Below are 86,406 nucleotides of genomic sequence, written 5' to 3'. Positions count from 1 at the left end.
CGGGGGTCACGTCGGGACTGGCCGGCGCCGGGGAGGTGCCGGCCGGCTCGACGGTGCGTGACCACCTCCGGCAGCACGACGGCTGTGGGGGTGGTGGGTCCGCCGCCCGGGGTGCGGGTGGCGATGGTGGCGGCCGCGACGAGGTCGCGGTGCCCAGAGAACTCGCAGTGTGGGCAGGACAGGGTCCGGCCGCGGGGTTTCGGCACGCGTCGGTGGCAGGCGGGGCAGGTGGAGGAGGTGCCGCGCTCGTCGACCGGATGGACGGTGATGCCGGCCAGGGTGGCCTTGTCGGTGAGGATTTGCAGGAGCCGGCCGATCTGCCACTGCCGAAGCCGCAGGTTGTGCCGCCGTCCCGCGTCGATGTCGAGCACCCCGCGCGGATCACCGACGTGCAGCACCCCGACCCGCTGGCGTACGGCCCAGGAGACGAGCGTGGCGGCTGCTTCGTGCTGGGCCTGACGGACCCGCCGCCGATGCCGTGCCTCGATCAGCCGCGCCCGGCGCCGGTGCTTTCGCCACCGCCGTGACCCGCTCTGCCCTGGCTTCGGCGCCCGGCTGGCGGTCGCACGGCGGCGGGCTTTGGTGTCGGCGAGGTGCATGCGGTGTTCGGCGCGGATCGCCCGCCCCGACACCAGCAGCCCTTCACCGTCGGGTCCGGCAACGGCATAGGGGTGGATGATCCCCAGATCCACTCCGGCCACCCGGCCCGGATCCGGTTGACAGCTGGCCGGGTAGGTCGCGACCGGCACTTCGGCGGTGACGTCCAGGAACAACCGGCCGCCCTCACACAGCAGGGTGACCGACCGGACTTGCTCGACCGGATAGGGCAGCTCCCGCGCCAACCGCACCGCCAAGGGCGGGCCGCCTTTGGCAGTGGGGATGCGAACCCGACGCCCGTCGAGGCCGAACGTGCCGTGGTACCAACGCACCGGCATCAACGCGCGGCGGCGCCGCGGAAACCGCGCGGACACGTCACCCTCACGGCGGCGCTTCGCCGCAGCGAACCAGGCATCCGAGAACCGGCGCAACACCGACCGGGCCCCCGTGGAGTCCAACTCGCCGAACGTGCCAGGACCGGACACGGACAACTCCCGACACAGGTCCTGATAGCCCACCAGCGGCGCATCACGGCGGCGCCACCGCCACGTGTTGATCTCCAATACACAGGCCCACACGTCACCGGCCGAGCGCAGCAACCCGAAACACCGCCGCCGCTGCGCAGCCGTCACCCGCAAACCAACACGCGCGGTGCGATGAAGAACACGGGGCGCGGCGGGATCCCGACGGCGAGGCACGAACCCCACCCAACCGCATCCCTACGACATTATCCGGTGTCGGCCAACCCGGCGAACCTCAGTGGACACCGCACTAGCCGCCGGCGTGGCCGGCCGCACCGGCCGGCGCGGGAGGCTCACTCGGTCAGGTGCACCGGGACGCTGGTGACCACCACTCCGGGCAGCGGACGCAGCGCCGCGCGCAGCCGCTGCTCGGCGCGGCTGTGCAGCGGCCGGTGCCAGCGGCTGCGGACCACCACCTCCGGCACGATCACGGTCAGCACCAGGTCCGCCCGGGAGGCGTGCAGCGCCTCCAGGTAGTGCGCGAGCGGCCCGATCACCGCCCGGTACGGCGAGACGATCGTCTCCAGCCGGACGTGGTCGCCCCACGCGTCCCACTGCTCCCGGAACCGGTCCGCCTCCGGCTCCTCGGGGGCGATGTGCACGGCCAGCGTCGGCTGGCCGAGCGAGTCCGCGTACGCCAGCGCCCGCAGCGAGGCCCGGTTCAGCCGGGCGACCGGCACCACCACCAGGTGCCGTACCTGCTGGGGCAGTTCCTCGCCCTCGGGCGTCGCCGCCCCGGCCGCCGGAGGTGGTGCCGGCACCACGGGTGGCGCGGGCGGCGGGCCGGCCGGTGGCGGGTGCAGCGCCAGCGACCGGTGCAGCAGCGTGTAGTGCCGGTGGATCGCGGTGCCCAGCAGCACCAGCAGGGGTACCGCGACCACCACCACCCAGGCGCCCTCGGTGAACTTGCTGGCCGCGGCGGTGACCAGCACGAGACCGGAGAGCGCCGCTCCGACCGCGTTGACCGCCGCGCGGCGGCGCCAGCCCGCCCCGCGCCGGCGTCGCCAGTGGACCACCATGCCGGACTGGGACAGGGTGAAGGCCAGGAACACCCCGACCGCGTAGAGCGGGATCAGCGACTCGGTGTGCCCGCGGAAGGCCACCAGCACGACGGCCGCCGCGACGGCCAGCGCGACCAGACCGTCGCTGAACGCCAGCCGGTCCCCCATGTGCAGGAACCGGCGCGGGGCGTGCTCCGCCCGGGCCATGAAGAACAGCAGCCGGGGAAAGCCGTTGAAGGCGGTGTTCGCGGCCAGCAGCAGGATCAGCGCGGTGGCTGCCTGGACCAGCCCGTACCAGGGGCCGGTCGGAAAGGTGACCCGGGCCAGCTGGGACAGCAGCGTCGCCTCCGGGGTGGGCACCACGCCGGCCAGGTGGACCAGCACGGTCAGCCCGACGAAGAGCAGCACCAGCATGGTCATCATCCAGCCGAGCGTGGTGCGGGCGTTGCGCCACTCCGGCGGGCGGAACACCGGGACCGCGTTCGACACCGCCTCGATGCCGGTCATCGACACCGCCCCCGAGGAGAACGCCCGCAGCACCAGCAGCAGCCCCAGCCCTTCGACGGCCGGCACCGGCGGCGGCGGGACCGGCTCGAACCCGCGGCCCGCAGCCCGGGCGTAGCCGACCGCGAGCAGCGCCAGCAGCGCGACCACGAAGGCGTACGTGGGGAGCACGAACAGGTGGCCGGCGGTGCGGACGCCGCGCAGGTTGCCGGCGAGCAGCAGGCCGATGGCGAGCACTCCGAGCGGCACCGTCAGCCCGGCCAGCCCGGGCAGCGCGGAGGTGACCGCGTGCACGCCGGCGGCCACCGACACGGCCACGGTGAGCACGTAGTCGACCATCAGGCCGGCGGCGGCCGCGAGCCCGGCCCGGGGGCCGAGGTTGTCCCCGGCCACCACGTAGGAGCCGGCCCCGTGCGGGTAGGCGACCACGGTCTGCCGGTACGAGATGCCGACCGCCACCATGAGCACGGCCAGCCCGGCGGCCAGCGGCAGGGACAGCCCCAGCGCGCCGCTACCGGCGAGCAGCAGCACGGCCAGCATCGCCTCCGGCCCGTACGCGACCGAGCTGAGCAGGTCGGAGGAGAGCACGGGCAGGGCGACCAGTTTGCGCATTCGCTCGTAGAGGACCGCGGCGCTGCTCAGTGGCGGCCCGAGCAGGACACGCCGGAGCCGGGTGAGGGCGCGGCCGAACCGGGAGCCGGGGAGGTTGGCCGGTTCGGTGGCGACCAGCTCACCCGGTTCGCCGACCCGGAACATGGCGATCGGGGCGAGCCGCCCGAACCGGGTCGGCGCGGGCCGGCCGTCGTGACGGCGGAGACCGGGGTCCACCGGGAGCAGGTCGGCGCCCGGTGGGCGGTTGCGCCGGGCGGCCCGCCACTGGTCGCCGATCCGGCGCAGCGTCGCCAGCTCCTCGGGCTCCAGCGGCGGAAACTCGGCCGACGGCGTGGCCAGGGTGCCCTCCGCGCCCTCGCCCTCGCCGTCCGTCCCGCTTCCCGCCCTCGCCGTGCCCACCTCTCGCACTGTCACGGAAAGCGCGGCCCGCGGCGGCGGAATGCGGACTCTTCGCGGGAACGTGCGCCCGGCGCGGGACGCGGCGGCCGGCGGGTGGCGTCCGGGCGGCTCAGTCGGACAGCGGGGTGGCGTCCGCCGGGAGGGCGGTGGGCACGGGCGGGGTGCGGCGCGCGCGGGCGCCGCCGAGCACCACCACGGCGACGCCGACCAGCAGCAGCGCGAGCCCGGGCAGCGCGGTGGCGCGGGGCAGTTGCCCCAGCCAGGCCCAACCGATCAGCGCCGCGCCCGGAGCCTCCAGCAGGACCAGCACGCTGATCGTGGTGGCCGAGACCCGCCGCAGCGCGTAGTTGAACATCGAGTGGCCGAGCAGCTGGGCACCGGCCACCAGGGCCAGGATCGCCAGCCAGGTGCCGGTGTCGAAGCCGCCCAGCGGCACCCCGCCGACCAGGCAGACCACCAGCAGGATCAGCGTGCAGACGCCGTAGCAGACGGTGGTGTACGTGGTGGTGCTGACGGTGGCCCGGGCCCGCTCGCCGAACGCGGTGTAGACGGCTGCGAACACCCCGCCGGCCACCGCGAGCAGGTCACCGGTGAAGGCCCGGCCGGAGGCGGCGAAGTCGGCTCCGCTGGCCAGCACCGCCCCGCCGACCGCCACCCCGATCCCGGCCCAGACCACCGGCGGCAGCCGCCGGCCCTGCCCTCGGGCGATCAACCCCTGCCAGACCGGCTGGGTGGCGCCGAGCGCCGTCGCGGCGGCCACCGAGGTGAGCTGGGCGCTGGGCATCCAGGTGGCGAAGTGGGCGGCCAGGGCGACGCCGGAGAGCACGCAGGCCCAACCGGCGCGCCGGCCGGCGCCGACGGTCAGCGACCTCAGTTCCGCCCGGCGGCGGGCCAGCGAGACCGGGCCGAGCACGGCGACCGAGAGCAGGTTGCGCCAGAACGCGACGGCCAGGGCGGGCGCGGCCGCGAACGCGACGAGCGGCGCGGACGACGACACGGCGACCACGGCGAGGGCGAGCGCCCCGGTGGTCAGCGGGTCGAGCGGCGGGCGGTGTTCGGAGGACACGGGGTGCAATCCTCACACGATCCGGGCCACCACGGACCGTCAGCACTCGGCTACGATCATGCGCGTACCGCCGGCGACCCCCTCGACCGCCCGGAGGCGCTCCCTCATGCCGACCTACCAGGCGGTGCTCTTCGACTTCTTCGGCACGCTCACCCGCTCGGTGCAGCGCGGCGCGGCCCACCGGTGCACCGCCGAACTGCTCGGCTGCCCGGCCGACACGCTGGTCGAGGTGCTGGACCGCACCTTCTACCAGCGCGCCAGCGGGCGGCTCGGCAACGCCGAGGCGACCCTGCGCTGGGTCTGCGAGCAGGCCGGCGTACACCCGTCGGACGGCGCGGTGCGGGCCGCGGTGGCCTCCCGGCACCGGGCGGTACGCGCGGACACCCGGCTGCGCGACGACGCGGCGCCGGTGCTGGCCGCGCTGCGCCAGTCGGGGCTGCGGACCGGCCTGATCAGCGACTGCACCCACGAACTGCCGGCGTTCCTGCCGCAACTGGCGATCGCCCCGCTGCTCGACGTGCGGATCTTCTCGGTGCAGGTGGGCTGCTGCAAACCCGATCCGGCGCTCTACCAGGCGGCGTGCCGCCGGCTCGGGCTGGCGCCGGCGGACTGCCTCTACGTCGGCGACGGCGGCAGCCAGGAACTGACCGGCGCGGAACGGGCCGGGATGACCGCGGTGCGGCTGGCCGCACCCGACCTGGCCGAGCACATGGTGTTCAACGCCGACACCTGGGAGGGGCCGGTGCTGCGCTCGCTGAGCGAGGTGCTCGACTTGGTCGACCCGGCGGCGGTGCCGGCGTGACGGCAGCGGCCGTGGCCGGATGACCGGGCTCGGTGGGCGCTGCGGCGCGGGTTCAGCGGCGGCGGACGCGGTGCAGCCGGAACGGCTTGCGGGTCGCCCGGACCACCGCCGCCGCCCGGGGCTCCTCGGCCAGCGACCCGGCGGGCAGCCCGGCCCCGGCGACCGGCTCCCCCGCCGGGGTCAGCCGGCTCAGCGCGCAGCCCTCGGCGGCCCAGCGCGCGATCTGGTCGGCGGCGCTGCCCCGGCCGTTCAACCGCTTGCCGGCGACCAGCGGCGCCGCGGTCTCCCAGGTCTCGCTGCCCGGCGCCACCCGCTCCACCCGGGCCGGCCAGGTGACGATCCGGCCGCCGTGATCGCCGCGCAGCGTCACCCACGCCTCGGTCGCCTCGGCCAGCCCCGGCGCGGACTGCTCACCCGGCCCGCTCACCAGGAAGAGCGCACCCTCCAGCGGTACGCACCAGAGCCCGAGCGCCGGGCCGCCGGGCACGGTGACCCAGGCCACCGAAGCCTTCTTCATCGCCTCGTCGACCAGGGGCGTGCTGCTGCGCTCGTGCTCGTCGGTCACACCGGCATCCTCCCGTACCCGGCCGGTCGGCGTCAGCCGACGAACGGCGGCACCATGATCTCGCCCCGGGCCACCGGCATCACCTGACCCGCGACGGTGGCGCCGACGGCCGCGCCACCGGCGGCCGTCACCGTGCAGGTCAGCGCGGACGGGCGATTGATCTCCAGGCCCTGGAGCACGTCGTACGACGAGCGGCCCTCGCCGGGCAGCAGGCCGCTGGCGACCAGCCAGACCCCGAGACCGAGCGCGGCCGACCCGGTGGCCGGGTCCTCCGGCACGCCGAGCCCCGGCACGAAGACCCGGGCGTGCGCGGTTTGCGAGTCGGCGTCCCAGGAGAAGACGCTCACATGCTCCACCCCGTACCGCTGTGCCGCCGCCGCGTTCACCCGGGCGCGGGCCACCGCGTCCGGACGCACCGGCAGGTAGGGGAACTCCAGCCCACAGCCGGCCACCCGGGGCGCCGGGCCGAGGTGGTCGTCCGCGCTGAGCCCGGCCATCTCCAGCAGCGGCTCCGGGTCGAGCTCGGGGCCGAGGGTGGGGGTGCCGCCGGTGAGCGTGGCCCCGGTCGCGGTCACCTCGATCGGCAGCACCCCGGCGCCACACTCCTGGGTGACCTGCCCCACACCGAACATGCCCCGGCGGCTGGCCGTCACCGCCGCGCCGACGCTCGGATGCCCGGCGAACGGCAGTTCCTCGGCCGGGGTGAAGATCCGGGCGCGGTAGGTGGCGCCGACCTGGGTGGGCGGAAGCACGAACACCGTCTCGGAGAGGTTGAACTCCAGCGCGAGCGCCTGCATCTGCTCGGTGGCCAGCCCTTCGGCGCCGAACACCACGGCCAGCGGGTTGCCGGCGAACGGGCGGTCGGTGAAGACGTCCACGATCTCGTAGGCCAAGGTCGACATGTTGATAAACACTAGGCGCTTAGGCTGGTGCCCGTGAGCACGCCGACCCGGGTCTACATCGCTCGTCTTGCCGGCGTCGCCGTCTTCGACCCCAACGGCGACCAGGTGGGGCGGGTACGCGACGCCGTGGCCCGGTTGCGCCCGACCCAGCGCCCGCCCGAGGTGGTGGGCCTGGTCGCCGAGATGCCGATGCGCCGGCGGATCTTCCTCTCCATCAACCGGATCACCTCGATCGACGGGGACGCGGTGGTGCTCGGCACCGGCACGCTCAACCTGCGCCGCTTCGAGAAGCGCCCGAACGAGCTGCTGGTGCTCCAGGAACTGCTCGACCGGCGGGTGCAGATCGACCCGAGCGGCCAGGCCGGCTCGGTGGTCGACGTGGCGATGGAGTGCAGCCGCGGCGGCGAGTGGTCGCTGACCCGCGTCGCCGTACGCGAGCAGACCGGCCGGTTGAGCCGCCGCGGCCACCTGCACCAGGTGGAGTGGGAGCGGGTCCGCGGGTTGAGCGGCATCGCCGACACCCGGGGCACCGCCAACCTGCTCTCGGTGCTGGAGGACATGCGCCCCGCCGACCTGGCCAACGCCTTGCAGGACCTGCCCGACGCGCGGCGCAACGAGGTCGCCGCAGCCCTGGACGACGAGCGGCTCGCCGACGTGCTCAGCGAACTGCCCGAGCACGACCAGGTGGAGATCCTGGCCGCGCTGGACCGGGAACGGGCCGCCGACGTGCTGGAGGAGATGGACCCGGACGACGCCGCCGACCTGCTCAGCGAGCTTTCCCCGCCCGAGCAGGACGTGCTGCTCGACCTGATGCAGCCGGACGAGGCGGATCCCGTCCGCCAGCTGCTGAAGTACACCCCGGGCACGGCGGGCAGCGTGATGACCTCGGAGCCGGTGATCCTGCCCCCGGACGCCACGGTGGCCGAGGCTCTGGCCCGGATCCGCGAACCGCAGCTCTCCCCGGCGATCGCCGCGCAGGTCTTCGTGACCCGCGCGCCGATGACCACGCCGACCGGCCGCTACCTCGGGATGGTGCACTTCCAGCGGCTGCTCCGGGAACCGCCGGCCGACCTGCTCGGCGGCGTGGTGGTCAACGACATCGACCCGCTGCGGCCGACCACCCCGCTGCCGGAGATCACCCGCCGGATGGCCACCTACGACCTGGTCGCCATGCCGGTGATCGACCGGAACAACCGGCTGGTCGGCGCGGTCACCGTCGACGACGTGCTGGACCACTCGCTGCCCCGGGACTGGCGGGACCGCGACGCCATGCCCGGCCCGGCCGCCTCCGACGCGGTGCTGGACGGCGCGGATGGTTGAGCGGCGGGCGGAGCGACTGGACCAGCCGCGCGAGCCCCGCCGGCTGACGCTGCCCCGGTTCGACCCGGAGGCCTTCGGCCGGTGGTCCGAGGGGATCGCCCGCGGCATGGGCACGGCGAACTTCATCGTCTACATGACGGTGGTGATCGCGCTCTGGTTCGGCTGGAACACGCTGGCCCCGGCGCACCTGCGCTTCGACCCGTACACCTTCACGTTCCTGACCCTGATGCTGTCGTTGCAGGCCAGCTACGCGGCGCCGCTGATCCTGCTGGCACAGAACCGGCAGGCGGACCGGGACCGGCTGGCGCTGGAGGAGGACCGGCGGCGGGCCGCCCTGCAGAAGGCCGACACCGAGTACCTGGCCCGGGAGATCGCGGCGCTGCGGATCGCGATGGGCGAGGTGGCCACCCGGGACTTCCTCCGCTCGGAGCTGGCCCGGCTGGCCGAGGAGCTGGACGAGGCGGGACAGCGGCGGCAGCGGCTGGAGCGCCGCCAGCAGGAGCGGGCCGCGCAGCGGGCGGCCGGCGGCAGCGACGGCCTGGACGAGCCGCGCGACGAGCTGGACGGCGACTGGGCCCGGGACGGCCGCCCGGAGGGGTGAGCGGGGCGGGCCCGGCGCGTGGCGCCGGGACGTCAGAACGCCGCGCGCCTCAAGGGGCCAGGCGAGCGGCGTTCGCCTCGATCGTCCCACTTCGTGCGATACGCGTCCAGACCCCGGCGGCGCCGGTGGGCGTCATCGAATCGCTCACACCGACCCCCGCTGACGGCGGCGGGGGATCGCTCCCGACGTAGCATTGCGGGCATGTCAGCACCCGTCAGCACCGTCTCCGACGCGGTCCAGGCCGCGCTGGCCACCGTCAACGACCCGGAGATCCGCCGGCCGATCACCGACCTCGGCATGGTCCGCTCCGCCACGGTCGGCGATGACGGTGTGGTCCGGGTCGAGCTGCTGCTCACCGTCGCCGGCTGCCCGATGCGGGACACCCTGAACAAAGACATCACGGCTGCGGTCGGCGCGGTGCCCGGCGTGACCGGCGTGGAGATCGAATTCGGCGTGATGACCCCCGAGCAGCGCCAGGGACTCCAGGCGAAGCTGCGCGGCGGGAACGCCACCGAGGAGCCGGTCATCCCGTTCGCCCAGCCCGGCTCCCGCACCCGGGTGTACGCGGTCGCCAGCGGCAAGGGCGGCGTCGGCAAGTCCAGCGTGACGGTCAACCTGGCGGCGGCGCTGGCCGCCCGCGGGCTCTCCGTCGGCGTGGTCGACGCGGACATCTACGGCCACTCGGTGCCCCGGATGCTCGGCGCCGACGGCCGGCCCACCCGCGTGGAAGACATGATCATGCCGCCGCAGGCGCACGGCGTGAAGGTCATCTCGATCGGCATGTTCACCGCCGGCAACGCCGCCGTGGTGTGGCGCGGCCCGATGCTGCACCGGGCGCTCCAGCAGTTCCTCGCCGACGTGTACTGGGGCGACCTCGACGTGCTCCTGCTCGACCTGCCCCCGGGCACCGGCGACGTGGCCATCTCGCTGGCGCAGCTGCTGCCCAACTCCGAGATCCTGGTGGTCACCACGCCGCAGACCGCGGCCGCCGAGGTGGCCGAGCGGGCCGGCGCGATCGCCCTGCAGACCCACCAGCGGGTGGTCGGCGTCATCGAGAACATGTCCTGGCTGGAGCTGCCGGACGGCTCCCGGATGGAGATCTTCGGTGCCGGTGGCGGCGCGACGGTCGCCGAGTCGCTGAGCCGGACGATCGGCGCCCAGGTGCCGCTGCTCGGCCAGATCCCGCTGGACACCCGGGTCCGGGAGGCCGGCGACGAGGGCAACCCGATCGTGCTGGCCGAGCCGGAGTCGCCGGCCGCGGTGGCGCTGGGCCAGGTCGCCGACCGGCTCGCCGTCCGGCGCGAGTCGCTGCTCGGCAAGCCGCTGGGCCTCAAGCCGGCCGGCCGCTGACCCACCCGCCGGCGCCCGGCGCTTCATGGAGTCGGCCGGGGTACCAGGCCGTCCTGTGGAGCTGATGTCCCAAATGACTCAGCTCCACAGGAGCCGAGCGACATCTGCCCGGACGCGCCAGCCGTCCCGGTTCGCGCGCTGCCGGCGGCTCAGGTGGCGTCGTCGTAGCTGACGCGGGGGGCGGGCGCCGGGGCGTTGCCGGTGGCGGTGGCCGGCCGGCTGCCGTTCGACCGGAGGTCGGCGGCGTTGGCCACGTCCTTCAGCTCGTCGTGCACGCCGGTGACGTCCGCCCGCAGGTTGTCGTAGACGCCCTGCAGCGGCTTCCGGATCGCCTGCTCGTCCTCCTCGCTGAGCAGGTGCTTGCGGATGAACGCCTTGGGGTGCAGATCCTCCAGCTGGATGTCGGTGCCCAGCTCCTTGCTCAGGTCGGTGGTGGCGTTGCGGGCCATGTTGCGCAGGTTGCGCACCATCCGCAGACCGTCGGTGATCACCGCGGGCAGCCGGTCGCCGAAGATCAGCAGCGCCAGGAGCAGCAGCCCACCGATCTCCCACATGTTCAGGTTGTCGAGCACTGCGGGCCCCCTCTCGGCGTCAGCAGCAAGACTACGCACGCCGGGCGCCGGACCGGGAGGGGGTGACCGCCCGCTACTTCGCGTCTGCGGCGAGGGTCACGGAAGCGTTCAGCCGGTCCGAGCCGCGGCGGTACTCCACGGTGACCACCGAACCGGGCGCGAACTTGCGGACCAGGGCGATCAGGTCGGTCGGTTCGGTCATCGGCCGCCCGTTCAGCTTCAGGATCACGTCGCCGGCCTTGAGCCCGGCGCCGGCCGCCGGCCCGGACGGCTCCACCGTCACCAGCCGTACGCCGCCGCCGGCCGCGCTCGAAGGGCCGCCCACCTGGGCGCCGATCACCGTACGCCGGGCCTTGCCGGTGCCGATGATGTCCTGGGTGATCCGCTTCGCCTGGTTGATCGGGATGGCGAAGGCGAGACCGATGTTGCCCGCCTCCTGCCCGTCGGCGACCAGCGACTTGATCGTCGAGTTCACCCCGACCACCCGGCCGGCGCCGTCCACCAGCGGGCCGCCCGAGTTGCCGTGGTTGACCGCCGCGTCGGTCTGGATGGCCGCGTAGTAGCGCACCGGGCCGCCCGGCTCACCCGCCTGCATGGTCCGGTCGAGCGCGCTGACGATGCCCGCGGTGACCGTGTTGGCCAACGAGAGCGGCGAGCCGATGGCCAGCACGGGGTCGCCCACGGCGAGCGCCTCGGAGTCGCCGAACTCCACCGGCCGCAGCCCGGTGCGGGCAACCTTGATCACCGCGATGTCGGACTCCGGATCCTGCCCGACCACGGTGGCCGGGGACGAACTGCCGTCGTTGAAGATCACCGAAGCCTTGCCGCTCCCGCCTGCGACCACGTGGTCGTTGGTGATCACGTGGCCGTCCGCGCTGGCGATGAAGCCGGAACCCTCGCTCGTCCCGCCGAGACTGTTCACCCGCACGGTCACCACGCTGGGCAGCACCCGTTCGGCGACGCCGGCCAGCGACTCGGGCTTGCGCTGGGCCAGCCCGGGCGGCTGCGGGTCGGCACCGAGCACCGTACCCGGGCCGGCGCCGCCGCGGACGGCGAAGGCGTAGCCGAGCGCGCCGCCGAGGCTGCCCGCGAGCAGCGCGGTGATCAGCGGGATGAGCAGCAGTTGCCGTAGCGCCGGCCGGCCCGGGGCGTCCGGGTCGGTCACCGGTTCCGGCTCCGTACCGGGGCTCGGCGCGGCCGGGAGCACCACCGCGGCCGGGGCGGCCGGGTCACGCCACGGATCGGCCAGCGCGTCGGACCACCAGGGCGAGGTGCTGCCGGTGCCGTGCGGTGCCGTCGGCGCAGGCGGCGGATACGCCGGCGCCGGCGGTCCCGCCGGCGTCGGGCTCCCTCCGGGCTGGCGCCAGTCCCAGCCGTCGGTCACGTCGGTCCTCCCAGTCCGTCCCCGGATCCCGCGTGCGACGACCCGGCGACGGGTCGGCCCGGTCGCGACCGGCGGGATACCGTCTCCAGGATTGCACGGATGCCCCGGGTGGAGTCAGCGGTTGCCGCCCGTGATCGTCGGCGCCGGGACGCGCGGCTGCGTCCGTTCGGGGCCGCCTCTACGCTCACAGTGCCAACCCGCCCCCGCACCACTCGCGCCGCCCGGAGGTGTCCCATCGCCACGGTCGCCGGTTCCGGCAGTTCGACGGCCCAGGCTCTGCAGTTCGCCGAGTCGTACGTCACCGAGGATCTCGTGCTTCGCACCGCCCGCAGCCTGGCCCACGAGGTCGGCCTCGACGCGGTGACCCCCGGCGCGGGCGCCGCGCTGCGGCTGCTCGCCGCCGCCGGGAACGCCCGGGCGGTGGTCGAGATCGGCACCGGCACCGGGGTCAGCGGGGTGTGGCTGCTGCGCGGCATGCGGGCCGACGGCGTCCTCACCACCATCGACGTGGAGGTGGAGCACCAGCGGATCGCCCGGCGGATCTTCACCGAGGCGGGCTTCGCCGCGGGCCGGACCCGGATCATCACCGGCCGGGCGCTGGACGTGCTGCCCCGGCTCGCCGACGGCGCGTACGACCTGGTCTTCGTGGACGCCGAGTCGACCGGCTTCAACGCCTGCGTGGACGCCGCGCTGCGGCTGCTGCGCCCGGGCGGGGTGCTCGCGCTCAACGGCACGCTGGCCGGCGGCCGGATCGGCGACCCGGCCGCCCGGGACGTGGAGACCGTGACGATCCGGGAGACGATCAAGGCGATCCGCGAGTCGGAGCACTGGATCCCGGCGCTGCTGCCGCTCGGGCACGGGCTGCTCGCCGCGGTGAAGTGCTGACCGGCGGCGAGCACGCGGCCCGCCGGGGGCGGGCGCCGTCCGCCGGTCAGCCCAGCGTGTCCAGCCAGCGCAGCAGCGAGCGTACGCCCCAGCCGGTCGCGCCCTTGGTCAGCTCCGCGTCGTCGGCGTCCGCCCAGGACGGCGCGGACATGTCCACGTGCAGCCAGCGGTCGCGCAGCTCGCCGGTGAACTCGCGCAGGTAGAGCGCGGCCACCACCGAGCCGGCGCCCTGGTTCGGCGCGCTGTACAGGTCGGCGAGCTCGCTGCCGAGGTACTCGACGTAGTCCGCCGGCAGCGGCATCCGCCAGGCGGACTCGCCGGCCGCGGCCACGGCGGCCAGCACGCCGGCGGCCAGGTCGTCGTTCTCGGCGTAGAGCGCGCCGGTGCGCTTGCCCAGCGCCACCGCGTTGGCCCCGGTCAGGGTGGCCAGGTCGACCAGCAGGTCCGGCTGGAGCTCGCGGACCGCGTAGGCGATCGCGTCGGCGAGCACCAACCGCCCCTCGGCGTCGGAGTTGGTGGTCTCGCTGGTCGTCCCGCCGTAGTGGCGGACGACGTCGCCCGGGCGGAACGCCGCGCCGCTGACCATGTTCTCGGCCAGCGGGGCGAGCGTGGTGACCCGCACCGGCAGCCGCAGCGCCGCCGCGCCGAGGGTGGCCGCCACCACCGCCGCCGCACCGGCCATGTCCTTGCGCATCAACGTCATCGCCGGCACCGGCTTGATCGAGATGCCGCCGGTGTCGAACGTGATGCCCTTGCCGACCAGCACCACGTGGGTGCGGGCGTCGGCCGGCCGCCAGTCCAGCTCGACCAGGCGCGGACCGTGGGCCGAGCCGCCACCCACCGCGAGGATGCCGCCGAAGCCCTCGGCGGCCAGCTCGGCCGGCTCGCGCACCCGCAGGTGCAGGTCCGGCACGCCGTCGGTCAGCGCGGCCACCTGCCCGGCGAACCACTCCGGGTTCTTGACCGAGGAGGGGGTGTTGGTCAGGTCGCGGGCCAGCCGGGTCATCCGGGCGGTGGTCCGGGCCGTCTCGAGCACGACCAGGTACGGGTCCGGATCGGCCACCAGCAGGTCGACCTCGGCGAGCGCGGGCCGGTCGCCGGCGTCGGTCAGCCGGAAGCGGTACGAGGCCAACAGCAGCCCCTCGGCGAGGCCCCGGACGGCGGCCGGGGACGCGTCCGCCGGCAGCGCCACCGTGATGTGCGTCTCATCTACGGCGGCGCGGGCCACCGCGGCGCCGGCCCGCCGCCAGCTCGCCTCGTCCCCGTCGCCGATGCCGACTAGGAGCAGCGCGGCCGGGGTGCCCCCCGGGCGGAACTGGGTCCGGGCCTCACCGGCCCGGCCGGTGAGCCGGGCGGCCGGAGCCAGCGCGGCGGCCTCGTCGACGACGCCGTCGGGCAGCGCCACCGCGGTCGGTACGGGCACGGCCGGAGTCTCGCCGCCCGCCCCCTCCTCAGCCGGTCGAAGGGGCAGGACGAGGGTGTCGAGCCGGTCGGGCTCGGCGACCAGGCGGATGGCGAGCACGCGGGACCGCACCTCCAGGAAAAGGGATCGCGGAGCGCGGTGATCCCACGGCGCTCCGCGCGGTGAAGCCCTGAGCCACCGGCAGGGCCGGTGGCTCAGGGTATGACGAACCGTCCGGGCGACGGCTGCCGCCCAAACCGCTCCTCGCTCAGCCGGCGGCCGCCTTCAGCGCGTCACCGAGCGCGTTGGCCTCGTCGGGAGTCATCTCGACGACGAGCCGGCCACCGCCCTCCAGCGGGACCCGCATGACGATGCCCCGGCCCTCCTTGGTGACTTCCAGCGGACCGTCGCCCGTCCGCGGCTTCATCGCCGCCATGTTGTCTCCCCTCAGACCTACACCAGGGTCGGTGGGTTGCCCCACAGCCACTTCGTCATGACCACCCGCAACCTACGCGGGGGTGTCGACTGACGATTTTCCCTGATGAACACCGCCGGACCCAAACCGAAGCAGCATTGATGTAACAGCATCTAGCTTATCTTGAGAAGGCCTGTCACAATGTGCGGTCATGCAGGCACGGTCGGCACTCTTCGACCTGTACGGCGACTACCTCCGGCCGAGGGGTGGCCGGGCACCGGTTGCCGCCCTGGTCAAGCTGCTGGCGCCGCTCGGGATCGCCCCGCCCGCCGTGCGTACGGCGGTGTCCCGGATGGTGCGCCAGGGCTGGCTCGACCCGTGCCGGCTCACCTCCGGACCGGGATATTCGATCACACCGAAAGCCGGCCGCCGGCTCGACGAGGCGGCCGCCCGGATCTACCGCACCGGCCGGTTCAGCTGGGACGGCCGGTTCGACCTGCTCGTGCTGGAGGCGCCCGCGGCCCGCCGGGAACGCCAGCGGCTCGCCGCCAACCTGCGCTTCCTCGGCTACGGCACGCTCGACGAGCAGACCTGGGTGGCCACCCGCCCGGCCGACGACGTCGACCTGCTGCTCGCCGAGGCGGGCGTCCGGTTCGAGCGGTTCACCGCCGCGCACGCCGCGGGCACCCCGGGCGCGATGGGCGTGGTGCGCCGCGCCTGGGACCTCGCCGAGATCGGTCGGGCCTACGAGCAGTTCGTCGCCGAGCAGCGCCCGCTGCTGGCCGGGGTGACCGTGCGCAGCGGCGACGAGGAGGCGTACGCCGCCCGGTTCCGGCTGGTGCACGCGTGGCGTACCTTTCTGTTCCGGGACCCGCAGCTGCCGCCGGCGCTGCTGCCCGAACGCTGGCCCGGCACCGCCGCGGCCAGCTTCTTCGACCGGCACGCGGCCCGGCTCCGGCCGGCCGCGGACCGGTACGTCGAGCAGTGCCTCGACGCCGGCAACCGCATCGTCCGACAGAAGGGTCGTTAGAGACGTGACCGAGCCGCTGCTGGTCGACCGCACCGACGCCGTCGTCACCCTGACCCTGAACCGCCCGACCGCGATGAACGCGCTCGACGTGGCGCTCAAGGAGGCGCTCCGGGACACCCTGGCCGAGCTGGAGAACGACCGGTCCTGCCGGGCCGTGGTGCTGGCCGGCGCGGGCGGGTCGTTCAGCGCCGGCCAGGACCTGCGCGAGCACGTCCGGACGCTGGAGTCGGGCGACGGCAAGCCGCTGGACACCGTCCGGGCGCACTACAACCCGATCGCCGCCCGGCTGGCCAACCTGCCGAAGCCGGTGGTCGCCGCGGTGCGCGGGATGGCCGCCGGGGCGGGCGCCTCGCTGGCCTTCCTGGCCGACCTGCGGATCGGCGGGCCGTCGACCAGCTTCCTGATGGCCTTCGCCAAGGTGGGGCTCGCCGCCGACACCGGCGCCTCCTGGACGCTGCCCCGGCTGGTCGGCCACGCCAAGGCGGTGGAGCTGCTGATGCTGGCCGAGCCGGTCCGCGCCGAGGAGGCCTGCCGGCTCGGGCTGCTCAACCGCCTGGTCGACGACGACGAGCAGGTGCTGCCGACCGCTCAGGAGCTGGCCGCCCGGCTGGCCGCCGGCCCGACCGTCGCGTACGGGGCGATCAAGCGGCAGCTCTCCATCGCCGACGCGGGCACCCTCGCCGACGCGCTGGCCGCCGAGGCGCAGGCCCAGTCGATCTGCGGGGCCACCGACGACCACCGCGCGGCCACCTTCGCCTTCGTCAACAAGCAGAAGCCGGCCTTCGAGGGCCACTGACCCGCCCCGGGCGGGTCAGTCGTCCTCCTCCGGATCCTGGTTGGCCTCGGCGCCGAGCACGAACGCCTGCATGGCCAGCTCGTCGCCGGACGGCGAGACGAAGGCGGGCAACTCGCGCGGGCCCAGCTCCTGCACGTACGCCCAGAACAGCCGGACCGCCTCGGCCGGTGACTCGGCCTCGATCGGCAGGTCGAGGCTGACCAGCCAGGAGCGCCGCTCCTTCGGCGGACCGAGCCGGTCGACCAACTGCCGGAAGACCGCCGGGTCCAGCGCGCTAACCGGCCCGTCGAGCACCAGCGCGTCGACCGGCACCGGCTCGTCGAAGGCCCGCCGGGTGTACGCCACCACCAGCTCCGCCGGACCCCGATCGGACAGCGGATCGTCCGGGTCCTCCGGCGCCTCGCCGGTCGGCGCGACCACCCGGCCCAGCGCCACCAGCCGCGGCGGCTCGTCGGCCAGCACCGCGACCTGGTCACCCGGGCGGGGGCGGGCGGCGCCGTCGAGGCCGGTCAGCTCCAGCGTGTCGTGATGGACGAGCCGCTCGGCGTCGTAGCGCCCGGCCGGCAGCAGCACCGCCCAGACGCCGGTGCCGCCGGCGTGGCCCGTCCCGTTCACCCGGTGCGCGGTGTCGGTCGTCATGCCCTCATCCCATCACGCCGCGTCGGGCGTCACGACGTGGCAGCCCGCGAGGTGGTCGTCGACCATTCCGGTGGCCTGCATCAGCGCGTACGCGGTGGTGGGGCCGACGAACCGGAAGCCGCGCTTCTTGAGCGCCTTGGCCATCGCGGTGGACTCGGCGGTCAGCGCCGGCACCTGAGCGAACGACGTGGGGCGGCCGGCCCGGGGCGGTGGCGCGTACGACCAGAGCAGCTTGCCGAGCCCCTCCGGCAGGTCCAGCGCGGCGCGGGCGTTGGCGATCGCCGCCTCGATCTTGGCGCGGTTGCGGACGATGCCGGCGTCGGCCAGCAACCGGGTCACGTCGGCCTCGCCGTAGCCGGCCACGGTGGGGATGTGGAAGTCGTCGAAGGCGAGCCGGAAGTTGGCCCGCTTGCGCAGGATGGTCAGCCAGGACAGGCCGGACTGGAACGCCTCCAGCGTCATCCGCTCGTAGAGCGCGTCGTCGCCGTGCAGCGGCCGGCCCCACTCCGTGTCGTGGTAGACGGCGTAGTCGGGGGTGCTCGCCCCCCAGGCGCAGCGGGGCAGCCCGTCGGCGCCGATCACCAGGTCATTCACGGCGTACACGGTAGGCCAATCCCCCGACACACCCATTGCCTCCGGCCCGGCCGGCTGCCTATGGTGCCGGTTACCGGTCGGTAGGTGTGCGCCGTCACACCCCACCGGTGGGCGCACGCACGGCACCGACAGCGGGAGGCGGCAATGAAGGAGTTCCCGGACGTCATCGCCTGGTCGATCCCGGCCTTCCTGCTGCTCGTCGTGCTTGAACGGGTCTCCTACCTGCTGCACCGCGACGACGACGAGGTGGGCTACGGGGGCGCCGACACCGCCACCAGCCTGGCGATGGGGCTGGGCAGCGTCTTCACCGACCTGCTCTGGAAGGTCCCGATCGCCGCCGCGTACGCGCTGCTCTACGCGCTCACCCCGCTGCGGGTCGCCGAGTTGTGGTGGAGCTGGCCGCTGATCCTGCTCGCGCAGGACTTCTGCTACTACTGGTCGCACCGGAGCCACCACGTGGTCCGGTTCCTCTGGGCCTCGCACGTGGTGCACCACTCGTCCCAGCGGTTCAACCTCTCCACCGCGCTGCGCCAGCCGTGGACCGGGCTGACCAGCTGGGTCTTCTACATCCCGCTGATCCTCGTCGGGGTGCACCCGGCGGTGCTGGCCTTCGCCGGCTCGGTCAACCTGCTCTACCAGTTCTGGATCCACACCGAGCGGATCGACAAGCTGCCCCGCTGGTACGAGGCGGTGTTCAACACCCCGTCGCACCACCGGGTGCACCACGCGTCGCAGGGCAGCTACCTGGACCGCAACTACGGCGGCATCCTGATCGTCTGGGACCGGCTGTTCGGCTCGTTCGCCCCGGAGCGGGAGCGCTGCGTCTACGGGCTGACCAAGAACATCGACACCTACAACCCGCTCCGGGTGGCCTTCCACGAGTACGCCTCGATCGCCCGCGACCTGCGCGCGGCGGCGAGCTGGCGGCACCGGGCCGGGGTGCTGTTCCGCACGCCGGGCTGGCGGCCCGAGGCCGCGCCCGCACCGGCCGCCCCGGCACCGCCCACCCCGGTCACCACCCGCTGAACCATCCGGCCACCGGGCCGGGCCGGGCGGGGATCAGGGCAGGCGGCCCTGCTCGACCAGCCGGGCGAACCTCTTCAGCGCCTGGGTGAGGCCGAACTTGGAGCCGGGCCAGAGCACCGGCCGGGCCACCCGGCCGGCCGTACCGCCCGGCAGGTGGAACCACTCGTGCCAGACCACCTGGGTGCGGTCCCGCGCCAACTGGGTGCAGCGCAGCACGCCGGGGCCGCGCAGCAGCCGCCCGCAGTGCACCACCCGCACCTCGTACGGCGGGTCCACCTGGACCACCCGCATCTCGTCCCGGAGCACGGCCGGGCCCAGCGTGGTGACCGCCTCGACGAGGCTGCCCTCGCCGCCGTCGCCCTCGACCACCCGGACGGTGGTGAACGGGATCCACTCGGACTGCCGCTCCCACGCGGTCAGTGCCGCGAAGACCCGGTCGGCCGGGGCGTTGACGATCACCGTGGCGGTCACCTCGCCGGCGCCCGGCTGGGCCGCCTCGCGCAGATCGTCCGCTCCCTCGGAGCCGCTCACACCGGCTCCGACCGGGCCACCGGCCCGTGCCGGCCGTCCTCCGGTTCGCCCGGTCCGTCCTCGGTTCCGGCGGGTGGCCGGTGTGCCGGTCCGGCCCCGTTCCCGGTTCCCGGCGCACCCTCGGCACCCGGCGTGTCACCAGCCGCCGTCCCCGCTGCGGTCCCGGCCGGCTCGGCGGCGGTCCCGGTGGCCGTCGTCGGCCGGGCGAAGGCATCCGACCCGGTCGCGGGCCGGGCAGAGGCGTCCCGCCCGGTCGCCGCCGGCTCGGCGAACACCACGGGCTCGGAGACCGCGGGCCCGGCGGACACGGTGGGCTCGGAGACGGCCGGCCCGGCGGAAACTGTCGGATCGGTGGCGCCGGCTGCCGGCGGAGCGGGCGTGGCCGGACCGCCGGTGCCGGCGGACTGCTCCCGGGCCCGGCGCAGCGCGTCGGCGTCGGCGATCCGCCCCTCGCGCAGCGCGGTCACCTCCGCCTCCAGCACGCCGATCAGCTCGGACTTGTAGCCGATGTCGTAGGCCGCCCGGCGCATCGCCTGGTCGACCTGGGCCATCCGGTAGCCGCGCAGCGCGGTGTCGAACCGGACCTCGCCGACGTCCGACTCGCGCAGCGGACGGGCACCCGGCAGCGGCACCGCCCGGCCGTCCGGCTCGGCCGGCGCGAGGCCGGGATCCCGGCCGGTGACCAGCACCGTCACCCCGAACACCACGGCCGCGACGGTCAACGCGACGACCAGCAGGAGCAGAACCTGACCCATGCACAGATCGTGGCATGTCGAACGGGCCGGAGCGACCCCACCACCCACCCCGTGGCCGGATGTCTCCGGTCCGACCCGTCGACCTGCGCCGACCGCCGCCCGACCAGCCGGGCGACGCGGGCGTGCCCGGCCCGGTGGGCCCGACCGCGCCCGCCGGACGTCGGCGTCCCCGCCGGTGGCACCGCCCGTCCGGGCGGTCGGAGGTGGCGGCCGGCGACCGGATAGCGTCGTGAACGGCCGACGACAGGCGGTCGGTGGCGGATCTCGGGAGGCGGCATGGCCGGAGCGCTTCGGCTCGGTGCGCGGACGTTCGACCCCGGTGAGCTTGTGGTGATGGCGATCGTCAACCGGACGCCGGACTCGTTCTTCGACCGGGGCGCCACGTTCGCCGCCGACAGCGCGCTGCGCGCGGTGGAGCGGGCGGTCGAGGAGGGCGCCGGGATCATCGACATCGGCGGGGTCAAGGCTGGGCCGGGAGCCGAGGTCGACGTGGCCGAGGAGATCCGCCGCACGGTGGACACCATCGCCGCCGTCCGGGCCGCGTTCCCGGAGGTGGTGATCTCGATCGACACCTGGCGGGCCGAGGTGGCGACGGAGGCGGTGGCGGCCGGCGCCGACCTGCTCAACGACACCTGGTCCGGCGCCGACCCCGCGCTGGCCCGGGTGGCCGCCGAGACCGGCGCCGGGCTGGTCTGCTCGCACGCCGGCGGGCTGGCGCCGCGGACCAGGCCGCACCGCGCGGCCTTCGACGACGTGGTGGCCGACGTGGTCGCGACGGTGACCCGGCTCGCCGAGCGCGCGGTCGCGCTGGGCGTACGCCGGGACGGCATCCTGATCGACCCCGCGCACGACTTCGGCAAGAACACCCGCCACTCGCTGGAGATCACCCGCCGGTTGGACGAGCTCTCCGGCACCGGCTGGCCGCTGCTGGTCGCGCTGTCGAACAAGGACTTCATCGGCGAGACGCTGGACCTGCCGGTGGCCGAGCGGCTGGAGGGCACCCTGGCGGCGACCGCGGTGTCCGCCTGGCTGGGCGCCCGGGTGTTCCGGGCCCACCAGGTGCGCCCGACCCGCCGGGTGCTGGACATGGTCGCCTCGATCCGGGGTGACCGGCCGCCGACGTCGACCCGGCGCGGCCTCGCCTGACTCCCTTCGGGGCCGGGCGTTCGGGCACCGGTCACCGACCGCCCATGACGCTGCCGGCGCCGATCGCCCGCTGCCGACCGCCCGGTCGGCGCAGCCGGCCGGCACGATCGCCGGACGCCGCCCGGGTCAGGTCCAGCGCAGGATGTTCCTACGCCACGCGTAGAGGATGCCGAGCGCCAGCACCGCCACGAAGACCGCCATCTCGACCACGGTGACCAGCCCGAAGCCCGGCCGGTCGAAGACGACCGCCCACGGGAAGAGGAAGACCGACTCCACCGCGAACAGCACGTACAGGTACGCGTACACGTAGTACCGGATCTGCATCTGGGCCCAGTCGCCGCCGACCGGATCGAGCCCGCACTCATAGCTGGCCCGCTTGCCCGCGGGATCAGCCGGACGGGCAGGACGTAACACCCGGTTGGCCGAGAACGCCACGACAAAGAAGAGGACGCTGACGAGCAGCAGCAGCCCGAGCGTCGCGTACGAGCCCAGGTAACCGGTCACGCCGGCAGCCTACCGTCCCGCCCGGGCGGTCGTTTCGGACACGTTACGAATTTGTTTTCCGGTGGGACTAGTGCTCTGGGGCAAATGTCACGATTATTGGATCCTCACCCCTGGTCACACCGGAGGACAGATGGCCCGCGCAGACGTATCGCCCGCTCGGCGGGCGCGTGGCCGGCGCGTCACGCCGCTGTTGGCGATCCCGCTCGCGCTCGGGCTGGCGATCCCCGTCCTGCCCGGCTGGGCGACAGCCGCACCGACCGCCGCCCGGGTCACCACTGGTGGCACGGTGCCGGCGGACGAACCGGACGAGCAGACTCCGACCGCCGACCCGACGGACACCGGGCCGGTGCCCACGACCGCGCCACCGACCAGCCCGGAGACGACGCCTTCGGCGACACCGACCGCCGGCCCCGACCCGTCCGCCACCGATTCCGGGAGCCCGGCCCCGACCACGGGCCCGCCGACCACCACCGCGCCCCCGCCGCCGGATCCGGTGCCGCCGGTCCGGCCGTCCGCGCCCGGTCCCGGCGCCCCGCCGGCCAGCCCGCTCGGCGTCCAGGTCAGCACCGACGACATCGAACTCTCCGGCGGGTACTGGAACTCGGCCAGCACGGTGACCACCCTGCGGGTCAGCGTCACCAACACCGGTGCCGCGCGGGAGCGGGTCCGGCTCAGGTACACCCTGCCCGCCGGGCTGACCGACGCGGGCACGGTCGGCTGCGTCGCCACCGGGGGCGGCGAGCACCGCTGTGGAGAGTGGACGACCGCGCCCGGCGCGCGGTTCAGCACCCGGCTGAAGATCCGGGTCAGCGGCACCGCCTGGCGGAAGATGCCGCTCAGCGGCTCGGTCCGGGTCACCGCGACCGCGCCCGGCACGGCCGGCTCGGTGAGCGACAACGAGGGCTTCGCGGTGCTCTTCCCGCCCGGCCCGCCGGTGCCCGGCATCGCGCTGCATGCCGACGAGGTCGCCTTCGACATCAGCGGCGGTGCGACCGAACTCGCCGTCCGGCTCGGCAACACCGGCCGGGTGGACGCCACCGGCCGGGTCGAGGTGGTCCTGAGCGTGCCGACGCCACCGGCCGGCTGCACCGCCGTCGCGGCGAACCGGACCCGGTGTGCGGCCGGCTCGGTACCGGCGGGGCGTACCGCCGAGCTGCGCCTGCCGGTGGTCGCGACGCCGGAGGCCCAGCACGCGGCCCCGCTCTCCGGCGCGGTGGTCGGGCAGCTCGACCCGCGCAACGGCCGGACCCGGCAGGTGCAGATGAGCTTCCGGATCACCGCGGCGGTCGCCCTGGCCACGCCGGTGGCCTCGCCCCCCGCGCCCACCGGTTCGCAGGGGGTGGTGGCCGCCACCGCCCCGGTCCTCGACCGCGACGGCGGGTTGAGCTCGGTGCAGCGGACCGCGATCCTGCTGATCGCGGTCTCCACGCTGCTGGTGGTGCTCGCCCTGGCGCTGGCCACCACCTCGCTGCGCCGGCGGATGACCGCTCCGGTCCCGGACCCGACGGCCCGGCCCGCGATCCCGGAGTGACCGACCGCGACGGAGCCCGGTGGACCGGTCGCCGACCGGTGATCTGGATTACGGCGGGCGGGGCGAAACGCCGCAGGACAGGACAAAGTACGGCCATTTCCGGTCCCAGTCGGCGGACCTCCGGGGAGGTTGCCCGGGTGATCCGACGTAGTCTCTGAGATGAGGAACGACAGCGGGCCGGACCAGCCACGGACGGCCGGTGCGGCGGTGCGTCAAGGAGGTCACGTGGCCGGGCAAGGCGAGGTCACCATCATGTTCAGCCGCCCGCGCGGCCGTGCTGAGCGAAGCGAGGTGCAGGCGTGACCAAGCAGATCCGCCAACTGGACCGGGTGGTCATCCGGTTCGCCGGCGACTCGGGTGACGGCATGCAGTTGACCGGCGACCGGTTCACCTCGGAGACGGCGCAACTGGGCAACGACATCTCCACGCTGCCGAACTTCCCCGCCGAGATCCGGGCTCCTGCCGGCACCCTGCCCGGCGTGTCGAGCTTCCAGGTGCACTTCGCCGACTACGACATCCTGACCCCGGGTGACGCGCCGAACGTGCTGGTCGCGATGAACCCGGCGGCGCTGAAGGCCAACCTGGCGGATCTGCCCCGCGGCGCGGACATCATCGTCAACACCGACGAGTTCACCAAGCGCAACCTGGCCAAGGTGGGCTACCAGGTCAGCCCGCTGGAGGACGACTCGCTCGCCGGCTACGTGGTGCATCCGGTGGCGTTGACGTCGATGACCATCGGCGCGCTCGCCGACCAGGAGGTGTCCAAGAAGGACGCCGAGCGGGCGAAGAACATGTTCGCCCTGGGTCTGCTGTCGTGGATGTACTCGCGGCCGTACGAGTCGACGCTGCGGTTCCTGGAGCGGAAGTTCGCGGCGCGGCCGGAGTTGGTCGCGGCGAACATCGCCGCCTTCCGGGCCGGCTGGAACTTCGGTGAGACGACCGAGGACTTCGCCGTCCGCTACGAGGTCAAGCCGGCGAAGATGCCGCCGGGCACGTACCGCAACATCACCGGCAACGCCGCCCTCTCGCTCGGCCTGGTCGCCGCCGGCGTCCGCTCCGGGCTGCCGGTCTTCCTCGGCGCCTACCCGATCACCCCGGCCTCGGACATCCTGCACGAGTTGAGCAAGCACAAGCGCTTCGGCGTGCTCACCATGCAGGCCGAGGACGAGATCGCCGCGGTCGGCGCGGCGCTGGGCGCCTCCTACGGCGGCGCCCTCGGCGTCACCACCACCAGCGGCCCCGGCGTGGCACTGAAGAGCGAGACCATCTCCCTCGCCGTGGCGCTGGAACTGCCCCTGGTCATCGTCGACGTGCAGCGCGCCGGCCCGTCGACCGGTATGCCGACCAAGACCGAGCAGGCCGACCTGAACATGGCGCTCTACGGCCGCCACGGCGAGGCGCCGGTGGCGGTGATCGCGCCGAAGTCGCCGGCGGACTGCTTCTACGCGGCCCTGGAGGCGGCCCGGATCGCGCTCACCTACCGGACTCCGGTGATCCTGCTGTCGGACAACTACGTCGCCAACGGCTCGGAGCCGTGGCTCCTGCCCGACGTGGCGGCGCTGCCGGATCTGCGGGTCGAGTTCGCCACGAAGCCCAACGGCGAGGACGGCACCACCTTCCTGCCGTACCTGCGGGACCCGGAGACCCTGGCCCGGCCGTGGGCGATCCCCGGCACCCCCGGCCTGGAGCACCGGATCGGCGGGTTGGAGAAGGCCGACAAGACCGGCGACATCTCCTACGACCCGGCCAACCACGACTTTATGGTCCGCACCCGGGCGGCCCGGATCGAGGCGATCCCGGTGCCCGCCGTCGAGGTCGACGACCCCGAGGGCGACGCCCGGGTCCTGGTGCTCGGCTGGGGCTCGACGTACGGGCCGATCGGCGCCGCCTGCCGGGCCCTGCGCCAGCGCGGGCTGTCGGTCGCGCAGGCGCACCTGCGGCACCTGGCCCCGATGCCGGCCAACCTCGAGACGGTGCTGCGCTCGTACGACCGGGTGGTCATCCCCGAGATGAACCTCGGCCAGCTGGCGCACGTGATCCGGGCGAAGTACCTGGTCGACGCGATCAGCTACAACCAGGTCCGCGGCCTGCCGTTCACCGCCGCGGAGCTGGAGACGATGCTGGAAGAGGTCCTGAAGAATGTCTGAGCCCATCGCGCTGAAGCTCACCGCCAAGGACTTCAAGTCCGACCAGGAAGTGCGCTGGTGCCCCGGCTGCGGCGACTACGCCATCCTCGCCGCCGTGCAGCAGTTCATGCCCGAGCTGAACATCCCCCGCGAGCGGATCGTGTTCGTCTCCGGCATCGGCTGCTCGTCCCGCTTCCCGTACTACATGAACACCTACGGGATGCACTCCATCCACGGCCGCGCCCCGGCGATCGCCACCGGCCTGTCGGCCACCCGGCCGGACCTCTCGGTGTGGGTGGTCACCGGCGACGGCGACGCCCTGTCCATCGGCGGCAACCACCTCATCCACGCGCTGCGCCGCAACGTCAACCTCAAGATCCTTCTGTTCAACAACCGGATCTACGGGCTGACCAAGGGGCAGTACTCGCCCACCTCCGAGGTCGGCAAGATCACCAAGTCGACGCCGGTCGGGTCCGCCGACGCCCCGTTCAACCCGATCTCCCTCGCCCTCGGCGCGGAGGCCACCTTCGTCGGCCGGACCATCGACTCCGACCGCAAGCACCTGCAGTCGGTGCTGCGGGCGGCGGCCGAGCACCAGGGGTCGGCGTTCGTGGAGATCTACCAGAACTGCAACATCTTCAACGACGGCGCCTTCGACCAGCTCAAGGAGCCGGCCACCCGGGACGACTACCTGATCCGGCTGGAGCACGGGCAGCCGATCACGTTCGGCAGGGACGGCCAGTACTGCGTCGTCCACCCGCCCGGCGGGTTCGGCCTGGAGGTGCGGGAGACCGCGGCCACCAGCCCCGACGAGATCGTCGTTCACGACGCCACGGTCACCGACCCGGCGTACGCGTTCGCGCTGTCCCGGCTGCCCGGCCTCGACCTGCGCAACACCCCCATCGGGGTGTTCCGCTCGGTGGACCGCCCCTCCTACGACAGCGTCGTGCAGGAGCAGCTCGCCACCGCCCGGGCGAAGGTCACCGACACTCCGGAACAGCAACTCGCCGGCCTGCTCGCCAGCGGCGACACCTGGACGATCCTCTGATCCACGACTGAGCGCACGGCACAGGGCGGTCGTCCCCCACGTGGGGGACGACCGCCCTGTCCGGTTGTCCAGGTGACCCCTCAGCCGACCGAGGCCGGCACCCATAGCTCGTCGATGGCGCGCTCGGCCGCCGCGAGGCTCTCCTCGTGCAGCGGGATCAACTCGGCCATGGCCGGGTTGACCGGAGCGAGGGTCAGCTCGGCGGCGATGAAGCGCGGTGCCAGGCCGGTCATGGAGAGGCCGTGCGGCAGCCAGGGCTCGGCGTGGTCCCAGCCCTCGCGCGGGGTGCCCGCGCCGTAGCCACCGCCCCGGCTGGCCAGCACGATGAACTCCCGATCGCCCAGCAGGCCGCTCTGGGTCTGCGGGTCGAACGCCAGCCCCGGTGCGATCAGGTGGTCCACCCAGGTCTTCACGCTGCTCGGGGCGGCGTAGTTGTACAGCGGGAGCCCGAGCAGCACCGTGTCGGCCCGCCTGACCTCGTCGACCAGCCGCTCGGTCAGCTGCCAGGACGCGCGCTGCGCCGGGGTGTGCTGGTCGGCCGGCACCATCCGGGCCAGCCCACCCGCCTCGTCCAGGTGCGGCAGCGGCTCTCTGCCCAGGTCACGGTAGGTCACCGTGCCACCCGGATGGGCGGCCCGCCAGGCGGCGGCCGCGCGGGCGGTGAGTCGCCGGCTGACCGAGTGCTCCCCCCGGATGCTCGAGTCGATGTGCAACAGGTGTGACATTTGGCTAACCCTCCACAGATCGTTTGTGTAGCGCCAACCATTTATAGCAGGCCGATGGTCCGTGCACGGGTAGACTGGGTCACATGCCTGCCCTGCCGGTCGACCGGCCGGAACGCCGGTCGGGGGCGCTGCTCGACCACCTGGCCCGGCGGTTCCGGCTGCGGTCGGAGTCGGTGCTAGCACCACTCGGCCTGCGCCCGCGACACCTCGTCGCGCTCACCGTGCTGCGCGAGGCGGGCGGCATCAGCCAGCAGGCCCTCGCCGGCCGGCTCGAGATCGACGCGACGAACGTGGTCGGGCTGCTCAACGACCTTGAACAGGCCGGGCTGGTGGAGCGGCGACGCTCGGCGGAGGATCGCCGGCGGCACGTCGTCGAACTCACCGCGGACGGTGCGAAACGCCTCAACGAGGCCGAATGCGCCCTGGCTGTGGCCGAGGACGACGTGCTCGGAGCGCTGGCGCCCGCCGAGCGGGAAACGCTCTACGACCTGCTCCGACGAGCGACCAGCGGGACGGCGCCGAACTGCGTCGAGGCAGCCGGGTACGAGTCAGGGCCCGACGACCAATGCTGAACACCGGGCGGGACCGGAACGCGGCTCGCCCGACCCGGGCACCGGGGGCGGGCCCGGCGCGGTCAGGCGGTGGGAGCCGACTGGGGACGGTCGTCGCGGACGTGGACCAGCATGTCGCCGGTCTCGATCACCGCACCCGCCCGGTCCGCCAGGGTGACCACCTTGCCCCGCCGGACCAGGGCGATGACCAGCGAATCCAGCTCCCGGGGCGAGCGGCCGACCTCGTGGCGCTCGGCCGAGCGCATGGCCAGCGCCATCCCCTGCCCGGGCGTGAGCAGGTCCTCCACCACGTCGATCAGCGGCGGGGCGGAGGTGGAGAGCCCCAGCAGCCGGCCGGCGGTCGCCGACGAGACGATCACGTGGTGCGCGCCGCTCTGCTTCAGCAGCGGAGCGTTCTCGGCCTCCCGGGCGGCGGCGATGATCCGCACCTGCCCCGCGGTCAGCTGGCGTACAGTCAGCGCCACCAGGACCGACGCGTCGTCGCTGTCGGTCGCGATGATCACCGCCTTGGCGTGCCGGACGTGTGCCTCGTTGAGCACCGACGAGCGGGTCGCCGAACCCTCGATCGCGACCAGTCCCGCCGAGGTGGCCTGCCGCAGCGCCGCGCCGTTGCGCTCCACCACCACGATCCGCGACTTGTCCAGACCGTTCTCCAGCAGCGCGGAGACCGCGCTGCGGCCCTTGGTGCCGTAGCCGCAGATGATGACGTGGTCCTTCACGGTTCTCCTCCACCGCGACAGGCGACGGCCGGTGCGGTACTGCTCGGTCAGGACTTCCAGCGTGGTGCCGACCAGGATGATCAGGAAGAGCACCCGGGCGGGGGTGATGTACACGACGTTGATCAGCCGCGCGCTCTGGCTGACCGGGGTGATGTCGCCGTAGCCGGTGGTGGAGAGGGTCACCACCGTGTAGTAGAAGCAGTCGAGGAGGGTGAGCCGGTCCTCGTTGACGTCCCGGTAGCCGTCCCGGTCGAGGTAGACCACGGCGGCGGTGGTCAGGACCAGCCCGATCGCCGCCGCCAGGCGCATGCTCAACGCGCTCAGCGGCCCCCGTCGCTGGGCGGGAAAATGGATCACCGCAGGACCTGCCCCGACTCCACCGACGCGTGCACGCCCACAACATAGCGGTTTCCACGGCGGTCGCACGCCCGGAGGGTGATCACGCGGACGCCCCACTGCGGCCGACGACGACCGGGCCGGCCGGGACGGCGGCGACCGGGCATGATGGGGGTGTCCGGAGACGGCGACCACGAGAGTGAGGCCGGCATGTCGTTGCTGCGACGAGTGATCGGCGGAGTGCTGCGCCGGCTCCGGCTGCGGCAGGGCCGCACGCTGCGCGAGGTGGCCGTGGCCGCCGGGGTGTCGGTGCCCTATCTGTCCGAGATCGAGCGGGGCCGCAAGGAGGCCTCGTCGGAGGTGCTCGCGGCGATCTGCCGGGCGCTCGGCATCCGCCTCTCCGACCTGCTGGAGGAGGCGCGGGACGACCTGCGCCGGGTGGAGCCGCGCATCCCCGCCGCACCGCGGGCCGCGCTGACCCGGCTGGAGCGGGTGCCGGTCTCCCGCCACGAGGAGACCGGTCCACGCCTGGCGGTCGGTCCGCATGCCGGCGGGACGCGGGTCGGCTTCGGCCCCGGGGCCGGCGAGCCGAGGCCGTACACCGGCGGGTCGGTGGTGCTCACGGTCGGCGCGCCGACGTACGCCGGCGGTGGGCTGCCGATGGTCGGGTCGACCGTCGGCGGGGCCGGGCTGCGCGTCCGGCTGATCCCCTCCGCCCCGGCCGGGCGCCCGCGTCCGCGTATCTCGAACGCGCTGGCCAGGAGGCGGGCCCGGGCGGGCCGGCGGCGGCTGACCCCCGCCTAGCCCGGCCCGGTTCTGCCCAGGGCGGATCTGCCGCGGGCAGAAACCCTGGGCTCCGCCCGCGCTCCGCCGGAGGCTGGAAGCGCCGGTCCCCCGGGCGGTTCCGCCGCCCGCCGGCACGGTGGAGGGCGGACGCGATGATCGAGAGCGGCATACGGATGCTGGACGGCGGGCAACCGACCTTCGGCGACCAGGTCTTCGAGCGGCTGCTGAAGGAACGGATCGTCTTCCTCGGCACCGAGGTGACCGACGCGACGGCGAACCAGATCTGCGCCCAGATCCTGCTGCTCGCCGCCGAGGACGCCGAGCGGGACATCTACCTCTACATCAACTCGCCGGGCGGCTCGGTGAGCGCCGGCATGGCCGTCTACGACACCATGCGGTACGTCCGCAACGACGTGGCCACCCTGGCGCTCGGCTTCGCCGGCTCGATGGGGCAGTTCCTGCTCTGCGCCGGTGCGGCCGGTAAGCGCTTCGCGCTGCCGCACTCGCGGATCATGATGCACCAGCCGTCCGGCGGGATGGGTGGCACCGCCGCGGACATCACCATCCAGGCCGAGAACATGCTGCACGTGAAGCGGACCATGCAGGAGCTGATCGCCCGGCACAGCGGGCGCGCCCTGGAGGAGATCCAGCGGGACTGGGACCGGGACCGTTGGTTCACCGCCGAGCAGGCCCGCGAGTACGGCCTGGTCGACCGGGTGCTCACCACGGCCGAGCAGCTCCCGGTGGGCTGACGGCCCGGGCCGTGACGGGAGCGGTCCGGGTATGACGCGCGGCGGCGGCCGGCGATGGTCCCGCCGGCCGCCGTCGCGTGCCCCTCTCGGCGGGCCGGCACAGCCGGCCCGCGGTCCCGTCAGGGCAGGTCGACGAAGTCGTCCAGGAAGTCCCGGGCGCTGTCGCTGTCGAGCCGGTAGGTCACGTTGGTGGCATAGCAGGGGGCGTCGCCGGTGATCGTGGTCGACGCCAGAATCCGCTGCCCGCCCAGGGTGAGGAAGTTCGGGCCGCCGGAGTCGCCGTAGCAGGCGCCCCCGTAGTCCCGGCTGGCGTTCATGGCCAGGCGCACCCAGGTGTCGTTCAGCGCGTTGAAGCCGACCTCGGCCTTCATCCGCACCCCGCCGCCCGGGTGCACGTGCCCGCCCGGCTCGCGCTGGGCCTCGGCGGTGCCGTAGCCCATGACCTCCCAGCGGGCCGCGTCGAGCGCGCGGGAGCCGAGCGCGTCGAGCTGCCCGGCGCCGGGCAGGGCGGCCGGGGTGAAGTCCCACCGCCGGTCCAGCTCCGCCGCCTGGGCGGCGTCGAAGGTGACCACGGAGATGTCGTGCGAGTCCGCGGAGTTGCCCGGGTAGTCCGGGTGGACGTGCTCGGTGCCCTCGACCGCGACGGCGGCGGCCACCTGCGCCGGGCTGAGACCGGCGGCCTTGGCGGCGGCCAGCGCGCCCTCGACGTCCTGGGCGAGTGAGACGTAGAACCGGGCGCCCGGGGCCCAGTCGGTGGTGCAGTGCGACGCGGTCAGGAAGACGTCCCGGTCGATCATGGTGCCGGAGCAGTACCAGTCGACGACGTCCGGCGTGCCGGGGTCGCCGTCGCGGTCCCACTGCACGATCAGGGCGCCGACCTCGGTGCGTTCCGGGGCGGGCAGGGCGTTGTAGGTGTTGATCGCCGCCGCGGGCACGGCGGCGGCGAGGGCGGCGCCGAGCGCTGCGGTGGTAAGGGTGGCGAAGAGTGCGGTACGACGCACGCGATCCTCCGTCGGGTGGAGCGGACCGGCGGGAACCGGCACGACGCCGGACGCGCCCCCTCGATCGCGTCCGACACCCAGCGTGGGATTGTCATCACGTGCCGATCCCCTGATAGGGCGGAGCCTATGTCGGGTGGGAACGGCGCGCGCGCGCTCGCGGCGCAGCGTATTGGCGGCAATCTTCGTTACATCGACCGCCGGTCGCCGGCCTCACCGCCGTCCGGCGGGACCCGTCACCGGGCGTCGTAGCGGGCCCGGGCCGCCTGCACCTGGTCCAGGTGCGTGGTGGCCCAGCTCTCCAGCCCGACGACCAGGTCGAGCAGGCTGCGGCCGAGGTCGGTCAGCGCGTAGTCGACCCGGGGTGGCACGCTGGCGTGCACCGTCCGGGTGACCAGCCCGTCCCGTTCCAGCCCGCGCAGCGTCTGGGTGAGCATCTTCTGGCTGACCCCCTCGATCCGCTGGGCCAGTTCGCCGTAGCGCTTGGTGCCGTCGGCGAGGACGAGCACCACCAGGACGCTCCACCGGTCACCGATCCGGTCCAGCACCTGCCGGCTGCCGCAGTCGCGGGCGTAGACGTTCGGCTGCACGCCACCACTCTCCATCGGTAAGTCACGCACTTGAAGGTGCCTACTCTCCAACGGGAAGTGACGGTCCGGTGTTCCCGTTGACGCTGACGACCGAGACCTTTCGCGCAAGGGAGTGCCCATGTCCATCGTCGTCACCGGCGCCACCGGCCACCTCGGCCGCCTGATCGTCGAGTCGCTGCTCCGCCGGGGCGTACCGGCCGGGGAGGTCGTGGCGCTCGGCCGGGACACCGACCGGCTGGCCGACCTGGCCGACCGGGGCGTGGCCGTACGGCGGGCCGACTACAACGACGTCGAATCGCTGCGTGCGGCGTTCGCCGGCGCGGAGAAGCTGGCGTTCGTCTCCGGCACCGAGATCGGCCGCCGGGTCGAGCAGGCCCGCAACGTGGTCACCGCGGCCGAGGAGGCCGGCGTCCGGCTGATCGCCTACACCAGCGCCCCCAAGGCGGACACCTCCAGCCTGATCCTGGCCGTCGACCACCGGGGCACCGAGCAGGTGATCGCGGCCTCCGGCCTGCCGTACGTTTTCCTGCGCAACAGCTGGTACTTCGAGAACTACCTCCCGCAGATCCCGACGTACCTGGAGCACGGGATCGCCGGCGCGGCCGGGGACGGCCGGATCAGCGGCGCGGCCCGCGCCGACTACGCCGAGGCCGTCGCCGCGGTCCTCACCACCGAGGGCCACGCCGGCCGGGTGTACGAGCTGGGTGGCGCGGGGTTCACCATGACCGAGCTGGCCGAGGAGCTGTCCCGGCAGGCCGGCCGGCACGTCGGCTACACCGACCTGCCGGTGGAGAAGTACGTCGAGGTGCTCGTCGGCGCCGGCCTGCCCCGGGAGTACGCCGAGGTTCTCGCCGACGGCGACCGGGCCGCCGCCCAGGGTGAGCTGTACGTGGCGGGCGACGACCTGGCCAGGCTGATCGGCCGCGAGCCGACCACGCTGGCCGAGGCGATCCGGGCCGCGCTCTGACCTGACGCGCACCGCCGCCCCGCCGCCGCCGATCGGCTGGCGGGGCGGCCCGGCGGGACGCCGCCCGTGGCCGTCGTCCCGGCCCGGTAGCGTGCCGGGATGATCGAACCCGACTTCCTGCGCGACACCCGCACGTCCTACGACACCGTGGCCACCAGCTACGCCGAGCATCTCCAGGACGAACTGGCGAGCAACCCGTGGGAGCGGGCCGTCCTCACCGGCTTCGCCGAGCTGGTATGCGCCGGCGGCAACCGCACCGTCGCCGACCTCGGCTGCGGTCCCGGCCGCATCACCGGCCACCTGCACGGGCTCGGGTTGGACGTCTTCGGCGTCGACCTGTCCCCGCAGATGATCGAGACGGCCCGCGCGGCCCACCCCGGGCTGCGCTTCACGGTGGGCTCGATGACCGACCTGGACCTGCCGGACGCCACCTTCGGCGGCATCGTGGCCTGGTACTCGACCATCCATCTCCCGGACGACCTGCTCCCGGCCACCTTCGCCGGGTTCCGCCGGGCGCTGGCGCCCGGCGGTCACCTGCTGCTGGCGTTCCAGGTCGGCGACGAGCCGCTGCACCTGACCGAGGCGCTCGGTCATCCGGTCTCGCTGACCTTCCGGCGCCGGCAGCCGGACCCGGTCGCCGACCTGCTGACCGAGGGCGGGTTGGAGATGCGGATGCGGTTGGTGCGCGAACCAGAGATGTTCGCGGGCCGCATGGAGCGCACGCCGCACGCGTACCTGCTGGCCCGTCGGCCGGCGGAGTAACCCGGGCGGGGGCGGTGTAACAAGATCGCCTCAGCCGGCGCGGACCTCTACAGTGGCGGGTCGTCGGTCCGTACGCCGAGCCCGCCATCGGGGGCCGGTCGCACGCCGGACCGTGGAGACCAACGGGGAGAGTCATGTCCGGCACCTACCTGCGCACCTTCCGTACCCTCGCCGCTCTGGCGCTGGCCGCCGGCCTCGCCGCCGGCTGCGAGAAGACGGCCGAGCCGGAGTCCGCCGACTCGGCGTCGGCCGGCCCGACGGTGGACGTCGCCGCCAACACCAAGACCGTCTGCACGGCCGCGACGGAGGCGGTGAAGTCCGGCTTCGTGGCGATGACGGACGACGCCATCGCCCAGATCGACAAGCCGATCGGCAAGCAGGAGGAGGACAAGCTCATCCGCCAGCGGTACCGCACCATCTCCGACGGCGTGCGCCAGCAGGCGACGCAGGCGGCGGATCCGACGGTACGCACGGCGTTCGAGAACCTCGCCGGGGCGATCGAGAAGCGGCTGGCCGACCCGAAGCCGATGGAGGTCGACGAGCCGGAGCTGAACCAGCCGATCGCCGGCCTGGACACGGCCTGCGGCAACTGACCGACCGGTGGGCGGGGCAGGTCCGCCACCCCGCCCACCGCCGTCCGGTCAGTCCGAAACCGTCAGCACCACCTTGCCCAGTGCTCGTCGCCCCTCCAGGTCGGCATGCGCGGTGGCCGCGTCGGCCAGTGGATACGTCGACACCCGCGGCCGCCACCAGCCCCGGCCGGCGAGTTCCAGCGACCGGGCGGCCAGCCCCGGGATGCCGCCGGGCAGGGCCCGCATCCGCTGCCCCAGCCAGCCGACGGTGAGGCCCCGCTCGACCAGGTCCGCGGTGTCGACCTTGGTCGCCTCGCCGGACGACCAGCCGAACATCATGAACCGGCCGCCCGGGCGCAGCAGCTCGAGGGCGGCCCGTCCCACCGCGCCGCCCACCCCGTCCCAGACCAGGGTCGGGCCGCCGACCTGCTCCCGGACCCGGTCGGCCCAGTCGGGCAGCCCGTAGTCGACCACGAGGTGCGCACCCAGGTCGTGCAGCGCCGCCGTCCGGTCGTCCCCCCGCGCCGCCGCCACCACCGTGGCACCGGTCGACCGGGCCGCCTGGACCAGCAGCCAACCCATGCCCCCGGCCGCCGAGGGCACCAGGACGACGTCGTCCGCGCTCGGACGTTCCAGCTCGAAGACGCCGAGGGCGGTCCGGCCGGTGCCGACCGCGGCCACCGCCTCGGGGAAGCTCAGCCGCTCCGGTACGGCGAACAGCGACTCGACCGCGGTGACCGCCTGCTCGGCGTACCCGCCCGGCACCATGCCCAGGTGGGCGACGACCCGCCGGCCGAGCCAGGACTCGTCGACGCCCGCGCCCAGCGCGTCCACCACGCCGGCGACCTCCCGGCCGGGGGTGGTGGGCAGCTCGGGCAGCGGCAGGGGCCCGCCGGCCTCCCCCCGCCGCAACGTCGTGTCCAGCAGGTGCACCCCGCTGGCCCGGACGGCGATCCGAACCTGGCCGGCGCCGGGCGACAGGTCCGGCAGCTCGTCGAGGACCAGGTTTCCGGGCGGACCGAACTCGTGAAGCTGAATGGCACGCATGAGACGATCCGACAACTTCAAGGCCGGTTGAGGTCAACCCCGGACGACCGTCATCCGGGTCACTGTGCGCCCGGCTGGCCGCGCTCCACCACGTCCTGGCGGGTTACCGGCCGGCGGGTCGCGCTCTCATTGAAAGAGCCTGCCGGGCCTTCTGGCCGCGGTCGGCCTGCTGATCAAGGCATCCCCGCGTCTCCGGCGCACCACGATCGTGTTCGCCCTCTTCCGTATCCCTTTCAGGATCCTGTCCTTCACCGCAGGCCTCCCTTTCCGCCTAGGTCGGATCAGCCGTGGCGATTCCACACCCATCGGGTCGGCTCGGCCCGGCGCGGTAGCGGCGCGGGGCGTCTTCCGGCTTGATCCTTCGCTATCGACAACCGCGTACCCGACGGGCCATCAGGCATTCGTCGAGCCGCCGCCGAGCTGTCGGAGCTGGGTGGGCGCCGAGGTGTCGCCGCACGACGGCCTCAGCCGTCCGCCGTTTTGAAGGTTTTGCCTCGCTGTCCTGCTGAAATCGCGGACAACTTTCAACCGTTGGTTCAACGATACCGTTTAGGGAATGACTGCTGCCATCAAAGACGCCGCCCATGTCGTCGACGCCGCTACCGTCATGGATCTACTCCCGGCCCGGCCGCGACTGCTTGCCTTGGGTGAGCCCACCCATGGCGAGGACGTTCTGCTCGAGCTGCGAAACGACCTCTTCCGGCAACTCGTCGAGCAGGAGGGCTACCGGACGATCGCGATCGAGAGCGACTGCATGGTGGGCGTGGTCGTGGACGACTACGTCACCTCGGGCACGGGCAGCCTCGACGAGGTCATGGGGCGCGGCTTCAGCCACGGGTTCGGCGCGTCCGCGGCCAACCGCGAGCTGGTGCGCTAGATGCGCGCGTACAACGACGGACGACCCGCGTCCGAGCGGCTGCGCTTCGCCGGTTTCGACGGCCCGCTGGAGATCACCGGCGCCGCGAGCCCTCGGCAGGCCCTCACCGCACTCCACGCCTACCTCACCGCCCGGATTGACGCCGACCTGCTCCCCTGCACCGCGGAAACGCTCGACCGCCTGCTCGGCGCCGACGACCGGTGGGCCAATCCCGCCGCCATGATGGACCCGTCCCTGTCCGTGGGGCAGACGCCCGAGGCCAGACAGCTGCGGCTGCTCGCCGACGACCTGGTAGCCCTGCTTGACACGCAGACACCGCACCTGATCGCGGTGTCCTCGCGGGACGACTGGGACCGGGCACGCCTGTACGGCCGCACCGCCACCGGCCTGCTGCGGTACCACTTCTGGATGGCCGACACGTCGCCGAGCCGCCTGGCCTGGCTGCTGGGCGCGCGGGCGTCGATGATGGCCGCCAACCTGCTCGCCATCGCCGAGCGGGGCCCGGCGCTGGTGCACGCCCACAACGGCCACCTCCAGCGGGACAAGAGCAGGATGCGGATGGGCGACCTGCCGCTGGAATGGTGGAGCGCCGGGGCGATCGTCAGCGCCCAACTGGGCGAGGGGTACGCCTTCCTGGCCACGGCCCTCGGCACGATCCGCCACCACGGTGTGGAGACCCCACCTCCGGACACCATCGAGGGGCTCCTGTACGCGCTCCCGGAGGACCGGTACGTCGTCGACGCCCGCCGACTGGCCGCGATCCTGGGCGACGTGACGCCCGCTCCCCGGGTGTCCCCCTGGTTCGGCTACTCCCCGCTGGACCCGGCCCACCTGGCGAGCAGTGACGCGATCGTGTTCGTCAAGGACGCCCCCGCGGGACAACCGTGGTGGCCGGTGGCGTGATCAGTTGATCAACGCCATGACCTGGTGCGCCCGGCAGGATTCGAACCTGCGACACACGGTTTAGGAAGTGTGGACACGGGTGGAAGCTGCTCGGCAATGACCTGGCTTGACCTGCGTCGCCATGCCGGCTCGCACGTCCAGGAGCTGACCGCCGTTGACCCTCGGCACCCGCCCAATCGGGCACGCCCAGCTCCCCTGCTTTTGCAAAGATCAAGACTACTGTCGGCCCACGTCGATGACGGCCGTTGGCCTGCTCGACCAAGTCGGCTGCCGCCGCTCGCCACCTGTATTCGTCAGCCGGCTTGGCTGTACGGATGGCTGTACGGCCAAGCCTGTGCGCACCGCGGAGCGATCAGCCCAGCCAGGATAGGCCGCATGTCTCCTGACCTTGAGCACTCCTCCCGGCCTGCCGGCCAGGCTCTGGCCAACGACTACGACAGCTTCGCCGAGGCGTACGCCACCGAGACCGAGTCCAACCTCATCAACGGCTACTACACCCGGCCGGCAATGCTGGACCTGGCCGGAGATGTGGCCGGGCGGCGGATCCTTGACGTCGGCTGCGGAGCAGGCCCCCTGCTCGCGGCACTGCGCGATCGCGGCGCCATCGTGACCGGCATCGATCCCAGCGCCAAGATGCTGGACCTGGCCCGGCAGCGGCTCGGCGATGGCACGGCCCTGCATCAGGGCGGTCTGGGCGGCGATCCGCTACCGTTCCCCGACGCCTCGTTCGACGATGCCATCGCCTGCCTCGTCCTTCACTAACTAGAGGACTGGACGGCACCACTCGCCGAGTTGCGGCGCGTCCTCGTACCCGGCGGCCGACTCATCGTGGCCGTCAACCATCCCTTCGTCTACCACCTGATCAGACCCGAAGGCGACTACTTCGCCACCGAACAGTGGACCGACGAGTGCACCTTCAACGGCCAGCCCGCCGTGCTGACGTACTGGCACCGACCACTGCACGCAATAGCCAACGAGTTCACCGCAGCCGGCTTCCGGATCGCCGTCGTGAGCGAACCACCTCCCGCACCCGGTGCCCGCGAGGCGTTCCCCGACCTCGTGACCTCCCCCTCGCGGTACATCCTGTGCTTCCTGTTCTTCGTCCTCGAGGCTGCCTAGCGCCACGGCGCGCAACGACCGGGCGCACGTAGCCTGATACGGCACTGGTCGCGCCCTCCGACACGGGTCACGCGGGGGATACCGAACCCGGCCGGGTGCCGATAGTGTCCACGGATCGCACCGCCCGTTCATCCGGAGGGCTCCGTCATGAGGTTCGGACTTCCGTGGCTGCCCCGAACGGTGGCCACCGTGCTGCTTCTTATCGGAGGGGTCGGCGTGCCCGCCGCGTCCGCCTCGGCGGCGCCGGCGGGTGCGGACCTCACTGTCGACCTGGCCGGCGCGACGATTCCGCTGGGGGTCACGAAGAAGACGCTTCACCTGAAGATCAGCAACCGGGGCGACGCGACCCCGACCCGGGTCGTCGTCCGGGTCGACGCGTCGGAGCTGGATAGGTTCGATTTCAGGATCATGCTCTGGCCGACCGGCGGGCCGCGTGACTGCGACGGCGATGTCTCCGGCTGGTACTGCGACCTGCTGCCGGATCAGCTTCCGGCGCCGGGCGAGACGGTGGAGCTTCCCATCCTCGCCACCGTCCAGACCGGAGAGCCTCTCTCGGGCCGGATCAAGGTGACGGTCGAGGTCAAGCCGGTCGACACGTATCCGGCCGACAATACGAAGTGGTTCCCGATCCAGGTGGTGGATCACCCCGAAGCCGACCTTTCGGTGGTCGCGCCGGACGTGACGCAGTCGGTGCGGATCGCTGCCGACGGCAGCCTCGCATCCACCGGCACGTTGAATCCGGGCGAGACGGGCGCGGTGCGCTACACGATCGCCAACCAGGGGCGGAAGCCGGTCGATGGCGTCAAGGTCGAACTGCGCGTGCCCACGGGCGCGAGGTTCACCAGGCCGCCGGATGAATGCGTCCTCAGTGACGCCGGGCGTGCGGCGGTCTGCACCTACGACCGGCTGGCCCTCGTTCCTGTCGACCAGGACACCGACCCGAACGACCAGCTCCACTCCGCCGTCGAGCTGTACCACCTGGTGACGGTGTCGGCCGCCACGAAGGCGCCGGTCACGTTGCGGAACGGGACCGTCCGGGTCGAGGGCCTGAGCGACCCGCGGTCGGACCTTTCCGGCCCGGCGCGGAGCGACCTTCCCACGAACGCCGTCGCCGTTCGGGCAGTTGACGTGGACGACAGCGACAACCAGGACGGGTTCGCGGTCGTGGTGGCTGCGAACAGCAGCGGCGGAGGTAGTGGCGGCAGCCCCGGTGACGGTGGTGGCGCTGGTGGTGGCGGCAGCTTGCCGATCACCGGGTCCCAGGCCGGGCTGACCGCCGGGGCCGGCCTCGCCATGCTGGTGGGTGGCGGCGTGCTGCTGCTCCTGACCCGACGACGCCGGGCCATCCGGTGACCCTCGACGGGTGACCGGTGTCGGCGGTGCGCAGCTGGCCCTCCAGGATCCCGACCGCCGGGCCGACGATCCCGAGGGCCGCGAGGAGCGCAGGGCGTTCCGTGGTGGGGCGGGCGGGACTCGAACCCGCGACCGAGGGATTATGAGATCAAGGTGGCTAACCCCCCGGCCTGGACGCATGGGGTCCTAGCAGCGGCGAGTCGGGCGAAGGTGGCGAGGCGATCGGGCACGCAGCGGGCACGGAAGCCCCGGAAGGCGGATCAGTGATCGTTGATCAAGGCTGTGACCTGGTGCCCCCGGCAGGATTCGAACCTGCGACACACGGTTTAGGAAACCGATGCTCTATCCCCTGAGCTACGAGGGCGCAAGTGCCTAGCCTACCTGCCAGCGGATACCCACGAGTGCCCAGGAGTGCCCTCCCGTGCCCACCGGTGTGGGCTGCCGTTGCGCCGACCGGCGGAGCACACATGGAGCATGCGGTCGCCGACCGGCCGGGTTCCGTGCCCGTCTATGCCCAGCGCTGACCACGACTGCCCGGCAGTTCCCACGACTCACCGAGCAGATCCCGAGCACAGCGACAGCAATCAACAGGCCCGAAGGTCACCACCAGGGCGCGGTCCGCCAGGCTCCCTATTTGGAGAGCGAACTTCCGTCCTCGTCCACTCGTCGGCCGCCGCGCTGGCGAGGGAACCTGCCCTTATGGAGAGTGGCGGACGTACGGCAGCGTCCGGGCAGTCCGCGCCAATCCGGCCACATCACCGCAGGTCTGGGACACTATCGAGCAGCATCTATAGCGCCGCGAGGTACGAGCGAGGGCGAAAATCCTGCTCAGCCCCGGCGCGTCCACGTCAGTTCCCCGACGTCCGAGCACCCACCGGAGCACCCAGGAGCGGCGTCCTCCCGTTGCCCGCCTACCCGCATCGCTACGCAGAGTTACCGTCATTGCGCCCGGCGGCATGCCGGATCCGACTGGGTCGCACGGGTAGAACCGGGAATGGCCCTAGTTGACCAAGGCTCAGAAGTGTCGTACTGCGCGCCGATAATCGAAAAGCGCCTCGTGCGTCCTTCGTGACGGGCAGGTCAGGCAGAGACGTGGGGTGATAGCCGTGCCGCCCAAGCGGGGCAAGAGGGTGAGTCCGCAGACGCTGATCGGCGAGGGCGGGGTCTCGATGATCAGTCGTCGCGTCAATGAGATGGGCTTCCTGTACCACGACCGGCGGGTGGACCACGGCATCGACGGGGAGATCGAGCTCGTCGCGGACGGCTGCGCGCTCAACCGGGTCATCATGGTGCAGAGCAAGGCCAGCAACCGTCCGCACACCTTCGAGACCGCCGATAGCTTCCAGTGGACGCCGAAGCCGGAGGACCTCGACTACTGGCTCGGGGGCAACGCGCCGGTGATCGTGGTGCTGTCCCGGCCAACTGAGGACCTGGCCTGGTGGGTAGACATCCGAGCGGAGTTCAGCGATCCCCGGCGACGCGCCGAACGGACGGTGACCGTCAACAAGCACGCCCAGGTCTTCGACAAGTCCGCCGCCCCGGCGATGCTCCGCATCGGCGTGCCCCGCGACTCCGGTCTCTTCCTACCACCGCCTCCGAAGAAGGAACTGCTGACCTCGAACCTGCTGCCCGTCGAGGCCTTCCCGGACCACATCTTCGTCGCGCCCGCGGTCGTGGACGACTACCGCACGGCCTGGGAGATTCTGCGGGACACGCCGGGCGAGGCGGCGGCCTGGATCCTGCACGACAAGATGGTCATCAGCTTCGGAGACCTACGCAGCCAGCCTCTTCGCAGACTGTGTGACGGCGGGGTCGAGCGGCACGATACCGCCGAGTGGGCCGACAGCGACGACGACGATCGTCTGCACCGTTTCGGCGACCTGCTGCGTCGGACGCTCGTCAACGACCGCAGACGCGATGTCCAGTGGCACCAAGATCGCCATCACATGCACTTCCGTGCCACTCACGACCTGGCTCCCCGCGTGGTCGGCCGAGGCAACGGCAGACGGGGCCGTACGGTGTTCGGACCCCACTACTCCAAGGCCGAGCCGGAGCGGGTGAGCTACTACCACCACGCCGCCGTCAACCCGCGATTCCGACGAATCGACGGGCAGTGGCTGTGCCAGCTCGGCATCGACTACTGCTTCAGCCACGACGGCTGGAAGGAGTCGTCCTTCGCCGACGGGCTGCTTGCCGGCATCAAGCGATTGGAGCGCCACCCGGCGGTTCTTGGCTGGACGCGCATGTGGGAGGGATACCTCCAGGGCGATCTCCTGACCGCCGGTTCCCTGCTCACCTTCGGCAGGCTGCTGACATTCGAGGTCGACCGTGGCATCGACGACGACTGGTGGGGGCCGGCTCCCGGTACCGGCGCCGACGACGATGCCGGCGACGACCGTACCGACGCCGGGGTAGACGCGGCGCTACAGCGGGCCGGGGTCGACCAGGACGACCTTCTCTCGTTGCTGAACGGGATGACCGAAGCCGCCACCGCCCCGGCTCGGCCGAACCCTCGCTCACCCCGCCGGGTCACGAAGCGAGTGCCACGTCCCCGAGGCCGCGACAGCCGGAGCAGTGACTGATGCAGATCGACGTTCTCAACGAGCCGGAACTTGAGTTCGGTGGCGGGCAGCGCCACGTCGATCCCCGGTTTGGCATCTCGGCCTACGGTCCGGCCGACCTCGGACTCGAGGGAGCCCCGACCACCATCCGACTCGGCCTCGTCGGGCCCCGAGATCACCTCGACGGACTCCGTCGGTGGGTCGATCGCTGCCGGCAGCCGATCGACGCCAAGGACGCGAAGTATCCACACTTGTTTCCAGCTTTCCCAGGTTGCGACACAGAGGTCGGCCTTTTCACCGCTCTGACCTTCGCCGATCGCAACTGCCGGGAGGTGTCGCCTCGGGCGCTTGAGCAGGCAGCCGGCCTACCGGGCGAACTCGCGGTCAAGGCCATGGTCGACGTCTACATGGATGAGCTGGAGGCGATCGCGGAGGACAACCGGGTCGACGTCATCGTGGTAGCTCGCCCTGACACCCTCGACGACGTGCACCTCGCCGCCCCGCCAAAGCCCGAGGACGATGCCGCCGGCCGCCGGCGAGGTCGTGCCTCCTCGCCGGTCATCGCCAACTTCCACGACCTCCTCAAGGCCCGGGCGCTACGACTCGGCAAGCCTCTGCAGATCCTGCGGCGAAGCACCTGGGATGAATCGACGCCGCCGCCCCCGCGGCGGAGTCGGCAGGACGAGGCGACCCGGGCATGGAACCTGCACGTCGCGCTCTACTACAAGGCCGGCGGCGTGCCGTGGCGTCTCCGACGCACGTCAACCGACCTCCCCACCTGCTACGTGGGCATCTCCTTCTACCGCGCCGCTTCCGCCGACGCGCTAGATACCGCGGTCGCCCACATCTTCAACGAGCGCGGCGACGGCGTCATCGTCCGAGGCGGAACCGCGCACGTCAGCCGCGACGACAAACAGCCCCACCTCCTCGCCGCCGACGCAAAGAACCTGCTGCTCAACGCCCTCGCCGTCTACAAGCGGGAACACCGCACCCTCCCTGCCCGGGTGGCCATCCACAAGTCGTCCCGATTCAACCCTGACGAGGTCGACGGGTTCACCGCCGCAGCCGACGACCGGGAGCTGTACGCCCTCGACCTGATCTGGATCACCAACAGCGAAGACGCTCTGCTGTTCCGGCCCGGCGCCGCGCCACCGCTACGGGGGACGTTCATGACCCTCTCGGCATCGGAGCACCTCGTCTACACCAAGGGCAGCGTCGACTTCTACTCCACCTACCCCGGGATGTACGTCCCTCGGCCAGTCGGCCTCCGTCCGGCCCGACTCACCATCAGCCCACGTGAGCTTGCCACCGAGGTCCTCGCCCTGAGCAAGATGAACTGGAACCAGTCACAACTTGACGGCCGGTTCCCCATCACCCTCCGCACAGCGGACCAGGTCAAGCAGATACTCCGGTTCTGTAACCCGGCCGAGGAGATCGCGACACGGTACGCCCAATACATGTAGGGCACTGCCACGACCTCCGAGGCCCGCGAAACCGACTCGGCCACGCGCCCGTGCACCGTGGCCGGCTATGCGAGCCACGGACGGCTATCCGGCCCTCGGTCGTCTGTTCGAAGACCGCGCCAAGGTGGCCGGATCCTCCGCCGAAGTACGCGGATCGGGGCTGGGACAGCGCCGCGAGCATGGCGGGTTCGGTGCGGGCGATCTCGTCGTAGAGGTCGCGTCCGTCGACCAGATGACTACGTCCACCGGTCTGCGCCGGCCGAAGACATGCCAGCATCAGGACGCGCGGTGGCCGGCATACGGCCGATCCTTCGGTGTGGGGCCAGAGCTCGCGGTCGGTGAAGCCCGCCACGCTGGTTCTTCCGTCGTTGGGCGCTGGCCGCTGGGCGATGGTGGTCACTCCGTTAAAGTCGCTGTCGCGGTGCGTGCGGATTTTGATCAATGACCGGGCTGTACAGAGCAGATCGTCGCGCTCGGCTCCGCCGTGGAAGATCGTGATGCCGTGCGTGGTGAGGCCACTCAAGATGCGAGCCGCGCTGCCCGGGTCGCATAGGTCGACGTGGGGCAGGTCATCGACGTCGCGCATCTGGTCACCTCCGGTGGATCGCGTTGTCGGCGTTCACCATGGCTGCACCTACCGCTTGGTTCAAGTGACGGATTGTCAACGCCGAGGCGCCCGATGTTGAGCAATGACCGTGCTACGTTCCGGACGGTCCAGGTCCTGCGCCAGTGGAGGGAAGCCGGTCGATGAGCTACCAGCCGCACCTGTTCCCTGTCTCCGTCAAGGGCGTCGTAGTTCGCAACGGCCGCGTGCTGTTGCTACGCAACGAGCGCGACGAGTGGGAGCTGCCGGGCGGGAAGCTGGATCTCGGCGAGGAACCGGCGGAGTGCGTGGCCCGGGAGATCGTTGAGGAGGTCGGCTGGCAAGTCACCGCTGGCCCGCTGCTGGACGCTTGGCAGTATCACATCCGCGACGGCGTCGATGTCCTGATCATCACGTACGGCTGCCACGTCGGCACCGACGCCGATCCGGTCGTCAGCTACGAGCACAAGGAAGCCGGCCTGTTCACCGAGGCCGAGGCCGCGGCGCTGCCCATGCCAGACGGGTACAAGAGGTCCGTCGCGACCTGGTACGCCAAGCTCAGTACCCGAGCCATGTAGGCGACCGACGATGCGGTGCGGCGGTTGCGGGGCCATGGTCAGCCGCTGGAGCACGTCCCAGCTGTGCCCGGCTTGCCATGCCATCGCCAGTGCCGCCCTCCCAGTCCCCGTACAGCGCCGTGGCGGCTCGGCCTTGTGGTTGTGGACCACCGATACCGCACGGGCTGCGCTGGCCAGCGGCGATCTCGCGGTCATCATTCGCACCTACCGGGCCGCGACCGGTCTGAGCCAACGACGTCTGGCGGAGTTGCTCGGCTACGACCCCACGTACATTTCGATGATCGAAACGGGGCGGCGGGAGATCAGCGATGTCGCGGCCCGGCTTCGGATCGCCCGTCACCTCGGCCTGCCTGCGCACACCCTCGGGGTAAGCGACCCCGACGACGCCGACTTCACCGCGATGCTCCAGTTCGGCGAGTCGACCATCCGCCTCGCCGCGATCGCACGACAGTCCGGGCACGGCGCCGACGCCGTCAACGAGCTCTGGCCGCTGATCACCCGCCTAGAAAGCCGGGTCGCCGACGGGCACGTCGAGCGGGACGTGATGCTCCTGCTCGCCCGTGCCCGCGCCGAACTCGGCGTCTCACTCGGCTACGTCCTGCCCGAGGAACGCCTGGTCAGCGCCGCCCGCTGGACCGGCCGGGCGCTGTGGCTGGCCGAACACCTCAACGACCAGGAGCTGCTCGCCTTCACCCTCCGAGTACACGGCAACGAGCTACGCAAAATCGAACGGCCCAACGCCGCCGTTGCCCGACTCCGCCGCTCAGTGGAACTTGCGCCTAATCCCGACCGAGGTGCCGCCCTGGTACAGCTCGCCCGAGCCGCCGGCGAACTCGGGGACCCCACCCTGTTCGACCACGCCATCACCGACGCCTGGCGACTGGTCGACGCCAAACCCGGCACAGGACTCACCAGCCATTACGCCCTTTACGAAGTGCACCTGCGCGGACTGGTCCACACACACCGACCCGACCTGGCCACCGACCTGCTCGATCGCCACCGGATGTCCATCACCGCGATACCACCGCAATGGCAGGCGATCCTCCACGCCACCACCGGCGAACTGCTCCTGGCCCGCGCCGACGCATCGCATGCCGAGACGGCGTTCCGGGCCGCGATCACCATCGCCGAGCAGCATCGCCTACCGCACCAAATCCAGCGCACGATCCGGGCCTCCACGTCGCATCTCCCCGCTGTCGGGGAACTCGCGCGCCAAGCGCTGGAAAGACTCCGCATCCCCGAGCCCAACCCGGCCGGCACCCAGTCCCCATAATCGGCATTCCGGAGGCGCGTCCGGCTGCTGCTCCGGCCGCGACCCTGGGGACCCGCTGCGGCCCTGCTCGCGCCACTGCCCGGCGGCATCGGCACGCAGCAGGCGATCGACCATGCGCAGGGCCTCCGGCTCCGCCTCGAACTCCCACCGCAGCACCCTGCCCGTCTCGCTGTCGCCGGCGCGGGCCGTCCAGCGCGTTCGGCGGATGAGCCACACGTCCCGGCGCGCCAGGCGCCCCCAGATCCCGTTCCACCACCGCCGGACCTCCTCATCCGCGAGGTGATCGTACGCATGTTCGAATGCTTGGCGGGGTGGGGTTGGCGTCACTGCTGCGCACATCCGGACGGGCAGGTCACTCGCAGCGGTCCTCGGCGCCTCGGCCGTACGGCTCGCAGCAGTCGGGGCGGTGCCGGTACACGCGCAGGTCGCGTCCGTGCCGGCGGCCGTACTCGGGCGTGATCTCGTACAGGCAGGCCTGCCAGGTGACGGTTTCCCCGCCGCCGGGCACCACCTGGCCGTCACCCGGTCCGCCGCGCAGCAGCACGTTCACGTCCTCGACCGTACGCACCCCACCAGCGCCGGGACGTGGCGTACGGCCTTTGAGCCAACCGGTACGCACCCGAACCGATCTCAACGGCCGGTGTCACAGGCGGGTGAGTCGGTGGTCGAGGGCGGTGTGGCGGCGGCCGGCGCCGACGGTGCGGACGGCGGCGGCGAGGGCGCGGCGGGAGCCGACGAGGACGACGAGTTGTTTGGCGCGGGTGACGGCGGTGTAGAGCAGGTTGCGTTGCAGCATCATCCAGGCGCTGGTGGTCAGGGGGATGACCACGGCAGGGTACTCGGAGCCCTGGGAGCGGTGGATGGTCATGGCGTAGGCGTGGGCTAGTTCGTCGAGTTCGTCGAAGTCGTAGTCGATGGTCTCGTCCTCGTCGGTGCGCACCGTCAGGGTCTGCTCTTCGGTGGAGAGGTGGGTGACGATGCCGAGGGTGCCGTTGAAGACGCCGGCTTGGCCTTTGTCGTAGTTGTTGCGGATCTGGGTGACCTTGTCGCCGACGCGGAACACCCGCCCGCCCATCCGCCGCTCTGGCTGGCCTTCGCGGTGCGGGGTGAGGCGCTGCTGCAGCAGCGTGTTCAGGGCGGCGGCGCCGGCGGGGCCGCGGTGCATGGGGGTGAGGACCTGCACGTCCCGGCGCGGGTCGAGGCCGAACTTGGCGGGGATGCGGGTGCAGGCGACGTCGACGGTGAGCGCGGCGGTGGCGTCGGTGTCGTCGCAGGCGAACAGGAAGAAGTCCGCCATGCCCTCGAGGAGGGGTGGGCGGCCGGCGTTGATGCGGTGGGCGTTGGTGACGACGCCGGACTGGGCGGCCTGGCGGAAGATCTGCGTCAACCGCACCCGCGGAACAGTGGGGGCGGCGAGCAGGTCGCGCAGGACTTCTCCGGCGCCGACGGAGGGGAGTTGGTCGACGTCGCCGACCAGGAGCAGGTGCGCGCCGGGCGGGACGGCCTTGACGAGTTTGTTGGCCAGGATCAGGTCGAGCATGGAGGCCTCGTCGACGACGAGGAGGTCGACGTCGAGAGGGTTGTCCCGGTCGTAGGAGGCCTCCCCTCCCGGACGCAGCTGCAGCAGCCGGTGGACGGTCGCGGCGGGGTGGCCGGTCAGCTCCGAGAGGCGTTTGGCGGCGCGGCCGGTCGGGGCGACGAGGGTGACCTTGGCTTTCTTCGCGGCGGCGAGTTCGACGATGGAGCGGACGGTGAAGCTCTTGCCGCAGCCCGGCCCACCGGTCAGGACCGCGACTTTCGAGGTGAGGGCGAGGCGGACGGCCTGTTCCTGTTCGGGGGCCAGGTCCACGCCGGTGCGGGCCTTCAGCCAGGTGAGGGCCTTTCCCCAGTCGACGTTCGTGAAGTGGGGCAGCCGGTCGGCCCGATCGCCGAGTAGGCGCAGCAGCGAGGAGGCGAGGGACTGCTCGGCGCGGTGGAACGGCACCAGGTACACCGCGTGCACCGGCTCTCCGTCGCCGCCGGGCAGGGGTTCGCGGACGACGCCCTCGCCAGCGGCCAGGGTGTCGAGGCAGTCGGTGACGAGGTCGGCGGGCACGTCGAGGATCTTCGTGGCGTCAGCGACCACCTCGGGTGCGGGCAGGTAGCAGTGGCCGGAGTCGGTGGCCTCGGACAGGGTGTACTGCAGTCCGGCCATGACTCGCTGCGGGCTGTCGTGGGGGATGCCGACGGCTTGGGCGATGGTGTCGGCGGTCTTGAACCCGATGCCCCACACGTCGGCCGCCAGCCGGTACGGCTCATTGCGTACCACCGAGATCGACGCGTCGGCGTACTTCTTGAAGATCCGCACGGCGAGGGAGGTGGACACGCCGACGCCTTGGAGGAAGACCATCACTTCCTTGATGGCCTTCTGCTCTTCCCACGCCGCGGTGATCTTCGCCGTGCGTCTCGGTCCCAGACCGGGCACCTCGACCAGCCGGGAGGGTTCCTCCTCGATGACGCGGAGGGTGTCCAGGCCGAAGTGGGCCACGATCCGCTCGGCGAACACCGGTCCGATGCCCTTGACCAGACCGGAGCCGAGGTAGCGCTGAATGCCCTGGATCGTGGCCGGCAGGACGGTGGTGTAGGAGTCGACTTCGAATTGCTTGCCGTACTTCGGATGGGATGACCATCGCCCGTGCAGGCGCAGGCTCTCCCCCGGCTGCGCACCCAGCAACGCGCCGACCACCGTCAACAGGTCGCTGCCGCGGTCGGTGGCGACGCGGGCGACGGTGTAGCCGGTTTCCTCGTTGACGTAGGTCAACCGCTCGAGCACCGCGTCCAGGACGGCAAGCGGTACGCGGGCGGGAGCGGTCATGCCTCACATCGTGCCGCCTGTCGACCCGGCACAGACACCCGCCCAGCCCCTCGCCTGCAACTCAGGATGGGTGACGGCGTGACTCGCTGGTTACCGGGAAGCCGATGGGCCTTCCCGCCGCGGCACCTCACGGTTCGTCACTACGGGTCAGGGTGGCGCCCTCGCCCCGGCCAGTGCGACCTCGTCATCAGCGGCACGCCGGGGCGGCAGGCAGGGCCCCGGCGGTCACCATCCGATTCGGCGGCGCGGCGCGGAGGCCGAGGCTCGGGGGTGAAACGTCGGAGTTGCGCCGCCGCGCCTTTACAGGGATGACGTTCGATGGCCACGATCGTGAGAGACGGTCATTGTCTCGTCCCCGGCACCGAGGAGGCCTCACATGCGAATCCCACGATTCTTCACCCACCCTGGCCGCGCACGCCGAGCCGCGGCGGCCGCGATGGCCATGGTCGCCGGTGCCGGACTGGTCGTCGCGAACGCTCAGCCGGCGTCGGCGACTCCGCCGGGGATCCCGTCGAAGGCGACGGCGCAGTCGCAGCTCAACGCCCTGACCGTGGCGGCGCAAGGCTCCACGAGCGGCTACTCGCGGGACCTGTTCCCGCACTGGATCACCATCAGCGGCGCCTGCAACACCCGCGAGCAGGTCCTCAAGCGCGACGGCACCTCCGTCGTCGTCGACAGCTCCTGCGCGGCCGTGTCCGGGCGCTGGTACAGCCCGTACGACGGGGCGACCTGGTACGCCGCCTCCGACGTCGACATCGACCACGTCGTGCCCCTGGCCGAGGCGTGGCGCTCCGGCGCAAGCTCCTGGACCACCAGCCGGCGGCAGAGCTTCGCCAACGACCTCAGCCGTCCGCAGCTGATCGCGGTCACGGACAACGTCAACCAGTCCAAGGGCGACCAGGACCCGTCGACGTGGCAGCCGCCCCGGACGGCGTACCGGTGCACCTACAGCAAGATGTGGATCACCGTGAAGTACAGCTGGGGCCTCAAGCTGCAGTCGTCGGAGAAGTCCGCCCTGCAGAGCATGCTCAATACCTGCTCGTCATGACCGGAACCCCGACCGGGGTTCACCATGCTCTCCGCGCGTCGACGCCGCGCGGTCGTTCCGCACTGCAGATGGCCGTCGGTTGGGCATAGGCACGGCGGGGCCGGCTGACCACCGGCCCCCGCACCGGTAGCACTACGCCCGATCGTCGTGCCGTACGAACATGCCAGCCGAGGCGTAGCAGATCCGTGATTGCCGCGGCGGCGACAGCAGGGCCACCGCGTCCCCGGCCTGGAACGCTTTCCGCTGCCAGGCCGGGGACGCGGTGGCTGCCGACACACGTCTCGGCCGCCCTTCCCGGTGCCGCCGACGGCGGGATGCGCCTGTGCCCGAGAGACTGGCAGCCTGACGCCAGCCGCGTCAGCGAGGTCGTGGTCCGGGCACTCGCTTGCGCGTTACCGCCGGCACCTATCTGCCGGGTGGTGTGCACATGCCGTCATCCGTCGTCCCGTCCGACATAGCGGTATACCGGCGGGAGGTCCTCCAGCTCGTCGCGGACGTACTGGTGCTCAACAGGCTGGTTCGGCTGGTCGGCGGCGCCGATGTAGTAGCCGCTCTGCGTGAGCAGCAGCGTCCGCGGCGGTGCTCCCGTCTCGTCGACCTCGACCGGTGCCAGGCGACCGTCGACCGGGCCACCCAGGAACCATGCCTCCACGGCGGGCATCAGCGGCCGCCCGCCGTGGCGCCTACTGCGGTGAGCAGCCCCGCCACCGCCGCGATCAGGCCCGCGACCGCGCTGGCCAGGCCGGCCACCCCGGCCATGTGTTCCGACGCCGCCGACCTCCCTGCTCCGCGTGCCTGTCTCCTGTCCCGCCCGGTCATGATCACGTCCCTTCGGCGTCTGGGGGGTCGCCGCACCTTCCTGGTGGCCGCCCCGCTGGTACGCCGAAGTCTCCGCCAACATGTCTAACGCGAACATGGGCTTCGCCGACTTCGCCGACGCCGCCGACGAGTCCGGCACTTTCGCGGCTTCGAGGGTGACTGATCAAGCCCGTGAAGGAGAGCCCGCCGAGTTGGGCACGCCGCGGACTGGAGGGCGAGGCACAAGGTCTACCAGTACCGGCCGCCCGGGCCGGAGACGACAGACTGACAGCTTGTCCCAGCACGTCGATAGCCCTCGCCGTCAGGTCTTATCCCGCGCCTTGAAGTGGCACCCCTGTTGGCCCGTTCCGACCCGGTACCCGTTTCCCTACTCAGAAATTGGCCCGGCTTGCCGGCGGCGCAGCGTGCGGATCCACCCCTGGGCGGTGTGCCGGGGCACGTCATAATGGTCGGCGACAGCCGTCACATTGCCGGCCTGCTGGTAGACCGCTTCGAGATCGACCGGTGAGCGCCGGTACACCCGTCCCTCGCCTCCGGAGGATCCGCCTTGGCCGGTCCGCTTCCTGGCCTTCGTTGCCGTAGTCGTGGCCTTGGCCCCCGTTACGGTCTTCGGCTTGCCCGCTCGGCTGTGGGTCGCGCCGGCGCCTGACGCCCGGGTTACCTTCTTCGCTTTGCTTGCCTTGGTCGCCGGTGACGCCTGCTTGGGCACCACGACGTCAACCGCACCAGCGCCTTCAGGGTTACTCGTAGCTGGCTCATCCGCACCCGTGGTAGGGGCGGTGGGCTGGACCGCTGTCAGCTCGGCGGCGGGCTCACCGTCGTCAACGGGCACGGCGCCGGCTGCGGGTGCCTCGTCGGATACGGCGATGGGCGGCGTGGCTATCGCCTGCCGCCCACCGGCGGCGGGCGCGATCGCCCTCAACAGCAGATCCAGGTCGACCGCGGGGATCTGGCCCGCGGTCAGCCCGTCCCCCTGCCCGGCGCGTACCACCAGTTCGGTGATGCGCGGGGTGGTGTCGTTCACCTCGACCTTCAGGGTTGTGGTCGCTCGACTGGGATCGTCAGCGGCGATGGTGATGGTGTAGGAACTCATCAAATCATTGCCTCCAATGTGGATACCGGTTGTCGCCTCATGTGAGACGTCCGGCATCGCGGCAGGAACTTCGCCTGTTAACCGATTGGTGTTGGTGAAGAAAGTACCGCAGGCCCTGATCTGCTATTTCAACCCATCACCCAGGTCGGTCGCTCAAGCGGTACGGCGCCGCTTGTTTTTGATCCTGTCGGCGACGGCGGTCGCGGCTTCGTGGTGCAGCCGCTTGACGACGCTCTGGTAGGTGTCGCGGGTGAGTGTGGTGGTGGAGTGGCCGAGTTGGTCGGAGACGACTTTGATGTCGACGCCGGCGTCGAGGGCGAGGGTGGCGGCGCCGTGGCGCAGGTCGTGCAGTCGGATGGGTGGCAGCCCGCCTTGTTTGACGAGTCGGCGGAAGCGTTGGGTGACCGCGTTGGGGTGCCATGGGTGGCCGTCGGGGCGCACGAAGAACAGTCCGGTGTCGGGCCAGTCCTTCCCAGCGGCGAGGCGCCAGGCGGCGCGGCGGGCCTTGTATGCGGTGAGGACGGCGATGGTGTCGGGGTCGAGGATGACCTCGCGGTTGCCGGCGTCGCTCTTGGGCCGTTTCTGGTGGGTTTCGTAGCCGTGGGTGGCGATCTGGTTGACGATGCTGACTTCGCCTTTGGTGAGGCGGACTTCGGCGTCGAGGAGTCCGCATGCTTCGCCGCGGCGGGGACCGCGGTAGGCCATGAGGTGCAGTAGGGGGTGCAGGTCCGGGGCGTGCTCGGCGGCGTAGTCCAGGAACTGGATGAGAAGGTCGTCGGTCCAGACCATGACAGGGCCGGGGACCTTACCGGTGGCCTTCCACCTGGCGACGCGTTCCGGTTCCCACACGATCGGTTTCGCCCGAGCGTTGGGGGTCTTGACGAGGGTGGCGGGGTTCGTGACGCCGCTGACCACCTCTCGGGCGAGGGCGTCGTTGAACGCCTTGCGCAGGGTGGCGCGGATGCGGGCGATGGTGGCGGGTCCGGTGGGTCGCACCCCTCGGACGCTGGCGCGGGTGGCGGGGTCTGGGCTGGCTTTCGCGGTGGCGATGTCGGCGTTGCGTTGTTTGATTTTGTCGATGAGGTCCTCGACGTGGTGGGGGCGCAGCTTGTCCAGGACGACGTCGCCGATGTGCGGGATGAGGTGCACGCGGACGTGGGATTCGTAGCCGCGGCGGGTGTTGTCGTCGACGGTGAGCCGCTGCAGCCAGGTGGTCAGCCAGTCGGCGAGGGTGGGCACCCCGACCAGTGGGGTGTCGGTGCGGAGCCGGTTGCGGACGGTGTCGACGTCGGGCAGGGTGCCGCCGGCGCGGAGGGTGGCTTGCAGCAGGTCGCCGATCTCGGTGCGGTGGCGGCGGTTGCGGCCGGCGAGGTCGAGCAACTGTCGGGCGCGGTCGAGTTCGTCGGCGGCTTGTTTGTGGGTGTCGAAGCCGGTGGGGCGTAGCTGTCGGCGGCGGCCCTCGGCGGTGGGTGGGAGTTCGAGTTGGTAGGCCCAGTGGCCGTGGTCGGGGTTCCAGGACCGGTTGGCGCGTCGGAGTTTCGGGCAGTGGTTGCCGAGGGGTTTGCGGGTGCGCGGGTCACGGCATCCGCAGCGTTTGAAGATCGAGCCGTGCGACATGGGTGGGTTCTCCGGGTGGGTTGGGGTGGTGGCTGCCGGGGCAGCGGTTTTGTCGATCGACATGCACGCTCGACTGCCCGCGACGATCAAGTCGTCGCGGGCAGTCGCCGCTCGGGGGATCTACGGTGCGGGTGGGTGCGTGTCGCCGACGTCAGGTGCTGCCGAAGTGGTGAGGTGCAGCGCGGCGAGGAGGCCGGCGACGGGTATGCGGTACTGCTGGCCGGCCTGGATGACCGGGACGGGGAAGGCGCCGGCGCGGGCGAGGCGGTAGGCGGTGTTGCGGGACAGTCCGAGGATCTGACCGGCGGTGACGACGTCGGTGGTCACGCCCAGCGCGCGGACGTCGTCCTCGGTCCACCGTCGTCTGGTCGCGGGTTCGGCTGGCGTGGTGGTCATGGAGGGGGTGCGGGTGCGTCGCCGGTCGCTCATGGCGCCGCGCCCTTCGTGGTGGGCGGAAGGCTCCCGCTCGGTGGTGGCTGTTCTCCCTGTCGGGATTGTCGTGGCGGGACTCGGCTGGTCATGTGGTCGCCTGCCAGCGGTGCGGGCACAGCAGTAGCCGCAGGGCTGCCGCCGCCTGTTGGGGAACGACACCGTTGCCGAGGACGCGGAGTGCGGCGGTGCGGGGCAGGTCGAGGTCGGTGACCCAGCCTGGCTCGAGACCCATGAGCCATTGCACGAACGGTGGTGCGAGGACGGGTTTGCCGTGGCGGCCGGTCTGGGTGGGGTCCGGGACCGGCTGCCCGAGGAGCTGTTCCCAGCGGGCGATCGCGGTGGCGTAGGGGCCCCACCGGGCGTGGTCGGGTCGTCCGAGGTCGGTGGGCAGGCCGGCGATGGTGGTGCGCAGGTCGGGGCCGCCGGCGCCGTGTGCGCCGGGGCCGCGCCCGTCGGACGCGCGGGGGGTGGGCAGCGGCCGGGCGGGGACCTGCACCGCCGCCGAGGGCAGGGTCAGGTCCCCGTGTGAGCCTCGCTGGCCGGGGCAGCCTTTGACTCCGTCGGTGGCCCTGGGGGTGGGGAGCAGGACCTGTGAGAGCGGGGGCCGTAAACCCGGGCCGGCGCGCCGCCCGGGGGTGCCGGTGTCGCTGGCCCGTGGCGTGGGTAGGAGCCGGTCGCCGTCGGTGAGGCCTCGCCGGACGCGGCCGGCGTCGGGGGCGCCGCGTCCGGTGCTGGCGTCGGCCGTGGAGCGGCTGTCCGCCACTGCCGCGGTGGGTAGCAGGTTGTGGCGGGTGCCGCTGGGCTCGACGAGGTCGGGCAGCCCGTACTGGTGGCCGGGGCCCTTGCCGTCACGGGCGCAGGGCGTCGGCAGCGTCCGCACACCCTCGAAGCTGTTCGGCGGGTGCGGCGAGCAGGAACAGCCTGTCGCGGCGGTGGGCGGCGCCGATGTCGGATGCGCGTAGGCACGTCCAGCTCGTGTCGTACCCGAGCGTGGCCAGATCACCTTGGACGACGTCGAAGCCCCTGCGGAGGAGGGCGGCGACGTTTTCCACGAAGACGAACGGCGGTCGAAGGTGGCGAACGGCGTCGGCGACGGCCTGCCAGAGACTGGAGTGGGCGCCGGTGATGCCGGCGCGTCTGCCGGCGTTGGAGATGTCCTGGCAGGGGAACCCGGCGGTGAGCACGTGGACGGGTTCGACCCGGTTCCAGGCGATAGTGCGGATGTCGCCGAGGTTGGGCACGCCGGGCCACCGGTGGGCCAGGACGGTGCGGGCGTGCCGGTCGGTTTCGGCGTACCAGGCGAGCCGGCCGCCGAGCACCAGCTCGACGGCCAGGTCGAGGCCCCCGTACCCGCTGCACAGCGACCCGATCCGCAGGCCGGTGGGAGCGCCATTCAACCCCCCTCCCCCACGTCGTCGCTGGCCGCCTGGCAGGACGAGTCCTGGGGGCATCCGGTTTCACCGTGAGAGCACGTGGGTCCGCCGGAAATCGCGGACTTCTCCGGGCGGCGGAAGATCAGCACATCCTCGTGGGCGATCAGGTGCAGCGGGGTGCCGGCGGTGCGGGCTTTGCGGACGGCCTGGAGTTGAAAGAACGACGGGCGGGCGATGAGGTGCCCGTCGCGGACCGCGGCGAGTAGCGCGACGCAGCGTTCGGTCGGGGTCAGGCCGGCGCGGACGCCGGCGGCGATGACGGCGGAGGGCAGGTCGACGAGTTGGCTGTTCTTGCGCCAGGGGCGTGCGGTGACCACGACGGTGCCGCCGGGGCGCAGCAGGGTCGCGCAGCCGGCGAGGATCTGGGCGAAGCCGTCGGTGAGGCCGGTCAGGTCGCGGTAGGCGAGGTTTCCCTTGTCGGTGCCGTCGTTGTAGGCGTTGTCGAACTTCGCCACCCCGTCGGCGCCGGGCCGGACGAGGCCGTGGACGGTGGGCCCGTAGGGCGGTGAGGTGACCACGAGGGCGACCTGCCCGGTCAGGGCGGCGGGCAGCAGGGACCGCAGTCGGGTGGCGTCGCCGCGGATCACCGAGGCCCGGCCGGTGGCTCCATGGTCGTGGGCGTGGGTGATGTTGGCGTCGGCGATGTCGGACCAGCGGGATTCGTACTCCACGCCGATGGCGTCGCGGCCGGCGTGAACGGCCTCGACGAGGGTGGTGCCGATCCCGCACATCGGATCGAGGACCAGGTCTCCGGGTTGGGTGTAGGCGTGCACGGCGTGGGCTGCGATCGCGGGGAGCATCCTCGCGGGGTGCTTGACCGACTCGGCCACGTACCGGCCGCGGCGCTGCACCGGGCCGGTGCGTTGGGCGGTCGCCCACACCGACAGGCTCTCGTCCGGTCCCTGCATGCGGGGGTGTTCAGCCACGGCGGTCACCGCCCTCCTGCCGCCGTCGCTGCCGCGGTGCGGTGGTCGGTGGCGTGGCCTGGCTGAACACGAGCAGGTCGGCGTGCACGCGCAGGTGCGCGACCGCCCACTGCTGCTCGCCGGCCTGCCGGGCGGCGAGGGTGAGCAGTTCCTCGTCGGTGACGTGGTAGACGAATGCGTCGCCGTCGGTGTCGGCGGCGACGGCGACGATGTGCTGCAGGTAGCCCAGGCCGACCGCTGCGGCGGCGGTGGCCACCGGGGTGAAGTCCTGCGGGCCGAGCGTGCTGACGGTGACGACGAGGACGAGGCAGCCGCCGGGGCGCAGCAGCCGCGCGCATGCGCTCAGCAGCCACGCCAGCCGGATCCGGTTGATGGTGTCGGCGGGGTCGAGGGGCCAGCAGGCCACGACCAGGCTGGTCGCCTCCTGCAGCGACGCGCCGTGCGGCGCCGGGGTGGCCGGGTCGGTGGACGGGGGCAGCTCGGGGTCGGTGAGGTCGTCGCCGAACCAGGCGCTCAACTCCGGCAGGTCGCCGTCGTCGGAGAGCGCGGCCGGATCCGTGCGGGTCGGCGGGGTGGCCGGTCCGATGATCAGGCTGGACGCGTCGGTGAACCATCCCGGGTGGTGCCGGCGCCCGCCGGTTGCGCAGACGGCGGTGAGGGCGTGGTCTCCGGTGAGGTCGACGACCGCGTCGCCGGGGCTGCTGTAGGCGGCGACGAGCCGGTAGGCCAGTCGGGCGCCGATGCTGCGGCCGGTGTCGGCTTCGGTGCGGGCGGTGCGCCACACGGTGACCGGGACCGGCGGGTCGCCGGCGACCAGGTCGATCAGGATCGGGTCGACGTCGTGCGGGTCGGCGGGGTGGGCAGGGTCGTGATGATACTGCGGCGTGTGCTCGCTCATTCGGATGTGGCTCCGCGCCGCGCATGTAGTGCGCTGACACCCTCAAACCGGTGTTTGTGTGCTCTGGCGAACGCCTGCCGTTCTCACAGGCGCTCACAGCGGCTGCCGTCGGGTGCGGGACGCGCCGCAGTGGGAGCAGGGACTGGAGGTTGTCGGCGGCGGATGCGCAGCGTCACGGACACCGTCCGCCATGACAGCGATGTCCGCCGATGACGTGGTGGCGTTGTGCTGATTGTGAGAGTCGGCAGGCGATGTCATCCCCGCTCGTGCCATCGCGCCGGTGGCATGTCATCCCGGTCGTGACCGCGGATGACACGCGCCGCCGACGGGTGTCATGACGCGGCGGTCGGCACTGGCTGCGGCGCCCGGACACTGTGGCGGACGCCGATGTCATGGCTGTCGCCGTGAGCCGCTGTGAGCCGCTATGAGCGGCTGTGAGTGTCACGTCAGCGGTGTCATCGCCGACGCGGGCACGCTTTCCGAGAGGGTCGCCAGCACGCTGTCCAGCAGCCATGACACGCCTCCGCGTGTGTGCCACAGTCCTGCTCAGCGGCCCCGCCACCCGCACACGTTAACGACATCTGTCGATGTCAGAGATCGAATGCCAGACGCGGTGTCATGGCGTGCGAGCGCAGGTCGTAGCCGCCCCGGCCTGCGCCGTGACGGTTTGTGTGCCGGTCGTGGCGTAATCGGCACGCCCGGCACGCCGTGACACGACGGCGGCGTCAATCGACGGTCTTGTCTGACAATGGAGTGGTGACATGAGCGTGTCCGACACGGACTGGCCCGCCTCGCCCCTGGACGCCGCCGACGCCGCGTTCGCGGCGCTGACCAGTGACCCGGAGCCCCTGTCGGTCGATCTTGACATGTTCGGCCCGGACGACGGCCTGCCGACGGGTGTCATGGCGCTGCCGGCGTTGCGGGACTGGCTGCTGGCGCGCCCGCGCGCCTACACGGCGCGTGACGTGGTAGGGCGGGAGTTGATCCGCCGTGCCCGCCTGTGCGGGCCGCAGTGGGTCATCGCCGCGGTGGGGATGGCGATGCCGGCGCTGCGCCGCTACGCCGGGCAGTTGTGCGCCGGCTACCGGGGCGACCCGGACGACATCGGCGCAGAGATCCTGACCGGTTTCCTGGCGGCGCTGCGCGACCACGTGGACGTGGCCCGGCCGGCGCCGTACGCGGCGTTGTGCCGGGCAGCATGGCGGGCCGGGTACGCGCTGCGCCGGCAGGCCGGCGAGTTCACGCCGGTGGAGGACGTGGACCACGTCACGGGGCCGCGCACCCCGAGGGTGCCGTACGGGCATCCGGACGTGCTGGTGCGCCGCGCGGTGGGCCTGGGGATCCTCGATCCCGACGATGAGCAGCCGTACATCGACGTGCGGCTGGGCCGGCGGGCGGTCGAGCCGATCGCCGCCGGGCTGGGCATCACCGCCGACGCCCTGCGCATGCGGCTGGGCCGCATCGACACCCGCATCGCCGACGCCCTCGCGAGGGGCCTGCTCACCGGAGTCGCGTCCCTGCAAGCCGCCGACGCCCTGTCGGCGCGAGCCGAGCGCCGGGCCGCACTGCGCGCTGCCAGCCGACGCCGCGCCCTGACCGGCACGGCGAAGGCGGCAGCCGCGTAAACGGCCAGGCCCTGTGGCGTCGGCGCGGTTGGCCAGCGGCGACAACCGCCCCCGAACGTGCCGCGGCGCCCTCACCGATGCACACCGGTGAGGGCGCGGCGGCGCATTCGGACAACCACGGGGTGACGCCGCACCGGCGCGGCGGTGACCGGCACGACGGAGTGGGCCACCAGCTTCCGCACGGGTGGAGCCTCACACAGGGACCCACAGGCATTCAGCTCACAGCGGGCCGGGCAGCCCTGTGCACGTCGCGGGTGCCCGGCCCGCGTGTGTGACGCCCGGCTGCGTGAGAGGCGAGGGTCGGCGGTGCCTCCCGCCGGGCTGCCCGCCGGCTGTGAGCTGCGCTGTGAGAGTCGCGCCGGCGGTGTGGGCGGCTGTGAGTTGGCCAGGCGTTCGCCAGAGCACACAAACGGCGGTTTGAGGGTGCGGAACCAACACGCCCTGCGGACCGCGGGCGATCAGGTTCCGCTCGCCGTCGGGCCCGGGAACACATCGGGCCGCCGTGAGCCGGACGCCTCGGGTGCCGCGCAGTTTGGTGCGCTGACACCTCATCGAACACACCGCTACCCGACAAGGGAGGACGCGCTCCTCCCGCGGACGCTCCCGTTCGTGGCGTTGTCCGCGCCCGCGCGCCCGGCGGCGGTCCTGACCGCCCGCTAGCGCCCCGCCGCACGCCTCCTCGAGGGCGGCGGGGCCGGAGGTGAACCCCCATGTCCCGCATCCCGGCACGTCTTCGTGCCCTGACCCAATCCCGCGCCGCTCGCCAGGCCGGCCGCGTCGCCGTCGTCACCGGCGCGGTGATGCTGTTCCTGTCGGTGCCCGCCGCCGCGTACGCCGACACCGGCACCCCGGTGTTGGCGGTGAACTCGCTGCCGGTGGTCATCAACAACCTGCGGCTGTGGCTGGTCGGCATCCTCGCCGCGGTGGCCACCCTGTTCCTCGTCCTGGCCGGCGTGTACTGGGCGACCGCCGGGGGTGACCCGGCGCAGGTCGAGCGGGCCAAGGGCGCGTTGAAGAACGCCCTGGTCGGCTACGGCCTGGCCGTCCTCGCACCGGTCCTGCTGCAGGTCGTTCGCGGCATCGTCGGAGGCTGATCATGGGTTGGCTGCTCGACCAGATCCTGGACTGGCTGGCGGCGGCGATCCTCGGCTGCCTGGACGCCCTGTTCGGGGTGATCAGCAGCGCGCTGCTGATCACCCCGAACGTCACCGCCCTGCCGCAGGTACAGGCGCTGACCGGCCGTTCGGTCCTCGTCGTCGACACCGTCTTCGTCCTCGCCTTCGCCGCCGCCGGCGTGCTCACCATGACCGCCGGCGGAGACGAACGATCCCGCTACACGGTCAAGGACCTTCTCCCGCGCCTGATCGTCGGGTTCGTCGCCGCGCACTTCTCCCAACTGTGGTGCGGCATGCTCATCGACCTCGCCAACGCCCTCACCGCCGCCCTCACCACACCCCAGGGGGACAGCGACGGCGCGCTGCGGGCGATCAGAACCCACATCACCGCCGGGCAGGACAAGACCGCGGTGCTGCTGTTCGTGATCTGCGTGGCGATCATCGCCGTGCTCCTCGCAAGCACCGCGTTCAGTCTGATCGTCCGTTTCGCCGTCGTCCTCGTCCTCACCGCCGCCGCACCGTTGGCTCTGGCCTGTCACGCGCTGCCGCAGACCGACCCGATCGCCCGCCTGTGGTGGAAGTCCTACGCGGGCGTGCTCGCGGTGCCGGTGGTGCAGGGCTTCACCCTGTATGCCGGGCAGTGGATGCTCACCGACCCGGACCACCTGCTGCCCGTGCTGGGACTGCCGGTGGACCCGGGCGGGGTGATCAACCTGTTCGTGGTGATGGTCATACTGTGGACCACCCTGCGGGTGCCCACCCTGATGCGCCGCTACGTCTCCACCGGCAACAGCGGCCGCGGGGTGAACATGCTCGGTGCCGCGGTACGGGTGATCGTCGTCCAGCAGGTCACCCGGTCGGTTCCCGGCCTCGGCCGCGGGCTGCGGGCGGTGGGCCGATGACCCCCCGCGACCACACCGACATGACGCGGGCGCGGATGCCCGCCGACGTCGACGCCCCCGACAAGGTTCTCTACGGGCTGACGTTCCGGCAGCTGGCGATCCTCGCCGTCGCCGCCCTGGCCTGCTACGGCGCCTGGCGTGCCCTGCACGACCTCGTGCCGGTGCCGGTGCTCGTCGGCGCCGCCGTCATAGTCGGCGGGCTCGTCTTCGGCGTCGCTGTCGGCCGGCGTGACGGCCTGCCGCTGGATGTGTGGCTGCTCGCCGCCGTCCGCCACTCGCGGGCACCCCGCGCCCTGTCGACCACTGACACCACCTCGAAGACCCCCGACTGGGTTCAGGCGCCGAAAACAAAGGTGATGCTGCCGGCGCCGCTGAGGCTGCCCGCCGACGCGATCGACGACGGCGGGGAAATCCGCTTGGGCGGGGCGCGGGCGGCGATGGTCGCCGCGACGAACGTCAACCTCGCCCTACGCACCGCCGACGAGCAAGCGGCGTTGGTCGACACCTTCGGCCGCTGGCTGAACAGCTTGTCCACGCCGACGCAGATCGTGGTGTCGGCGCAGCCGGTGGACCTGCACTCCCACGCTCGCACGTTAGGGGCAGCAGCCGGCGCGCTGGCGCACCCGGCTCTGGCCGACGCGGCCACGGATCACGCCCGGTTCCTCGATGACCTCGCCGCGCGCAGGGATCCGCTGCGCCGGCAGGTCCTCATCGTCACCCGCACCAGCAGCGGGGAGCGGGGCGAGCACGCCGCCCGCCGCCGCGCCGACGACACCGTCCGCGCCCTGTCCGGCCTCGGCGTGACCACCCGCGCCCTCGACGGGGCGGCCGTCACCGCCGCGATCGCCGCCGCCGCCGACCCCTACCGGCCTGCCCGCCCCGGCGGGCTGGCCGCCCCCGACACCGTCATCAGCGGCCCCGCCGCCACCCGCCCCTCACCAATCCGGAAGGACCGATCATGATGTGGACCCGGACCGGCCCGACGGCCCGACGCCGGGCGGACGCCTCGGCGCAGCCCTCCACCGGACGTGTGGCGGCCACCGTCGCTCCTGCCTCGGTGGAGGTGACTCCGCGGATGCTGCGCGTGGGTGACGGCTACGCCGCCACCCTCGTGGTCACCGGCTACCCGGCCGAGGTCGGCCCGGCCTGGCTCGAACCGCTGCTGTCCTGGCCGGGCCGCCTCGACCTCGCCCTGCACATCGACCCGCTGCCCGCGCCGGTCGCGGCATCACGGTTGCGCAACCAGCGGGCCCGGTTCGAATCCTCCCGACGGGCCGACGCCGAGCGCGGCAAGCTGTCCGACCTTTGCGTCGACGCCGCCGCCGACGACGCCGCCGACCTCGCCCAGCGCCTCGCCCGCGGCGCGGCCAAGCTGTTCCGCGTCGGCCTCTACCTGACCGTGCACGCCCGCACCGAAGACGAACTCCTCGACGCCTGCGCCCAGGTGAAAGCCGGCGCCGCCTCCACGTTGATCGAGGTGCAGCCCGCCACGTGGCGGCACCTCGCCGGGTGGACCACCACCCTGCCCCTGGCCATGGACTCGCTGCAGATGCGCCGCACCATGGACACCCAAGCCCTGGCCGCCGCGTTCCCCCTCGCCAGCGCCGATCTGCCCGCCCCGCTGCCCGGCGACCCGCCGGCCGAAGGCGGCATCCTCTACGGCGTCAACCCCGACTCCGGCGGCATCGTCTGGTGGGACCGCTGGATCCAGGAGAACCACAACTCCGTCGTCCTCGCGCGCTCCGGCGCCGGCAAGTCCTACTTCGTGAAGCTGGAGATCCTGCGCAACCTCTACCAGCAGGTACAGGTCGCCGTCATCGACCCCGAAGACGAGTACCTCCGCCTCGCCGACTCCGTCGGCGGGACCGTCGTGCGCCTCGGGATGCAGGGGGTGAAGATCAACCCGTTCGACCTGCCCGCCGCCGACACCCGACCCGACGTCCTCACCCGGCGGGGGCTGTTCCTGCACACCTTCATCGCGGTGCTGCTGGGCCAGCAGCCGCCACCGGGCGAGCGGGCCGCCCTGGACCGGGCGATCCTGGCCGTCTACCGGGCTGCGGGAATCACCGCCGACCCCGCCACGCACCACCGGCCCGCCCCACTCCTGCGGGACCTCGCCGACTGCCTGCACGCCGACACCGACCTGGCCGCCGGTCAGCTCGCCGCCCGGCTCGCCCCCTGGGTGGACGGGTCGTTCTCCGACCTGTTCGACGGGCCCACCACCACCAGACCCGACGGGCACCTCGTGGTGTGGTCGCTGCGGCACCTGCCCGACGAGCTGCGCACCGTCGGCACCCTCCTCGCCCTCGACGCGATCTGGCGGCAGGTGGACGCCCCCGGCCGGCTGTCCGCCCGCCGCCTGGTCGTGGTGGACGAGGCGTGGCTGCTGATGCGCGACGGCGAAGGCGCCCGGTTCCTGTTCCGCATGTCCAAGGCCGCCCGCAAACGCCACGCCGGGCTGACCGTCATCACCCAGGACGTCGCCGACCTATTGGGCACCGACCTCGGCCAGGCCGTCGTGTCGAATGCCGCCACCCAAATCCTGCTCAAGCAGGCACCGCAGGCCATCGACGCCATCGGCGACGCGTTCGGCCTCACCGCCGGCGAGCGGCGGCTGCTGCTCGCCGCCCGCGTCGGCACCGGCCTGTTGATCTCCGGCACCAACCGGAGCAGCTTCGAGGCCATCGCCTCCGACACCGAGCACCAACTCTGCACGACACGCCCGAACGAACTCGCCGACCTGGACGAGGAAGGAGAGGACCTGTGACCCCGCCCGCCACCGCCAGCATGACGCTCCCGCCGCCCACGCCCACACCGGCGCATGGCCCGTCCGGGCCCGGCGCCGGCCTCGTCCCACCCCCGGCCGGGCCCACCCGCTGGGTCCTCGACGCCGCCGGGTGGGCCGGGCAGCGGCCGTGGCTGCTCGCCGTGGCCGCCGCCGCCCTGCTCGCCTACGTCGCCGGACGCAACCTCATCGGACTGTGGCGGCACCGCCGCCACGCCGACGGCGCCCGCCTGGTCACCATCGCCCCACCACCGGAGGTCGACCCGCACAGCGCGGCAGCGTTGTGGGCCAACCTCACCGGCACCCTCACCCCGTCCCGCCGCCGCCGGTGGCTCCACGGCAGTCCCCACGTGGTCTGGCAGTACACCTGGACAGGCCGGCGGCTGCTCATCTCCGTCTGGGTGCCCGGCACCGTCGCACCCGGCGCCGTCGAAGCCGCCGTGCGCGCCGCATGGCCCGGCGCCACATGCACCACCGACGACACCACCCCACCCCCCATCCCCCTGCACACAGCGGCGGCGATGGGCGGTCACCTGCTGCCCACCACCGCGGAATGGCTGCCGTTCCACACCGACCACGACAACGACCCCCTACGCGCGCTGATGTCCGCCGGCTCGCAGCTGCGGGCCGACGAGTACGCCTGCGTGCAGGTCCTCGCCCGCCCTGCCGCACCCCGCCGGGCGCTGCGCGCGCGGCGGGCCGCCGCGCGGCTGCGCGACGGCAAAACCGCCATCCCCACCATCAACCCGGCCGCGCCGCTGCTGTGGCTCGTCGAGGTGTTCCTGCCCGGGCGACCCGCCGGCACCGCCCGGCCCGCCCCGACGGGTAGGCGGGACCCGGGTGTGGAACGCGACGTGCGGGCCATCCTCGACAAGAGCGCCCACCCGCTGTGGGAGACCGCGATCCGCTACGCGGTCGGCAAGGACAGCCGGCGCGCGACCACCGACCAGCGGCCCCGGTTGCGGGGCATCGCCGACACGGTCGCCTCCTCCTTCGCCGTCTACTCCGGCCGCAACCGCCTCACCCACCGCACCCGCATGCCCGCCCCCGCCGCGGTCCTGGCGCACCGGCGTCTCGGCGCCGGGTTCCTCACCTCCACCCCCGAGCTGGCCGCTCTCGCCGCCCTGCCGCGGGACCTCGCGGTGCCCGGTCTGGACCGGGCGCGGGCGAAGTCCATGCCCGCGCCGGTCGCCGTGCCCACCGGCGGGCGCGGCACGAAGGTCCTCGGCGATGCGCAGGTCGGCGGCCACGGCGTAGCCCTGTCCGTGCCGGACTCGAGATATCACCTGCACGTCATCGGATCCACCGGCTCCGGGAAGACGACGCTGCTGGTCAACATGGCCGTCGACGACATCAAAGCCGGACGGGGCACCGTCGTCATCGACCCGCACGGCGACATGGTCCTGGACATCCTCGACCGGCTCCCCGCCTCCGTGGCCGACCGGGTGGTGCTGTTCGACCCGGACCAGCCCAACCCGCCGACGATCAACCCTCTCGCCGGTGACGACCCGGACCTGGTCGTGGACAACCTCGTGTCGATCTTCGGGAACATCTTCGCCAAGGCGTGGGGGCCGCGGATGGACGACGTGATGCGGGTGGCCTGCCTGACCCTGCTGCGCCACGCCAACGTCACCCTGCAACACATCCCGCCGCTGCTCAACTCGGCGCAGTTCCGGTCCGCGATGACCGTGGAGCTGGACGACCCGGCCGGACTGAGTGGGTTCTGGCAGTGGTACGACGAGCTCAACCCCGCCCTGCGCTCCCAGGTCATCGGCCCCGTTCTCGCCCGCCTGCGGGCATTCCTGCTGCGCGACTTCGTCAAGCGCACCATGCGCTACCCCAGGTCGAGCTTCGACATGGGCAAGGTCCTCGACGACGGCGCCCTGCTCGTCCGCATCCCCAAGGGCCAGCTCGGTGAGGACACCAGCAAACTCCTCGGCTCGCTCGTGCTGGCACAGGTGTGGCAGGCCGCCACCGCCCGCGCCCGCATCGACCCCGACAAGCGCCGCGACGCCACCCTGATCATCGACGAGGCCCAAAATTTCCTGACCCTGGCCAACAGCCTGGACACGATGCTCGCCGAGGCCCGCAAGTACCGGCTGTCCCTCGTCCTGTCCCACCAGGATCTCGCCCAGTTCCCCAAGGACCTCCTCGCCGCTGCGTCGGCGAACGCCCGCAACAAGATCTACTTTTCCTGCGCGCCCGAAGACGCCCGCGTCCTGGCCCGGCACACCCTGCCCGAGCTCGACGAGCACGACCTGACCCACCTCGACGCCTACACCGCCGCGACCCGCCTCGTCGCCGACGGCCGGCAGACACCGGCGTTCACGATGCGAACCCGCCCACCGAAGCCGGTCGTCGGGGAGGCGACCGCGATCCGGCAGGTCGCCGCCGCGGCCATCACACCCCAGGACGCCAGCGCCATTGACGCCCTCGTCGAACGGTTCTCCCGCCCCGACAAGGGCAACAGCGGCACCGACACGGCCAGCACCCGCGACGCCAAGCGGAACAGCCGCACGTCCCGCTCCGCCTGACCGTCACCGCGGCCCACGCCGTCGCAGCGGTGCGCAGACGCGCTCGAGGTGGGCGCCGACGGCGGGGGCTGTTCAGGCGAGTTCGTGGGTTTCCGTGACGCCTTCCGCCGCGGCTTCACCGCGCCTACACCACCTCCCACCACCGCCCGCCCCGCTTCGGCAGCCCGGTGCGGTCCCCAGCGCAGCACGCCGCCCGTGAACGGCCTCGGTCACCGGCGGCGACAGTTCCAGACTCCCTCCCTACAGGAGGGAGTCCTCTCCGTCCTATCTCCCTGAGGAGATCCCTCATGTCCAGCGATTCCTCCAATCCTGAGCCCCGTCCTTCTCGTCGTCCCTCCAGTAAGGAGCAGCGGCTGGCGTACCTGCGTCGCCTGACGCTGCGGGACCACGACCTGCTGAGCTGGCTCGCCGAGCACTACGTGCTGTCCACCGCCCAGATCGCCGCCGCGCTGTTCCCGTCGGAGCGTGCGGCCCGGCTGCGGCTGGCCACCCTGCACCGCATCGACGCCGTGCACCGGTTCGTCGACGTCACCACCGGCGACGGCCAAAACCTCTACACGCTCGGCCCGCTCGGGATGCTCGTGCGCCCCACCACCTACACCGACCCCGAGCGGCCCGAGGCCCGGCCGCCGCGCAGCAGCATCGAACGCACCGAGCGGATCATCGGCAGCCCCCGCCTGCGGCACCTGCTCGGCACCAACCAACTCTTCGTCGACCTGCACGCCTACACCCGCACCGACCCCAGCGCCGAGCTGGTGCGCTGGTGGTCCGAGCAGCACGCCACCGCCGCCTACGCCCTCGCCGGCATCCGCCCCGACGGACACGGCATCTGGACCGCCGCCGGCCGCACCGTCGGGTTCTTCCTCGAACACGACAACGGCACCGAACCCCTGCGCAAGGTGCTGCGCAAGCTGCGCGGCTACGAACGCCTCGCCGAGTTCGGCCCCCGCTACCCCGTCCTGCTGCGCGTGCCCAACCGTCGCCGCGAGGCACACCTGCTCGACGCCCTCGCCGGCGTACCGACGGTCATGCCCGTGGCTACCGGCCTGCACGACGAGCACCCCGCCGGCCCCGCCTGGACCCTCGCCGCCGAACCCGGCCTACGCCGGTGGCTGCACGAACTGCCCTGCGACCACGGCCCCGACAACATCGCCACCAACCCCCACCGCTATACCGACCCCGACGACCACTGACACCCGCGCCAGTGACTACCAGCGATAGTTGACACTTCCCAGCGGTAGCTGGCACTTAAGGGTGCTTCTTGTGATGCGAGGCTTCCAGCAGCGATGGGCCCGTCAGCTATCGCTGCTGGTCTGGCCATTCGGTTCGGGAACTCAATGTCAGTGATGTCCTCAATCGTGCGCCCATCGGTGTAGATCCGGTGGCCGATCGCGGTTCGTTCCAGAGCTTCGGCCTTGCGCGCCGCCTGTTCAGCGACGCGGAGCAGGTGCGGGAACCGGCTTGCCCCACCCCACGTTCCTGCAGGTCTTTTGGATAGCTGCGGCACAGGCCGCCGTTACAAACTCTGACCTGGGCCTACGCAAGATCAACTCATCGTAGCGGTAACCTTCGTTCGCGTAAGTCCGAGTTAGGGGAAACGCCGGTAGGGCCGGAACCGCCGCGCTGTGTTGACCTTCCCCTTGGGTGAAGCCGCAGCATCGTCGGCACCGGCCGCGGTGGTCGGGACGAGGAGGAGTGGTGCGGCAGCTGCTGACGATCGGGGCGTTCGCCCAGGCCGCACGGCTGTCGCCGAAGGCGCTGCGGCTGTACGACGAACTCGGGTTGCTGCGGCCGGCTGCGGTGGACGGTGAGTCGGGATACCGGTTCTACGATCCGGCGCAGTTGGAGCGGGCCCGGTTGATCGCCTGGCTGCGGCGACTGGGTATGCCGTTGGCGCGTATCCGGCGGGTGTGTGAGCTGCCAGCTCCGGCGGCGGCCGAAGAGATCGCCGGCTACTGGGAGCAGGTGCTGGCCGAGACCGCCGCCCGTGGGCAGTTGGCCACCTTCCTCGTCGATTATCTGTCGGGAAGAGGTAGCCCTGTGGGAGAGACTGCGCCCATGCTCGGGATCCGGTACGCCGCCCGAGCGGAGTCGGGACTGGTACGCACGAGCAACGAGGACACCGCCTATGCCGGCCCCCGGTTGTTGGCGGTGGCCGACGGCGCCCGCGGTCCGGGTGGGGACCTCGCGAGCGCAGCGGCCATCGACGCACTCAAGCCGTTGGAAACCTTGGCCGTGCCGGCCGATGACCTGCTCGGCGCACTCGCGGACGCGGTCGGTGACGCCGACAGGGCGATCGCGGACATCGCCGCGTCAACGCCGTCGGGTGAGGTGGTCACCACATTGACGGCGCTGCTGTGGTCGGGACTCAGGCTGGCGCTGGTGCACATCGGTGACACCCGGGCGTACTTCGTGCGTAACGGAGAGCTGTTCCAGATCACCCATGACCACACCTACGTGCAGTCGCTAGTCGACGAGGGTCGCCTGACCGCGGAGGAAGCGGCCTCGCATCCGCAACGCTCGCTTCTCGCACGGGCGCTCACTGGTACGGGCGGGGCCCTGCCGGACCTGTCCATGCATGAGGCCGTGGTCGGTGACCGGTACCTGTTGTGCTCCGACGGGCTGTCCGCCGTCGTGCCGACCGAATCGCTACGCGAGGTGCTGACCGGGCAGGGCGGCCCTCAACAGGTGCTGGACGAGTTGGTCGCGCGGGCGTATGCCGCTGGCGCCCCCGACAACATCGCGTGCGTGGTTGCCGATGTGGTGCGGCTGGAAACACCGGCTACTGCCGATGTCCACCGTAGCGGCGGCACCGGACGGTGAGCACGTCAGCGGTCCGGGCACGTCGTGCCTACACGGTTGACCGCCGTCCGCTGGCCATCGCGGCGTACCGGCGGTTGTGGGTGGCCTCGGCCGTCTGCGCGGTGGGTGGTTCGTTCAGCGTGGTCGCGGTACCGACGCAGCTGTTCATGGTGACCGGCTCGTCGGCAGCCGTGGGTGCTTCCGCCGCCGTGTCGTTCGTCGCACTGATCGTGGCCGCGCTGTGGACCGGCGCCGTCGCCGATGTCAGGGACCGGCGGACGGTACTGCTAGCCACCCACTGCGGCCTCGCGTTGACGTACACCGCATTGTGGGCCCAGGCGGCGCTGGGTGGCCGCTCGGTCCCCGTCTTGTTGGTGTTGGTGGCCTGCCAGGGGCTGACCTTCGGGGCGATCATGACCACAATGGGTGCCGCGGTGCCCCGCCTCGTCCCGGTCGAGCTGCTGCCGGCGGCGAGCAGCCTCAGCCACCTGGTGCGCTACGCCGGGTCGGTCCTGGGGCCGGTGCTGGCCGGCGTCTTGATCCCGATTGTCGGGCTCAGCACGCTGTACCTGCTCGACGCCGTCGCGCTGCTGGCCATCGTGTGGGCTGTCGTCAAGTTACCGCCGCTGCCGCCCAGCCCTCACCCGACCGACTCACCGAGCGCCCCAGCGGCTCGGTACCGCCAGGGCCGCTCCACGATCGGCCAGGTGCTGGCTGGTTTCCGGTACTTGGCGGCCAGCCGGCTGCTGGTGGCCGTTCTGGCCGTGGATCTCGCAGCGATGGTCTTCGGCATGCCGGTGGCGTTGTTCCCGGAACTGGCCCAGCACACCTACGGCGGCCCGGCAGGCGGCGGCCTGGAGCTGGGATTGCTCTACGCCGCCTACCCGGTCGGGGTGTTCGCGGCTGGCCTGTTGTCGGCCACGTTCACCCGCGCCCGTCGCCACGGCACCTTCATGGCGGCGGCCGCCGCCGCGTGGGGCGTCACCGTCGTGGTCCTCGGACTGGCCACACGGCTCTGGATCGCGCTGGCGGCGCTCGTCCTCGGCGGTGCGGTGAACTTCGTGCTGAGCACGTTCCGCAACGCCATCTCACAGGCACACACCGACGACGCCATGCGCGGCCGGGTCCAGGGATCACTCATCGTCGTACTCCACGGGGGACCGCAGATCGCGAACCTGCTGCACGGGGCTGCCGCACCGATCTTCGGCCCCCGAGTGGTGATCTGCGTCGGTGGGCTGCTCACCGTCGCGACCGTGGCAGCGATCGCATGGGCAGCGCCTCAGTTGCGGCACTACACCGCTCGGCACGACGACCACTGATTGAGCCCCGCCGGCCTCCTGTCGAGGCTGGGCGCCCCGGACGCTGGAACTCGCACCTTCATATCGGAACAGACCAATTGGGCGACGCCCTGGCCGACACGCGGACACACCCTTCAGTGCCAAGAATCCCTGGGAGTCGGTGCTAACTACCGCCGGCACCGCCTCGAAGGCTCCGAAGCTGACGCCCGGCCCTCTTGGTCAGGATGTTGTGAGACACCGCGTGTGAGTGCGGGGTGCTGACCGAGGGCGGGATCGGAGATCCTGGTGTACGTGTCGACATCTTCTGCGGACCAGCCTGTGTCGGGTGGGTCTGGGTCTGATCCGGCGCCGCGGCCGTCGCGGCGGGCGTTCAGTCCGGAGTTCAAGCTGCGGATTCTCGCCGAATATGAGAATGCCCCGCATGGGGAGAAAGCCGCCGTGTTGCGGCGGGAAGGCTTGTATTCGTCGCATCTGATCGAGTGGGCGAAAGCCCGCGACGCCGGCGCGCTGACCGGCAGCGGCGGCGGCGGCGATTCATCCTCGGGATCGCGGCGGCCGGCTCGGAAGACGGCTGAACAGATCGAGTTGGAGAAGCTGCGCCGGCAGAACGAGAAGCTGCAGGCTGATCTGAAGAAGACCCGGATGGCGTTGGACATCATGGGAAAAGCACACGCGCTCTTGGAAGAACTCTCCGAGAGCGCGGACAACGATCCGCCGCCGAGCAGATCCTGACCACAGCGTTCACCGACCTGCGATCGGCGGGGATAGCGGTGCAACGCGGCTGCGAGTTGACGGGGACGTCACGCGCGACCCACTACCGCCGCCGTAGCGGGCTGGGGCCGGTGCACGGGCCGTGGCTGCCGCGGACCCCGCCGCCGTCGGCGCTGTCCGACACCGAACGGGTCCGCATCCTCGACGTGCTGAACAGTGCGGCATATGCCGATCTGGCGATCCCGCAGGTCTGGGCTCGGGAACTCGACGAGGGCCGGTACTGGTGCTCCCTGTCGACGATGTATCGCATCGCCCGCACGGCCGGGCAGGTCCGCGAACGACGCCGGCAGGCAGCCCACCCGCCGCGGGTGCGTCCCGAGCTGGTCGCGACTGGCCCGTCGCAGGTGTGGTCGTGGGACATCACCGCATTGAAAGGACCGGTCAAAGGCATCTGGTATCGCTGCTACGTGGTCATCGACATCTACTCCCGTTACGTGACCGGGTGGCTCGTCGCGGCCGGCGAAGACGCTGTCGTGGCCCGTGATTTCCTCGCCGACGCGGTCGCCCGCAATGGGATCGAGCCGCACACTCTGCACGCCGACCGCGGTGGCGTCATGGTGTCGAGACCGGTGTCCGAGATGCTGGTGAGCCTCGGCGTGCTCCGCTCGCATTCACGGCCGCGGACGTCGAACGACAATCCGTACTCCGAAGCGCAGTTCAAGACGATGAAATACGTGCCCGACTTTCCCGACCGGTTCGGCTCCCTCGCCGACGCCCGCGCCTTCTGCGACAGCTTCTTCACCGCCTATAACCATGAACACCGCCATTCCGGGATCGGCTGGCACACCCCGGCGTCAGTCCACTTCGGCACCGCCGAGCAGATCCGCGCGCAGCGGCAGACCACCCTCGATCAGGCCTACACCGCTCACCCGGACCGGTTCGCCCGCCGCCCTCGAGCACCCCAGGCACCCGGCAGCGCCTGGATCAACAACCCCGCCCGGCAAGAACAACCCGCCCGCTAACGACAACCTGTCTCAGGTTGACTTGACAACTACCGCGGCACGGTGCCAACTATCGCGGGGAGTCACAGCGCCGCGTCGCGGCCCACAGCCACTCACCGCCGCTCACACCGCAGGTCAGCACCCCTGCCACGCCTCACCACGGTCCATGACTGTCAAACAACAAGATCGCCTGCGACCGGAGCCGGCTCTCACAGCACAATCTCCCCACCCGCCCGACAAGCGGCTGTTGATCTCTCACAGTGCAGGTCAGCGCCCCTGTCCAACGGTGTTGCGGGCGGTACGTGCTGTGAGAGAGGGCCGCTACCTTTCACGGCACCACCACACCCCACATTTCGCTCCACCCGGTTCGGTCCCACCCCAGGGATCCCTCGCCGCACCCATCCGGTGCGCCCCGCCCACCCGCTTCGGCCGGTCGGCACGCGCCCCGCGCGGCGACCCCTGACGGTCGCACCCACCACCCGCACCACCGCTTCCCCTTGTCACTGACCTGACCCACGCACCCGGTGGGCCGGTCATCCCTGCGTGCCCTCGCGCGCCCCGCCCGAAGGAGGAACCCCGCCATGGCCGACACCCTCAATGGCACCGCGCTGACCCGTCACGGCAGCCGCGTGCCCGCCCTCCCGCCCAGGCCGACCCGCACCCGGGCCACCACGGCTCCCACGCCGAGGCCGGCCCCCGCCCGTGCCGCCACTGCCGCCCCGCGGCCGACCGTCACACCGGCGCCGACCATCGCCACGATGATCGTGTGCCTGCCCGACGAGCTGCCCGCCCAGGCGCTCACCGCGCACCAGCTCGACAAGCACTTCGGTGTCACCGGCACCCTCACGCCCCTGTTCTGGGCGGTCCCGCAGCTACGGCGGTGGCAGCGCCACCAGATGATCGGCCTGCGCAAGGGCCAGCCCGCGCCGTGTGCGGGAGGACCCGTGCGGCTGCTCGACCTGCAGGGCATGCGCCACGCCGCCGGCGTCGGAGCCGGAATCCGCTACCAGATCTGGCAGCAGGTCGTGCACGGCACCCGCCCGGCCACCCCGTGGCCGGCGTTCGAAATGCGCCACCTCACCGACCCCGACCGCTACCCCCTCGACACCGCGATCGCGGACTTCCACGCCCAACCCCGCGTCAACGCCATGCGGATGCACGCCGCCGCCACCCCCGGCCCAGGGCAACCCGGCGTCGGGGAGTTGGAGATGTACCAGGCAGGCCCGATGGCCTACCAGCACTACCACGCCACCAGCGCCATCGCCGGCGACGCGATGCTCACCGCCGACGGCCGCAAGCTCGCCCCGGCCAGCGACGCCCTCGCCCACCGGGTGACCTACCTGGAGCAGGCCCTGGCCTACCTCGACACCGTCGAGCCGGGCCAGCGGCTGCTCGCGGTCGCCCTGTAGCCGGACCCCACAAGAGCCGACCGGACGGCGCGCCCTGATCCCCGCACCCGCGGGACGACAACAGGCACGCCGCCCGGCCGGCCGGCGTGCCGACCCCCAACGGCCGGGCGACCCGGGCCGCACCCACCCACACACCAGGAGGCAACACTGATGAGGTCCAGACACCGCGCCACCGCGATCCGGGCAGCGCTCACCGCCGTCGAACACGACGCTGACGTCCAAGGCTGGGACGCTAGGCCTGCCCTGCTCGGCCTGTTCGACGCCACCACCCACCGCCACCAGCCCCGCATCGACATCGACGAGATCGGGGTCGACCCGGCTTTCTGGCGGCTGCACGAGCAGACCGTGCCCGGACTGCGGCTGCCCTACTGGGTGGGCTTGAAAACCCTCACCGCCCACCTCACCGCCCCGGACGCACCGCCGTGGCTGGCCCGGTGGGCGCACACCGGCCAGCGGCGCCTGGCCGGACTGGCGTTCCTCGCCGAAGGCCTCGACACCAGCGACACGGGCCGCCGCGACGCCGCCCCCCACGACCTGCCCACCGACCCCGCCACCGTCATCCCGCGCTGCCTGCACCACCTGCTCACCGCCGCCCGGGGCTGAACGGACACCGGGCCGAGGCCCAGCGAGCCATCACCGTCGAACCGTGCCGACGGGGCAGCATCCGGGCCCCCGCGGGATGGCCCGCCCGCAGGACGAAGGAGGTGACCTGCGCCGACCGGCCGACACCAGCAGACCGACGGCGTGCGCAGTACCGCCGCTGTGATCGCACCGGCTGCGGGTTCGCCCCCTCGGAGGCGACATACTGCCGGATCCGGGGCCCGCCGGCCAGTTCCCGCCACACGGCTGTCCGCGAGGACAGCCGTCGCGCCGGGCGCCCCGGGCATGGGGCGCCCATTCCCGCTCGGCCTGAGACAGGCCGCCCTGTTCCTCTTCCACCCGCTCCTCGACAGGAGGCGCCAGCTGATGTCCACCTGGCTCTGGCGCGACGACGTCAGCCGCTTCCCCGCGGCACGCGCTCGCGCCTGGGTCTGACCGCTCTGACCGGCAGGGCCCGCCAGATCCTCGCCGCCCACCACCGGCCACCGCGGCAGGAGCCGCGCCCCGACGCCTCGACCGGCGGCGACACCGAACGGTAGCTACGCACCGGCGCCCGGCGCGCACACCCGACCCCGTCGGCTGAGTCCGCCGCAGCGGCCCCGGGCTGCCCGGCCCCCGGCTGGCCTCCGCCAGGCGCCGACAGCGCCACCGCCGTCCCGAGATCCGGTCCACGCACTTGATCACCGCCGCCGTCGAAGCGTGGATCAGTGCGCGGACCTCACCGCCCGCACCAACATCGACCCGAAAGGGGACACCCTGATGACCGACACCCCGCAGGAGACCGCTGCGGCGCACAGCGCGTTCAAGGTGCTGGCCGCGCTCGCCGACCTCGGCGAGGCCACCGCCGCCGCCGTCGCCGAGAAGGCCGGGATCGGCTACTCGACCACCACCCCGAAGCTGCGCGCTTGGGAGGAGTCCGGCCAGGCGGAACGGTTCCGCACCGGCGACGGGCGCACGCTGTGGCGGCTCACCGACGCCGGCCGCACCGCCACCGCCGCCCCATCCCGCCCCACCGACGGGCAGCACCCCGCCACGCCGGACGACCCGAGCAGCGGCCCGGACGTCGCCGACCAGCAGCGCCCGGACGGCGGGGGCCCCTCAGCCGAACCCGACGATCCGCCGGCCGTAGCCAGCGACGAGCCCGCAGAGCCGGACACCGGCGTCGACGTACCGGCCGTTGCCGCCGCCATGCTCGCCGACACCGGCCGCGTGGAGGAGACGCCGGCCGAGACGGCGCCCGAGGACAGGTCGGACAGCGACGCTGCGGACGCGCGCGACGAGAGCGGCCCGGCCCGGAACCGCCGTGCGGGCGGGTCGCTGCGCGGGGCGGTCCTGGACGTCCTCGAAGCCCACCCCGACCGGGAGTACAAGACCGGTGAGCTGTGCAAGCTCATCGACGCCGCCAACACCGGCAGCGGCGCGGCCAAGGCCAGCCCCGGGGCGGTCGCCAACGCGGCGACGAAACTCGTCGCCGACGGCAAGGCGGTGCAGACCGTCGAACGCCCGGCCACCTTCCAACTCGCCCCCGCCACCAGCGGCAACCAGTAGCCGGCTGCCAGGTAGCCCGGAGAGCGGGCGTCGAAGTTGGAGCCTCACGCCCGCCCCCGGTGCTCCTTCCTGCGAAAGGAGCGTCCCGAGTGTCTCCCATCCTGCACACGATCGTCACCACCGTCGGCGGGATCTTCGCCGGCCTCGCCCTCGCCGGCACCCTCCTGTGGCGCCAACAGCAAGCCCTGCAGACTGCCCGCTACGAGGCCACTCACGACGACGTCACCGGCCTGCCTAACCGCCGTCTGCTGCTCACCCGCCTGCGCGCCGCTCTCGCCGAGGGCACGCCGTGCGGGGTGGTGCTGCTCGACCTCGACCGCTTCAAGGCCGTCAACGACACCTTCGGCCACGACACCGGCAACGTCCTCCTGGCACAGGTCGGGCGTCTCCTCACCGGCCTGCACGCCCCCGTCGAGGTCGCCGCACGGCTGTCCGGCGACGAGTTCGCCCTCCTCGTACGCGGCGACCACGACGAGGTCGCGGACATCGCGCGCGCCGCCTGGCGGGTCATCGGCGGCGCCCCCATCCACCTCGCCGGCGACGAGGTCAACGTCCGCGCCTCCGTCGGCTACACCCACACCCACCTGCCCACCAGCCCCCGGCAACTCCTCGCAGAGGCCGACGAGGCGATGTACCACGCCAAACGCTCCGGCACCGGCGTGCACGGTCACCACCCGCTCACGCCCCCGGGACAGCGCAGCCGCGACCGCCACCGCTGACCCCGCCCCGATGCCCCGGCAAGGACCCCGCAGCCCGCGGCTGCGGGGTCCTTCCCCTTTCCGCCCCTGACAAGGAAGAAGCCCATGCTGTCCTTCGCCACCGTCCACACCCTGGCCGGTTGCCTCCTGGCCGCCAACGAAGACGCCAACATCCTCGGCTGGGGGCAGCCAGCGACGCTGCTGCTCATCCACGACCGGCCCCTCGACACCACCGAGCCGGTACGGGAGATGCGCAGCGTGGAGTTCCCGCTCCAGCGCGGCGACCTGCTCACCGACCCGGCCGGGCTGCCCGCTCTGCTGCACCGCCTCGCCGCCGGCCTCGACCAGCCCGACACGCCGACGCCCTACCAGGCCACCCTGCACACGATCATCCGGCTGATCCGGGCAACCTCGCCCGACGCGCGGCTGCTGGCCTGGGCCGCCTGCTACGACGACATCCTCACCGCCGACGGCCAGCCACGGCAGGCCCGCCGCGTCGATGCCGCCGACACCGACGGCCGCCATTACGAGGTCACCCACCTGCGCGGCGAGGACCACCCGCTGCTGGCCGTCGACGACACCCCCGACCCGGCCGGCATCCCCGCGACCTATCCCGGGCTGGTCGCACTCCTGGCCGCCACCGCCCGGTTCGCCACCACCGCGCAGGGGCGGGCGTCGTGACCGGCCCTGACTCCCGCCAGGCCGGTGACCCCGACGAGCCGGTCTTCACCAGCTGGGGACCTGACGGGGTGTCCATTCGCTGCCAGGTGTGCGGGGCCGTCGACGAGATCGTCCAGGACGAGATGCCGTCCATGGCCGGCTACGGCACCGACACCTACACCCGCTGCACCCGCTGCGGGTCCGTCGAAACCACCGACCCGATCTTCGGCTGGCGCCCCAAGCCCGCCCCGCGGCCGCCAACCCGGAACACCCGTGACAACCGCCGACGGCCGCTCGACGCCAGGCCGCCGACGCGCCAGCGGCACCGCCGCCGCGCCGCAGGTGGGCTCTTCCCCGCGAAGGCCACGCCGACCGGCACTGCCGACGGGCGTGGCCTCCCCGCCACGCCTCGTCCCGCGTCCACCAGACCGCTGCGCCGCGCCACCGCCCCACAGCCCCAGCCCACCTGAAGGAGCCAACCCGTGAGCACCCGCTGCTACATCGGGATCCCCGACCCCGCCCGACCGCATCTCGTACACGCCCGGTTCGTGCTCGGCGACGGCCACCCCGCCGCCATCGTGCCCACCCTCGCCCGCATCTGGGCCGGCCACGCCCGCCACGACACCGCGGTCCTCATCACCGCGGTGCTCGCGCACGACTGGGCATACCTCGACGACACCATCACCGCCACCTCCCGCACCGACGGCGCGCCGCCGATCCCGGGCGTCGGAGTGCCCCTGGCCAGCACCGGCGGGGTCGCCGGGCCGCCGGAGCCGGTCACCGTGTTCCCGCTGCGCCACGCCGCGCACCTCGACGTCGGGTGGATCTACCTGATCGACCCGGCCACCGCCCACGTCGCCGTGCACAGCGACGACGGCGACAGGCTCGCCCGATACGGCCTCGACGCCTGCTGCCACCCGCACCGCACCGCCGAGCCGCGCAACGCCAACACGCGAGCGCCGGTCGGGCGGAGCAACTCCAGCTCCTCGCTGGTCGGGGTGTCTCGGTGAGCGCCCGCGCCCTCGCCGTGACCGCGGCGGCGGTGGTCGCGGTGCTGGTGCTGTGCGCGGGCGGGGTCGGGGCGCTGTTCACCGGCGGCGCCGCAGCCGGCTGCTACCGCGCCGTCGGCCCCGACGGGCAGCCGCCGCCGCCCACGATCGCCGTGTCCCCACCCACAGGCGGCAGCACCGGCGGGTGGGGCAGCGAGCAGGTCGCCAACGCCGCGGCGATCGTCACCGTGGGCGTCGACCGCGGTATCCCACCGCGAGGCTGGGTGATCGCCCTGGCCACCGCGATGCAGGAGTCGACCCTGCGGAACCTGCCCGGCGGCGATCGCGACTCGGTCGGGCTGTTCCAGCAGCGAACCTCCCAAGGCTGGGGCACCCCCACCCAGCTGCGGGATCCCCACTACGCCGCCGGGAAGTTCTACACGGCGCTCCTCGCGGTCGACGGGTGGCAGGCCATGCCGCTGACCGACGCCGCGCAGGCGGTGCAGCGCTCCGCGTTCCCCGGCGCCTACGCCAGGTGGGAGGACGACGCGATCGCCCTGGTCCGGGTCCTGACCGGCGGCACCCCCGCGGGTCCGGTCGCGGGCGATCTGGAGCAGGCGATGAGCAACCCGCTGTGCCTGGCCGACGGCGGCGACGGCCAGCTCGGCGGCGAACAGGTGCTGCTGCCTGACGGGTTCACCCTGCCGCCGGGCACCCCGCTGCCGGTCGTGACGGCGATCGGCTGGGCGCTGGCCCAGCTCGGCACCCCCTACACCTTCGGCGGGGACTGCACCGCCCCCCACTCCGGCATCCCCGCCCGCCAGTGCGACTGCTCCTCCCTGGTGCAGCGGGCCTACCGGGCCGCCGGCATCACCCTGCCCCGCACCACCAGCGACCAGGTCCACGCCGGCAGGCCGGTGACGGACTACCGGGACCTGCGGGCGGGGGACCTGCTGTTCATCCCCGGCAGCCGCGGCAGCACGAGCAGGCCGGGCCACGTCGGCATGTACCTCGGTCACGGGCTGCTGATCCAGGCCCCGCACAGCGGCGACGTCGTCAAGATCAGCCGCCTGTCCGCGTGGCAGCTGGCCGCCGTGCGCCGCGTCGTCCCCTGACCCTCCCCGCATCCGCAGACCCCTGCGGACCCCCTGTCGGCGAAGCCGGTCCTGCCGGGCCGCCGACCACTCCCGATTGACCCTGCACGAGAGGACATCACCGTGACCGACACGGACCACACCAGCGCCGCCCGGCAGCCGGGGACCCGCCCCGAGGAGCACACCGACTGGGTGGCCTTGGGCCGCCGGCTGCAGGACATCCAGAACCAGATGATCCACGGCGGCGAAACCCACCGGTACGGCGACGACTACTACGCCGAGGCGCTGCGGCGCCTACTGACCGACTCCCGCTCCGGCTGGATCAGCATCGCCGAGCACCAGTGGCTGATCGACCTGCACACGCACGTGGACCGGCGCAACCTGCGGGAGGCGAACCGGCGGGCCCGCGAGGCCCGCGCCCGCTACGCCACCGCCGGGGCGAAGATCCGCGCCGAGGTGGCCGGGTGGCTGCGCGAGGTCACCAACGACCGGACTGTGCCCGCCCGCTACCGGCGCGAAGGTGTCCTGCTCGCCGCCGACTGGATCGACCCGGCCACCCCCGCCTCCCCCTATACCAGCCTCCAGGCCAGCGCCGCCACCGCGCCCAGTTCCCCACAGCCGTCGCCCACGCCGCCGGTCGACCCGCAGCTGCTTCTGGCGCTGCGGGACGCCCGTGAGCGCGAGGGTCGGCTGGCCGTCGGCTGGTGGCAGCAGTACGCCATCGCCGGACGCACCCCGGCCGAACAGGCGCACACCGCCAGGACGGTCCTGGTCGGCATCGACTGCAGCGACGACAAGGTTCTGCGGGCCCTGCCCCGCTTCGACGTCGCCGGCTACGGCGCCGACCGCTACCACGCGCATGCGCCCGCCGGCGCGCCCGGCTGGTCCGAGCTGACCGACATGGGCCGGGCGCTGGTGATCGACGCGGTGCGGGGCGGGTTCACCGACGCCGTCGGCGACGGCGTCGCCGCCCACTGCCACGCGCTCCTCGACACCGCCCCCGCCGACGCGGGTGACAGGGGGCGGCTGTGACCTACCAGCCGGGCGAGCGCGTCGCGCTCGTACACACCAGCGACCCGCACACCCTGCTGCGTCCCGGTGACGAGGGCGCCGTGCGCCGCTACGACCCGCAGCAGCGGGTCCTGGATGTGGACTGGGACAGCGGTTCCCGGCTGGCGGTGGTCCTCGACGCCGGCGACCGCATCCGTCGCGTCCCGGCCGCCGGGACCAGCGACACGGGCTGGGAGCGGGTTCTCGACGCGCTGCGCGCCGCCGGCGCGGAGGCCGGGCAGGACGCGGCACGGTGGTGGGCGCAGCACGTCCTTGGCGGCCGGGCCACCGGGGACAGATCCGGTGTCGCGCGGCAGGTGCTGGCCGGCATCGACGACGTCGATCCGCCGGTGGTGGACGGGCTGCCCGCCACCGACCGGTACGTCCTGGCCGAGGATGGCGACCGGTACGCCGAGCACGCCCCGCACGGCGCCCCGGAGTGGGGGGACCTGACCGCGCGGCAGTGCGACCAGACGCGGTGGGCGTGGTGCGACGGCTTCGACGACGCCGCCGAGGCTGAGGTTGCCCGGCAGTGCCGGATGATCCTGCACCCGAGCGGCGATGACCGGGACATGAGCCACGTGCATCCCGACCGGGTGCGCCTGGGCGGGCCGGGTGTGTTCGCCGGGGACTGGGCGTGGACGCCGAACGCCGACGGGCAGATGCGGATCCCGGTCGGGTTCGCGGGGACGCTGGTGGACACCTGGAACGGGTGGGCGGTGTTCACCTGCACCCGCCTGGTCGCGGAGGTGATCGTCGCCGAGCAGCAGGACGCCCGCGACCGCTACCGGCGCGAGCTCGCCGCCCAGGGCATCACCGGCGCCCGGCGGGACCGCATGGTCGACGAGTCCCTCGCGCGGATGCGGTTCGACGGCGATGTCATCGACGTCGACGAGACCCGCGTCTACGGCGACCCGGAGGCGGTTTCGCGCGTCGCCCCCGACCCGGACGGCCGGTACACGGTCATGGGCCGCGCCTGGACCTGGACCCCCGTGCACCCGTACGACTGCGACCGCATCGCCGGCGACATCCCCGACCCGGCCGCGGTCCACTGCGTGAACCTTCGGTGCGCGGTGGCCCGGGTGACCCCGAACGACGCCTCGGGCAGCTTCCACCAGGAACAACCGGCCTGGGTCACGTACACGATCGCGGCCAGCACCGCCCGGTCTTCCACCCGCCGACGACCACCACCCTGCCGACGGACCGGCGCGGGCGGGATCAACGGCGCCGCGATCTCCCACAGATCATCCGGCGCCCAGGTACGGATCATGGCCTCGTCCACGGAAGCAGATCATGCCCGAGCTAAACGATCATCCAAATGAGACGCGCCCTAAGTCATCGCTCAACGGCATGGTGCTTCAACTGCACCCGCTCATCGGCACGTCCGGACGGCAACTGGCCAGCTGGCGTGGCGCGCGACTCGCGGCAGATGCGCGCATCCGCTGATAAGGACGTACGACGGCAGCGCCGGCTGCCTCTTGGCCTGGCGGTCAGTAGTGAGTGAGGATCTGCGCAACTGGGTGGCCGAGGAGATCAGCCGTCTTGGCGAGTTCCTCTGCGTCGAGTTCGTATTGCGATCGAGTCGGGTTCATGGCGCTCACCTCGAACCGCGCGAAACCGATGGGCCAGTCGTAGTGCAGGCTGTTCAGCGGTACGACCGCACCACAGCAGGGCACCGTCACGTCCAGGTGGTCGAAGCTCAGGCTGCCATTTGCCCTGATGACGTCCCCGAGCCAGTCCAGACCGATATCCCGACGGCAGCGCGAGCACGTGATCTGGCTGGTGTTCTCGCCGGCGTCGATGAGGGTCATCCGGTCGTAGAACTTGTATTCCACCTCGTCGACAGCGTCGTCGGGGCCCGAGAACAAGCTCGCAACGTAGGCAACGGCGGCGGCGGCCGCGTCGTGGGCGGGCTGCCAGCCCGGGTTCGTCGGGATCAGGCGGATGTACGAGTCGCCCACAAGCCAAGCATGCCTGGTGCTGTGCTCAGCATGTCGGGTGCCATCGATGCATGATCAGTCGAGCCGCCGCTTGCTCTGCATGCTCATCCGCCTTTTCTGGACTCCGCGCCCGCGTTGCCCGATGCAGCACGCCCGCGACATGGGCACCCGACCAGCGGCAGTTCCGGACGTCGACCGGCACGGAAGGCTGGTCGCAGAAGTGACGGTTTCTATGTGAGTGCCGTACCCGGACGGCGGCAGAAGAGGACGCGTACGGTTGTCGCGCCGGACGGGTGAAGCTCTCCGGCACCCGGCGGCTACCGACGTCCAGCCTGGTGTCCAAGGAAGTCGCGGGCATCCGCCCGGGGCTTCCGCGGAGGCCGCAGGATGGTCCATCAGCTTTCGCAGCAATTCGAGCCACTCCGGGGCGTCTGGCGGGTCGATGTTCAGCAGGCGGTCGACCGTCCAGACGGTCAACGGAGTCGAATTGCGGTGTAGCGACTCGGCGAGCAGTGGACGGTAGCCGCTCCACGCCTGAAGGGTGTGCACGATCGGGCTTGGCGTATCCAGGTCGACCTTGTCAAGGCGCTCCATGAGCGAGTAGAGCATCGGCGCCCACCCACTCCGGGTGGCCCCGCTCGGCCAGCTCCATACAAGGTCGGGCATCGGTGCAGGTCCGCGGCTTGGGCGAGGCGGAAACTGATGCCCTCCAGGGTGCGGCGCAATATCGTCGTGTGGATGGTGAGGCTGGGCGAGTTGCAGGCACAGGTGGCAGTGAGCTATGACCGCCTCGGCATGCCCTCCTGGCCCAATCCACACCCGGGAGGGGCCTCGCCGCGCGAGGAGGAGTACTCACGGGTCACCGAGCCCGAGCGGTATGGCATCGTGCACGCCCGCGCCCGTGTATGGGCCGATCGGCTTGGCGATGTACCAGCGGTCGAGGTTGAGACACTCGCACCGGCCCCGCTTGACGACGAGGGACACCTGGGCTGCTTTGACCGCGGCGTCCGGCTCACCTCGCCCCGCCCGGGCACGCTGCCGCTGCTGCTGCTTGAGCGCGATGTGCGGTTGCCTGGGCTCGAAGCGTCGCAAGCGGTGCTGCACATCAGCGTCGTCCGGCCCGAGATCGCCCTAGCGATGCTGCCGGACTGCGGCTGCGACGCATGCGACTGGGGCTCGGATGACCTGCTCCGCGCGATCGACCAGACGATCGGCAACGTCGTCGGCGGTCCGTTCGTGGCGCTGCGAGGGAAGGGGTGGCACGCACGGTGGCATCCAGACGGCGGTAGCTCGGGCGGTTTGGGACGAGGCCCAGACCACGCCCAGTTGATGGAGCTGTGCCGCCGACTCGCGGGCGGGGAGGACATTCGGCTGCCCAACGGCGCAGAGGCCTTCGTGGGCCGCACTTGGCTCGACTGAGTCTCCGCTGAATCCGTCCGCACCACGAACCAGACCAATACGACGCACTCCTCAGCGCGGTACTCACGCGACATGACGACAGAGGTGGGCCCTCGGCTGTCAGCAGACATCCGACTCTCGGCAGATCCGCTCGTTGTGGTCGCTACGTTCCAGAGGCCATGTAGGCGGCGAGGATGTAGTTGGGGTGCCGGTCGAGGTTCTTGCGGGCGCGGTCGTAGCGCATGGTCGTCCGCGGATCGGCGTGACGGGCGGCGATCTGCACGTCGCGCAGGCTCACGCCAGCGTCGAGCATGGTGGTGACGAAGGTGTGGCGCAACATATGCGGGTGCATCCTCGGCATCCGGATCCCGGCGGCGGCCGCCAAATGCCGGAGCCGGCGGGTTGCCGCATGCCGATCCATCCGAACCCCGAGGGTGTTGCGCAGGATCGGACCATCAAGGCGGCCGTCGACCGCACGGTCCACCGCCCTGGCCACGGCGGGCGGCAGCGGAACGAGGACGACCTTGCCGCCCTTGCCGTGAACGCGTACGACGCGGTGGCCGTGTTCCTCTCCAAGGTCGCCGATGTTCGGCCGCAGGCTTCGAAGATCCGCAATCCGAGCAGGCCGAGCATGGCGATCAGCGCGAAGTCGTTCGGGTTTGCCGACAGCCGTGCTGCGGTAATCAGGGCACGCTCAGATCGAACATCCTCAATTCGGCATGACCGGGCACTCAGCGGCATGTGCGGATGTCCCGCATTCGGGTCAGCGCCCTCGTCTGCCACCATGGGCTCGTGGACGAGCAAATCACGCCGATCCTTCGCACCAACAACGCTGAAGCTGCCATGGCCTGGTATGAGCGGCTGGGCTGGCTCATCCCAATAGCGGTCGGTGCGCCGCTGATCAAGTGGCTCGCCCACCGCGCCCGCACCGCGAACGTGACCATCCCTACCGTTGTCGGCGAGGAGGTTGCGCCGTGAACGCCGGCGCGATCAGACTTCGCCGCGGACAGCACCGGCAAGGAGCGGACGTGCTAGTCGCAAGCCACGCCGCCTACCCGGCATTCCGCCACGTCTTCCCTGACCCACGGCGCCGCTTGCAGGCGCTGCGTCCGTTCTTCGAAGCCACCGTGCGCGACGCGATCCCATTCGGCTCCGTCTACGCCAGTACCGATGCCGACGCCACGGCCGCCGTCGCGGTTTGGCTGCCTCCGGGCGCGTTCCCCTGGACCGGCACCCGGCAGGCGCGGGCCGTACCGACACTCATCCACACCATGATCGCCGCGCCCCGGTCCTTCCCCGCCTTCATGCGCCTTGGGTCCAACGCCGCACGGGCACACCCCACCGAGCCGCACTGGTACCTCGTCGTGCTCGGAGTACGTCCGAGCCACCAGGGCCACGGCCACGGATCCCGGCTCGTCGCCGCGGGACTTCGACATGCCGACCGCGCCGGCACCGCCTGCTATCTGGAGACCTCCGACCCGGACAACGTGGCGTTCTATCAACGGTTCGGCTTCACCGTCGTCGACGACGCGTTGCCCCTCGTGCCCGGCGGCCCAACCCACATCGCGATGCGCCGTCCACCGGTCAGGTAGCGACCGGCGATTTCAGGTTCCGAGCCCGCAGTCAAGCGAGCTCCTGGCCCGCCTGACCGGTCCCACTTGACGCTCTGATCGAACGCCCTCAAATCGACACGACGGGCGTTCGCACGGGCGCGCGCCGGACCAGCAGGTCGGTCAGCCCTGCGTCGGAGGTTCCGGGATGCTCCCGGAGCACGATGACGGACCCCTTGAGGTCCCCCGGTCGACGAGCAGCCCGGCCAGCCGGCGAGCGGCTGCCTTGTCCGCCTTGTCGGCTTGCTGGCGCAGCAGGGCGATGGCGGGCTCGGTCTCGTTCCGCTCCACGAGGAGGTCCACGAGCCGGTTCGCGGCATATCGGTCGTCGGCGGCCGCGAGGTTGCGCTGGTCTTCCAAGTCCCCGCGCAGGGCGAGCAGGTCGGCCAGCCGCTTGACCGCGTACCGATCATCGTCGGCCACGCGCTTGCGCAAACCTTCCAAATCGCACGACCAGTCGCTCAGGTACCGCCACCACCCGGTCGGGGCGGCCGGCCAGCGATCGGACCAGCGGAGACCAACCGGTCGGGGTGGACCCGTCCGGGACGGCCGATACCGTGAGCAGGCTTATCCCATCGTAGAGTGACGGCCGGCCTGACGGGTCGCCGTCCACAAGGATCGGTCGTTGCCCGGCTCGTTCACCGGCCACCATGCCGGACGGATCGCACGCCGCCCGGGGCCAGTATGGGCGACAGCGGCCCGTAGCGCGATGTGCCCGACCCGAACCTTCCTATCGGCCTGCCCAATGAGCCATGAACACATCCGGCCAGCCGCCCGTCAGCGGCGGGGCACCCTCCCCCAGCAACTCCGTGTCCGGCCGCGACGACTGCGGCGGGGCAATGTCCTGGCGCCAGCTGCCGGCCTGCGCTGTGGACGGCATCTCAGGTGTCCAGGAGCCCCTTTCGTCTTCTGGCGGAGCAGGTACAGAATGCGTTCAAGAGCGCAGACGGCGTAACGTCGCCCGTGACGCACTGCCACTACGCACGGCACCATAGTCCACCCGCGCCTTCATGAGGAGGAAATGATGCCAAGGAACTCCGGGTACGCAGAGGCCGTATACCAGTTCATTCAGCACCACGCCACGGTCGAGAACGGCGTCCGGGTGTGCCGCGAGCCGCTCTATCCATGGCTGATGGAAGAATTTGGGCTGGATATCCGCGCCGTCAAAGGGGTGCGTACTGCCGCGGTGAAGGAACTCGAACAACGCGGCCTCGTCCATCGACCCAACCCCAGAAGCGTCTTGTTGATTTTGAAAGACTGATCCCTGCTCATCTTCGGACCCAGGGCCCCGGCAAAGTCGTGAGGGGTGTCCGGCTTGAGGTGGTTGGTGTAGACGCGCCCTGGGTGTGGGTAGCGG

Annotated in this window: 85 protein-coding genes, 1 tRNA gene and 2 pseudogenes; 53 read left to right on the top strand and 35 right to left on the bottom strand. The window is 72.2% G+C overall.

All coding sequences use genetic code 11. The annotated features are described in order from the left end of the window. From ACVCAH_RS26975 to ACVCAH_RS26965, 3 genes are all read right to left on the bottom strand, one after another. Positions 1-1,229, bottom strand: a 1,229-nt coding sequence (locus ACVCAH_RS26975; RefSeq protein WP_447139011.1) for an RNA-guided endonuclease InsQ/TnpB family protein, incomplete at its 3' end; no start/stop codon positions are given. Between the two features lie 182 nt (positions 1,230-1,411). Beyond that, positions 1,412-3,634 (bottom strand): APC family permease, encoded by a 2,223-nt coding sequence (locus ACVCAH_RS26970; protein WP_447139010.1) that lies wholly within the window; start codon positions 3,632-3,634, stop codon positions 1,412-1,414. 109 nt (positions 3,635-3,743) lie between these two features. Further along, positions 3,744-4,700, bottom strand: a complete 957-nt coding sequence (locus ACVCAH_RS26965) for a DMT family transporter (protein WP_447139009.1) — start codon at positions 4,698-4,700, stop codon at positions 3,744-3,746. A gap of 106 nt (positions 4,701-4,806) precedes the next feature. Between ACVCAH_RS26965 and ACVCAH_RS26960 the strand changes: the two genes are divergently transcribed. Continuing rightward, positions 4,807-5,502 carry an HAD family hydrolase gene (locus tag ACVCAH_RS26960; RefSeq protein WP_447139008.1) on the top strand — a complete coding sequence of 232 codons (696 nt, stop codon included), beginning with the start codon at positions 4,807-4,809 and terminating at the stop codon, positions 5,500-5,502. Positions 5,503-5,554: 52 nt separating this feature from the next. On the opposite strand, the gene ACVCAH_RS26955 is transcribed toward ACVCAH_RS26960, so the two are convergent. Together ACVCAH_RS26955 and ACVCAH_RS26950 are read right to left on the bottom strand one after the other, a co-directional pair. Further along, on the bottom strand, positions 5,555-6,019 hold the full coding sequence (locus ACVCAH_RS26955; RefSeq protein WP_447139019.1) for a hypothetical protein: 465 nt from the start codon (positions 6,017-6,019) through the stop codon (positions 5,555-5,557). An 80-nt stretch (positions 6,020-6,099) separates the two neighbouring features. Then, on the bottom strand, positions 6,100-6,969 hold the full coding sequence (locus ACVCAH_RS26950) for a PhzF family phenazine biosynthesis protein (RefSeq protein WP_447139007.1): 870 nt from the start codon (positions 6,967-6,969) through the stop codon (positions 6,100-6,102). Positions 6,970-7,002: 33 nt separating this feature from the next. Between ACVCAH_RS26950 and ACVCAH_RS26945 the strand changes: the two genes are divergently transcribed. From ACVCAH_RS26945 to ACVCAH_RS26935, 3 genes are all read left to right on the top strand, one after another. Next, positions 7,003-8,289 carry a magnesium transporter MgtE N-terminal domain-containing protein gene (locus ACVCAH_RS26945; RefSeq protein WP_447139006.1) on the top strand — a complete coding sequence of 429 codons (1,287 nt, stop codon included), beginning with the start codon at positions 7,003-7,005 and terminating at the stop codon, positions 8,287-8,289. Continuing rightward, complete coding sequence (locus tag ACVCAH_RS26940; RefSeq protein WP_447139005.1) at positions 8,282-8,890, top strand: DUF1003 domain-containing protein; 609 nt, start codon at positions 8,282-8,284, stop codon at positions 8,888-8,890. Before ACVCAH_RS26945 ends, ACVCAH_RS26940 begins: the two co-directional genes overlap by 8 nt. Before the next feature lie 201 nt (positions 8,891-9,091). Then, complete coding sequence (locus ACVCAH_RS26935) at positions 9,092-10,240, top strand: Mrp/NBP35 family ATP-binding protein (RefSeq protein ID WP_447139004.1); 1,149 nt, start codon at positions 9,092-9,094, stop codon at positions 10,238-10,240. 149 nt (positions 10,241-10,389) lie between these two features. On the opposite strand, the gene ACVCAH_RS26930 is transcribed toward ACVCAH_RS26935, so the two are convergent. Together ACVCAH_RS26930 and ACVCAH_RS26925 are read right to left on the bottom strand one after the other, a co-directional pair. After that, on the bottom strand, positions 10,390-10,812 hold the full coding sequence (locus ACVCAH_RS26930) for a preprotein translocase subunit TatB (protein WP_447139003.1): 423 nt from the start codon (positions 10,810-10,812) through the stop codon (positions 10,390-10,392). 73 nt (positions 10,813-10,885) lie between these two features. Then, a complete protein-coding gene (locus ACVCAH_RS26925) occupies positions 10,886-12,196 on the bottom strand; it encodes a S1C family serine protease (protein WP_447139002.1) in 1,311 nt (436 codons plus the stop codon). A gap of 276 nt (positions 12,197-12,472) precedes the next feature. Between ACVCAH_RS26925 and ACVCAH_RS26920 the strand changes: the two genes are divergently transcribed. Next, positions 12,473-13,081, top strand: a complete 609-nt coding sequence (locus ACVCAH_RS26920; RefSeq protein WP_447139018.1) for an O-methyltransferase — start codon at positions 12,473-12,475, stop codon at positions 13,079-13,081. A gap of 46 nt (positions 13,082-13,127) precedes the next feature. Here ACVCAH_RS26920 and ACVCAH_RS26915 read toward each other — a convergent pair whose 3' ends face one another. Beyond that, positions 13,128-14,603, bottom strand: a complete 1,476-nt coding sequence (locus tag ACVCAH_RS26915) for a leucyl aminopeptidase family protein (RefSeq protein WP_447139001.1) — start codon at positions 14,601-14,603, stop codon at positions 13,128-13,130. A gap of 148 nt (positions 14,604-14,751) precedes the next feature. After that, the gene (locus ACVCAH_RS26910; RefSeq protein ID WP_007455245.1) at positions 14,752-14,919 is read right to left on the bottom strand and encodes a DUF3117 domain-containing protein; all 168 of its coding nucleotides are present in this window, start codon (positions 14,917-14,919) and stop codon (positions 14,752-14,754) included. 190 nt (positions 14,920-15,109) lie between these two features. Between ACVCAH_RS26910 and ACVCAH_RS26905 the strand changes: the two genes are divergently transcribed. Beyond that, on the top strand, positions 15,110-15,928 hold the full coding sequence (locus tag ACVCAH_RS26905) for a PaaX family transcriptional regulator (protein WP_447139000.1): 819 nt from the start codon (positions 15,110-15,112) through the stop codon (positions 15,926-15,928). A gap of 4 nt (positions 15,929-15,932) precedes the next feature. Then, positions 15,933-16,724, top strand: coding sequence for an enoyl-CoA hydratase/isomerase family protein (locus ACVCAH_RS26900; RefSeq protein WP_447138999.1), 792 nt, complete (start codon positions 15,933-15,935; stop codon positions 16,722-16,724). A gap of 15 nt (positions 16,725-16,739) precedes the next feature. Here ACVCAH_RS26900 and ACVCAH_RS26895 read toward each other — a convergent pair whose 3' ends face one another. Together ACVCAH_RS26895 and ACVCAH_RS26890 are read right to left on the bottom strand one after the other, a co-directional pair. Next, positions 16,740-17,363 carry a hypothetical protein gene (locus tag ACVCAH_RS26895; protein ID WP_447138998.1) on the bottom strand — a complete coding sequence of 208 codons (624 nt, stop codon included), beginning with the start codon at positions 17,361-17,363 and terminating at the stop codon, positions 16,740-16,742. Positions 17,364-17,375: 12 nt separating this feature from the next. Next, positions 17,376-17,957 (bottom strand): DNA-3-methyladenine glycosylase I, encoded by a 582-nt coding sequence (locus ACVCAH_RS26890; protein ID WP_447138997.1) that lies wholly within the window; start codon positions 17,955-17,957, stop codon positions 17,376-17,378. A gap of 144 nt (positions 17,958-18,101) precedes the next feature. Between ACVCAH_RS26890 and ACVCAH_RS26885 the strand changes: the two genes are divergently transcribed. Continuing rightward, entirely contained in the window at positions 18,102-18,983 is an 882-nt protein-coding gene (locus ACVCAH_RS26885) for a sterol desaturase family protein (protein ID WP_447138996.1), read from the top strand. A 33-nt stretch (positions 18,984-19,016) separates the two neighbouring features. On the opposite strand, the gene ACVCAH_RS26880 is transcribed toward ACVCAH_RS26885, so the two are convergent. Both ACVCAH_RS26880 and ACVCAH_RS26875 read right to left on the bottom strand, forming a co-directional pair. Beyond that, entirely contained in the window at positions 19,017-19,514 is a 498-nt protein-coding gene (locus tag ACVCAH_RS26880) for an SRPBCC family protein (RefSeq protein ID WP_447138995.1), read from the bottom strand. After that, positions 19,511-20,269 carry a DivIVA domain-containing protein gene (locus tag ACVCAH_RS26875; RefSeq protein WP_447138994.1) on the bottom strand — a complete coding sequence of 253 codons (759 nt, stop codon included), beginning with the start codon at positions 20,267-20,269 and terminating at the stop codon, positions 19,511-19,513. The genes ACVCAH_RS26880 and ACVCAH_RS26875 overlap by 4 nt, the downstream gene beginning before the upstream one ends. 276 nt (positions 20,270-20,545) lie before the next feature. On the opposite strand from ACVCAH_RS26875, the gene folP reads away from it, so the two are divergent. Beyond that, positions 20,546-21,415, top strand: coding sequence for a dihydropteroate synthase (gene folP, locus ACVCAH_RS26870; RefSeq protein ID WP_447138993.1), 870 nt, complete (start codon positions 20,546-20,548; stop codon positions 21,413-21,415). A 126-nt stretch (positions 21,416-21,541) separates the two neighbouring features. On the opposite strand, the gene ndhC is transcribed toward folP, so the two are convergent. After that, positions 21,542-21,919, bottom strand: a complete 378-nt coding sequence (ndhC, locus tag ACVCAH_RS26865) for an NADH-quinone oxidoreductase subunit A (RefSeq protein ID WP_447138992.1) — start codon at positions 21,917-21,919, stop codon at positions 21,542-21,544. Positions 21,920-22,049: 130 nt separating this feature from the next. Here ndhC and ACVCAH_RS26860 point away from each other — a divergent pair, with 130 nt between their 5' ends. The 3 genes from ACVCAH_RS26860 to ACVCAH_RS26850 all read left to right on the top strand — a co-directional run bounded on the left by ACVCAH_RS26860 (position 22,050) and on the right by ACVCAH_RS26850 (position 26,624). Further along, positions 22,050-23,450, top strand: a complete 1,401-nt coding sequence (locus ACVCAH_RS26860) for a hypothetical protein (protein WP_447138991.1) — start codon at positions 22,050-22,052, stop codon at positions 23,448-23,450. Positions 23,451-23,749: 299 nt separating this feature from the next. After that, positions 23,750-25,597, top strand: a complete 1,848-nt coding sequence (locus ACVCAH_RS26855) for a 2-oxoacid:acceptor oxidoreductase subunit alpha (protein ID WP_447138990.1) — start codon at positions 23,750-23,752, stop codon at positions 25,595-25,597. After that, positions 25,590-26,624, top strand: coding sequence for a 2-oxoacid:ferredoxin oxidoreductase subunit beta (locus ACVCAH_RS26850; protein ID WP_447138989.1), 1,035 nt, complete (start codon positions 25,590-25,592; stop codon positions 26,622-26,624). Before ACVCAH_RS26855 ends, ACVCAH_RS26850 begins: the two co-directional genes overlap by 8 nt. Before the next feature lie 80 nt (positions 26,625-26,704). Here the strand turns inward: ACVCAH_RS26850 and ACVCAH_RS26845 are convergent, their stop codons facing one another. Continuing rightward, positions 26,705-27,349, bottom strand: coding sequence for an FMN-dependent NADH-azoreductase (locus ACVCAH_RS26845; protein WP_447138988.1), 645 nt, complete (start codon positions 27,347-27,349; stop codon positions 26,705-26,707). 83 nt (positions 27,350-27,432) lie between these two features. On the opposite strand from ACVCAH_RS26845, the gene ACVCAH_RS26840 reads away from it, so the two are divergent. Continuing rightward, complete coding sequence (locus ACVCAH_RS26840; protein ID WP_447138987.1) at positions 27,433-27,921, top strand: MarR family winged helix-turn-helix transcriptional regulator; 489 nt, start codon at positions 27,433-27,435, stop codon at positions 27,919-27,921. 62 nt (positions 27,922-27,983) lie between these two features. On the opposite strand, the gene ACVCAH_RS26835 is transcribed toward ACVCAH_RS26840, so the two are convergent. Continuing rightward, on the bottom strand, positions 27,984-28,997 hold the full coding sequence (locus ACVCAH_RS26835) for a potassium channel family protein (protein WP_447138986.1): 1,014 nt from the start codon (positions 28,995-28,997) through the stop codon (positions 27,984-27,986). A 189-nt stretch (positions 28,998-29,186) separates the two neighbouring features. On the opposite strand from ACVCAH_RS26835, the gene ACVCAH_RS26830 reads away from it, so the two are divergent. Together ACVCAH_RS26830 and ACVCAH_RS26825 are read left to right on the top strand one after the other, a co-directional pair. After that, the gene (locus ACVCAH_RS26830) at positions 29,187-29,780 is read left to right on the top strand and encodes a helix-turn-helix domain-containing protein (protein WP_447138985.1); all 594 of its coding nucleotides are present in this window, start codon (positions 29,187-29,189) and stop codon (positions 29,778-29,780) included. 134 nt (positions 29,781-29,914) lie between these two features. Next, the gene (locus ACVCAH_RS26825; protein WP_447138984.1) at positions 29,915-30,514 is read left to right on the top strand and encodes a ClpP family protease; all 600 of its coding nucleotides are present in this window, start codon (positions 29,915-29,917) and stop codon (positions 30,512-30,514) included. Between the two features lie 119 nt (positions 30,515-30,633). Here the strand turns inward: ACVCAH_RS26825 and ACVCAH_RS26820 are convergent, their stop codons facing one another. Together ACVCAH_RS26820 and ACVCAH_RS26815 are read right to left on the bottom strand one after the other, a co-directional pair. Continuing rightward, complete coding sequence (locus ACVCAH_RS26820; RefSeq protein WP_447138983.1) at positions 30,634-31,515, bottom strand: trypsin-like serine protease; 882 nt, start codon at positions 31,513-31,515, stop codon at positions 30,634-30,636. A 233-nt stretch (positions 31,516-31,748) separates the two neighbouring features. Continuing rightward, positions 31,749-32,117 carry a winged helix-turn-helix transcriptional regulator gene (locus ACVCAH_RS26815; protein ID WP_447139017.1) on the bottom strand — a complete coding sequence of 123 codons (369 nt, stop codon included), beginning with the start codon at positions 32,115-32,117 and terminating at the stop codon, positions 31,749-31,751. 103 nt (positions 32,118-32,220) lie between these two features. On the opposite strand from ACVCAH_RS26815, the gene ACVCAH_RS26810 reads away from it, so the two are divergent. The 3 genes from ACVCAH_RS26810 to ACVCAH_RS26800 all read left to right on the top strand — a co-directional run bounded on the left by ACVCAH_RS26810 (position 32,221) and on the right by ACVCAH_RS26800 (position 34,424). Then, positions 32,221-33,069: an SDR family oxidoreductase gene (locus ACVCAH_RS26810; protein ID WP_447138982.1), complete on the top strand. Its 849-nt coding sequence runs from the start codon at positions 32,221-32,223 to the stop codon at positions 33,067-33,069. A 99-nt stretch (positions 33,070-33,168) separates the two neighbouring features. Next, a complete protein-coding gene (locus ACVCAH_RS26805; protein WP_447138981.1) occupies positions 33,169-33,831 on the top strand; it encodes a class I SAM-dependent DNA methyltransferase in 663 nt (220 codons plus the stop codon). A 134-nt stretch (positions 33,832-33,965) separates the two neighbouring features. Next, positions 33,966-34,424, top strand: coding sequence for a hypothetical protein (locus ACVCAH_RS26800; RefSeq protein ID WP_447138980.1), 459 nt, complete (start codon positions 33,966-33,968; stop codon positions 34,422-34,424). A 48-nt stretch (positions 34,425-34,472) separates the two neighbouring features. Here ACVCAH_RS26800 and ACVCAH_RS26795 read toward each other — a convergent pair whose 3' ends face one another. Next, positions 34,473-35,450: a zinc-binding dehydrogenase gene (locus ACVCAH_RS26795; protein ID WP_447138979.1), complete on the bottom strand. Its 978-nt coding sequence runs from the start codon at positions 35,448-35,450 to the stop codon at positions 34,473-34,475. A 556-nt stretch (positions 35,451-36,006) separates the two neighbouring features. Here ACVCAH_RS26795 and ACVCAH_RS26790 point away from each other — a divergent pair. The 4 genes and pseudogenes from ACVCAH_RS26790 to ACVCAH_RS26775 all read left to right on the top strand — a co-directional run bounded on the left by ACVCAH_RS26790 (position 36,007) and on the right by ACVCAH_RS26775 (position 39,702). After that, a pseudogene (locus ACVCAH_RS26790) lies at positions 36,007-37,230 on the top strand (erythromycin esterase family protein). 375 nt (positions 37,231-37,605) lie between these two features. Beyond that, a complete protein-coding gene (locus ACVCAH_RS26785; RefSeq protein WP_447138978.1) occupies positions 37,606-37,992 on the top strand; it encodes a class I SAM-dependent methyltransferase in 387 nt (128 codons plus the stop codon). 30 nt (positions 37,993-38,022) lie between these two features. Continuing rightward, on the top strand, positions 38,023-38,349 hold the full coding sequence (locus tag ACVCAH_RS26780) for a hypothetical protein (RefSeq protein ID WP_447138977.1): 327 nt from the start codon (positions 38,023-38,025) through the stop codon (positions 38,347-38,349). Positions 38,350-38,529: 180 nt separating this feature from the next. Then, positions 38,530-39,702 carry an LPXTG cell wall anchor domain-containing protein gene (locus tag ACVCAH_RS26775; protein ID WP_447138976.1) on the top strand — a complete coding sequence of 391 codons (1,173 nt, stop codon included), beginning with the start codon at positions 38,530-38,532 and terminating at the stop codon, positions 39,700-39,702. 288 nt (positions 39,703-39,990) lie between these two features. On the opposite strand, the gene ACVCAH_RS26770 is transcribed toward ACVCAH_RS26775, so the two are convergent. After that, positions 39,991-40,066, bottom strand: a tRNA-Arg gene (locus tag ACVCAH_RS26770). A gap of 766 nt (positions 40,067-40,832) precedes the next feature. Here ACVCAH_RS26770 and ACVCAH_RS26765 point away from each other — a divergent pair. Further along, the gene (locus ACVCAH_RS26765; RefSeq protein ID WP_447138975.1) at positions 40,833-42,284 is read left to right on the top strand and encodes a DUF4365 domain-containing protein; all 1,452 of its coding nucleotides are present in this window, start codon (positions 40,833-40,835) and stop codon (positions 42,282-42,284) included. Positions 42,285-42,655: 371 nt separating this feature from the next. After that, positions 42,656-43,726, top strand: a complete 1,071-nt coding sequence (locus ACVCAH_RS26760; RefSeq protein WP_447138974.1) for an argonaute/piwi family protein — start codon at positions 42,656-42,658, stop codon at positions 43,724-43,726. Here ACVCAH_RS26760 and ACVCAH_RS26755 read toward each other — a convergent pair. Continuing rightward, complete coding sequence (locus tag ACVCAH_RS26755) at positions 43,659-44,312, bottom strand: TauD/TfdA family dioxygenase (RefSeq protein WP_447138973.1); 654 nt, start codon at positions 44,310-44,312, stop codon at positions 43,659-43,661. The two genes, ACVCAH_RS26760 and ACVCAH_RS26755, sit on opposite strands and share 68 nt — an antisense overlap. A gap of 161 nt (positions 44,313-44,473) precedes the next feature. Here ACVCAH_RS26755 and ACVCAH_RS26750 point away from each other — a divergent pair, with 161 nt between their 5' ends. Together ACVCAH_RS26750 and ACVCAH_RS26745 are read left to right on the top strand one after the other, a co-directional pair. Beyond that, the gene (locus ACVCAH_RS26750; protein ID WP_447138972.1) at positions 44,474-44,887 is read left to right on the top strand and encodes an NUDIX hydrolase; all 414 of its coding nucleotides are present in this window, start codon (positions 44,474-44,476) and stop codon (positions 44,885-44,887) included. A gap of 34 nt (positions 44,888-44,921) precedes the next feature. Then, positions 44,922-46,160, top strand: coding sequence for a helix-turn-helix domain-containing protein (locus tag ACVCAH_RS26745; RefSeq protein ID WP_447138971.1), 1,239 nt, complete (start codon positions 44,922-44,924; stop codon positions 46,158-46,160). 352 nt (positions 46,161-46,512) lie between these two features. Here ACVCAH_RS26745 and ACVCAH_RS26740 read toward each other — a convergent pair whose 3' ends face one another. Together ACVCAH_RS26740 and recD2 are read right to left on the bottom strand one after the other, a co-directional pair. Further along, positions 46,513-46,710 (bottom strand): hypothetical protein, encoded by a 198-nt coding sequence (locus ACVCAH_RS26740; protein ID WP_447139016.1) that lies wholly within the window; start codon positions 46,708-46,710, stop codon positions 46,513-46,515. Positions 46,711-46,803: 93 nt separating this feature from the next. Continuing rightward, the gene (gene recD2, locus ACVCAH_RS26735; RefSeq protein WP_447138970.1) at positions 46,804-49,014 is read right to left on the bottom strand and encodes an SF1B family DNA helicase RecD2; all 2,211 of its coding nucleotides are present in this window, start codon (positions 49,012-49,014) and stop codon (positions 46,804-46,806) included. Between the two features lie 376 nt (positions 49,015-49,390). Between recD2 and ACVCAH_RS26730 the strand changes: the two genes are divergently transcribed. Continuing rightward, positions 49,391-50,062 (top strand): HNH endonuclease family protein, encoded by a 672-nt coding sequence (locus tag ACVCAH_RS26730; RefSeq protein WP_447138969.1) that lies wholly within the window; start codon positions 49,391-49,393, stop codon positions 50,060-50,062. Positions 50,063-50,495: 433 nt separating this feature from the next. On the opposite strand, the gene ACVCAH_RS26725 is transcribed toward ACVCAH_RS26730, so the two are convergent. Next, positions 50,496-50,714, bottom strand: a complete 219-nt coding sequence (locus ACVCAH_RS26725) for a hypothetical protein (RefSeq protein ID WP_447138968.1) — start codon at positions 50,712-50,714, stop codon at positions 50,496-50,498. Between the two features lie 8 nt (positions 50,715-50,722). Further along, positions 50,723-50,881: a hypothetical protein gene (locus ACVCAH_RS26720; protein ID WP_447138967.1), complete on the bottom strand. Its 159-nt coding sequence runs from the start codon at positions 50,879-50,881 to the stop codon at positions 50,723-50,725. A 59-nt stretch (positions 50,882-50,940) separates the two neighbouring features. Here ACVCAH_RS26720 and ACVCAH_RS26715 point away from each other — a divergent pair. Then, positions 50,941-51,327: pseudogene (locus tag ACVCAH_RS26715) on the top strand (DUF6924 domain-containing protein); the annotation flags it as partial. Here the strand turns inward: ACVCAH_RS26715 and ACVCAH_RS26710 are convergent. The 7 genes from ACVCAH_RS26710 to ACVCAH_RS26680 form a co-directional block, all read right to left on the bottom strand. Continuing rightward, complete coding sequence (locus ACVCAH_RS26710) at positions 51,249-51,974, bottom strand: hypothetical protein (protein ID WP_447138966.1); 726 nt, start codon at positions 51,972-51,974, stop codon at positions 51,249-51,251. The pseudogene ACVCAH_RS26715 and the gene ACVCAH_RS26710 sit on opposite strands and share 79 nt — an antisense overlap. 153 nt (positions 51,975-52,127) lie before the next feature. Continuing rightward, positions 52,128-53,654 (bottom strand): tyrosine-type recombinase/integrase, encoded by a 1,527-nt coding sequence (locus tag ACVCAH_RS26705; RefSeq protein ID WP_447138965.1) that lies wholly within the window; start codon positions 53,652-53,654, stop codon positions 52,128-52,130. A 57-nt stretch (positions 53,655-53,711) separates the two neighbouring features. After that, positions 53,712-54,020: a helix-turn-helix domain-containing protein gene (locus ACVCAH_RS26700; protein ID WP_447138964.1), complete on the bottom strand. Its 309-nt coding sequence runs from the start codon at positions 54,018-54,020 to the stop codon at positions 53,712-53,714. An 88-nt stretch (positions 54,021-54,108) separates the two neighbouring features. After that, positions 54,109-54,903, bottom strand: coding sequence for a hypothetical protein (locus ACVCAH_RS26695; protein ID WP_447138963.1), 795 nt, complete (start codon positions 54,901-54,903; stop codon positions 54,109-54,111). Continuing rightward, positions 54,872-55,420, bottom strand: coding sequence for a DNA cytosine methyltransferase (locus tag ACVCAH_RS26690; RefSeq protein WP_447138962.1), 549 nt, complete (start codon positions 55,418-55,420; stop codon positions 54,872-54,874). Before ACVCAH_RS26690 ends, ACVCAH_RS26695 begins: the two co-directional genes overlap by 32 nt. Beyond that, positions 55,417-56,364, bottom strand: coding sequence for a TRM11 family SAM-dependent methyltransferase (locus tag ACVCAH_RS26685; RefSeq protein WP_447139015.1), 948 nt, complete (start codon positions 56,362-56,364; stop codon positions 55,417-55,419). Before ACVCAH_RS26685 ends, ACVCAH_RS26690 begins: the two co-directional genes overlap by 4 nt. A 10-nt stretch (positions 56,365-56,374) precedes the next feature. Next, complete coding sequence (locus ACVCAH_RS26680) at positions 56,375-57,280, bottom strand: hypothetical protein (RefSeq protein ID WP_447138961.1); 906 nt, start codon at positions 57,278-57,280, stop codon at positions 56,375-56,377. Between the two features lie 761 nt (positions 57,281-58,041). Between ACVCAH_RS26680 and ACVCAH_RS26675 the strand changes: the two genes are divergently transcribed. From ACVCAH_RS26675 to ACVCAH_RS26575, 21 genes are all read left to right on the top strand, one after another. Then, positions 58,042-58,905, top strand: a complete 864-nt coding sequence (locus tag ACVCAH_RS26675) for a hypothetical protein (protein ID WP_447138960.1) — start codon at positions 58,042-58,044, stop codon at positions 58,903-58,905. Positions 58,906-59,615: 710 nt separating this feature from the next. Further along, entirely contained in the window at positions 59,616-59,999 is a 384-nt protein-coding gene (locus ACVCAH_RS26670) for a pilin (protein ID WP_447138959.1), read from the top strand. Between the two features lie 2 nt (positions 60,000-60,001). After that, on the top strand, positions 60,002-60,922 hold the full coding sequence (locus ACVCAH_RS26665) for a type IV secretion system protein (protein ID WP_447138958.1): 921 nt from the start codon (positions 60,002-60,004) through the stop codon (positions 60,920-60,922). Then, positions 60,919-61,884 carry a PrgI family protein gene (locus ACVCAH_RS26660; RefSeq protein ID WP_447138957.1) on the top strand — a complete coding sequence of 322 codons (966 nt, stop codon included), beginning with the start codon at positions 60,919-60,921 and terminating at the stop codon, positions 61,882-61,884. Before ACVCAH_RS26665 ends, ACVCAH_RS26660 begins: the two co-directional genes overlap by 4 nt. Positions 61,885-61,997: 113 nt before the next feature. Beyond that, complete coding sequence (locus ACVCAH_RS26655; RefSeq protein ID WP_447139014.1) at positions 61,998-63,689, top strand: VirB4 family type IV secretion system protein; 1,692 nt, start codon at positions 61,998-62,000, stop codon at positions 63,687-63,689. Positions 63,690-63,709: 20 nt separating this feature from the next. Next, positions 63,710-66,241 carry a type IV secretory system conjugative DNA transfer family protein gene (locus ACVCAH_RS26650; RefSeq protein ID WP_447139013.1) on the top strand — a complete coding sequence of 844 codons (2,532 nt, stop codon included), beginning with the start codon at positions 63,710-63,712 and terminating at the stop codon, positions 66,239-66,241. 287 nt (positions 66,242-66,528) lie between these two features. Continuing rightward, positions 66,529-67,434: a replication-relaxation family protein gene (locus ACVCAH_RS26645; RefSeq protein WP_447138956.1), complete on the top strand. Its 906-nt coding sequence runs from the start codon at positions 66,529-66,531 to the stop codon at positions 67,432-67,434. A 505-nt stretch (positions 67,435-67,939) separates the two neighbouring features. Further along, complete coding sequence (locus tag ACVCAH_RS26640) at positions 67,940-69,064, top strand: MerR family transcriptional regulator (protein ID WP_447138955.1); 1,125 nt, start codon at positions 67,940-67,942, stop codon at positions 69,062-69,064. Further along, a complete protein-coding gene (locus tag ACVCAH_RS26635) occupies positions 69,061-70,362 on the top strand; it encodes an MFS transporter (protein WP_447138954.1) in 1,302 nt (433 codons plus the stop codon). Before ACVCAH_RS26640 ends, ACVCAH_RS26635 begins: the two co-directional genes overlap by 4 nt. Positions 70,363-70,626: 264 nt before the next feature. Beyond that, positions 70,627-71,073, top strand: a complete 447-nt coding sequence (locus ACVCAH_RS26630; RefSeq protein ID WP_447138953.1) for a transposase — start codon at positions 70,627-70,629, stop codon at positions 71,071-71,073. A 110-nt stretch (positions 71,074-71,183) separates the two neighbouring features. Further along, entirely contained in the window at positions 71,184-72,074 is an 891-nt protein-coding gene (locus ACVCAH_RS26625; RefSeq protein WP_447138952.1) for a transposase, read from the top strand. A gap of 560 nt (positions 72,075-72,634) precedes the next feature. After that, positions 72,635-73,462 carry a hypothetical protein gene (locus ACVCAH_RS26620; protein ID WP_447138951.1) on the top strand — a complete coding sequence of 276 codons (828 nt, stop codon included), beginning with the start codon at positions 72,635-72,637 and terminating at the stop codon, positions 73,460-73,462. A gap of 150 nt (positions 73,463-73,612) precedes the next feature. Next, positions 73,613-74,065, top strand: coding sequence for a hypothetical protein (locus tag ACVCAH_RS26615; RefSeq protein ID WP_447138950.1), 453 nt, complete (start codon positions 73,613-73,615; stop codon positions 74,063-74,065). A 696-nt stretch (positions 74,066-74,761) separates the two neighbouring features. Next, positions 74,762-75,610, top strand: coding sequence for a MarR family transcriptional regulator (locus ACVCAH_RS26610; RefSeq protein WP_447138949.1), 849 nt, complete (start codon positions 74,762-74,764; stop codon positions 75,608-75,610). Positions 75,611-75,699: 89 nt separating this feature from the next. Then, a complete protein-coding gene (locus tag ACVCAH_RS26605; RefSeq protein WP_447138948.1) occupies positions 75,700-76,329 on the top strand; it encodes a GGDEF domain-containing protein in 630 nt (209 codons plus the stop codon). Between the two features lie 84 nt (positions 76,330-76,413). Then, positions 76,414-76,989: a hypothetical protein gene (locus ACVCAH_RS26600; RefSeq protein ID WP_447138947.1), complete on the top strand. Its 576-nt coding sequence runs from the start codon at positions 76,414-76,416 to the stop codon at positions 76,987-76,989. Continuing rightward, positions 76,986-77,438: a hypothetical protein gene (locus ACVCAH_RS26595; RefSeq protein ID WP_447138946.1), complete on the top strand. Its 453-nt coding sequence runs from the start codon at positions 76,986-76,988 to the stop codon at positions 77,436-77,438. Before ACVCAH_RS26600 ends, ACVCAH_RS26595 begins: the two co-directional genes overlap by 4 nt. Before the next feature lie 12 nt (positions 77,439-77,450). Continuing rightward, complete coding sequence (locus ACVCAH_RS26590; protein ID WP_447138945.1) at positions 77,451-77,978, top strand: hypothetical protein; 528 nt, start codon at positions 77,451-77,453, stop codon at positions 77,976-77,978. After that, on the top strand, positions 77,975-79,072 hold the full coding sequence (locus ACVCAH_RS26585; RefSeq protein WP_447138944.1) for a C40 family peptidase: 1,098 nt from the start codon (positions 77,975-77,977) through the stop codon (positions 79,070-79,072). The genes ACVCAH_RS26590 and ACVCAH_RS26585 overlap by 4 nt, the downstream gene beginning before the upstream one ends. Before the next feature lie 102 nt (positions 79,073-79,174). Next, the gene (locus ACVCAH_RS26580) at positions 79,175-80,083 is read left to right on the top strand and encodes a hypothetical protein (protein ID WP_447138943.1); all 909 of its coding nucleotides are present in this window, start codon (positions 79,175-79,177) and stop codon (positions 80,081-80,083) included. Continuing rightward, positions 80,080-81,423 (top strand): DUF4314 domain-containing protein, encoded by a 1,344-nt coding sequence (locus ACVCAH_RS26575; protein WP_447138942.1) that lies wholly within the window; start codon positions 80,080-80,082, stop codon positions 81,421-81,423. The genes ACVCAH_RS26580 and ACVCAH_RS26575 overlap by 4 nt, the downstream gene beginning before the upstream one ends. 168 nt (positions 81,424-81,591) lie before the next feature. On the opposite strand, the gene ACVCAH_RS26570 is transcribed toward ACVCAH_RS26575, so the two are convergent. Beyond that, on the bottom strand, positions 81,592-82,062 hold the full coding sequence (locus tag ACVCAH_RS26570) for a hypothetical protein (RefSeq protein WP_447138941.1): 471 nt from the start codon (positions 82,060-82,062) through the stop codon (positions 81,592-81,594). A 717-nt stretch (positions 82,063-82,779) separates the two neighbouring features. On the opposite strand from ACVCAH_RS26570, the gene ACVCAH_RS26565 reads away from it, so the two are divergent. Beyond that, the gene (locus tag ACVCAH_RS26565; RefSeq protein ID WP_447138940.1) at positions 82,780-83,460 is read left to right on the top strand and encodes a DUF6226 family protein; all 681 of its coding nucleotides are present in this window, start codon (positions 82,780-82,782) and stop codon (positions 83,458-83,460) included. 142 nt (positions 83,461-83,602) lie between these two features. On the opposite strand, the gene ACVCAH_RS26560 is transcribed toward ACVCAH_RS26565, so the two are convergent. Beyond that, positions 83,603-84,055, bottom strand: a complete 453-nt coding sequence (locus tag ACVCAH_RS26560; RefSeq protein WP_447139012.1) for a tyrosine-type recombinase/integrase — start codon at positions 84,053-84,055, stop codon at positions 83,603-83,605. A 176-nt stretch (positions 84,056-84,231) separates the two neighbouring features. Between ACVCAH_RS26560 and ACVCAH_RS26555 the strand changes: the two genes are divergently transcribed. Both ACVCAH_RS26555 and ACVCAH_RS26550 read left to right on the top strand, forming a co-directional pair. After that, a complete protein-coding gene (locus tag ACVCAH_RS26555) occupies positions 84,232-84,417 on the top strand; it encodes a hypothetical protein (RefSeq protein ID WP_447138939.1) in 186 nt (61 codons plus the stop codon). Next, positions 84,414-85,031: a GNAT family N-acetyltransferase gene (locus ACVCAH_RS26550; RefSeq protein WP_447138938.1), complete on the top strand. Its 618-nt coding sequence runs from the start codon at positions 84,414-84,416 to the stop codon at positions 85,029-85,031. The genes ACVCAH_RS26555 and ACVCAH_RS26550 overlap by 4 nt, the downstream gene beginning before the upstream one ends. Before the next feature lie 141 nt (positions 85,032-85,172). Here ACVCAH_RS26550 and ACVCAH_RS26545 read toward each other — a convergent pair whose 3' ends face one another. Further along, positions 85,173-85,472 (bottom strand): hypothetical protein, encoded by a 300-nt coding sequence (locus tag ACVCAH_RS26545; protein ID WP_447138937.1) that lies wholly within the window; start codon positions 85,470-85,472, stop codon positions 85,173-85,175. Positions 85,473-86,073: 601 nt separating this feature from the next. On the opposite strand from ACVCAH_RS26545, the gene ACVCAH_RS26540 reads away from it, so the two are divergent. After that, the gene (locus ACVCAH_RS26540) at positions 86,074-86,310 is read left to right on the top strand and encodes a hypothetical protein (RefSeq protein WP_447138936.1); all 237 of its coding nucleotides are present in this window, start codon (positions 86,074-86,076) and stop codon (positions 86,308-86,310) included. Positions 86,311-86,406: the final 96 nt, after the last annotated feature.

The sequence above is a fragment of the Micromonospora sp. LZ34 genome (assembly GCF_052981855.1).
This window is presented reverse-complemented; position numbering and strand designations above follow the sequence as displayed.

Bases quoted from the DNA above. Each gene is read 5' to 3' on its own strand.
- ACVCAH_RS26960 (WP_447139008.1), top strand. From the start codon at position 4,807: ATGCCGACCTACCAGGCGGTGCTCTTCGACTTCTTCGGCACGCTCACC.
- ACVCAH_RS26955 (WP_447139019.1), bottom strand. From the start codon at position 6,019: ATGAAGAAGGCTTCGGTGGCCTGGGTCACCGTGCCCGGCGGCCCGGCG.
- ACVCAH_RS26950 (WP_447139007.1), bottom strand. From the start codon at position 6,969: ATGTCGACCTTGGCCTACGAGATCGTGGACGTCTTCACCGACCGCCCG.
- ACVCAH_RS26940 (WP_447139005.1), top strand. From the start codon at position 8,282: ATGGTTGAGCGGCGGGCGGAGCGACTGGACCAGCCGCGCGAGCCCCGC.
- ACVCAH_RS26935 (WP_447139004.1), top strand. From the start codon at position 9,092: ATGTCAGCACCCGTCAGCACCGTCTCCGACGCGGTCCAGGCCGCGCTG.
- ACVCAH_RS26910 (WP_007455245.1), bottom strand. From the start codon at position 14,919: ATGGCGGCGATGAAGCCGCGGACGGGCGACGGTCCGCTGGAAGTCACC.
- ACVCAH_RS26905 (WP_447139000.1), top strand. From the start codon at position 15,110: ATGCAGGCACGGTCGGCACTCTTCGACCTGTACGGCGACTACCTCCGG.
- ACVCAH_RS26895 (WP_447138998.1), bottom strand. From the start codon at position 17,363: ATGACGACCGACACCGCGCACCGGGTGAACGGGACGGGCCACGCCGGC.
- ACVCAH_RS26885 (WP_447138996.1), top strand. From the start codon at position 18,102: ATGAAGGAGTTCCCGGACGTCATCGCCTGGTCGATCCCGGCCTTCCTG.
- ACVCAH_RS26875 (WP_447138994.1), bottom strand. From the start codon at position 20,269: ATGGGTCAGGTTCTGCTCCTGCTGGTCGTCGCGTTGACCGTCGCGGCC.
- folP (WP_447138993.1), top strand. From the start codon at position 20,546: ATGGCCGGAGCGCTTCGGCTCGGTGCGCGGACGTTCGACCCCGGTGAG.
- ACVCAH_RS26860 (WP_447138991.1), top strand. From the start codon at position 22,050: ATGGCCCGCGCAGACGTATCGCCCGCTCGGCGGGCGCGTGGCCGGCGC.
- ACVCAH_RS26850 (WP_447138989.1), top strand. From the start codon at position 25,590: ATGTCTGAGCCCATCGCGCTGAAGCTCACCGCCAAGGACTTCAAGTCC.
- ACVCAH_RS26845 (WP_447138988.1), bottom strand. From the start codon at position 27,349: ATGTCACACCTGTTGCACATCGACTCGAGCATCCGGGGGGAGCACTCG.
- ACVCAH_RS26840 (WP_447138987.1), top strand. From the start codon at position 27,433: ATGCCTGCCCTGCCGGTCGACCGGCCGGAACGCCGGTCGGGGGCGCTG.
- ACVCAH_RS26830 (WP_447138985.1), top strand. From the start codon at position 29,187: ATGTCGTTGCTGCGACGAGTGATCGGCGGAGTGCTGCGCCGGCTCCGG.
- ACVCAH_RS26825 (WP_447138984.1), top strand. From the start codon at position 29,915: ATGATCGAGAGCGGCATACGGATGCTGGACGGCGGGCAACCGACCTTC.
- ACVCAH_RS26815 (WP_447139017.1), bottom strand. From the start codon at position 32,117: ATGGAGAGTGGTGGCGTGCAGCCGAACGTCTACGCCCGCGACTGCGGC.
- ACVCAH_RS26810 (WP_447138982.1), top strand. From the start codon at position 32,221: ATGTCCATCGTCGTCACCGGCGCCACCGGCCACCTCGGCCGCCTGATC.
- ACVCAH_RS26805 (WP_447138981.1), top strand. From the start codon at position 33,169: ATGATCGAACCCGACTTCCTGCGCGACACCCGCACGTCCTACGACACC.
- ACVCAH_RS26800 (WP_447138980.1), top strand. From the start codon at position 33,966: ATGTCCGGCACCTACCTGCGCACCTTCCGTACCCTCGCCGCTCTGGCG.
- ACVCAH_RS26795 (WP_447138979.1), bottom strand. From the start codon at position 35,450: ATGCGTGCCATTCAGCTTCACGAGTTCGGTCCGCCCGGAAACCTGGTC.
- ACVCAH_RS26785 (WP_447138978.1), top strand. From the start codon at position 37,606: ATGTCTCCTGACCTTGAGCACTCCTCCCGGCCTGCCGGCCAGGCTCTG.
- ACVCAH_RS26760 (WP_447138974.1), top strand. From the start codon at position 42,656: ATGGTCGACGTCTACATGGATGAGCTGGAGGCGATCGCGGAGGACAAC.
- ACVCAH_RS26755 (WP_447138973.1), bottom strand. From the start codon at position 44,312: ATGCGCGACGTCGATGACCTGCCCCACGTCGACCTATGCGACCCGGGC.
- ACVCAH_RS26750 (WP_447138972.1), top strand. From the start codon at position 44,474: ATGAGCTACCAGCCGCACCTGTTCCCTGTCTCCGTCAAGGGCGTCGTA.
- ACVCAH_RS26745 (WP_447138971.1), top strand. From the start codon at position 44,922: ATGGTCAGCCGCTGGAGCACGTCCCAGCTGTGCCCGGCTTGCCATGCC.
- recD2 (WP_447138970.1), bottom strand. From the start codon at position 49,014: ATGACCGCTCCCGCCCGCGTACCGCTTGCCGTCCTGGACGCGGTGCTC.
- ACVCAH_RS26730 (WP_447138969.1), top strand. From the start codon at position 49,391: ATGCGAATCCCACGATTCTTCACCCACCCTGGCCGCGCACGCCGAGCC.
- ACVCAH_RS26720 (WP_447138967.1), bottom strand. From the start codon at position 50,881: ATGACCGGGCGGGACAGGAGACAGGCACGCGGAGCAGGGAGGTCGGCG.
- ACVCAH_RS26710 (WP_447138966.1), bottom strand. From the start codon at position 51,974: ATGAGTTCCTACACCATCACCATCGCCGCTGACGATCCCAGTCGAGCG.
- ACVCAH_RS26705 (WP_447138965.1), bottom strand. From the start codon at position 53,654: ATGTCGATCGACAAAACCGCTGCCCCGGCAGCCACCACCCCAACCCAC.
- ACVCAH_RS26700 (WP_447138964.1), bottom strand. From the start codon at position 54,020: ATGAGCGACCGGCGACGCACCCGCACCCCCTCCATGACCACCACGCCA.
- ACVCAH_RS26685 (WP_447139015.1), bottom strand. From the start codon at position 56,364: ATGCAGGGACCGGACGAGAGCCTGTCGGTGTGGGCGACCGCCCAACGC.
- ACVCAH_RS26680 (WP_447138961.1), bottom strand. From the start codon at position 57,280: ATGAGCGAGCACACGCCGCAGTATCATCACGACCCTGCCCACCCCGCC.
- ACVCAH_RS26675 (WP_447138960.1), top strand. From the start codon at position 58,042: ATGAGCGTGTCCGACACGGACTGGCCCGCCTCGCCCCTGGACGCCGCC.
- ACVCAH_RS26670 (WP_447138959.1), top strand. From the start codon at position 59,616: ATGTCCCGCATCCCGGCACGTCTTCGTGCCCTGACCCAATCCCGCGCC.
- ACVCAH_RS26665 (WP_447138958.1), top strand. From the start codon at position 60,002: ATGGGTTGGCTGCTCGACCAGATCCTGGACTGGCTGGCGGCGGCGATC.
- ACVCAH_RS26660 (WP_447138957.1), top strand. From the start codon at position 60,919: ATGACCCCCCGCGACCACACCGACATGACGCGGGCGCGGATGCCCGCC.
- ACVCAH_RS26655 (WP_447139014.1), top strand. From the start codon at position 61,998: ATGCTGCGCGTGGGTGACGGCTACGCCGCCACCCTCGTGGTCACCGGC.
- ACVCAH_RS26650 (WP_447139013.1), top strand. From the start codon at position 63,710: ATGACGCTCCCGCCGCCCACGCCCACACCGGCGCATGGCCCGTCCGGG.
- ACVCAH_RS26645 (WP_447138956.1), top strand. From the start codon at position 66,529: ATGTCCAGCGATTCCTCCAATCCTGAGCCCCGTCCTTCTCGTCGTCCC.
- ACVCAH_RS26620 (WP_447138951.1), top strand. From the start codon at position 72,635: ATGGCCGACACCCTCAATGGCACCGCGCTGACCCGTCACGGCAGCCGC.
- ACVCAH_RS26615 (WP_447138950.1), top strand. From the start codon at position 73,613: ATGAGGTCCAGACACCGCGCCACCGCGATCCGGGCAGCGCTCACCGCC.
- ACVCAH_RS26600 (WP_447138947.1), top strand. From the start codon at position 76,414: ATGCTGTCCTTCGCCACCGTCCACACCCTGGCCGGTTGCCTCCTGGCC.
- ACVCAH_RS26565 (WP_447138940.1), top strand. From the start codon at position 82,780: ATGGTGAGGCTGGGCGAGTTGCAGGCACAGGTGGCAGTGAGCTATGAC.
- ACVCAH_RS26540 (WP_447138936.1), top strand. From the start codon at position 86,074: ATGCCAAGGAACTCCGGGTACGCAGAGGCCGTATACCAGTTCATTCAG.